General features: G+C 61.5%; 112 protein-coding genes, 7 tRNA genes and 1 other RNA gene (2 of these 120 cut by a window edge). 76 read left to right on the top strand and 44 right to left on the bottom strand.

What is annotated here, in order from left to right; translation table 11 throughout:
• Window positions 1-555 carry the 3' portion of a single-stranded DNA-binding protein gene (locus Q9290_RS12875; RefSeq protein ID WP_306080049.1) on the top strand. Its footprint begins 36 nt before the window's first position, so only the last 555 of its 591 coding nucleotides appear in the window; its start codon lies off the left edge, out of view; it ends in the stop codon at window positions 553-555.
• A gap of 174 nt (window positions 556-729) precedes the next feature.
• Window positions 730-2,643: an EAL domain-containing protein gene (locus Q9290_RS12870; protein WP_306080048.1), complete on the top strand. Its 1,914-nt coding sequence runs from the start codon at window positions 730-732 to the stop codon at window positions 2,641-2,643.
• Here Q9290_RS12870 and Q9290_RS12865 read toward each other — a convergent pair.
• Complete coding sequence (locus tag Q9290_RS12865) at window positions 2,640-3,545, bottom strand: 1-aminocyclopropane-1-carboxylate deaminase/D-cysteine desulfhydrase (protein ID WP_306080047.1); 906 nt, start codon at window positions 3,543-3,545, stop codon at window positions 2,640-2,642. The genes Q9290_RS12870 and Q9290_RS12865 overlap by 4 nt on opposite strands.
• Before the next feature lie 173 nt (window positions 3,546-3,718).
• On the opposite strand from Q9290_RS12865, the gene Q9290_RS12860 reads away from it, so the two are divergent.
• From Q9290_RS12860 to tldD, 8 genes are all read left to right on the top strand, one after another.
• Window positions 3,719-4,762: a rod shape-determining protein gene (locus Q9290_RS12860; RefSeq protein ID WP_014291309.1), complete on the top strand. Its 1,044-nt coding sequence runs from the start codon at window positions 3,719-3,721 to the stop codon at window positions 4,760-4,762.
• A gap of 35 nt (window positions 4,763-4,797) precedes the next feature.
• Window positions 4,798-5,667, top strand: a complete 870-nt coding sequence (gene mreC / locus Q9290_RS12855) for a rod shape-determining protein MreC (RefSeq protein ID WP_306080046.1) — start codon at window positions 4,798-4,800, stop codon at window positions 5,665-5,667.
• On the top strand, window positions 5,664-6,152 hold the full coding sequence (gene mreD / locus Q9290_RS12850) for a rod shape-determining protein MreD (protein WP_306080045.1): 489 nt from the start codon (window positions 5,664-5,666) through the stop codon (window positions 6,150-6,152). The genes mreC and mreD overlap by 4 nt, the downstream gene beginning before the upstream one ends.
• A 9-nt stretch (window positions 6,153-6,161) precedes the next feature.
• Window positions 6,162-6,737, top strand: a complete 576-nt coding sequence (locus Q9290_RS12845; protein ID WP_306080044.1) for a Maf family protein — start codon at window positions 6,162-6,164, stop codon at window positions 6,735-6,737.
• Between the two features lie 71 nt (window positions 6,738-6,808).
• Entirely contained in the window at window positions 6,809-8,278 is a 1,470-nt protein-coding gene (gene rng, locus Q9290_RS12840) for a ribonuclease G (RefSeq protein WP_306080043.1), read from the top strand.
• The gene (locus Q9290_RS12835; protein ID WP_306080042.1) at window positions 8,278-12,027 is read left to right on the top strand and encodes a YhdP family protein; all 3,750 of its coding nucleotides are present in this window, start codon (window positions 8,278-8,280) and stop codon (window positions 12,025-12,027) included. Before rng ends, Q9290_RS12835 begins: the two co-directional genes overlap by 1 nt.
• A 3-nt stretch (window positions 12,028-12,030) precedes the next feature.
• On the top strand, window positions 12,031-12,858 hold the full coding sequence (locus tag Q9290_RS12830) for a carbon-nitrogen hydrolase family protein (protein WP_306080041.1): 828 nt from the start codon (window positions 12,031-12,033) through the stop codon (window positions 12,856-12,858).
• Entirely contained in the window at window positions 12,855-14,300 is a 1,446-nt protein-coding gene (gene tldD / locus Q9290_RS12825; RefSeq protein ID WP_306080040.1) for a metalloprotease TldD, read from the top strand. Before Q9290_RS12830 ends, tldD begins: the two co-directional genes overlap by 4 nt.
• A gap of 61 nt (window positions 14,301-14,361) precedes the next feature.
• Here the strand turns inward: tldD and yjgA are convergent, their stop codons facing one another.
• Window positions 14,362-14,883, bottom strand: a complete 522-nt coding sequence (gene yjgA / locus Q9290_RS12820) for a ribosome biogenesis factor YjgA (RefSeq protein ID WP_306080039.1) — start codon at window positions 14,881-14,883, stop codon at window positions 14,362-14,364.
• A 103-nt stretch (window positions 14,884-14,986) separates the two neighbouring features.
• Between yjgA and pmbA the strand changes: the two genes are divergently transcribed.
• On the top strand, window positions 14,987-16,327 hold the full coding sequence (pmbA, locus tag Q9290_RS12815; RefSeq protein WP_306080038.1) for a metalloprotease PmbA: 1,341 nt from the start codon (window positions 14,987-14,989) through the stop codon (window positions 16,325-16,327).
• Window positions 16,328-16,422: 95 nt separating this feature from the next.
• Here pmbA and mgtE read toward each other — a convergent pair whose 3' ends face one another.
• The 11 genes from mgtE to Q9290_RS12760 are packed head-to-tail and all read right to left on the bottom strand — an operon-like array spanning window position 16,423 to window position 24,463.
• Complete coding sequence (gene mgtE / locus Q9290_RS12810; protein ID WP_306080037.1) at window positions 16,423-17,784, bottom strand: magnesium transporter; 1,362 nt, start codon at window positions 17,782-17,784, stop codon at window positions 16,423-16,425.
• 9 nt (window positions 17,785-17,793) lie between these two features.
• Window positions 17,794-18,069, bottom strand: a complete 276-nt coding sequence (locus Q9290_RS12805) for an HPr family phosphocarrier protein (protein ID WP_306080036.1) — start codon at window positions 18,067-18,069, stop codon at window positions 17,794-17,796.
• Window positions 18,056-18,922, bottom strand: coding sequence for an RNase adapter RapZ (gene rapZ / locus Q9290_RS12800; RefSeq protein WP_306080035.1), 867 nt, complete (start codon window positions 18,920-18,922; stop codon window positions 18,056-18,058). The genes Q9290_RS12805 and rapZ overlap by 14 nt, the downstream gene beginning before the upstream one ends.
• Window positions 18,923-18,932: 10 nt before the next feature.
• Window positions 18,933-19,379, bottom strand: coding sequence for a PTS IIA-like nitrogen regulatory protein PtsN (ptsN, locus tag Q9290_RS12795; RefSeq protein WP_306080034.1), 447 nt, complete (start codon window positions 19,377-19,379; stop codon window positions 18,933-18,935).
• 2 nt (window positions 19,380-19,381) lie between these two features.
• On the bottom strand, window positions 19,382-19,669 hold the full coding sequence (gene hpf / locus Q9290_RS12790) for a ribosome hibernation promoting factor (protein ID WP_014291323.1): 288 nt from the start codon (window positions 19,667-19,669) through the stop codon (window positions 19,382-19,384).
• Window positions 19,670-19,694: 25 nt separating this feature from the next.
• Window positions 19,695-21,131: an RNA polymerase factor sigma-54 gene (locus Q9290_RS12785; protein ID WP_306080033.1), complete on the bottom strand. Its 1,437-nt coding sequence runs from the start codon at window positions 21,129-21,131 to the stop codon at window positions 19,695-19,697.
• 43 nt (window positions 21,132-21,174) lie between these two features.
• Complete coding sequence (lptB, locus tag Q9290_RS12780; RefSeq protein WP_306080032.1) at window positions 21,175-21,900, bottom strand: LPS export ABC transporter ATP-binding protein; 726 nt, start codon at window positions 21,898-21,900, stop codon at window positions 21,175-21,177.
• Between the two features lie 2 nt (window positions 21,901-21,902).
• On the bottom strand, window positions 21,903-22,424 hold the full coding sequence (gene lptA / locus Q9290_RS12775; RefSeq protein ID WP_306080031.1) for a lipopolysaccharide transport periplasmic protein LptA: 522 nt from the start codon (window positions 22,422-22,424) through the stop codon (window positions 21,903-21,905).
• Window positions 22,393-22,941, bottom strand: a complete 549-nt coding sequence (lptC, locus tag Q9290_RS12770; protein ID WP_306080030.1) for an LPS export ABC transporter periplasmic protein LptC — start codon at window positions 22,939-22,941, stop codon at window positions 22,393-22,395. Before lptC ends, lptA begins: the two co-directional genes overlap by 32 nt.
• Window positions 22,938-23,492 (bottom strand): 3-deoxy-manno-octulosonate-8-phosphatase KdsC, encoded by a 555-nt coding sequence (gene kdsC, locus Q9290_RS12765; RefSeq protein WP_306080069.1) that lies wholly within the window; start codon window positions 23,490-23,492, stop codon window positions 22,938-22,940. Before kdsC ends, lptC begins: the two co-directional genes overlap by 4 nt.
• Window positions 23,489-24,463 (bottom strand): KpsF/GutQ family sugar-phosphate isomerase, encoded by a 975-nt coding sequence (locus Q9290_RS12760; RefSeq protein ID WP_306080029.1) that lies wholly within the window; start codon window positions 24,461-24,463, stop codon window positions 23,489-23,491. The genes kdsC and Q9290_RS12760 overlap by 4 nt, the downstream gene beginning before the upstream one ends.
• A gap of 175 nt (window positions 24,464-24,638) precedes the next feature.
• Here Q9290_RS12760 and mlaF point away from each other — a divergent pair, with 175 nt between their 5' ends.
• From mlaF to murA, 7 genes are read left to right on the top strand one after another with little or no spacing between them, the layout of a single operon-like run.
• The gene (gene mlaF, locus Q9290_RS12755; RefSeq protein ID WP_306080028.1) at window positions 24,639-25,439 is read left to right on the top strand and encodes a phospholipid ABC transporter ATP-binding protein MlaF; all 801 of its coding nucleotides are present in this window, start codon (window positions 24,639-24,641) and stop codon (window positions 25,437-25,439) included.
• Window positions 25,429-26,208, top strand: coding sequence for a lipid asymmetry maintenance ABC transporter permease subunit MlaE (gene mlaE / locus Q9290_RS12750; RefSeq protein WP_306080027.1), 780 nt, complete (start codon window positions 25,429-25,431; stop codon window positions 26,206-26,208). Before mlaF ends, mlaE begins: the two co-directional genes overlap by 11 nt.
• Before the next feature lie 6 nt (window positions 26,209-26,214).
• Entirely contained in the window at window positions 26,215-26,688 is a 474-nt protein-coding gene (mlaD, locus tag Q9290_RS12745) for an outer membrane lipid asymmetry maintenance protein MlaD (protein ID WP_306080026.1), read from the top strand.
• A gap of 25 nt (window positions 26,689-26,713) precedes the next feature.
• Complete coding sequence (locus tag Q9290_RS12740) at window positions 26,714-27,349, top strand: ABC transporter substrate-binding protein (RefSeq protein ID WP_371930927.1); 636 nt, start codon at window positions 26,714-26,716, stop codon at window positions 27,347-27,349.
• Entirely contained in the window at window positions 27,346-27,630 is a 285-nt protein-coding gene (locus Q9290_RS12735) for an STAS domain-containing protein (RefSeq protein WP_306080024.1), read from the top strand. Before Q9290_RS12740 ends, Q9290_RS12735 begins: the two co-directional genes overlap by 4 nt.
• Window positions 27,617-27,877 carry a BolA family protein gene (locus Q9290_RS12730; RefSeq protein ID WP_306080023.1) on the top strand — a complete coding sequence of 87 codons (261 nt, stop codon included), beginning with the start codon at window positions 27,617-27,619 and terminating at the stop codon, window positions 27,875-27,877. The genes Q9290_RS12735 and Q9290_RS12730 overlap by 14 nt, the downstream gene beginning before the upstream one ends.
• A gap of 11 nt (window positions 27,878-27,888) precedes the next feature.
• The gene (gene murA / locus Q9290_RS12725; protein WP_306080021.1) at window positions 27,889-29,148 is read left to right on the top strand and encodes a UDP-N-acetylglucosamine 1-carboxyvinyltransferase; all 1,260 of its coding nucleotides are present in this window, start codon (window positions 27,889-27,891) and stop codon (window positions 29,146-29,148) included.
• A 104-nt stretch (window positions 29,149-29,252) separates the two neighbouring features.
• On the opposite strand, the gene degS is transcribed toward murA, so the two are convergent.
• Together degS and Q9290_RS12715 are read right to left on the bottom strand one after the other, a co-directional pair.
• Entirely contained in the window at window positions 29,253-30,350 is a 1,098-nt protein-coding gene (degS, locus tag Q9290_RS12720; RefSeq protein ID WP_306080020.1) for an outer membrane-stress sensor serine endopeptidase DegS, read from the bottom strand.
• Between the two features lie 94 nt (window positions 30,351-30,444).
• Window positions 30,445-31,803 carry a Do family serine endopeptidase gene (locus Q9290_RS12715; RefSeq protein ID WP_306080019.1) on the bottom strand — a complete coding sequence of 453 codons (1,359 nt, stop codon included), beginning with the start codon at window positions 31,801-31,803 and terminating at the stop codon, window positions 30,445-30,447.
• Between the two features lie 212 nt (window positions 31,804-32,015).
• Here Q9290_RS12715 and zapE point away from each other — a divergent pair, with 212 nt between their 5' ends.
• From zapE to Q9290_RS12675, 8 genes are all read left to right on the top strand, one after another.
• On the top strand, window positions 32,016-33,116 hold the full coding sequence (gene zapE / locus Q9290_RS12710) for a cell division protein ZapE (protein ID WP_306080018.1): 1,101 nt from the start codon (window positions 32,016-32,018) through the stop codon (window positions 33,114-33,116).
• Between the two features lie 251 nt (window positions 33,117-33,367).
• Window positions 33,368-33,796 carry a 50S ribosomal protein L13 gene (rplM, locus tag Q9290_RS12705; RefSeq protein ID WP_306080017.1) on the top strand — a complete coding sequence of 143 codons (429 nt, stop codon included), beginning with the start codon at window positions 33,368-33,370 and terminating at the stop codon, window positions 33,794-33,796.
• 15 nt (window positions 33,797-33,811) lie between these two features.
• Window positions 33,812-34,204: a 30S ribosomal protein S9 gene (gene rpsI / locus Q9290_RS12700; RefSeq protein ID WP_306080016.1), complete on the top strand. Its 393-nt coding sequence runs from the start codon at window positions 33,812-33,814 to the stop codon at window positions 34,202-34,204.
• Window positions 34,205-34,501: 297 nt separating this feature from the next.
• Window positions 34,502-35,092 (top strand): ubiquinol-cytochrome c reductase iron-sulfur subunit, encoded by a 591-nt coding sequence (gene petA, locus Q9290_RS12695; protein ID WP_306080015.1) that lies wholly within the window; start codon window positions 34,502-34,504, stop codon window positions 35,090-35,092.
• A 4-nt stretch (window positions 35,093-35,096) separates the two neighbouring features.
• The gene (locus Q9290_RS12690) at window positions 35,097-36,314 is read left to right on the top strand and encodes a cytochrome b (protein ID WP_306080014.1); all 1,218 of its coding nucleotides are present in this window, start codon (window positions 35,097-35,099) and stop codon (window positions 36,312-36,314) included.
• Window positions 36,311-37,045, top strand: coding sequence for a cytochrome c1 (locus tag Q9290_RS12685; protein ID WP_306080013.1), 735 nt, complete (start codon window positions 36,311-36,313; stop codon window positions 37,043-37,045). Before Q9290_RS12690 ends, Q9290_RS12685 begins: the two co-directional genes overlap by 4 nt.
• 88 nt (window positions 37,046-37,133) lie before the next feature.
• Window positions 37,134-37,763, top strand: coding sequence for a stringent starvation protein SspA (gene sspA, locus Q9290_RS12680; RefSeq protein ID WP_306080012.1), 630 nt, complete (start codon window positions 37,134-37,136; stop codon window positions 37,761-37,763).
• A gap of 11 nt (window positions 37,764-37,774) precedes the next feature.
• Window positions 37,775-38,203, top strand: coding sequence for a ClpXP protease specificity-enhancing factor (locus Q9290_RS12675; RefSeq protein WP_371930926.1), 429 nt, complete (start codon window positions 37,775-37,777; stop codon window positions 38,201-38,203).
• 60 nt (window positions 38,204-38,263) lie between these two features.
• On the opposite strand, the gene dolP is transcribed toward Q9290_RS12675, so the two are convergent.
• From dolP to Q9290_RS12655, 4 genes are read right to left on the bottom strand one after another with little or no spacing between them, the layout of a single operon-like run.
• Window positions 38,264-38,842, bottom strand: a complete 579-nt coding sequence (dolP, locus tag Q9290_RS12670) for a division/outer membrane stress-associated lipid-binding lipoprotein (protein WP_306080010.1) — start codon at window positions 38,840-38,842, stop codon at window positions 38,264-38,266.
• 4 nt (window positions 38,843-38,846) lie between these two features.
• Complete coding sequence (locus Q9290_RS12665) at window positions 38,847-39,434, bottom strand: D-sedoheptulose-7-phosphate isomerase (protein ID WP_306080009.1); 588 nt, start codon at window positions 39,432-39,434, stop codon at window positions 38,847-38,849.
• 8 nt (window positions 39,435-39,442) lie between these two features.
• A complete protein-coding gene (locus tag Q9290_RS12660; protein ID WP_306080008.1) occupies window positions 39,443-39,823 on the bottom strand; it encodes a YraN family protein in 381 nt (126 codons plus the stop codon).
• Window positions 39,780-41,597, bottom strand: coding sequence for a penicillin-binding protein activator (locus tag Q9290_RS12655; RefSeq protein ID WP_306080007.1), 1,818 nt, complete (start codon window positions 41,595-41,597; stop codon window positions 39,780-39,782). Before Q9290_RS12655 ends, Q9290_RS12660 begins: the two co-directional genes overlap by 44 nt.
• 84 nt (window positions 41,598-41,681) lie before the next feature.
• On the opposite strand from Q9290_RS12655, the gene rsmI reads away from it, so the two are divergent.
• Window positions 41,682-42,521, top strand: a complete 840-nt coding sequence (rsmI, locus tag Q9290_RS12650; protein ID WP_306080006.1) for a 16S rRNA (cytidine(1402)-2'-O)-methyltransferase — start codon at window positions 41,682-41,684, stop codon at window positions 42,519-42,521.
• 149 nt (window positions 42,522-42,670) lie between these two features.
• Here the strand turns inward: rsmI and Q9290_RS12645 are convergent, their stop codons facing one another.
• Window positions 42,671-44,557 (bottom strand): methyl-accepting chemotaxis protein, encoded by a 1,887-nt coding sequence (locus Q9290_RS12645; RefSeq protein ID WP_306080005.1) that lies wholly within the window; start codon window positions 44,555-44,557, stop codon window positions 42,671-42,673.
• A gap of 186 nt (window positions 44,558-44,743) precedes the next feature.
• Between Q9290_RS12645 and rnpB the strand changes: the two genes are divergently transcribed.
• The 26 genes from rnpB (at window position 44,744) to Q9290_RS12515 (ending at window position 72,941) form a co-directional block, all read left to right on the top strand.
• An RNA gene (gene rnpB / locus Q9290_RS12640) (RNase P RNA component class A) lies at window positions 44,744-45,127 on the top strand.
• A gap of 244 nt (window positions 45,128-45,371) precedes the next feature.
• A complete protein-coding gene (gene mraZ, locus Q9290_RS12635; RefSeq protein WP_306080004.1) occupies window positions 45,372-45,830 on the top strand; it encodes a division/cell wall cluster transcriptional repressor MraZ in 459 nt (152 codons plus the stop codon).
• 2 nt (window positions 45,831-45,832) lie between these two features.
• A complete protein-coding gene (rsmH, locus tag Q9290_RS12630) occupies window positions 45,833-46,777 on the top strand; it encodes a 16S rRNA (cytosine(1402)-N(4))-methyltransferase RsmH (RefSeq protein ID WP_306080003.1) in 945 nt (314 codons plus the stop codon).
• Window positions 46,777-47,088 carry a cell division protein FtsL gene (ftsL, locus tag Q9290_RS12625; protein WP_306080002.1) on the top strand — a complete coding sequence of 104 codons (312 nt, stop codon included), beginning with the start codon at window positions 46,777-46,779 and terminating at the stop codon, window positions 47,086-47,088. Before rsmH ends, ftsL begins: the two co-directional genes overlap by 1 nt.
• Window positions 47,085-48,833: a penicillin-binding transpeptidase domain-containing protein gene (locus Q9290_RS12620; RefSeq protein WP_371930925.1), complete on the top strand. Its 1,749-nt coding sequence runs from the start codon at window positions 47,085-47,087 to the stop codon at window positions 48,831-48,833. The genes ftsL and Q9290_RS12620 overlap by 4 nt, the downstream gene beginning before the upstream one ends.
• On the top strand, window positions 48,817-50,289 hold the full coding sequence (gene murE, locus Q9290_RS12615) for a UDP-N-acetylmuramoyl-L-alanyl-D-glutamate--2,6-diaminopimelate ligase (protein WP_306080001.1): 1,473 nt from the start codon (window positions 48,817-48,819) through the stop codon (window positions 50,287-50,289). The genes Q9290_RS12620 and murE overlap by 17 nt, the downstream gene beginning before the upstream one ends.
• A complete protein-coding gene (locus Q9290_RS12610) occupies window positions 50,286-51,626 on the top strand; it encodes a UDP-N-acetylmuramoyl-tripeptide--D-alanyl-D-alanine ligase (RefSeq protein WP_306080000.1) in 1,341 nt (446 codons plus the stop codon). Before murE ends, Q9290_RS12610 begins: the two co-directional genes overlap by 4 nt.
• Window positions 51,620-52,702 carry a phospho-N-acetylmuramoyl-pentapeptide-transferase gene (mraY, locus tag Q9290_RS12605; protein ID WP_306079999.1) on the top strand — a complete coding sequence of 361 codons (1,083 nt, stop codon included), beginning with the start codon at window positions 51,620-51,622 and terminating at the stop codon, window positions 52,700-52,702. The genes Q9290_RS12610 and mraY overlap by 7 nt, the downstream gene beginning before the upstream one ends.
• Before the next feature lie 4 nt (window positions 52,703-52,706).
• A complete protein-coding gene (gene murD / locus Q9290_RS12600; RefSeq protein WP_306079998.1) occupies window positions 52,707-54,005 on the top strand; it encodes a UDP-N-acetylmuramoyl-L-alanine--D-glutamate ligase in 1,299 nt (432 codons plus the stop codon).
• Window positions 54,002-55,177, top strand: coding sequence for a cell division protein FtsW (gene ftsW / locus Q9290_RS12595; RefSeq protein WP_306079997.1), 1,176 nt, complete (start codon window positions 54,002-54,004; stop codon window positions 55,175-55,177). The genes murD and ftsW overlap by 4 nt, the downstream gene beginning before the upstream one ends.
• Window positions 55,174-56,241, top strand: a complete 1,068-nt coding sequence (gene murG, locus Q9290_RS12590) for an undecaprenyldiphospho-muramoylpentapeptide beta-N-acetylglucosaminyltransferase (RefSeq protein WP_306079996.1) — start codon at window positions 55,174-55,176, stop codon at window positions 56,239-56,241. Before ftsW ends, murG begins: the two co-directional genes overlap by 4 nt.
• Before the next feature lie 13 nt (window positions 56,242-56,254).
• On the top strand, window positions 56,255-57,712 hold the full coding sequence (gene murC, locus Q9290_RS12585) for a UDP-N-acetylmuramate--L-alanine ligase (RefSeq protein WP_306079995.1): 1,458 nt from the start codon (window positions 56,255-56,257) through the stop codon (window positions 57,710-57,712).
• Complete coding sequence (locus Q9290_RS12580; protein ID WP_306079994.1) at window positions 57,712-58,629, top strand: D-alanine--D-alanine ligase; 918 nt, start codon at window positions 57,712-57,714, stop codon at window positions 58,627-58,629. The genes murC and Q9290_RS12580 overlap by 1 nt, the downstream gene beginning before the upstream one ends.
• Before the next feature lies 1 nt (window position 58,630).
• Complete coding sequence (locus Q9290_RS12575) at window positions 58,631-59,401, top strand: cell division protein FtsQ/DivIB (RefSeq protein ID WP_306079993.1); 771 nt, start codon at window positions 58,631-58,633, stop codon at window positions 59,399-59,401.
• Complete coding sequence (ftsA, locus tag Q9290_RS12570; protein WP_306079992.1) at window positions 59,361-60,617, top strand: cell division protein FtsA; 1,257 nt, start codon at window positions 59,361-59,363, stop codon at window positions 60,615-60,617. The genes Q9290_RS12575 and ftsA overlap by 41 nt, the downstream gene beginning before the upstream one ends.
• A gap of 49 nt (window positions 60,618-60,666) precedes the next feature.
• Complete coding sequence (gene ftsZ / locus Q9290_RS12565) at window positions 60,667-61,803, top strand: cell division protein FtsZ (protein WP_306079991.1); 1,137 nt, start codon at window positions 60,667-60,669, stop codon at window positions 61,801-61,803.
• Between the two features lie 97 nt (window positions 61,804-61,900).
• Window positions 61,901-62,824, top strand: a complete 924-nt coding sequence (gene lpxC / locus Q9290_RS12560) for a UDP-3-O-acyl-N-acetylglucosamine deacetylase (RefSeq protein ID WP_306079990.1) — start codon at window positions 61,901-61,903, stop codon at window positions 62,822-62,824.
• 354 nt (window positions 62,825-63,178) lie between these two features.
• The gene (secA, locus tag Q9290_RS12555) at window positions 63,179-65,914 is read left to right on the top strand and encodes a preprotein translocase subunit SecA (protein ID WP_306079989.1); all 2,736 of its coding nucleotides are present in this window, start codon (window positions 63,179-63,181) and stop codon (window positions 65,912-65,914) included.
• Between the two features lie 231 nt (window positions 65,915-66,145).
• Window positions 66,146-66,844, top strand: coding sequence for a chemotaxis protein (locus Q9290_RS12550; RefSeq protein ID WP_306079988.1), 699 nt, complete (start codon window positions 66,146-66,148; stop codon window positions 66,842-66,844).
• Window positions 66,845-66,965: 121 nt separating this feature from the next.
• A complete protein-coding gene (locus Q9290_RS12545) occupies window positions 66,966-68,633 on the top strand; it encodes a methyl-accepting chemotaxis protein (RefSeq protein WP_306079987.1) in 1,668 nt (555 codons plus the stop codon).
• A 93-nt stretch (window positions 68,634-68,726) separates the two neighbouring features.
• The gene (locus tag Q9290_RS12540; RefSeq protein WP_306079986.1) at window positions 68,727-69,476 is read left to right on the top strand and encodes a 1-acylglycerol-3-phosphate O-acyltransferase; all 750 of its coding nucleotides are present in this window, start codon (window positions 68,727-68,729) and stop codon (window positions 69,474-69,476) included.
• The gene (gene rraB / locus Q9290_RS12535; RefSeq protein WP_306079985.1) at window positions 69,473-69,832 is read left to right on the top strand and encodes a ribonuclease E inhibitor RraB; all 360 of its coding nucleotides are present in this window, start codon (window positions 69,473-69,475) and stop codon (window positions 69,830-69,832) included. The genes Q9290_RS12540 and rraB overlap by 4 nt, the downstream gene beginning before the upstream one ends.
• Before the next feature lie 71 nt (window positions 69,833-69,903).
• Complete coding sequence (locus tag Q9290_RS12530; RefSeq protein WP_306079984.1) at window positions 69,904-72,171, top strand: DUF6351 family protein; 2,268 nt, start codon at window positions 69,904-69,906, stop codon at window positions 72,169-72,171.
• A gap of 11 nt (window positions 72,172-72,182) precedes the next feature.
• Window positions 72,183-72,359, top strand: a complete 177-nt coding sequence (locus Q9290_RS12525; protein ID WP_306079983.1) for a hypothetical protein — start codon at window positions 72,183-72,185, stop codon at window positions 72,357-72,359.
• Window positions 72,360-72,362: 3 nt separating this feature from the next.
• Window positions 72,363-72,602 carry a hypothetical protein gene (locus Q9290_RS12520; protein ID WP_306079982.1) on the top strand — a complete coding sequence of 80 codons (240 nt, stop codon included), beginning with the start codon at window positions 72,363-72,365 and terminating at the stop codon, window positions 72,600-72,602.
• 129 nt (window positions 72,603-72,731) lie between these two features.
• On the top strand, window positions 72,732-72,941 hold the full coding sequence (locus tag Q9290_RS12515; RefSeq protein WP_371930924.1) for a glycine zipper 2TM domain-containing protein: 210 nt from the start codon (window positions 72,732-72,734) through the stop codon (window positions 72,939-72,941).
• A 15-nt stretch (window positions 72,942-72,956) separates the two neighbouring features.
• Here the strand turns inward: Q9290_RS12515 and Q9290_RS12510 are convergent, their stop codons facing one another.
• The 4 genes from Q9290_RS12510 to pepA all read right to left on the bottom strand — a co-directional run bounded on the left by Q9290_RS12510 (window position 72,957) and on the right by pepA (window position 78,393).
• On the bottom strand, window positions 72,957-73,430 hold the full coding sequence (locus Q9290_RS12510) for a CAP domain-containing protein (RefSeq protein WP_306079980.1): 474 nt from the start codon (window positions 73,428-73,430) through the stop codon (window positions 72,957-72,959).
• A 149-nt stretch (window positions 73,431-73,579) separates the two neighbouring features.
• Window positions 73,580-76,432 (bottom strand): valine--tRNA ligase, encoded by a 2,853-nt coding sequence (locus Q9290_RS12505; protein WP_306079979.1) that lies wholly within the window; start codon window positions 76,430-76,432, stop codon window positions 73,580-73,582.
• Window positions 76,433-76,436: 4 nt separating this feature from the next.
• Window positions 76,437-76,880 carry a DNA polymerase III subunit chi gene (locus Q9290_RS12500; protein WP_306079978.1) on the bottom strand — a complete coding sequence of 148 codons (444 nt, stop codon included), beginning with the start codon at window positions 76,878-76,880 and terminating at the stop codon, window positions 76,437-76,439.
• A 1-nt stretch (window position 76,881) separates the two neighbouring features.
• Window positions 76,882-78,393, bottom strand: coding sequence for a leucyl aminopeptidase (gene pepA / locus Q9290_RS12495; protein WP_306079977.1), 1,512 nt, complete (start codon window positions 78,391-78,393; stop codon window positions 76,882-76,884).
• 159 nt (window positions 78,394-78,552) lie between these two features.
• On the opposite strand from pepA, the gene lptF reads away from it, so the two are divergent.
• Window positions 78,553-79,662 carry an LPS export ABC transporter permease LptF gene (gene lptF, locus Q9290_RS12490; RefSeq protein ID WP_306079976.1) on the top strand — a complete coding sequence of 370 codons (1,110 nt, stop codon included), beginning with the start codon at window positions 78,553-78,555 and terminating at the stop codon, window positions 79,660-79,662.
• A complete protein-coding gene (gene lptG, locus Q9290_RS12485; protein WP_306079975.1) occupies window positions 79,662-80,732 on the top strand; it encodes an LPS export ABC transporter permease LptG in 1,071 nt (356 codons plus the stop codon). Before lptF ends, lptG begins: the two co-directional genes overlap by 1 nt.
• A 63-nt stretch (window positions 80,733-80,795) precedes the next feature.
• On the opposite strand, the gene Q9290_RS12480 is transcribed toward lptG, so the two are convergent.
• Window positions 80,796-81,287 (bottom strand): RDD family protein, encoded by a 492-nt coding sequence (locus tag Q9290_RS12480; protein WP_306079974.1) that lies wholly within the window; start codon window positions 81,285-81,287, stop codon window positions 80,796-80,798.
• A 175-nt stretch (window positions 81,288-81,462) separates the two neighbouring features.
• Here Q9290_RS12480 and Q9290_RS12475 point away from each other — a divergent pair.
• The 4 genes from Q9290_RS12475 to Q9290_RS12460 all read left to right on the top strand — a co-directional run bounded on the left by Q9290_RS12475 (window position 81,463) and on the right by Q9290_RS12460 (window position 83,863).
• Window positions 81,463-81,547: transfer RNA gene (locus Q9290_RS12475), tRNA-Leu, on the top strand.
• Window positions 81,548-81,678: 131 nt separating this feature from the next.
• Window positions 81,679-82,158, top strand: a complete 480-nt coding sequence (locus Q9290_RS12470) for a pyrimidine dimer DNA glycosylase/endonuclease V (protein WP_306079973.1) — start codon at window positions 81,679-81,681, stop codon at window positions 82,156-82,158.
• Window positions 82,159-82,258: 100 nt separating this feature from the next.
• Window positions 82,259-83,596, top strand: a complete 1,338-nt coding sequence (rlmD, locus tag Q9290_RS12465; protein WP_306079972.1) for a 23S rRNA (uracil(1939)-C(5))-methyltransferase RlmD — start codon at window positions 82,259-82,261, stop codon at window positions 83,594-83,596.
• A gap of 60 nt (window positions 83,597-83,656) precedes the next feature.
• On the top strand, window positions 83,657-83,863 hold the full coding sequence (locus tag Q9290_RS12460) for a hypothetical protein (RefSeq protein ID WP_306079971.1): 207 nt from the start codon (window positions 83,657-83,659) through the stop codon (window positions 83,861-83,863).
• A 96-nt stretch (window positions 83,864-83,959) separates the two neighbouring features.
• On the opposite strand, the gene Q9290_RS12455 is transcribed toward Q9290_RS12460, so the two are convergent.
• From Q9290_RS12455 to rsmC, 4 genes are all read right to left on the bottom strand, one after another.
• Window positions 83,960-84,045, bottom strand: a tRNA-Leu gene (locus Q9290_RS12455).
• Between the two features lie 71 nt (window positions 84,046-84,116).
• Window positions 84,117-84,202 (bottom strand) — tRNA-Leu (locus Q9290_RS12450).
• Between the two features lie 51 nt (window positions 84,203-84,253).
• Window positions 84,254-84,339, bottom strand: a tRNA-Leu gene (locus tag Q9290_RS12445).
• A 122-nt stretch (window positions 84,340-84,461) separates the two neighbouring features.
• A complete protein-coding gene (rsmC, locus tag Q9290_RS12440) occupies window positions 84,462-85,481 on the bottom strand; it encodes a 16S rRNA (guanine(1207)-N(2))-methyltransferase RsmC (protein WP_306079970.1) in 1,020 nt (339 codons plus the stop codon).
• A 290-nt stretch (window positions 85,482-85,771) separates the two neighbouring features.
• Between rsmC and dapA the strand changes: the two genes are divergently transcribed.
• Window positions 85,772-86,644, top strand: coding sequence for a 4-hydroxy-tetrahydrodipicolinate synthase (gene dapA, locus Q9290_RS12435; protein ID WP_306079969.1), 873 nt, complete (start codon window positions 85,772-85,774; stop codon window positions 86,642-86,644).
• A 53-nt stretch (window positions 86,645-86,697) separates the two neighbouring features.
• On the opposite strand, the gene hfq is transcribed toward dapA, so the two are convergent.
• Complete coding sequence (gene hfq / locus Q9290_RS12430; protein ID WP_306079968.1) at window positions 86,698-87,069, bottom strand: RNA chaperone Hfq; 372 nt, start codon at window positions 87,067-87,069, stop codon at window positions 86,698-86,700.
• A gap of 174 nt (window positions 87,070-87,243) precedes the next feature.
• On the opposite strand from hfq, the gene Q9290_RS12425 reads away from it, so the two are divergent.
• Window positions 87,244-88,416 carry a multidrug effflux MFS transporter gene (locus Q9290_RS12425; protein ID WP_306079967.1) on the top strand — a complete coding sequence of 391 codons (1,173 nt, stop codon included), beginning with the start codon at window positions 87,244-87,246 and terminating at the stop codon, window positions 88,414-88,416.
• On the opposite strand, the gene Q9290_RS12420 is transcribed toward Q9290_RS12425, so the two are convergent.
• The 8 genes from Q9290_RS12420 to mutY all read right to left on the bottom strand — a co-directional run bounded on the left by Q9290_RS12420 (window position 88,413) and on the right by mutY (window position 93,025).
• Window positions 88,413-89,597 (bottom strand): Bcr/CflA family efflux MFS transporter, encoded by a 1,185-nt coding sequence (locus tag Q9290_RS12420; protein WP_306079966.1) that lies wholly within the window; start codon window positions 89,595-89,597, stop codon window positions 88,413-88,415. The two genes, Q9290_RS12425 and Q9290_RS12420, sit on opposite strands and share 4 nt — an antisense overlap.
• A gap of 119 nt (window positions 89,598-89,716) precedes the next feature.
• A complete protein-coding gene (locus tag Q9290_RS12415) occupies window positions 89,717-89,926 on the bottom strand; it encodes a cold-shock protein (RefSeq protein ID WP_014291396.1) in 210 nt (69 codons plus the stop codon).
• Window positions 89,927-90,181: 255 nt separating this feature from the next.
• Window positions 90,182-91,159, bottom strand: a complete 978-nt coding sequence (locus Q9290_RS12410; protein WP_306079965.1) for a hypothetical protein — start codon at window positions 91,157-91,159, stop codon at window positions 90,182-90,184.
• A gap of 132 nt (window positions 91,160-91,291) precedes the next feature.
• Window positions 91,292-91,367 (bottom strand) — tRNA-Phe (locus Q9290_RS12405).
• Window positions 91,368-91,396: 29 nt separating this feature from the next.
• Window positions 91,397-91,472, bottom strand: a tRNA-Phe gene (locus tag Q9290_RS12400).
• Between the two features lie 29 nt (window positions 91,473-91,501).
• A tRNA-Phe gene (locus tag Q9290_RS12395) sits at window positions 91,502-91,577 on the bottom strand.
• Window positions 91,578-91,670: 93 nt separating this feature from the next.
• Window positions 91,671-91,946, bottom strand: coding sequence for an oxidative damage protection protein (locus tag Q9290_RS12390; RefSeq protein ID WP_306079964.1), 276 nt, complete (start codon window positions 91,944-91,946; stop codon window positions 91,671-91,673).
• Window positions 91,946-93,025 (bottom strand): A/G-specific adenine glycosylase, encoded by a 1,080-nt coding sequence (gene mutY / locus Q9290_RS12385; RefSeq protein WP_306079963.1) that lies wholly within the window; start codon window positions 93,023-93,025, stop codon window positions 91,946-91,948. Before mutY ends, Q9290_RS12390 begins: the two co-directional genes overlap by 1 nt.
• Before the next feature lie 134 nt (window positions 93,026-93,159).
• Here mutY and Q9290_RS12380 point away from each other — a divergent pair, with 134 nt between their 5' ends.
• Complete coding sequence (locus Q9290_RS12380) at window positions 93,160-94,338, top strand: aminotransferase-like domain-containing protein (protein ID WP_306079962.1); 1,179 nt, start codon at window positions 93,160-93,162, stop codon at window positions 94,336-94,338.
• A gap of 27 nt (window positions 94,339-94,365) precedes the next feature.
• On the opposite strand, the gene Q9290_RS12375 is transcribed toward Q9290_RS12380, so the two are convergent.
• Complete coding sequence (locus Q9290_RS12375) at window positions 94,366-94,839, bottom strand: Lrp/AsnC family transcriptional regulator (protein ID WP_306079961.1); 474 nt, start codon at window positions 94,837-94,839, stop codon at window positions 94,366-94,368.
• 29 nt (window positions 94,840-94,868) lie between these two features.
• On the bottom strand, window positions 94,869-96,056 hold the full coding sequence (locus Q9290_RS12370; RefSeq protein WP_306079960.1) for a M24 family metallopeptidase: 1,188 nt from the start codon (window positions 96,054-96,056) through the stop codon (window positions 94,869-94,871).
• A 364-nt stretch (window positions 96,057-96,420) separates the two neighbouring features.
• Between Q9290_RS12370 and Q9290_RS12365 the strand changes: the two genes are divergently transcribed.
• Window positions 96,421-97,692 (top strand): dicarboxylate/amino acid:cation symporter, encoded by a 1,272-nt coding sequence (locus Q9290_RS12365; protein WP_306079959.1) that lies wholly within the window; start codon window positions 96,421-96,423, stop codon window positions 97,690-97,692.
• Between the two features lie 44 nt (window positions 97,693-97,736).
• Here Q9290_RS12365 and Q9290_RS12360 read toward each other — a convergent pair whose 3' ends face one another.
• Complete coding sequence (locus Q9290_RS12360) at window positions 97,737-98,168, bottom strand: PACE efflux transporter (protein ID WP_306079958.1); 432 nt, start codon at window positions 98,166-98,168, stop codon at window positions 97,737-97,739.
• A gap of 90 nt (window positions 98,169-98,258) precedes the next feature.
• Between Q9290_RS12360 and Q9290_RS12355 the strand changes: the two genes are divergently transcribed.
• Entirely contained in the window at window positions 98,259-99,146 is an 888-nt protein-coding gene (locus tag Q9290_RS12355) for a LysR family transcriptional regulator (protein WP_306079957.1), read from the top strand.
• Here the strand turns inward: Q9290_RS12355 and ygfZ are convergent.
• Window positions 99,131-100,033, bottom strand: coding sequence for a CAF17-like 4Fe-4S cluster assembly/insertion protein YgfZ (gene ygfZ / locus Q9290_RS12350; RefSeq protein WP_306079956.1), 903 nt, complete (start codon window positions 100,031-100,033; stop codon window positions 99,131-99,133). The two genes, Q9290_RS12355 and ygfZ, sit on opposite strands and share 16 nt — an antisense overlap.
• Before the next feature lie 118 nt (window positions 100,034-100,151).
• On the opposite strand from ygfZ, the gene Q9290_RS12345 reads away from it, so the two are divergent.
• Both Q9290_RS12345 and Q9290_RS12340 read left to right on the top strand, forming a co-directional pair.
• Complete coding sequence (locus Q9290_RS12345; RefSeq protein ID WP_306079955.1) at window positions 100,152-100,415, top strand: FAD assembly factor SdhE; 264 nt, start codon at window positions 100,152-100,154, stop codon at window positions 100,413-100,415.
• Window positions 100,384-100,767, top strand: coding sequence for a protein YgfX (locus Q9290_RS12340; RefSeq protein ID WP_306079954.1), 384 nt, complete (start codon window positions 100,384-100,386; stop codon window positions 100,765-100,767). Before Q9290_RS12345 ends, Q9290_RS12340 begins: the two co-directional genes overlap by 32 nt.
• On the opposite strand, the gene nadB is transcribed toward Q9290_RS12340, so the two are convergent.
• Window positions 100,755-102,380: an L-aspartate oxidase gene (nadB, locus tag Q9290_RS12335; protein WP_306079953.1), complete on the bottom strand. Its 1,626-nt coding sequence runs from the start codon at window positions 102,378-102,380 to the stop codon at window positions 100,755-100,757. The two genes, Q9290_RS12340 and nadB, sit on opposite strands and share 13 nt — an antisense overlap.
• 181 nt (window positions 102,381-102,561) lie before the next feature.
• Here nadB and rpoE point away from each other — a divergent pair, with 181 nt between their 5' ends.
• The 10 genes from rpoE to pdxJ all read left to right on the top strand — a co-directional run bounded on the left by rpoE (window position 102,562) and on the right by pdxJ (window position 110,954).
• On the top strand, window positions 102,562-103,140 hold the full coding sequence (gene rpoE, locus Q9290_RS12330; RefSeq protein WP_306079952.1) for an RNA polymerase sigma factor RpoE: 579 nt from the start codon (window positions 102,562-102,564) through the stop codon (window positions 103,138-103,140).
• Between the two features lie 13 nt (window positions 103,141-103,153).
• The gene (locus tag Q9290_RS12325) at window positions 103,154-103,711 is read left to right on the top strand and encodes a sigma-E factor negative regulatory protein (protein WP_306079951.1); all 558 of its coding nucleotides are present in this window, start codon (window positions 103,154-103,156) and stop codon (window positions 103,709-103,711) included.
• A gap of 12 nt (window positions 103,712-103,723) precedes the next feature.
• Window positions 103,724-104,710 (top strand): MucB/RseB C-terminal domain-containing protein, encoded by a 987-nt coding sequence (locus Q9290_RS12320; protein WP_306079950.1) that lies wholly within the window; start codon window positions 103,724-103,726, stop codon window positions 104,708-104,710.
• Window positions 104,703-105,143 carry a SoxR reducing system RseC family protein gene (locus Q9290_RS12315; protein WP_306079949.1) on the top strand — a complete coding sequence of 147 codons (441 nt, stop codon included), beginning with the start codon at window positions 104,703-104,705 and terminating at the stop codon, window positions 105,141-105,143. The genes Q9290_RS12320 and Q9290_RS12315 overlap by 8 nt, the downstream gene beginning before the upstream one ends.
• A gap of 87 nt (window positions 105,144-105,230) precedes the next feature.
• The gene (gene lepA / locus Q9290_RS12310; RefSeq protein ID WP_306079948.1) at window positions 105,231-107,027 is read left to right on the top strand and encodes a translation elongation factor 4; all 1,797 of its coding nucleotides are present in this window, start codon (window positions 105,231-105,233) and stop codon (window positions 107,025-107,027) included.
• Window positions 107,028-107,029: 2 nt separating this feature from the next.
• Window positions 107,030-107,944 carry a signal peptidase I gene (gene lepB, locus Q9290_RS12305; protein WP_306079947.1) on the top strand — a complete coding sequence of 305 codons (915 nt, stop codon included), beginning with the start codon at window positions 107,030-107,032 and terminating at the stop codon, window positions 107,942-107,944.
• The gene (gene rnc / locus Q9290_RS12300; RefSeq protein ID WP_306079946.1) at window positions 107,944-108,612 is read left to right on the top strand and encodes a ribonuclease III; all 669 of its coding nucleotides are present in this window, start codon (window positions 107,944-107,946) and stop codon (window positions 108,610-108,612) included. The genes lepB and rnc overlap by 1 nt, the downstream gene beginning before the upstream one ends.
• Window positions 108,609-109,514: a GTPase Era gene (gene era / locus Q9290_RS12295; RefSeq protein ID WP_306079945.1), complete on the top strand. Its 906-nt coding sequence runs from the start codon at window positions 108,609-108,611 to the stop codon at window positions 109,512-109,514. The genes rnc and era overlap by 4 nt, the downstream gene beginning before the upstream one ends.
• 2 nt (window positions 109,515-109,516) lie before the next feature.
• Window positions 109,517-110,224, top strand: coding sequence for a DNA repair protein RecO (gene recO, locus Q9290_RS12290; protein ID WP_306079944.1), 708 nt, complete (start codon window positions 109,517-109,519; stop codon window positions 110,222-110,224).
• Window positions 110,217-110,954, top strand: coding sequence for a pyridoxine 5'-phosphate synthase (pdxJ, locus tag Q9290_RS12285; RefSeq protein WP_306079943.1), 738 nt, complete (start codon window positions 110,217-110,219; stop codon window positions 110,952-110,954). Before recO ends, pdxJ begins: the two co-directional genes overlap by 8 nt.
• A gap of 75 nt (window positions 110,955-111,029) precedes the next feature.
• Here the strand turns inward: pdxJ and barA are convergent, their stop codons facing one another.
• A protein-coding gene (barA, locus tag Q9290_RS12280) for a two-component sensor histidine kinase BarA (protein WP_306079942.1) crosses the window boundary here: on the bottom strand, window positions 111,030-112,670 show its 3' portion. Its footprint extends 1,056 nt past the window's final position; 1,641 of the gene's 2,697 nt are visible here — the last part of the coding sequence; its start codon lies off the right edge, out of view — the gene reads right to left on this strand; its stop codon occupies window positions 111,030-111,032.

Here is a 112,670-nt window from a genome sequence, read left to right as displayed (position 1 = left end):
GGTCACCTGGGTCAGGATCCCGAAGTGCGCTATATGCCTAACGGCAACGCCGTCGCCAACATCACCCTGGCCACCAGCGAAACCTGGCGCGACAAGCAGAGCGGTGAGCAGCGTGAGCGCACCGAATGGCACCGGGTGGTGTTCTTCGGCAAGCTGGCCGAAATCGCCGGTGAATACCTGCGCAAGGGCTCGCAGGTGTACGTGGAAGGCCGTTTGCAGACCCGCAAGTGGCAGGATCAGGGCGGCCAGGATCGCTACACCACCGAGGTGGTGGTAGACATGGGCGGCACCATGCAGATGCTGGGCGGTCGTCCTCAGGGTGGCGGTCAGGGCCAGGGTGGCTGGAACCAGGGCCAGCAGGGTGGTGGTCAGCAGCAGGGCAACTGGGGCCAGCAACAGGGTGGCGGCCAGTACGGTCAGCAGGGCGGTCAGTCCCAGCAGTATGGCGGCAACAAGCCCCAGCAGCAGCCCCAGAGCCAGCCGCAGCAAAAGCCCCAGAGCCAGCCGGTATACAACGAGCCGCCCATGGACTTTGATGACGACATTCCGTTTTGATCGGCGCTTGATACGCGTTGTTTCTGCAAGGCCCCGCTCAGGCGGGGCCTTTTGCCGTTTGGGTGAGTGGCAAAAACTGAACGATACTGAACAAAGGCGGGTGAGGGTTTCGCCTGGCTCTGTTATAACGGAAGACAGGACGTGTCGGCACCGGGTCGGCGGCAAGGACAGCAAATGAAATTCACCAACCAGTTTATTACCACCATCACCCTGTGTGTGCTGGCGGCCGTGCTGATGGTGCTGGTGGGTGCCGGCATCAGTTTTTACCAGATGGGGGTGGCCTACCAGCAGCGCCAGGTGGACGCCGTGGTGCGCATGGTCGACGAGGCCTGGCAGAGCAGTGCCGAGCAGCAACCCGCGCTGGAACGCTGGCTGCCGGCCCTGCTCGACGTCAACGACATCATCGAGTTTACGGTGCAGGATGATGCAAGGGTGCATTACCGCTACAGTCTCGGCCAGCCGCTGACCGCCAGTGAGGTGTCCCGGGAATACCGGCGGCCGCTGCCGGGGGAAGAAGGGCTGTCGGTCAGGCTGGTGTTGCGGCCGCCTTTTTACGATATCGACAGCTCGCTGGCGGCGGTGTCGGGCCTGACCGGCGCCATCATGTTGGTGTTTGCCGGCCTGCTGCTCAGCCTGCGCTGGTTTCGCCGCCAGCTGCGCGGTGCCGAACTGCTCGATCAGCGTGGCCGGCTGATCCTGGCGGGCCGGCTCAGCATGTTGCAGCACAGCCCCAATGAGGAGTGGCCCCAGGCCGCCAGCCGGGCACTGGACAAGCTGATGGGCGAGCTGCGTGAAGCCCGCAAGGAGCGCAGCCGCTTTGATACCTTTATTCGCGCCAATGTGTTTGTGGATCGCAAAATCGGCATCGGCAACCGGGTGTTTTTCGACAACCGGCTGGAAGCGGCTCTTAATGACTCTGCCAGCCATTCCGGTGCCCTGCTGCTGGTGGAACTGCAGGATCTGGAGCACATCAACCACAAGCTGGGCCATGATCGGGGGGACGAGCTGCTGAGCTCGGCCTCGGTGTACCTGAGCCATCTGATCCGGCGCTACCCCGGCGCTCTGCAGGCCCGCTACACCGGCAATACCTTTGCCCTGCTGTTTCCCAACCTGGTGGAGAGCGAGGCACAGGATGCGGCCCGCCAGGTGATCAAGCTGCTGCGCCGGTTGCACTGGCCCGATGCGGTGCGGGATCCGGCGTTGTTTATCGGTGGGGTCTGTTTTCGTTTTGGCGAACAGTTGCATCAGGTGGAGGAAGAAGCCGAGCTGGCGCTGCGCAGCGCCGCCCTGCAGGGCGGCGACGGCTACTTCATGTATTACAAGGGGCTGACCGAGGAGAGCAGCGGCAAGGGCACGGTACGCTGGCGCACCCTGCTGGGGCGACTGCTGGAGCAGGATGGGGTACTACTCGACCATCAGGGGGTTTACCGGGTGCGGGGCGGTGAGCCCGAGAGCCAGGAACTGCTGGCGCGCATTCACGACGAGCAGGGCCGGGAGCTGGCGGCGGGGCATTTTCTTCCGATGGCGGAAAAGTGCGGCCTGCTGCAGGAGCTGGATCGCTGCATCATGCTGCGTTGCCTGACCCTGCTGCAGGAAAGTGATCGCCGGGCTACCCTGGCCATCAACCTGTCGGTGGACAGCCTGCTCAACCGGGGTTTTCACCGCTGGCTGGTGTTTGAGCTGATCCAGCTGCCGAAGTCCCTGCTGGGCGAACTGGTGATTGAGCTGTCGGAGGCCGGTGTCAGCCGTCACTTTCTGGATCTGGTCAAGCCGCTGCGGGCACTCAAGGCGCTGGGCTGCGGGCTGGCGGTGGATCACGCCGGCCAGGACGTGGTCAGTACCCAGTACATCAAGGATTACGAGCTCGATTACCTCAAGCTGCATCCCAGCCTGGTGCGGGACATTGAAAAAAAGCCCAATAACCAGATGGCGGTGCGCAGCCTGCTCGGCAACTGCATGGGCAATCGCACCGAGGTGATCGCCGTGGGGGTGGAAACCGAGGCGGAATGGGAGTGCCTGCAACAACTGGGGGTGCACGCCGGCCAGGGCTATTATTTTTCCTGCCCCGAGCGTTTTGCGCTGGTTTAGCTTCTGGCCCCCTGCAGACCACCGGTATGCAGAAAAATCAGCCGGCTGCCGGAAGGATAACGGCCGGCCTCGATGTCCCGGAACAACCCAAGCAGGGCCTTGCCGCTGTACACCGGTTCCAGCGGTACCGCCAGTGCCTCGCTTAATGCGGCGATGGCGCCTCGGTCTTCGGCTCTGCATTTGGCATAACCACCGCCGTGATGCTCCAGCCGCAACTGCCAGCCGCTATCGTCGGCTGCCGGTGAATACAACTCGTGTATGGTGTCGGCCAGCCAGTCCTTGCCCTTGAGCACGGCATAGCCTGTGACGTGAGTGCTGGCGGGGCGGGCCGACAGCAAGCCGGCGAGAGTACCGCCGCTGGCCACCGGCAGAATGAGCTGGTCGCAATCGGGCAGCTCTCGCCACAGCTCGGCCACCCCGGGCAGGGCCAGCGGGCAGCTGCCCCCTTCGGGAATGATATAAAAGCCGGGGTATTTCAATGCCAGCGCGGCCAGAAAGTCGGCGTCGTGGCGACGACGATAAGTTTGCCGGTCCACGAAGTCGAGTGTCATGCCCCAGGCCCGTGCATCGGTGAGGGTGGGGTTGGCGGCGTATTCGGGCTCGCCCCGTACAATTCCCACTGTGGGCACGCCAAGAGCGTGGCCGGCAGCAGCCAGGGCATGCAGGTGATTGGACCAGGCACCGCCAAAGCTGAGCAGACCGGCGGCCTCGTCCGACAGTGCCTGGCGCAACACATATTTAAGTTTTCGCCACTTGTTGCCGGAAATAGAAGCATGCAGCAAGTCATCCCGCTTGATGTGCAGGGTCAGGCGGTGGTGGTCGAGCGAGGTATGATGAACCGGTTGCAGCACGGACGCGCCGGCCCGGTCATACAGCTGTTGCCAGCGATGCAGTGAACGCACGTAAAAACAGTGAAAATGAAAGTTCTGGCGCAAGTGTAAGGAACTTATCGATTTATTGAAACTCGTATTCGTTTGTGACTGGCCCGCCCGGGGTTGCGCCTTGCGGGGGGCCGGTTGCGTTGGTAAAGTTAGCCGAATTTTCCGGTTTCTCAACCCAGGATCCCCTTCAGCATATGTTCAAGAAGCTCAGAGGCATGTTTTCCAACGATCTGTCGATCGATCTGGGAACGGCCAATACCCTTATCTACGTCAAGGATCAGGGCATAGTTCTGAACGAGCCCTCCGTCGTGGCCATTCGCCAGGAACGTGCCGGCTCGGCCCAGAGTGTTGCCGCCGTCGGCCATGCCGCCAAACAGATGCTGGGGCGTACGCCCGGCAATATCGCCGCCATTCGTCCGATGAAGGACGGCGTGATCGCCGATTTTTACGTCACCGAGAAAATGCTGCAGCATTTCATCAAGCAGGTGCACGACAACAACTTTTTCCGCCCCAGCCCCCGCGTGCTGGTGTGCGTGCCCTGCGGCTCCACCCAGGTGGAACGCCGGGCTATCAAGGAATCGGCCCTGGGCGCCGGCGCCCGCGAGGTGTACCTGATCGACGAACCCATGGCCGCCGCCATCGGTGCCGGCCTGCCGGTATCCGAAGCCACCGGCTCCATGGTGGTGGACATCGGTGGCGGTACCACCGAAGTGGCCATTATCTCGCTCAATGGCGTGGTCTATTCCCAGTCGGTACGGGTGGGTGGTGACCGCTTTGACGAGGCCATCATCAATTACGTGCGCCGCAACTACGGCTCGCTGATCGGCGAAGCCACCGCCGAGCGCATCAAGCACGAGGTGGGCTCTGCCTACCCGGGCGACGAGGTGCTGGAAATCGAGGTGCGGGGCCGCAATCTGGCCGAAGGGGTACCGCGCAGCTTTACCCTCAACTCCAACGAAATCCTGGAAGCCCTGCAGGAGCCGCTGTCGGGTATTGTCAGCGCCGTCATGGTGGCGCTGGAGCAGTCGCCCCCCGAGCTGGCGTCCGACATTTCCGAGCGGGGCATGGTGCTCACCGGTGGTGGCGCCCTGCTGCGTGATCTGGACCGTTTGCTGATGGAAGAAACCGGCATTCCCGTGGTGGTGGCCGATGATCCCATGACCTGTGTGGCCCGTGGTGGCGGCAAGGCTCTGGAGATGATCGACATGCACGGCGGCGACCTGTTCCACTACGACTGATGAACCGGGCCGGGTGACCGGCCCGCACTGCCCTGATGAAACCCATATTCGGTCGTGGACCTTCCCTGCCCATTCGCCTGACCCTGGCGGTGCTGGCCAGCCTTGCCCTGATGGTGGCGGACAGCCGCTATCAGTCCTTTACCGATATCAAGCTCTACCTCAACGCCCTGGTCAGCCCGCTGCAGTACATGGCCAACAGCCCTCGGTTGTTGCTCGACTCCGCCTCCACCCAGCTGATGTCGCGCCAGTCGCTGCTTAACCTGACCGAGCGCATGGAGCGGGAACTGTTTCTGCTGCGCGACGATCTGCTGCGATTGCGCCATCTGGAGCAGGAAAATCAGCGCCTGCGCGAGCTCCTGGGCTCGCCGGTGCAGCGGGATGCCCGGCGCATGGTGGCGGAGATCATGGCGGTAGATACCGACCCGTTTTCCCACCAGGTGGTGATCGACAAGGGCAGCCGGCAGGGGGTGTTTGAAGGTCAGCCGGTGCTCAACGAGCAGGGCGTGGTGGGGCAGGTGATCTCGGTGGGCCAGACTACCAGCCGGGTGCTGCTGATCACCGACATCAGCCACGGCATTCCGGTGCGGGTGGCGCGTAACGACATTCGCGCCATTGCCAGTGGCAGCGGCCGGCTGGACCGGCTGGTGCTCGACAACATCACCCGTAACACCGACATACAGCAAGGCGATGTGCTGCTCAGCTCCGGCCTGGCCGGGCGTTTTCCCGAGGGCTATCCGGTGGGCAGAGTCACTTATGTGGGGTATGAGGAAGGCCAGTCCTTTGCCGATATTCGTGTGACCCCCTTCGCGGCCCTCGATCGGGTGCGCTACCTGCTGTTGTTGTGGCCCGAGCCCAGGGTGAACGAACCCGAAACGGCGGCCGCTGAAGAGAAGGAGGGCTCATGAGCGCCTTTCCCCTGCGCAGTCGCCTCGGCATCATGCTCAGCCTGGCGCTGGCGCTGATGCTGTCGATTTTACCGCTGCCGGATCTGATCGCGCCGTTCCGGCCCGACTGGCTGCTGATCACCCTGATCTACTGGGCCATCGCTTTGCCGCACCGGGCCAACGTGGGCACCGCCTTTGTGGCCGGGCTGCTGCTGGATCTGCTGCTGGGCTCGGTGCTCGGCGTGCGCTCCCTGGCACTGGTGATCCCGGTATACCTGGCCGCCTCCCAGTTTCAGCGCATGCGCAACTACTCTGTGTGGCAGCAGGCCTTTGTGGTGGGTGGCCTGGTGATGCTCAACAAGCTGCTGATCTTCTGGACCGCCTACCTCAACCGCGATATTCAGGCGGACTATCACTATTTCTGGTCCATCGTCAGCAGCATGGTGTTCTGGCCCTGGATCTTTTTGCTGTTGCGCAAGTGCCGGCGCCAGTTTGCCCTGACCTGAGGACACACCATGGCCGTTTCCCTCTATCTCGCTTCCGCCTCGCCCCGCCGCCGTGAACTGCTGGCCCAGCTGGGGGTGAGCTTTGAACTGGTGCGCCCGGAGGTGGAGGAACGGCAACAGCCGAATGAAGCCGCCGCCGACTACGTAAAGCGGCTGGCTCAAGACAAGGCGCTGGCCGGGGCGGCACTGGCGCCGCAACCGCTGCCGGTGCTGGGCGGCGACACCATAGTGGTGGTGGACGGCGAGGTACTGGAAAAGCCTCGCGACGAAGCTCACGGCAAGGCCATGCTGCGCCGGCTGTCGGGACGCACCCATGAGGTGATGACCGCCATGGCGCTGGCCACCGGCAGCGGCTGTGAGGCGGTACTGGTGACCACGGAAGTGACCTTTCGGGCCTTGAGCGACGCCGATATCGAGCGTTACTGGCAAACTGGCGAGCCCGCCGACAAGGCCGGCGGCTACGGTATTCAGGGCCTGGGCGGACGCTTTGTGTCATGCATTCACGGCAGCTACAGCGCCGTGGTCGGCCTGCCGCTGGTGGAAACCGAGGCCCTGCTGCAGCGCGGTGGCGTGGTCACCGCCTGATTCCGGCACCGGAAAGCCTCCATTCTGTGTTAGCTTAGGGCTTTACCTACTTTCTCACTGGCGGAGCCATCATGTCTGCAGAGCTGATTATCAATATGACCCCGGCGGAGACCCGGGTCGCCCTGGTGGAAAACGGTATCCTGCAGGAAGTGCACATCGAGCGCCAGGCCCGGCGCGGCATTGTCGGTAATATCTACAAGGGCAAGGTCAGCCGGGTGCTGCCCGGCATGCAGGCCGCCTTTGTGGACATCGGCGGTGAACGGGCCGCCTTTCTTCATGCCTCCGATATCGTGCCCCATACCGAGTGCGTGGACACCCGCGAGCAGGCCCATTTTCAGGCCGGCAATATCGCCGAGCTGGTACGTCAGGGCCAGGACATCATGGTGCAGGTGGTCAAGGATCCGCTCGGCACCAAGGGCGCCCGCCTCACCACCGACATCACGCTGCCGTCCCGCTACCTGGTATTCATGCCCGGCAGCGCCTACGTGGGCGTGTCCCAGCGCATCGACTCCGAGCAGGAGCGGGAGCGGCTCAAGGCCCTGGCCGCCGAGCATGTGGACGAGCAGGGCGGCTTTATCATTCGCACCGCCGCCGAGGGCATCGGCGAGCAGGAGCTGGCCCAGGATGCGGCCTTTCTCAAGCGGCTGTGGCGCAAAATTCAGGAGCGCCGGGGCAAGTACCCGTCCTGCTCCATGCTGTATGAAGACCTGCGGCTGGCGTTTCGCATTGTGCGCGACTTCGTCGGCACCGAGCTGGATCGTATTCGGGTCGACTCCCGGGAAACCTGCGACAGCCTGCGCACCTTTGTGGACGAGTTCGTGCCCGAGCTCTCCGGGCGCATTGAGTACTACCAGGGCAATGCCCCCATCTTTGATCTCTATGATGTGGAAAATGAAATTCAGCGCGCTCTGGATCGCAAGGTCGAGCTCAAGTCCGGCGGTTATCTGATCATCGATCAGACCGAGGCCATGACCACCATCGACATCAACACCGGCGCCTTTGTGGGTCATCGCAACCTCGAAGAAACCATCTTCAACACTAATATCGAGGCCACCCAGGCCATTGCCCGTCAGCTGCGCCTGCGCAACCTGGGGGGGATCATCATCATCGACTTTATCGACATGTACGATGACGATCACAAGCGCCGGGTGCTGCACAGCCTGGAGCTGGCTCTGTCCAGAGACAGGGCCAAGACCAACGTCAACGGCTTTTCCCAGCTGGGACTGGTGGAAATGACCCGCAAGCGTACGCGGGAAAGCCTGGAGCACGTGCTCTGCGACGCCTGTCCCGAATGCAACGGCCGAGCCCGGGTGAAAACCGTGGAAACCGTCAGCTACGAAATTCTGCGGGAGATACTGAGGGTCAACAAGGCCTACGATGCCGACAAGTTCGTGGTCTATGCCTCCACCGCCGTGGCCGATGCCCTGCAGGAAGACGAAACCCATATGCTGGCCGAGCTGGAGGTCTTTATCGGCAAGCAGGTCAAGGTCAACAATGAGCCCCTGTACAACCAGGAGCAGTTTGACGTGGTAATGATGTAGTGTTGAGACGCAGCCTGAGCTGGGCCTGGTTCGGCCTGGCCGCAGGCGCAGTGGTGCTGGCCCTGCTGGTCACCCTGCTGCGCTTCGGCCCGCCCTGGCTGGCCACCCTGCAACAACAGTGGCTCGACCGGCTGCTGAGCGAGCACAGCCTGACCCTGAATATCGGCGGTCTGGGGCTGGACTGGCAGGACTACGGCCCGGTGCTGGTGCTGGAAAACGTACGCCTGCAGCGCCCGGCCCAGCCGGATCTGACCCTGCGCCGGGCGCTGATCGATGTGCAGCTGTGGCAAAGCCTGCGCCAGTGGCGGCCGGTACTCAACGAAGTCACCCTCGACGGCCTGCGCCTGCCGCTGGCGCTGGCGCCGTCGCAAGATTCCGGGAGCGGCGGAACCGATCTTCACGCCCTGCGCACCCTGGCGCTGCAGGGGGTGGGCCGGTTCACCCTGGTGGATGCACAGCTGGAGCTGGCCAGCCCCGGCCAGCCGCTGCTGGCGTTGCTCATTCCTTCCCTGAGCTGGCGCAACCAGCCCGGGCTGCATCAGGGCGAAGGCCGCCTTGGCTTTGGCACCGGTGCCGGCCAGCAATTTCAGTTTAAAGGCCGGCTGGAAGGCGAGCTCGATCACCTGACTGGCGGCATTTTCCTGCAGGCCGACGGCGTCGATGCCAGCCCGCTGCTGGCCCGGGGGCGGCCCGACGATGACCGGGTCTCGGCCGAGGTGTCTTTCGACGCCTGGCTGGAATGGCAGCAGGGCGAGCTGCAGGCGGCCCTGCTCACCCTGGGGCGCAACCGCGCCGGCTGGGGGGAACAGCATACCGTGGCGGTGAATGGCGGCCGCATTCAGTGGCAGCCCACCGCCGGCGGCTGGCAGCTGGCCAGCAGCGATATCGACATCAGCGTCGACGGCGAGGCCTGGCCCAGCTGGCGGGTACAGCTCGATCGCCAGAATGATCGCCTCGGCGGCTATCTGGACCGGCTCAGCTTTACCGATCTGGCGTTGCTGGCCCAGTGGGGTGAGCATTACTGGCCCGCGGCGGCCCGTCAGCTGACTGGTATCGCGCCCGAGGGGCAACTGGCGGGACTGCGCTTTGACGCTAATGCCGACGGCAGCGACTGGCGTCTGGAGGGCGAACTCCATGACGTCGGCACTCGGGCGTTTGGCTGGGCGCCACAAACTCAGGGCATTAACGGCCGCTTTGTGCTGGCCGCCGATCATGGCCGGCTGACCCTGCAGCAGGCGGCACCGGCCGACTGGCAATGGGACAAGGCCTTTCGCGGCACCTGGCCCATCAAGGCACTGAGCGCCGGGCTGCAGTGGCAAAAACGTGCCGATGGCTGGAGGCTGTGGAGCGACCGGCTGGCAGTGGACGGGGATGATCTCGATCTGAACGCCTGGTTCAGCCTGCAACTGCCTGCCGGAGAGTCGCCCCTGCTCAGCGCGTCGGCCCGGGTGGATCTGCACCGGGCCGGCAGCGCGGGTAATTACCTGCCCGAGCCGGTGATGGGCTCAAGGCTGGTGGATTACCTGCAGGGGGCCATTCGCGATGGCCAGGCCGAGCATGCCGAGGTGCTCTGGTATGGCCGGCTCAATCAGTTTCCCTACCATGACGGCTCGGGTATTTTTCGAGCTCGCGTGCCCCTGCGCGATGCCGAGTTTCGCTTTGATCCCCACTGGCAGGCGCTCACCGCCCTCGACCTGGATCTGTTGTTTGAAAACGACGGCCTGTACATGACGGGGCCTCGCGGGCGTCTGGGCCAGGCGCGGGCGGAAAATCTCGACGCCCGCATTGTGCCCCTTAACCGCAGCGCCCGGCTGACGCTTGAGGCCGGCGTTCGCGGAGAAGGCGAGGCGGTCACCGGCTATCTGCAGGCCTCGCCGCTGGCGGGCTCGGTGGGCACTACTCTTGAACAGTTGCAAGTGTCCGGCCCGCTGACCGGCAGGCTGGCCCTGGACATTCCCCTCACCGGCGGCCCCGTGGGTGTGGACGGCGAAGTGAACTTCGCCGGTAACGAGGTGCGGGTGGCGCCCCTGGCCATGCCCCTGAGCGGGGTGACCGGCACCCTTCACTTTGATGCACAGCACACGAGCCTGACGCAGCTTCAGGCCCGCTGGCTGGGCCAGCCACTGACGGTGGATTACTCGGGCAGCGTGACCGATGCCGGCTACCGGGCCGATATCGGCCTGGACGGCCGGCTGCAGGCGGCGGCATTGAACCGGGTGCAGCCCGGGCTCGCCGGCCTGAGTGGCGAGACCGGCTGGCAGGGGGAGGTACAACTGCGGCTGGAGCAGGGCAGGGTAGAGTACGAGGCCGAACTGGGCTCCAATCTGGCCGGGCTGGGCAGCCGGCTGCCCACACCTCTGGGCAAGGATGCACCACTTGAGCGACCTCTTCGCTTGAGCCTGTCCGGAGACGCCACCCAGGCTCAGGCGAGTGTGAATATGGCACCGGATCTCGATGCCGACGTCCGGCTGGCCTTTGCCGCCGACGGGGCTCATGTCAAGCGGCTGTGGCTGAACGCCGGCGGCGCCGTGGCCACACCACCCCGGGCGCCGCTGGATGTGTCGGCGCACCTGGCAGAGCTGACTCTGGACGACTGGCTGGCCCTGGCCGGTGGCGAGAATGGCAAGCAGACCGCCGGGCTGTCGTTGCACTGGCCCGAACGTTACCGGGCCGTGGTGCGGGCCGACCGTGGTGAGCTGTGGCGCCAGCCCCTCAGCGATCTGCGCCTGACCCTGAGTCCCGGCGAAGCGGGGCGCCAGCGGCTGGCGGTGAACGCCCAGCAGGCCAAAGGGGAAGTGGCCTGGGGCAACCATGAGCCGGTGACCGCCCGTTTTGAGCGGCTGTGGCTGAATCCCGAGCTTGGTGAGAGCGGACCTGCAGTGGGCCGGCTGGCGCCGGCACAAATACCGGCGCTGGTGTTCCGTTGCGACGACTGCCGCTGGCGCGACCTGGCGCTGGGCAAGGCCGGCTTTCAGCTGACCCCGCTCACGGCGGAGAACGGCGTGCAGCTCGATGACCTCTGGCTCGACGGACCCCAGTTGCAGGGCCGGGCCCAGGGACGCTGGCTGCAGCATGGGGGCGGCGACATCAGCCGGTTGCAGTGGCAGGGCGGCGCCCAATCCCTGCAGGCGCTGTGGCGAGCGCTTGGCCAGCCTTCGCCGTTCCGTGACACTCAGGCGCTGCTGGAAGGCGAGCTGAACTGGCCCGGGCTGCCCTGGCAACCAAAGCCGGGCTCCCTGAACGGCACCGTGAGTGTGGAAACCGGTGCCGGGGTACTCACCGGGGTCAGCGACAAGGGCGCGGGCCTGCTGTCGGTGCTGAGCATGGAGTCGGTGCTGCGCCGGCTCAGGCTGGACTTTCGCGATGTGTTTGAGGGCGGCTTTTACTTTGACAGCATTACCGCCACCGGCGAGTTTCGTCACGGCGTGCTGCACAACGATGATTTTTTGCTGAAAGGGGCCGCGGGGGATCTGGCCGGGCGCGGGCGGGTGGATCTGGCGGCGGAGCGACTGGACTACCGCTTTGATTTCACCCCCAACCTCACCGGCAACCTGCCGGTGCTGGCGGCCTTTGCGGTGACCCCGGTCACCGGCCTTTATGTGCTGGCCCTGTCCAAGGTGCTGGGCCCCGTGGTCGATGTCTTTACGCGCATTCGCTATGGCGTGAGCGGCCCGCTTGCCAACCCGAAAGTCAGCGAGCTGGGCCGGGAGCGAAACCGAATACGTCTGCCGCAAACCGACAAGGAGTAATACATGGAACTGGTAGCCTTGCAACTGAATGCCGGCGCCGACTGGCCGGCCAACCGCGAGCGCATTGAGGCCCTGCTGGAGCGCCTGCCTGCCACCCGGCCGCTGCTGGTGCAGTTGCCGGAAAACGCCGTGGTGTTCGGCAGCCGCGAGGCGGTGCAGCGAGTGGCGGAACCACTGGGCGAAGGCGCCATACAGGATTGCTTTGCTCAGTGGGCGCGGCGCCTTGGTATCTGGCTGGTCGTGGGCTCCATGCCCACCCGCATCGAGGGCAGTGACAAACTGCACACCAGTTGCCTGGTGTATGATGATCGGGGTAAGCGGGTGGCTTGCTACCACAAGCTGCACCTGTTTGATGTGGACGTGGCCGACGGCCATGGCCGCTACCGGGAGTCGGATACCTACAGCCCGGGCAATGACTTGTGTGTAGTGGACAGTCCCTTTGGTCGCCTGGGCCTGTCGATCTGTTATGATCTGCGCTTTCCCGAGCTGTATCGCGCGTTGCGCGAGCGGGGGGCTGACATTTTAATGGTGCCGGCAGCGTTTACCCGGGTGACCGGTCAGGCTCACTGGCTGCCGCTGTTGCAGGCCAGGGCCATTGAAAACCAGTGTTACGTGCTGGCCGCCGCCCAGTTTGGCGACCATGCCGGCGGGCGACAGACCTGGGGACACTCGGTGATCCTGGACCCTTGGGGCGAGATTTGCGCCTGCCTGCCCAAGGGCGAGGGCCTGATTGTGGCCCCCTTTGAACAACAGCGCCTCGACAGCGTACGCCGACAAATGCCAGTGGCCCAACATGCCCGCCTGCGAGCGGTGTGGAGAGACAACGAATGAGTATTGAACAGATCAATCAAAGCCTGCTGGTGCCCAACGAGCTGGACATGGCCCTGCTCGACGCCCAGCTGGCGCGGCTCAGCCGCCACCAGATCGATTTTGCCGATCTGTATTTTCAGAACAGTGTGCATGAGTCCTGGGTGCTGGAAGACGGCATCGTCAAGGACGGCAGCTACAACATCGAGCAGGGCGTGGGGGTGCGGGCGGTCAGCGGTGAGAAGACCGGTTTTGCCTATTCCGATGAACTCACCGCCGCTGCGCTGGATCAGGCGGTGAGCGCCGCCCGGGGCATTGCCGCTCACGGTGGCGATGGCCGCTTCAAGGTGGGCCGGCAGCAGCCGGTGACCGCCCGCTACTCGGGCGTAAACCCCCTCGACAGCCTGCCTCGGGAGCAAAAAATTGCCCTGTTGCAGCAGATGGACGCCTTTGCTCGCAGTCTGGATCCGTCCGTGACTCAGGTGATTGCCTCCATCTCCGGTGTCTATGAAGAAATACTGGTGCTGGCCACCGACGGCACCCTGGCCACGGATCTGCGCCCGCTGGTGCGGCTCAACTGCTCGGTACTGGCCGAGCGCAACGGCCGGCGCGAGCGCGGCAGTAGCGGCGGTGGCGGTCGCTTCGGTTACGACTATTTTCTGGAAGAGGTGGACGGTCACCCCAGGGCCATGGGCTATGCCAGAGAAGCCGTGCGTCAGGCCCTGGTGAACCTGGAAGCGGTGGATGCACCCGCCGGCACCATGCCGGTGGTGCTGGGCGCCGGCTGGCCCGGTGTGCTGCTGCACGAAGCCGTGGGCCATGGTCTGGAAGGGGACTTCAACCGCAAGGGCTCGTCCGCCTATGCCGGCCGCATCGGCGAAAAGGTGGCTTCCGAGCTGTGCACCATCGTCGACGACGGCACCCTGGCCGATCGCCGCGGCTCCCTGACCGTGGATGATGAAGGCACCGCCAGTGGCTATAACGTGCTGATCGAAAACGGCGTACTCAAGGGCTATATGCAGGACAAGCTCAATGCTCGCTTGATGGGCATGGCCCCCACCGGCAACGGCCGGCGCGAGTCTTACGCCCACCTGCCCATGCCGCGCATGACCAACACCTACATGCTGCCGGGGCAGACGCCACCGGAAGAGATCATTCGCAGTGTGAAAAAGGGCATTTACGCCCCCAACTTCGGCGGTGGCCAGGTAGACATTACCTCGGGCCGGTTTGTGTTCTCGGCGTCTGAAGCCTACCTCATCGAGGACGGCAAGCTGACCGCCCCGATCAAGGGCGCCACCCTGATCGGCAATGGCCCCGAGGCCATGAGCCAGGTGTCCATGGTGGGTAATGATCTGAGCCTGGACGCCGGCGTGGGTGTGTGCGGCAAGGACGGCCAGAGCGTGCCGGTGGGCGTGGGCCAGCCCACCCTCAAGCTGGACCGCATGACGGTCGGCGGCACCCAGTAAGTTGTTAGGCTATCAATAAAAAACGCCGGCATGCTGCCGGCGTTTTTTATGGGGAAAGAGGTTACTCTCCCAGGTTTTGCTTGAGGTACTGGAACAGTTCCCGGTAGGCCTTGGGAGGCAGGCCGGCGGCCAGCTCCTTGCGGCCGGTGCGGGCCAGCTGGCGCAGCTTCTGGCGGTCGAGCTGGCGGTGCTGGGCCACCAGATCGTTTACGGCCTTGTCGCCTTCCTTGATCAGGCGATCCCGCCATTGCTCCAGTTTGTGAAAATGGGCGTTGGCCACGGCGCTTTTCTGATCAAAGGCATTCAGCGCTTCGCGAATGGCGGTCACATCCCGGCTGCGCATCAGCTTGCCGATAAACTGCAGGTGGCGGCGCTGCGCCTCACGCTTGTTGGCCAGCTTGTGGGCCAGGGCGATGGCGTCTTTCAGCTCATCATCCAGCGGCACCTTGGCCAGATCGCTCGGATTGAGCCTGACCAGATCCATGCCCAGCTGTTGCAGGGCCTGGCTTTCCCGTTTCATTTCGCTTTTGCTGACCCACTCGATGTCGTCGTCGTGGGCGGGCTGATCGTCGTGATGGCGCATGGTATTTCTCTTGCAAATCGGTGATGGTGAATATATTACCAGCTTCTCCCAAGGGGCGCAGGGGTCTGTTATGCTAACGGCAAACGGAACCAGCGAATTCATTATGACTCCCGAAGAGATTCTAAACGAACAGCGCCAGCTTGAACTGGCGGTCGAGCAGGCGCTGGAAAGCGCGAAACGCCTCGGTGCCGAGGCGGCAGAGGTGTCCATCAGCAAGCAGACCGGATTGTCGGTCAACACCCGTAATGCCGAGCTGGAAAACATCGAGTTCAACAAGGATGGCGCTCTGGGCATTGCCGTCTACCGGGACGGCCGCAAGGGTTCGGCCTCCACCTCGGATTTGCGCCCCGATGCCATTGCCCGCACCGTGGCGGCGGCGCTGGACATCTCCCGTTACACCACCGCCGATCCTCATGCCGGCCTGGCCGATGCCGACCAGCTGGCCTGGGAGGCGCCCGAGCTCGAGCTGTGCTTTCCCCGGGCCATGGAGCCGAACGACTTTATCGAGCAGGCGCTGCGCTGCGAGCGTTCGGCGCTGGGACGCGACAAGCGCATCAAGCAGTCGGACGGGGCCAGCTTCTCTGCCAATGTGGGCATTCGGGTCTACGGCAACAGCCATGGTTTTATCAAGGGGTTTGCCGGCTCCCGTTACGGCATGAGCTGTGTGCTCATCGGCGAGCAGGACGGCGACATGCAGCGGGAATACGGCTTTACCTCGGCCCGCAGCTATGACGATCTGTGGGCGCCCGAGCGGGTGGCCGACGAGGCCGTCAGCCGTACCCTGGGGCGACTGGGCGGCCGCAAAATCGGCACCACCCAGGCGCCGGTGCTGTTTCACCCGGATGTGGCGGCGGGCCTGTTCGGTCACCTGGTCATGGGCATCAGCGGTGGCAACCTGTACCGCAAGTCGTCCTTTCTGCTTGACGCCTGTGGCGAGCAAATCTTTCCCGACTGGCTCTCCATTCACGAGCAACCCCACCTCAACAAGGGGCTGGCCAGCGCGCCCTTTGACAACGAAGGCGTTCGCACTCTTGAGCGCAATATCATCGAGAACGGCGTACTGCAGACCTACCTGCTGACCAGTTATTCGGCGCGCAAGCTGGGGCTGCCGGTCACCGGCCACGCCGGCGGCATTCACAACTGGACGGTATCCAGCAGTGGTCAGGATCACGCCCAGTTGCTGAAGCAGATGGGCACCGGCCTGCTGGTGACCGAGATGATGGGGCAGGGCGTGAACATCGTCACCGGCGACTATTCCCGCGGCGCCGCCGGCTTCTGGGTGGAGAACGGCGAGATTGCCTACCCGGTGGAGGAGATCACCATCGCCGGCAACCTGAAAACCATGTTCGCCGGCATTCAGGCCATCGGCACCGATGTGGAAACCCGCTCCAGCCTGCATACCGGCTCGGTACTGATCGACAATATGAAGATCGCCGGGCAATAACCCAGAGCTGAAAGCTTGAAGCTTGAAGAAGGGCCGCATATGCGGCCCTTTGTGTTTTTGGGTGCTTACCGCTTCTGGCTTTCGGCTTCCCGCTTTTAGTGCAGCAAGATCAGGGTGGCCAGGCCGAGGAAGGACAGCAGGCCTACTGTATCGGTGATGGTGGTTAATGCCATGGAGCCGGCCAGGGCCGGATCGATATTAAAGCGTTTCATGATCAGCGGTATGCTGGCGCCGGCCAGGCCGGCCACCGACAGGTTGATAAACATGGCGGCGGCGATGACCAGACCGATTTCCCAGCTGCCCTTCCACAACGCCACCACCACCGAAATGGCCAGGGCCCACAGCATGCCGTTAATGAGGCCCACCAGCGCTTCCTTGGTGAGCAGCCAGCGGGCGTTGCTGTCGCCGATATGGCCCACCGCCATGCCGCGGATCACCAGCGCCAGGGTCTGGTTGCCGGCAATGCCGCCCATGGATGGCACTATGGTCATCAGAATGGCCAGGGTGGCCAGCTGTGACAGGGTTTCCTCAAACATGTTGGACACGCTGGCGGCCACCAGTGCCGAGCCCAGGTTGATGGTCAGCCAGAAGGAGCGGCGGCGGGCACTGACGAGCACGGGGGCAAAGGTGTCCTCGTCGTCGTCCATTTTGGCCATGCCCATCATGGAGTGCTCGCCTTCCTCGCGAATAATGTCGACCACGTCATCGATGGTAATGCGCCCCAGCAGCTGGTTGTTGTCGTCCACCACCGGCGCCGAGAGCCAGTCGTGGCGCTCAAACAGGTTGGCGACATCGGTGTCGGCCATGGTCAGGGGAATGGCCTCCACCGTGGTGTCCATGGCTTCGGCCACCGTGGTGGTGGGGGACTGCACCACCAGGCTGGCGAGGGAAATATCCCCCAGCAGCCGGTTGTGCTGATCCACTACATAGAGGGTATCGGTGCCTTCCGGCAGCTCGGTGTGCAGCCGCAGGTAGCGCAGCACCACGTCGATGGTCACGTCCGGGCGCAGAGTAATAAACTCGGTGTTCATCAGTGAGCCGGCGGTGTCTTCCGGGTAGGACAGCGCCAGCTCGGCCCGGTGCCGGTCCTGCTCGTCCATCTCGGTGAGCACCTGGTTGAACAGCTGCTCGGGCAGATCCCGCAGCACATAGGCCAGATCGTCCGACTCCATGTCTTCCAGGGCGCTGGCCAGCTTTTCCGGCTCCATCAGCCGAATGATGCCGTCACGCACCTCTTCCGACAGCTCTTCCAGGATTTCGCCGTAATCGTCGGGATCGATCAGTTGCCACAGCACCTTGCGGCTGGGGGTGGGGGAGGACTCCAGCAGCCAGGCCACGTCCCCGGGGCGCATTTGCTGCAGCATGCGGCGTACGTGCACAAACATGCCGCTGTTCAGCGCCTGGGTGATGGTTTCCAGGTGATCGGGAGCGCCGGGCTGCTCTGCTGGCTCAGTCATGGGATCTGCTTATTCCGACTCGTTAAAGCGATCCGCCACCAGCCGGGCGACGGCGTCCATGGCCGCTTCCGCCTCCGGCCCCTCGGCCACCACCCGAATGGCGTGCCCCTGAGCGGTTTCCAGCATCAGCAGGCCCATCACGCTGTTGGCAGGGGCTTCTTTTTGCTGGTTGCAGACGGTCACTTCGGCATCGAACTGCTGGGTCAGCTGGACCAGCTGAATGGCGGCCCGGGCATGCAGCCCCAGTTTGTTGACGATCTGCAGGTTGCGTTCAATTTTCGGCATGGCGCTTTTCCAGGGTGCGATGGCGCAGCTGCACGCTCTTGCCCAGCTGGGTAAAGACCCGGGCCAGCTGTTCGGCGATAAATACCGAGCGGTGCTGTCCCCCGGTACAGCCGATGGCCACGGTGACATAGCTGCGGTTATTGCGTTCCAGATGGGGCATCCAGGTGATCAGCAGGTTTTCCAGCTGCCACAGGTATTTCATCACCTCGGGCTGGCTGCTCAGGTAGTCGGCCACCGGCTGATCCTGGCCGGTGTAGGGGCGCAGCTCGGCAATCCAGTGGGGATTGGGCAGAAAGCGGGCGTCAAACACGAAGTCGGCGTCCTTGGATACGCCGTACTTGTAGCCAAAGGATTCAAAGACCCAGTTCAGCTCCTTCTCCTTTTTGCCAAGAATGCGCTCGCGAATGATCTCGCTCAGATCGTGAATACTGAGGGTTGAGGTGTCGATACGCAGATCTGCATCCGATGACAGCGGCGCCAGCAGGTGGGTCTCTTCGCGAATGGCCTCGTCCAGGGTCAGGCTCTGGCGGGACAGGGGATGCAGCCGGCGGGTGTCGCCAAAACGGCGGATCAGTACCGAGTTGTCGGCATCGATAAAGAAGCTGGACAGCTGCACTTCATCCATGGCCCGCACTTCGGCCAGAAAGGCTTCCAGTTGATCGGGGCTGTCGGGCAGGTTGCGCACGTCTATGCTCACTGCCACGGCACCGGGCTTGTCCCGGCGCAGCCGCACCAGCTCCGGCAGCAGCGCCACCGGCAGGTTGTCGACGCAGTAGTGGCCGAGATCTTCAAGTACCCGCAACGCCACCGTTTTGCCCGATCCGGAACGACCACTGACGATCACCAGCTGCATGTGAATGTCCTCAGGCTGAAATCATGATTTGGTAAAGTTCTTCGTCGCTGCCGGCCTGGCGCAGTTGCCGGCAAACCTGTCTGTTGCTCAGCTTCTCGGCGATCAGCGACAGGGTTTTCAGATGCTGTTTGCATTCCTGCTCCGGTACCAGCAGGGCAAACACCAGGCCGACCGGCTGGTTGTCGATGGCATCGAATTCCACCGGCTCGGCAAAGGTAAGCAGTACGGCAGTCGCCTTGTTATCGTTGCTGATCCGGCCATGAGGAATGGCGATGCCATTGCCGATGCCGGTACTGCCCATTTTTTCCCGGGCCAGCAAGCAGTCAAAAAGCTGCTGGCTGCCGATGTGGAGATGTTCGGCAGCCAGCTCGCTGATGATTTCCAGAGCACGTTTCTTGCTCGTGCAGGGAACTGCACTGCGGGTGCAGTCCCTGCTTAGTATGTCGGCGACTTCCATGGTTACTTTTGCTTGAGCTTCTCTTTGTGTTTAATGATCTGACGATCCAGCTTGTCGATGAGGCCATCGATGGCTGCATACATGTTTTCGTGCTGGGCGTTGGCGAACAGCTCGCCGCCACTCACATGCAGCTTGGCCTCGGCGATTTGCTGCATTTTTTCCACATTGAGGATGACGTGCGCATTGGTGATGTGATCGAAATGGCGTTCCAGCCGGGAAAACTTGCTGTTTACATAATCACGCAGTGCATCGGTGATTTCGACATGGTGTCCGGTCAGGTTGATTTGCATAAACGTCTTCCTTCTGTTTTTGCCTTTAAACCAGGCGTTTGCGCTGATTGGAAGGGGGAATGGCCAGTGACTCCCTGTACTTGGCGATGGTCCGCCTGGCCACCTTAATCCCCTGGTCGGCCAGCAGCTGGGCAATTTTGCTGTCGCTCAGCGGCTTGGCCGGGTTTTCTGCCCCGACCAGTTTTTTGATCAGGGCGCGAATTGCCGTGGAAGAACACTCACCGCCATCGTCGGTGCCCACATGGCTGGAGAAGAAATACTTGAGTTCAAACACGCCTCTGGGAGTGTGCATGAACTTCTGGGTGGTGACCCGGGATATGGTGGACTCATGCATTTCCACCGCCTCCGCCACATGGTTCAGCACCATGGGCTTCATGGCCTCCTCTCCATACTCAAAGAATGCCTGTTGTTGTTCAACAATACAATTGGCAACCTTGAGCAGCGTCTCATTTCGGCTTTCAAGGCTTTTGAGAAACCACTTGGCGTCCTGCAAATGGTTACGAATAAACTGGCCGTCTTCGCTGTTGCGGGGCTTGCTGGCCAGGGCCGCGTAGGTCTGGTTGAGGCGTATTTTGGGCATGGCCTCGGGGTTGAGCTCCACCACCCAGACGCCACTGCGCTTGGTCACCACCACGTCGGGGATCACGTATTCGGAGTTGCCCTGAATGATGCTGCTGCCGGGGCGGGGCTCGAGCTGCTGAATAAGCGCCAGCACTTCCCGCAGCTCGTCTTCCTTGAGCTTGGTCTTGCGCTGCAGGCTGCGGTAGTCGCGGTTGCCGAGCAGGTCCATGTGCTGAGCCAGCAGGTTACGGGCTTCGGTCAGCCACGGAGTGTCGGGCGGGAATTGATCCAGCTGAATGCGCAGGCATTCCTGAACGCTGCGGGCGGCCACGCCGATGGGGTCGAAGTGCTGAACGCGCTTGAGCACGGCTTCCACCTCGTCGGCCTCAATGCCCAGCTCCTCGGCAGAGACGGCCGCCAGCAGGTCATCAATATCGGCGGTAAGGTAGCCGGCCTCGTCCACGGCATCGATAATGGCCAGGGCAATGGCCTGATCGGTGTCGCTGAAGGGAGTCAGGTGCATTTGCCAGAGCAGGTAATCCTGCAGGCTTTCGGTGGTTTCTCCCTGATAGACGCTGTCTTCCAGCCCTTCCGGCAGGCCGGCGCCGCCGCTGACGGGAGAGGCGGTGTAGACCTCTTCCCAGCTGGTGTCCATGGGCAGCTCTTCGGACAGCTGGTTGCGCTCCATGGCAGTGTCGGAGGCCATCTGCTCCTGGTTGCGGTTATCATCGACCTTGATGCTGTCCGGCTCTTCCTGTTCCAGCAGGGGGTTGCTGTCGAGCGCCTGCTGGATTTCCTGCTGCAGCTCCATGCTGGACAGTTGCAGCAGGCGAATGGCCTGCTGCAACTGAGGGGTCATGGTCAGCTGTTGGCCAAGGCGTAACTGAAGAGTTGGCTTCATTCGTTGCAACGTCCTTCCTGATAAACCGCGGGTGGCGGTGCCGTCAAAGGCTGAATTGTTCGCCGAGGTAGACCTTTTTGACCTGCTCGTTGGCCAGGATCTCCGCCGGCGTGCCGGCCGCGATGCGATGGCCATGACTGACAATATAGGCCTTTTCGCACACATCCAGGGTCTCGCGCACATTGTGATCGGTGATCAGTACGCCCAGGCCCCGTTCCTTCAGGTGCAGAATAATTTTCTTGATATCTATGACCGAGATGGGATCCACACCGGCAAAGGGCTCATCGAGCAGAATAAAACGCGGATCCGCCGCCAGCGCCCGGGCGATCTCTACCCGCCGGCGCTCGCCGCCGGACAGGCTCATTCCCAGGCTGTCACGAATATGGGTGATGTTGAACTCTTCCAGCAACTGCTCCATTTTCTCGGTACGGCCGTCGGCATTCAGATCCTTGCGGGTCTGCAATACCGCCATCAGGTTGTCGGCTACGCTCAGGCGGCGAAAAATGGAGGCCTCCTGAGGCAGATAGCCAATGCCGGCCCGGGCGCGCACGTGCATGGGCTCGTGGCTGATGTCCTTGTCGTCAATGGTGATGCTGCCCGCGTCCCGCTGCACCAGGCCCACTATCATGTAAAAGGAGGTGGTCTTGCCGGCGCCATTGGGGCCGAGCAGGCCCACGATCTGGCCGGTGTTGACGGTCAGGCTGACGTCAGCCACCACCTTGCGGCCCTTGTAGCTTTTCTGCAGGCCGCGCGCTTTCAGTATCGCCATGCTCAGTTGTTATCCTGGTTGTCGAGGTCCTGCACCTGTTCGGGCAGAAAGATGGTGGTCACGCGGTCCTTGCCACCCTGGCTTTCGGCTTCCATCTGTTCCTTGTCGATAAAGTAGCGGATACGGTAACCGGTGACGATGTTATCGTTCTGCTTGAGCTGGGCGTCCCGGATCAGGGTAATGGTGCGGGCGCGCATGTCGTAGTGAATCTCCCGGGCTTCGGCGTGTACCGGCTGACCGTCGTTGAGGGTCTGCTGGTAGGTGGCCGGGTTGCCCCTGGCGGTCATGGACTGCAGGCCCTGCTCGTTGCGGATCACCACCAGCTCGTCGGCGCGCACGTCAATGCTGCCCTGCTTGACCACCACCTTGTCGATAAAGGTGACCTTGTTGTCGGCCAGCTCCACCAGCTGGCGGCCCGAGTCAATGGTCACCGGCTGACGATAATCGCTGTCTTTGGCCTGTGCCTGACCCAGGCCCAGCAGGCCGCCAAGACTAAGGATTGAAATAAGTTGCCCGGGTTTCATTCAGTAATTCCACCGTTTGTTGATCCAGCCTGCCTCGCAGGCCCGTGCCTTCCGCCTGATATTGCGGGCTTTCCAGCCGCACTTTCTGGTTGGAGCGCAGCCGGTTGTTGATAAAGTCCATTTCCAGATATTCGGTGGTCAGGGTGTCCACCAGGGCATCCGGTTGCAGCCCCTTGCCCACCACATTGCCGGTGAGCACGGCGTTATCGCCGGTGTTGATGGTGCCGTCATTCCCGCTCAGTCGCCACTGGGGCTGGCCATCGGGAGAATAAAGCAAGATAACAGGTTTTTTCATCAGGGTCATGGACAGGGATTCGTAGTACTCCGCATGCTGCGCTTCCATGCCCCGGTAGGGTAATCCCTGCCGGTTGTACTGCACACTGGACAGATTGGTGGCCACAAAATCCGGCTGAAAATCCTGCTCGCTGGCCGGCGCGCTGCGGTCGCGGTCAAACCATTGCCAGGTGGCCAGGGCGGCCACAAACAGGCCGCCAAACAGCCAGGTCTGGCGGCTCATACGCTCATGCCCTCGGCCTGATCCAGCTGACCGCGGGCATCCAGCAGCAGATCGCACAGCTCGCGCACCGCCCCCCGGCCGCCTGCGGTGCGGGTGGTGTAGCAGGCCCGCTGCAGCACCAGCGGATGCGCATCGGCCACCGCCACGCCCAGGCCACAGTCCTGCATCACCGGCAGATCGACCACGTCGTCCCCGATATAAGCCACCTGCTGCGAAGTCAGCTGTAAACGGTCAAGCAGTTCGCCATAGCTTCGCTGCTTGTCGCTCTGGCCCTGGTAGATGTGGCGCACGCCCAGGGCGGTCATGCGGTCACTGACGATGCGCGAGCTGCGCCCGGTGATCACCGCCACCTCGATGCCCGCGTTAAGAATGGCCTTGATACCAAAGCCGTCCCGGGTGGAAAAGCTCTTGTATTCCTCGCCCTCGTTGCCGAGGTAGATCATGCCGTCGGACAGCACGCCGTCCACATCGCAGATCAGCAGCCGAACGTCTTTCAGCCGGTGCCATACCTCTTTGGTTACGGCGCCGTACAGGGTTTGTACCGTCATCAGATCACTCCCGCGCGTAGTAAGTCGTGCATGTTAAAGGCACCGATCGGACGCTGTTCGCCATTCAGTACCAGCAGACCGCTTATTTTTTTTTCTTCCATCAGTTTGACCGCTTCCGCCGCCAGCATGCCGGCGGGCACAGTGGTGCAGCCGCGGGTCATCACCTGGTCGATGCGGGTATTGTGCACATCTATCTTGTGGTCCAGGGTGCGGCGCAGGTCACCGTCAGTATAGATGCCGGCCAGGCGTCCTTCGGCGTCGACCACGGCGGTAAAGCCCATGCCACTGCGGCCGATTTCCAGCAGCGCGTCGATGATCAGGGTATCCAGGCTCACGCTGGGCACCCGCGCGTCCTTGTGCATCACGTCCGCCACCCGCAGTAACAGCCGCTTGCCCAGGGCGCCGCCCGGGTGGCTGAGGGCAAAGTCGTCGGCGGTAAAGCCACGGGCTTCCAGCAGCGCCACCGCCAGGGCGTCGCCCATGGCCAGGGTGGCGGTGGTACTGGCGGTAGGGGCCAGTCCCAGCGGGCAGGCTTCCTGCTCAACCCGGGTGCACAGGTGCACATCCGCTTCCCGGGCCATGGTGGACTCGGGTTTGCCGGTCATGCAAATCAGCCTGATGCCGCGGCGTTTGAGCACCGGCAGCAGGGAGATGATTTCCTCGCTTTCCCCCGAGTTCGACAGGGCCAGCACCACGTCCCGGCTGTCAATCATGCCCAGATCGCCGTGGCTGGCTTCGCCCGGATGCACGTAAAAGGCGGGGGTGCCGGTACTGGCCAGGGTAGCGGCAATCTTGTTGGCAATGTGGCCCGATTTGCCCATGCCGGTGACAATCACCTTGCCGGGGCATTCAAACATCAGCCGGCAGGCATGATTGAAGGACTCATCCAAATATTGATAAAGGCCGTCCAGGGCCGCCTTTTCAATATCGAGAACGCGCTGGGCGGTAGTACGGTAATCAAATTCTGCTGACATGGCTTTCTCCACACTTAGGCGGCGCCATTATAGAAAAGCCGGGCCCGAGAAGCGACCGGCTTGATACCTGAGACCGGGATCACCTCCGGTCAGGGGGTGGCGCAAATTCAATGCCATTCGGTTGCCGATATTCGACCGAACCCATACAATCCTTTCTTTTTTGCGGGGACACAGTGTGAGTCAAAGCCTTGTCGAAATAAGGGACCTTTGCTTCAGTCATGGTGATCGCACTCTTTACGAGGGCATCAGCATGCAAATTCCGCGCGGAAAGATCACCGCCATCATGGGCCCCAGCGGTATTGGCAAGACCACCCTGCTGCGTCTTATCGGCGGTCAGATCAAGCCAGACAGCGGCGAAGTGCTGTTCGACGGCGAGTCGATACCGTCCCTGGGCCGCAGCCGGCTTTATGAAGTGCGCCGGCGCATGGGCATGCTGTTTCAGAGCGGCGCCCTGTTTACCGGCCTGTCGGTGTTCGACAACGTCGCTTTTCCCCTGCGTGAGCACAGCGGCCTGCCGGAAGCCATTATTCACACCCTGGTGATGATGAAGCTGGAGGCGGTGGGCCTGCGCGGCGCGGCGCAACTGTTTCCATCGGAGCTGTCCGGCGGCATGGCCCGGCGGGCGGCCCTGGCCCGCAGCATCGCCCTGGATCCGGAGCTGATCATGTACGATGAGCCCTTTGCCGGCCAGGATCCCATCAGCATGGGGGTGCTGGTGCGGCTGATTGCCGAGCTCAACCGGGCCCAGCAGCTTACCTCCATCGTGGTCACCCACGACGTCGACGAGGTAATGACCATCGCCGATTACGCCTATATCATCGCCAATAAAAAGGTGATCGCCGCGGGTACCCCCGGGGAGCTGAAGGCCCATCAGGATCCCCAGGTGATTCAGTTTTTGCGGGGCGAGGCGGACGGCCCGGTGCCGTTCCATTACCCGGCACCGGACTACAGGGAGTCACTGGCCTATGTTGATTGACGTGATTGGCCGTCTCGGCCGCCAGGGCGTATCCGGTCTCACTGCCCTGGGCCGGGCCGGTTTTATGCTGGCCCACGCCCTGCTGGGGCGTCCGCAGCCCAAAAAGCACTTTCCGCTGCTGGTACAGCAATTGCATGTGGTGGGCGTTCAGTCGGTGCTGATTATTCTGGTCTCGGGCATGTTTATCGGCATGGTGCTGGCCCTGCAGGGCTATAACGTGCTGGTGGACTTTGGCGCCGAGGGCAGTTTGGGGCCGCTGGTGTCGCTGTCGCTGCTGCGGGAGCTGGGCCCGGTGGTCACCGCCCTGCTGTTTGCCGGCCGGGCCGGCTCGGCCCTGACCGCCGAGCTGGGCCTGATGAAGGCCACCGAGCAGCTGTCCAGCCTGGAAATGATGGGGGTGGATCCGCTGCGCCGGGTGGTGGCCCCCCGCTTCTGGGCCGGTTTTATCAGCATGCCGCTGCTGGCCTTTCTGTTTAACATGATCGGCATCTGGGGCGCCAAGCTGGTGGGAGTAGACTGGCTGGGAGTCGATGAAGGCGGCTTCTGGTCGGCCATGCAGGCGGCGGTGGATCTGCAGGAAGACATCATGCAGGGCTTTGTCAAAAGCCTGGTGTTCGCTCTGGTGGTGACCTGGATTGCCCTGTTCAACGGGTTTGATGCCAAACCCACGGCGGCGGGCATCAGTCAGGCGACCACCCGTACCGTGGTTCATTCTTCTCTGGCGGTACTGGGGCTCGACTTCGTGCTCACCGCCATCATGTTCGGGTAAGCGATAATGAAATACAGCAAACTGGAATTCAGCGTCGGCTGCTTTATGCTGGCCGGCATCGGCGCCTTGTTGCTGCTGGCGTTCAAGGTGGCCGGCGTGAGTGTGAACGGTCAGGGCGAAACCTATACCCTCTATGCCCGGTTCGACAATATCGGCGGCCTCAAGGTGCGTTCTCCCATCAAGGTGGGGGGCGTAGTGGTGGGCCGGGTGGCCAACATCACCCTGGACAGCGACACTCAGGTGCCGGTGGTCACTCTGGCGGTGAACAAGGACGCGGGTGAATTTGCCGAAAGCAGTACCGCCGCCATTTTGACGTCCGGCCTGCTGGGCGAGCAGTATCTGGGCATTACCCCGGGCTTTGCCGACGAAGACATGGGCATCGGCATGCTGGCCGACGGCGACACCATCGCCGACACTCAGTCCGCCCTGGTGCTGGAAGAGCTGATCGGCAAGTTTATTTATTCCATCGGTAAAGACTGAACCGGCCCATTTTCCCCGAGGAGGAATCATGAAAAAACAACTGATGTCCTGGCTGCTGGTACTGACCGGCCTGTTTTCACTGCCGGCCCTGGCCGGTACCGATCCCTATGTGCTGGTGGATCAGGTGGCCCAGCGCACCTTTGACCGGCTTGAGCAGGAGCAGGGCGAGATCTCGTCCAATCCCGCGCACCTGCGCACCATAGTGCGGGAAGAAATGCTGCCGGCGGTGGACGTGCGCTTTTCCGCCTTTCGCGTGATTGGCAGCCAGCTCAACAAGACCACCGCCGAGCAGCGCGAGCGCTTTGTGAGTGCCTTCAGTGACTACCTGGTGGTGACCTATGCCGATGCTCTGGCCGCCTACAAGCAGCAGACCGTGAACATCGGCAAGGGCACCGTGGGCCCGGACGACAAGCTGGCCACGGTGCCGGTGACGGTGCTGGAGCCGAACAAGCCTGAAATCAAGCTGGAATTCAAGCTGCGCAAGAACGGCCGCACCGGCGAATGGAAGGTGTTTGACATGATTGCCGAAGGCATCAGCCTGCTCTCCGCCAAGCAGTCGGAGCTGAGCGGCCTGATCCGCCAGAAGGGCATTGATGTGGTCAGCGGCCAGCTGCGCGAGCTGACCAGCAAGCCGGTGGCCCCGCTGGAAACCGCCCAATGAAACTGACCCGTCCGCTGACCCGGGAGCAATTGCCCGCCTGGTGGGCGGAGCGTGATACCCTGTTTGCCGAGACCCGTGCCGATCTGAGCGCGGTTGAGCGCATCGATTCGGTGGGTCTGGCGCTGCTGGTGCAGTGGAGCCAGGCCCTGGCGGCCCGTGACCAGCGCCTGGCGCTGTGTTCGCCCCCCGACAGTTTTTATCCTCTTGCCGATTTGTATGGAGTCAGCTCACTGTTTGAGCTGCCCGAAACCGATTCCCGGAGCCAACATGGATCTGAATAACGAAGTAGAGCGCCGACTGCGCGACGCCCTGGAGCTGGACGAGCTGTATGTGAAAAGCGAAGGTGATCACTTTCAGGTGATCGCCGTGTCCGAGATCTTCGCCGACATGAGCCGGGTCAAGCGTCAGCAGGCCATTAACGGCCCGCTGATGGATCTGATTGCCCAGAACGCCATTCACGCCCTGAGCGTCAAGACCTTTACTCCCGAGCAGTGGGCCCGGGAGCGCAAATTTATCATGCCGTCCTGACAGGAGCGCGAATGGACAAGTTCAGAATTCAGGGTCCCTGCCGGCTGGCCGGTGAGGTGACCATCTCCGGCGCTAAAAACGCCGCTCTGCCCATCCTGTTCGGCACCCTGTTGTGTGACGAGGCGGTGCATCTCTCCAACGTGCCCAAACTGAAGGACGTGGACACCACCCTCAAGCTGCTGGCCTCCATGGGCCTGGATGTAAAAGTGAATGGCGGTGTCACCGTGCTCGCCGGCGCCGTCAACAGCCATATCGCCCCCTACGATCTGGTGCGCACCATGCGTGCCTCCATTCTGGCGCTGGGGCCGCTGGTGGCCAAGTTTGGCAAGGCAGATGTGTCCCTGCCCGGCGGCTGCGCCATCGGTGCCCGCCCGGTCAACCTGCACATTCACGGCCTCGAGCAGATGGGCGCGAAAATAAAGGTGGAAGACGGCTATATCAAGGCCCGGGTCGACGGCCGCCTTCAGGGTGCCCATATTCTGATGGACATGGTCAGCGTCACCGGCACCGAAAACCTGATGATGGCGGCGGTGCTGGCGGAAGGCCGTACCATTATCGAAAACGCCGCCCGGGAGCCGGAAGTGGTGGATCTGGCCCATTTCCTTAATGCCCTGGGCGCCAACATTCAGGGCATTGGCCAGGACACCCTGATTATCGACGGCGTCGAGGCCCTGCACGGTGGTGATTACAGCGTGCAGCCGGATCGCATTGAAACCGGCACCTTTCTGGTGGGCGCGGCCGTTACCGGCGGTGATATCATCTGCCGCAACACGGATCCGCACCTGCTGGAAGCGGTACTGGTGAAATTGCGGGAAGCGGGGGCACTGGTGGAAACCGGTGAGGACTGGATTCGCCTGGACATGACCGGCCGCACCCTCAAGCCGGTGGACATCAAGACCGCGCCGTACCCGGCCTTTCCCACCGATATGCAGGCTCAGTTCACCGTGCTCAATGCGGTGGCCAAGGGCGTGGGTCAGGTGACCGAGACCATCTTTGAGAACCGCTTTATGCACGTGCCCGAGCTGAACCGCATGGGCGCTCATATCGAGCTTAACGGCAACATGGCCATCTGCGGCGACACCGAGCAACTGACCGGCGCCACCGTGATGGCGACCGATCTGCGTGCCTCTGCCAGTCTGGTGCTGGCCGGTTTTGTGGCCGAAGGCACCACTATTGTGGATCGCATCTACCACATTGACCGCGGCTACGAAGTGATTGAAGCCAAGCTCGAAGCCCTGGGTGGCCAGATTGAGCGTATCAAGGGCAACTAAGTTCTGAGCGAGTGTCGCCCGGGTGGGCTGCGTTAACAGTTAAACGGGAAGACATTGAATGTCTTCCCGTTTTTATTGGCAACGTTACATGCTTACGGCCTTATTTATCGAAGGCGCTGAAAGCGGCGGTCTTCCTCTATCTGTACCGGCAGGGTAAGAATTTTGCCCGCGCGCAGCAGGGTGACGCGAATTTCCGTGCCCGGCCGGGTTTCCGCCACCATGTCCATGGCCTGGCGGGTATTGATGATCTCCTCGCCATTGATGGCCAGCAGCACGTCGCCGCTGGTAATGCCGGCCTTGTCGGCGGGCGCGTCCGGGCTGACGTTGTCCACGTAAATACCGGCCCGCTCTTCCAGATTCAGCAGCCGGGCCATCACCGGTGGAATGTCGGCGCCGCCAATGCCCAGGTAGCCGCGAATGACCCGGCCGTTGGTGATCAGATCCTGCATGATGCGGGTGGCCAGGGCATAGGGAATGGCAAAGCTGATGCCGTAGCTTTCCTGATGGGCCACGCTCTGAAAGGAAGCGGTGTTGATGCCCACCAGCTCGCCATACACATTGACCAGGGCACCACCGGAGTTGCCGGCATTGATGGCGGCGTCGGTCTGCAGCAGATCCTGGCGGCCGTTGCTGTCCGGGCCCATGCTCGACAGGCCGCTGCGGCCGGTGGCGCTGATAATGCCCTGAGTGATGGTCTGGCCCACGTTGTAGGGGTTGCCGATGGCCAGCACGATATCCCCTACCTGAGGAGCGAGATCCTCGCTCTGGGGAATGGCGGGCAGCCGGTCGGCGTCGATCTTCAGCACCGCCAGATCCGTGGGGACATCAAAGCCGATGACCTTGCCGGCAATGATGCGGCCATCCTGCAGCGCGACTATCACCTGATCGGCCTCGGCAATCACATGGTAGTTGGTCAGCACATAGCCGCGGGATGACATGATCACCCCCGAGCCCAGACCGGTGGCACTCAGCTCCGGGCTGGTGCCGCCGTGCTGAAAGCTGCGGGTGTAGATATTGACCACGGCAGGACCGGCCCGGGCGGCGGCATAGGCAAAACTGGTGATGCCGGCCTGGGGGTTGCGCCACCAGTGCTCAATGGACTGGGTGCGCAACTGGGGAAACAGTAACAACAGCAGCACGGCCATCAGCACGCCGTAGAGCACGCCCTGAAGACTGTATTTGAAAAGGGAAGCTGGCCGCATGGCAAAGGGTGGTGGCTGTTGAATCCACCAAGCATAACATAAAGGCGTGGGTAAGGGAGTCCACCGGCGGCAGACTCCCTTTGGTGTCAGGGGGTTATCTCAGCACCAGATAAATGGAGGAATTGCCGCGCTGAATGTTCAGGGCCAGCACTTCCGGCTTGGCCTCGATGATTCTGCGCAATTCTCCCAGCTCCTTCACCCGCTGGCGGTTCACGCCGATGATCAGATCGCCTTCTTCCAGACCGGCCAGGGCGGCGGGAGAGCGGGGCGTCACCTCGGTGACCTTGACGCCGCGTACGCCGTCGCCGTGCTCGCTGTTGGTCAGGGACGCGCCTTCCAGCGCCTGATGCAGGGTGTTGGCAGCGACCTTTTGCTCACTGGCGTGATCCAGGGTCACCTCCAGGGTTTTTTCCTTGCCATCCCGGAACAGCCCCAGTTCCACGGTGCGATCGGCGCCCATGGTGGCTACCTTGGCGCGCAGCTCGCCAAAAGAGCGAATGGGTTTGCCGTCCAGGCTGATGATGATGTCCCCGGCCTTGAGCCCGGCTTCGGCGGCGGCGGAGTCTTCCAGTACCTGGCTGACAAAGGCGCCGTGCTGGCTGCGATAGCCAAAGGTGCGGGCCAGCTCGGAGGTGAGCTCGCCGCCCATCACACCCAGCACGCCCCGGCGCACTTCGCCGTATTCCAGGATCTGATCCGCCAGGTTTTTCACCATGTTGGCGGGAATAGCAAAGCCGATGCCGATGTTACCGCCGCCCGGGCCCAGAATGGCGGTATTGATGCCCACCAGGTTGCCCTCGAGATCGAGCAGGGCGCCGCCGGAGTTACCGGAGTTGATGGCGGCGTCGGTCTGAATAAAGTTTTCCAGGTTCTCCACGTTCAGGCCGGTGCGCCCCAGCGCGCTGATCACGCCGGTGGTCACGGTCTGGCCCAGGCCGAAGGGGTTGCCGATGGCAATGGCGAAATCGCCCACCCTGAGTTTGTCGGAGTCGGCAAAGCCGATCTCCACCAGGTTTTTGGCGTCCACCTTGAGCAGGGCAATGTCGGACTCCTTGTCGGACCCGATCAGCTCGGCTTCGTATTCCTGGCCATCGATCAGGGTGATCAAAATTTTATCGGCGTCTTCAATCACGTGATTGTTGGTGATCACATAGCCCTTGTCGGCATCGATGATCACCCCGGAGCCCAGGGCCTGAAAGGGACGCTCGCGCACCTGCTCGCCGGGCATGTTGGGGCCAAAGAAAAAGCGGAACGGCTCGGGCAGCACCTGGCGGCTGACCTTGCTGCCGGACACCGAAATATTGACCACGCCGGGGCTGACCTTTTCCACCACCGGCGCCAGGCTGTTGATCTCGGTACCGGCGCCAAAGGGCAGGGCGGCCTGGGCGGCGGGCAGAATGGCGAGGCCCATGCTCAGGGCCAGGGCGGACAACAGGGGAAGTCGAGCTTTCATGCATATGCTCCTAACGGTTCAAACGATAAATACCGGAAATTGTTTGTTCAGACTCGCCGTCGTGAGCGGAGTTCCATACCGGCGTGCCAAATGGTGCTGTTTTCATTAATTGTGGTTTTTGTGTGGAAGATCAAGCCTCTGCCCCCCATTGCTTGCCGATTTCCACAGCCCCTCGCTACACTGGCGCCCTTCGTGTTCATTCAGTGACAGCCATGACTCCCAGCAGTAAATACCAGGCGGATCTGACCCGTTCCGACTTTGTGCGCGACCCGGCCCAGGCCGAGGCGGTGGCCCATTTGCAGCGCCTGTTCGATGAGCTTACGGCTCGGCCCGCAGCAGTCCCCAAGCCCAGTCTGTGGCAGCGGCTGAGGGGGCGCCAGGAGACACAGTCACCTGCCATTCGCGGCCTCTATTTCTGGGGCGGTGTGGGCCGGGGCAAAACCTACCTGATGGATACCTTTTACGACTGTCTGCCCTTTGAGCGCAAGCTGCGGGTGCACTTTCACCGCTTTATGGTACGGGTGCACGACGAGCTGCAAAGCCTGAAAGGGCAGGCGGATCCGCTGAAAACCGTGGCCGAGCGGCTGGCCCGGGATGCCCGGGTGATCTGCTTTGACGAGTTTTTCGTCTCCGACATCACCGATGCCATGATCCTCGGCACCCTGTTTGAATACCTGTTCGGCCACGGCGTGATCCTGGTGGCCACCTCCAATATTCCCCCGGACGAACTCTACCGCAACGGCCTGCAGCGGGCCCGCTTTCTGCCGGCCATCGCGCTTATCAAGGCCAACTGCGAGGTGATCAACGTCGACTCGGGCACCGATTACCGGTTGCGCACCCTGCAGCAGGCGGAAATCTATCATTCCCCCCTCGACGCCAGTGCCAGCGCCAACCTGGAGCAGTATTTCGCCCGTCTGAGCAACGAGCCGGGACGCTGGGGCGCCGACATCGAGGTCAACCACCGCCGCCTGACCACCATCGCCGAGGGCGACGGCGTGCTCTACATCGGCTTTGAGGAACTGTGCTGCACCGCCCGCTCCCAGCTCGACTACATTGAGCTGGCCCGCTGCTACCACAGCGTGCTGCTGGCGGATGTGCAGCCCATGGGGCTCGACAGTGACGATGCCGCCCGGCGCTTTATCGCCATGGTGGACGAGTTCTACGAACGTCACGTCAAGCTCATTATCTCGGCGGCAGTGCCCATGGAGCAGTTATACGGAGAAGGACGGCTCGATTTCGAGTTTCGGCGCTGTTTATCGCGGCTGACCGAAATGCAATCCCATGAATATCTTGCCAGAGAGCACCTTCCTTAGTCACAATATGCGCCCCCGATCCGAGGCATGGTCGGGGGAAGGGCGGGCGAGCCGGCCGGTTTCAACGGGCATTGAAATTAGCAGGTGATTTTTAAGGCTACTTTACCTATAATCGCCCGGCCCACGTTACACAGCTGCCGATAAGGTGGCATCACAGTAAGCAGACAGCTACTCGAAGGGGTAGGGGGTCTGGTCGTGTTTTGCGCATTTGCGCAAGTGTAGGATTCATTTTCAGTAATTTGGGTTCATCCATGAAAACTTTTGTTGCTAAGCCAGAAACCGTCAAGCGTGACTGGTATGTTGTTGATGCAGAGGGCAAAACTCTGGGTCGTCTGGCCACCGAGATCGCCCGCCGCCTGCGCGGTAAGCACAAGCCGGAATTCACTCCTCACGTTGACTGCGGTGATTACATCATCGTGATCAATGCCGAGAAAGTAAAAGTTACCGGTAATAAAGCGTCTGACAAGATTTACTACTCTCACTCCGGCTTCCCGGGTGGCATCAAGTCCATCAGCTTCGAAAAGCTGATCGACCGTAAGCCCGAGATGGTAATCGAGTCTGCCGTACGCGGCATGCTGCCCCGCGGCCCCCTGGGTCGTGCCATGTACCGCAAGATGAAAGTCTATGCGGGCAGCCAGCACAACCATGCTGCGCAACAACCTCAAGTACTTGACATCTAAGGCGGGATTAGGCAAATGGCAGAAACTCAATACTACGGTACCGGCCGTCGCAAAAGCTCCACTGCGCGCGTATTCGTAAAGGCGGGCAGCGGTAACATCGTTATCAACCAGCGTTCACTGGATCAGTACTTCGGTCGTGAAACCGCCCGCATGGTGGTTCGTCAGCCGCTGGAACTGACTGAACTGAGCGAAAAGCTGGACCTGTTCATCACCGTTGCTGGTGGTGGTATCTCCGGTCAGGCTGGCGCCATCCGTCACGGCATTACCCGTGCCCTGATGCAGTATGACGAGACCCTGCGCGGTGCCCTGCGCAAGGCCGGCTTCGTGACCCGTGACGCCCGTCGCGTTGAGCGTAAGAAAGTTGGTCTGCACAAGGCGCGTAAGCGTCCCCAGTTCTCCAAGCGTTAATTGGGACAGCAGTCTTGTATATCAAAAAGCCCGGTTTACCCGGGCTTTTTTATTGTTGAAAGGCGGTTCTTTCGAATCAATGACTTGTTGCTTATATATTGATTTGAAACAAATTGTGGCGTCATATATGAGAGCTCCGGCACTCTGGCCGTCCTTGTAAAAGACCGCGCTTTTCATTAGAATTTCCGGGTTTTTTGTGGCAATTGAAACCATGATATCCGCCGCGGTTGCCACATCGCAGGTTCAATGCATGGAACGAAAAATAAATGCGCGGAGACCAAATGGGAGAGTTTTTGGATGAGCAATGCGCCAGTTGATACCGGTCGCCGCAGATTTCTGACCTGGTCAACCACAGTTGTGGGTGGGGTCGGAGCTGCGTTTGCCGCTGTGCCCTTCATAGCATCGTGGAACCCCAGTGCCAAGGCGAAAGCCGCCGGTGCGCCGGTAGAAGTCGACATCAGCAAAATGGAGCCCGGTCAGTTGATTCGGGTAGAGTGGCGTGGCAAGCCGGTATGGGTCGTGCGTCGCAGCCAGGACATCCTGGACGGGCTGCCCAAGCATGACAACCAGCTGCGGGATCCTGCCTCCGAGCAGCCGCAACAGCCGGGTTATGCCCAGAATGCTTACCGTTCCATCAAGCCCGAGGTATTCGTGGCCGTGGGTCTGTGTACTCACCTGGGCTGTTCGCCCACCTACCTGCCCGACAGCTTCGGTGAGCAGGTACAGGGTGTGAGCGCCGGCTTCTTCTGCCCCTGTCACGGTTCCAAGTTTGACATGGCCGGCCGCGTGTTCCAGGGGGTTCCGGCTCCGCTGAACCTGGTCATTCCCCCTTATTACTATGTCAACGACGCCACCATTCTGGTGGGCGAAGACAAGGAAGGAGCCTAACATCATGCTGGGTAAACTCGTAAGCTGGATCGACGAGCGCATTCCGATGACGGCGACCTACAACAAGCACGTAGGTCAGTATCCCGCGCCCAAAAACTTCAACTTCTGGTACTTCTTTGGCTCTCTGGCCATGCTGGTACTGGTAAACCAGATCCTCACCGGTATCTGGCTGACCATGAACTACAACCCGTCCGGTGAAGGCGCCTTTGCCTCCATCGAATACATCATGCGGGACGTGGAATACGGCTGGCTGCTGCGTTACATGCACAGTACCGGTGCGTCTGCCTTCTTTGTGGTGGTCTACCTGCACATGTTCCGGGGCCTGATCTACGGCTCTTACCAGAAGCCGCGTGAGCTGCTGTGGCTGTTTGGCATGCTGATCTTCCTGGTACTGATGGCAGAAGCTTTCATGGGTTACCTGCTGCCCTGGGGACAGATGTCCTACTGGGGTGCCCAGGTTATCATCTCGCTGTTCGGGGCCATTCCGGTCATCGGCGACGATTTGACCCTGTGGATTCGGGGTGATTATGTAATCTCCGGCGCCACCCTGAACCGCTTCTTTGCGCTGCACGTGATTGCCCTGCCGCTGGTGCTGGTGATCCTGGTGTTCCTGCACATCGTGGCCCTGCACGAAGTGGGTTCCAACAACCCCGACGGAATCGACATCAAGAAGAACAAGGACGAAAACGGCTGGCCGAAAGACGCCATTCCCTTCCACCCCTACTACACAGTGAAAGACATTGTTGGTGTGGCGGGCTTCCTGTTCTTCTTCAGCTTTGTGATCTTCTTTATGCCCGAAGGCGGCGGCTACTTCCTGGAAGCGCCGAACTTTGAAGCGGCCAACGGCCTGAAGACCCCCGAGCACATTGCCCCGGTATGGTACTTCACTCCCTTCTACGCCATTCTGCGGGCGGTACCCGACAAGCTGATGGGTGTTATCCTGATGGGCCTGTCCATTGCCGTGCTGTTTGTGCTGCCCTGGCTGGATCGCTGCAAGGTGCGCTCCTTCCGCTACCGCAGCAAGCTGCACCTGCTGAACATCGTTCAGTTCGTGATCTGCTTTATCATTCTGGGTATTCTGGGCGCGCTGCCGTCTACTCCGACCCTGACGCTGCTGGCTCAGGTATGTTCCTTCGGCTATTTTGCCTTCTTCGTGCTGTTGTTCTTCTACAGCAAAAACGAAAAAACCAAGCCGCTGCCAGAGAGGGTAACGTTCAAATGAAAAGGATAGTTGTTGCATTGTTTGCGCTGTTGCCGGCCCTGACCTTTGCCGCCGGCGGCAATGTTCACCTGGACGAGGCGGACTACGATCTGACCGACAAGGCGTCACTGCAAAACGGCGCCAAGTTGTTCATGAACTACTGTTCCGGCTGCCACAGCACCCAATATCAGCGTTATAACCGCGTTGCTCAGGATCTGGACATTCCGGAAGATGTGATGCAGGCCAACCTCAACTTCACCGGTGTGCCCATCGGTGAGCTGATGGAAAACGCCATTCCTGAAAGCGACGCCGCCAACTGGTTTGGCGCCGCGCCGCCGGATCTGACCCTGGTGGCCCGGGTACGTGGTGCCGACTGGCTGTACACTTACCTGCGTTCCTTCTACAAGGACGACAGCCGTCCGTTTGGCGTGAACAACCTGGTGTTCCCGTCCGTGGGCATGCCTCACGTGCTGGAGCCGCTGCAGGGCAGTGCGCGTCTGGAAACCGAAACCCATACCGTTGACGGTGTGGAAGTGGTGACGCCGGTGGGCATTAAGGCCGACGGCAACGGCGAGCTGACTACGGCCGAATACGACCAGGCGGTACTCGATATCGTCAACTTCCTGGTGTACTCCGGTGAGCCGGTCAAGCTGGAGCGCCAGCGTCTTGGCTACTGGGTACTGGGCTTCCTGGCGATTTTCTTCGTCATTGCCTACCTGCTGAAGAAAGAGTACTGGCGGGACGTACACTGAATCGACGTCGTCTAAGCTGAACAGGTGAACGGCAATGGGGGTATACTGCTTCCATTGCCGTTCCCATTTTTGATTTCTGGAGGATTCAATGGCAGTTGCGGCCAACAAACGTTCCATCATGACGCTGTTTTCGGGGGCTGATGACATCTACAGCCACCAGGTGCGCATTGTGCTGGCGGAAAAGGGTGTCAGTGTGGAGATCAGCCAGGTCGAGCCTGACAGCCTGCCCGAGGACATGCTGGAGCTGAACCCCTACGGTACCGTGCCCACCCTGGTCGACCGTGAGCTGGTGCTTTACGAGTCTCGCATCATCATGGAATACCTGGACGAGCGCTTTCCTCACCCGCCGCTGATGCCGGTCTATCCGGTGGCCCGGGGCAACAGCCGGCTGATGATGCACCGCATCGATCAGGACTGGTATTCACTGGTGGCGCGCATTCAGCGCGGTGACAAGGCCGATGAGGCCCGCAAGGAGCTGCGTGAGGCGCTGCTGGCCATTGCGCCTGTGTTTGTCGAGTACCCCTTCTTCATGAGCGAAGAGTTCAGTCTGGTCGACTGCTACATGGGCCCGCTGCTGTGGCGGCTGCCGTCTCTGGGCATCGAGCTGTCCGGTCGTGGCTCCAAGGAGCTCAAGGCCTATATGGTACGCCTGTTTGAGCGCGACTCCTTCCAGGCCTCGCTCACCGAAGTCGAGCGCGACATGGGTGGCAAGGTTTGACCATGGATGAGATGACCCCCAGTCGTCCCTATGTACTGCGGGCCTTTTATGACTGGCTGCTGGACAACGATCTGACTCCGCACCTGCTGGTGAACGCCGAAGTGCCTCACACCGAGGTGCCGCACCAGTACGTGAACGACGGCCAGATCGTGCTCAATATCTCGCCCGGCGCCGTGGTCGGCCTGCACATGGACAACGAGGCGGTCAGCTTTAATGCCCGCTTTGGTGGTCAGCCGCTGCAGGTGTACATTCCCATGGCGGCGGTGGTGGCCATTCAGGCCCGTGAAAACGGTGCCGGTACTTTCTTTCCGCCTGAGCCGGCCTATGAGCAATGGCTCGAAGCGGCCAGTGACGAAGACGAGCCGGCGGCGCCGCCCGAGATGGAGCCGGCCCGCCCCGAGCCCAAAAAGGGCAGGCCCAACCTCAAGGTCATCAAGTAACAAAAAACGCAGCCAGCCGGCTGCGTTTTTTTATGTCGTCTTACGTTTACGTCTTACCCTTCAGGGCGCATCCTGGACGAATTCAAAGGCGGTCACTACCCGGGTGACGCCGGCCACATTGCGGGTCAGTTGCACGGCAATGTCGGCTTCCTTGCGGGTCACCAGGCCAATCAGGAACACCTCGGTGTTTTCGGTCACCACCTTGAGCTTGGTGCCGTCCATGTTTTTTTCCGTCAGCAGGGTGCTCTTGACCTTGGAGGTCAGCCAGCTGTCCTTGCTTTGCTGAGCCAGGGTCAGGGGCTGGCCAACGCGGACTTCGTTGAACACCTCTTTCACGCCGGGCACCTCGCGCACGATGGCTTCGGCCCGGGTGCGGTAGTCCTCGCTGGGGGTCTGGCCGATCAGCAGCGCCTTGCCATTGGTGGTGATCACCGCAAAGCGGCTGTCATTCCACATCGGCTTTTCTTCGCCGAGGCGGTGCAGGGCACGCATTTCAATGGTCTGGTCGCTGATCTGGGTGCCGATGGTGCGTCTGTCGGTGATCATGTTGGCGCCGGTGGCGCCGCCGGCGGCGACCAGGCCGGCACAGCCCTGTAACAAGGCGAGAGAGGTCAGTATCACGACCAGTGGTTTGTTCATGTAATCAGTCCTCCTGGGGAAACAGGGTGCGGTCAATCAGATCGCACAGGCAATGCAGGGTGAGCAGGTTCACCTCGTGAATGCGCGGGGCGCGCAACGCCGGCACCCGGATTTCCACGTCGTTGGGGCCAAGCAGACCGGCCAGCTCGCCGCCATCGCCGCCACTCAGCGCCACTATGGTCATGTCCCGGCTCAGGGCCGCCTCGGCGGCCTTGATCAGGTTGCGGCTGTGACCGCTGGTGGAGATCACCACCAGCACGTCGCCGGCCTGGCCCAGAGCCCGGATCTGGCGGGCATAGGCGTCATCGAAGTGGTGATCCGCGGCAATGGCGCTGATGCTGCTGGTGTCCAGGGTCAGGCAGACCGCCGGCAGGGCCGGGCGCTCGGTTTCGTAGCGGTTGATCAGCTCACTCACAAACAGCTGGGCCAGGGCATTGGAGCCACCGTTGCCACACACCAGCAGCTTGTTGCCGTTCAGCAGGCACATCACCATCATCTGGGCCGCGGCCAGAATGTCGTCGGGCAGGGCCTCGGCGGCGGCGATTTTGGTCTGAATGCTCTCGGTAAAGCTGGCTTTGATTTCTTCCTGCATGGGGCTCCTTAAAAGGCGTTTTGTATCCAGTTGAGCTGGTCACCGTCGCAGGCGACCAGGTCGAAACGGCAGGGCTGGTGTGCTTCGTTCAGCCCCTTCATGTGCAGATAGCTGAGGGCGGTGCGGCGCAGACGCTGCTGTTTGGCGGCGGTCACCGACACCGCGGCGCCGCCAAAGCGCCGGCTGTGACGATAGCGTACCTCCACAAACACCAGGGTCTGGCCCTGGCGCATGATCAGATCGATTTCACCCAGTTTGCACTGGTAGTTGCGGGCCACCGGCTGCAACCCCCGCGAGCGCAGGTAGTCTTCGGCACGGCGTTCATAAACGGCGCCGTGGGCGCGCTTATTGTTGCCCGATTTGTTGTCCGATGGAAAGCCAGTCGCCATTTACGTACTCCCTCCATTGCAGGCGGCGCTGTACCACGCCTTCGGGCGTGACCGTCAGCTCGCCGGTCAGTCCCGGCACGGCAGGGGCCCCCTGACGCAGGGCCGGCAGCTGGCTGATCATGGCCCGGGCGTCGTAGCCCAGGGCAAACAGCCGCAGCCAGCCGGTATTGGCGTCGGGCCACAGGCTCAGTACTTCTTCCTTCAGCTGGGGGGAGCCCTCAAACATCCAGGGCATGTCGGCCAGCCGCAGTCCGGCCAGTTCGCCCATGGGGGCCTCGCCGGCGGGAATATAGCTGCGGGAGATCACGTAGGTGGGCAGGCGCTCGGCCCGGCTGTCCCGCACAAAGTCGAAGTAGGGCAGAATAAAGCGGGTTTCGGCGGCATTGGTGACCATGAATACCGCATCGGCCGGGCGGGCCTCGGGCACCAGGCCGGGCTCACCGTTCACCGGCAATACCTGGCCGGCGGCAGCGGGGCGGCTGTTCAAGGCGCGGCGCACGTCCTGCTCAATGCCGGCCTGATCGCTGAAATAGGCGAGAATGGCCGGGCGACCGCTATGGGCCTGCCACTGCCGGTCGAACTCGGCCGCTACCCGGCGGCCCAGCTCGTTGGCCGGGGCAAACACCAGTGGTTGCTGGTGGCCGTCGTCCCACATGCGGCGGGCGGCATCGGCGGCTTCCCCTTCGGGAGACAGAGAGAAATAATAAAAGGCGGCCAGCTCCGGCTGGTAGGCGGGCTGGTTCAGCGCCAGCACCGGCATGGCCGGATCCTGCTTGAGCAGGGCGTCGACCTTGTCCTTGAGCAGCGGGCCCAGAATAAAGTCGGCCCCGGACTGCACCGCTTGTTGATAGAGGCTGGCCATGTCGGCGCCCTGCGTATCAAAAAAGCTCACCCGGGCTGACTGGCCCTGACCGGCACCGAGAATGCCGTTGCGAATGGCGTCGCCCTGCTCGGCCAGACGGCCGGACAGGGGCAGCATCACGGCGATATGGGACGGGGCAAATGCCTGTTGTTGGGCCGTGGCCTGGGTATCGGGCAGGTAGGCCCGACCGGCATGATCCGGGTAGCTGCGGCTCCAGGACTGCAGTTGCCAGTTACGTTGAGCGGCGGGCTGCTCCGCGGTGTTGAGAATGGCCATCAGCCGGAACCAGCCATTGGCCTCGGGGCTGTTGTTCTCACTCTGGGCCCGGCGCAGCTCGGCGGCGGGCACCCGGGCCAACAGCCGGTAAATCCGTTCGCGGTTGTTGTTCTGCGCCGGGCCGGCCAGCAGGCCGTGGCGGGCAATCAAGGCCTGGGCTGCTTGCAAGGGTTGTTGCTGCTGCTCGTAAATGTTGGCTTCCAGCAACCACAGGTAGGCCCGGGCCGAGGGCGCCAGGCGTTGAGCATCAATGGCCCGCAGTCGTTGCAGGCTTGGCCCCGGTTGCAGCTCGGTCAACAGCACGGCGGCATCGAGCAGGACGAGCACCGGCTGTTGCGACAGGGAAGCACCGGGGCGCAGACTGTTGAGCCGGTCCCTGGCCTCGGCGACGTTGCCCTGTTGCAGCAGGGCGCGCACCGACAGCACCTGCCAGGCAAAGGCGTCGTTACCGCCGGCGACCCCGGCCTGGGCCGAGTACTGCTCGGCGGGCCGGTCGAGCGGGCTGAACATGTCCGGTGCCGGCTCGGGCACCACGGCGGGCTGCAGCAGGCCGCTGCCGCAGGCCATGAGTGCAGATGAAAGCACCAGGGTACACAGCAGTCGTGTTACACTGGTCCATTGAATTTGAGTTGCCAATCCCTTATTTCCCATGCTGAGTCATTCTGGTCCTAAGTGTAATCGGGCCGGGACGGTGAAACAATTGCTTGCACAGGAGTCATCATGAGCCAGGCTGCCGCCCTTTATATCGTGCCCACCCCCATCGGAAACCTGGGTGACATCAGCCAGCGCGCGCTGGACACCCTGAGCGAAGTGGATGTGATCGCCTGTGAGGACACCCGCCATACCGGCAAGCTGCTGTCTCATTACCAGATTGGCACGCCCACCTGGGCGCTGCACGACCATAACGAGCAGCACAAGGCCGAGCAACTGGTGAGCCGCCTGCTGGACGGCAAAAGCATCGCCCTGGTCTCGGATGCGGGCACGCCGCTGATCAGCGACCCCGGTTACCATCTGGTCAACCGCTGTCGTGAGGCCGGCGTGCAGGTGGTGGCGCTGCCGGGGCCCTGCGCCGCCGTCACCGCGTTGTCGGCAGCCGGCCTGCCCACGGATCGCTTTGTGTTCGAAGGCTTTCTGCCGGCCAAGGACAAGGCCCGCCACGACAAGCTGGAAAACCTGAAGGACGAGCCCAGAACCATGGTGTTTTACGAGTCACCCCGCCGTCTGCTCGACACGGTGGCGACACTGGTTGACGTGATGGGACCCAGCCGCCGGCTGGTGGTGGCCCGGGAGCTGACCAAGGCCTTTGAGACCATTCACGGCCTGCCGGCGGGGGAGATGCTCGCGTGGCTGAAAGAAGACGCCAACCGTTGCCGGGGCGAAATCGTGCTGATGGTGGCCGGGCACAAGGCGGACGCCGATGCCCTGCCGGTGCCGGCGCTGAAAACCCTGGCGTTGCTCAGCGCCGATCTGGGATTGAAAAAGGCCTCGGCCCTGACCGCGGAGATCCATGGCCTGAAAAAGAACGCCCTGTACAAATACGGGCTGGAAGCGGGTTTATAAGCTTTTAACGGCCAGGATGCTCAAGGAGGGCAAAGGGCACAACTCCAACGACCCTCTGCGCCATGGAGGGCGCAGCGGAGCCCCCATGGAGGGGTCTACGGCGTGTCGTGGGAGTTGGCCTTTTGTCCGACTGGAACCCGGGTCCTGCGTCAGACCCGGAATTGCCCCAGCCGCAGTTCCTGCTGTTCCACCTGTTGCTCCATGATGGCGCACTGCGCCACCTGATGGCGGGCGCCGTCGGCCACCGCCTGGCCGTGATCGCGAATGTTGGTGGTGTTGCGGTTGATCTCCTCGCTGGTGGCGCTTTGCTGCTCGGCGGCGGTCACGATCTGCAGGTTCATGTCGTCGATGCGCGTCATGGCCTCACGAATGCGGGTCAGCAGCGCGTTGGCGGCGCCGGCTTCCTCGGCGGTGCGGCTAGCGGCGTCACGGCTCTGGTGTATGCGCGCCTCGGCCAGGCTCACGCCCTGCTGCAACCGCTCGATCATCTGGCGAATTTCCTGAGTGGATGCCTGGGTGCGCGAGGCCAGGGAGCGCACTTCGTCGGCCACCACCGCAAAGCCCCGGCCCGACTCCCCGGCCCGGGCGGCTTCAATGGCGGCGTTCAGTGCCAGCAGGTTGGTCTGCTCGGCAATGCCGGTGATCACCGACAGAATGGATTCTATCTGGCCGCTGAGCTGGCTCAGCTCGTGAATGGCCAGGCTGGTTTCGTCCATGTCGTCGGCCAGCCGGCGAATGGCGCTGGTGGATGATGACACCACGGTCACGCCGTCTTCGGTTTCCCGGCTGGCGTCGGTGGCGGCCTGAGCCGCGTGCTGGGCGTGGCGGGCCACGTCTTCGGCGGTGACCGTCATTTCCTGCATGGCGGTGGCCAGCTGATCCAGCTCCTGCAACTGCTCCTGCAGCCGGCCGGCGGCCTGCTCGGCTTCCCGAGTGGTATGGCTGGCGCTGGCTTTTACCTGCTGCGAACTGCCCTTGACCTCGCCAATCAGGGTTTGCAGGTGTTGCAGCAGGCCGTTGAACTCCCGTTCCACCTGGGTGATCTCGTCATTGCCCCGGGCCGGCAGCCGCCGGGTCAGATCCCCTTCGCCCTGATTGATCTCCTTCAGCGACTGATGCAGCTGCACCAGCGGGCGCAGCAGCTGGCGTACCAGAAAACCCAGCAGCAGCAGGCTCAGGGCCACGCCCATAAGGGTGCCAATGGCCGCCCGGCGGTTGAGGCTGTCGACCTCGCTCATCACAGTGTTCCGATCCAGTACCACGCCGATATACCAGTCCATGCCGTTCAGTCCGTTAAGGGGAGTAAAGGACACCAGCAGGTCGGCTTCGTTACCGCTGATCTCGGTCAGGGTGGGCTCCAGCGCCGGGGTCTTGCCGTTAAACAGGGTGCTCAGCGGCTGGCCGTTAAGGGCGGCATCGGGATGGGAAATGATATTGCCTCGGCTGCTCAGCAGAAAGGCGTAGCCCGCCTGGTTGAAGTCGAGGGTATTGAGGGCGTCGGCAATCACGCCAAGGTGAATGTCGCCGCCAAAGGCACCGCGGAATTCCCCCTGCTGGGTGAATTTGGTGACGGCGGAGATCATCAGCTCGCCACTGCTGGCGATCACATAGGGTTCGGTCAGCACCGCCCGCGGGGCCTGCCGGGCCTGATCATACCAGGGGCGCTGGCGGGCATCCCAGTCGGCGGGAGGGTTCCAGCTGGCGTCGTTGGTAATGGCCCGTCCGCCGGTGCTCTCCAGTCCGCCGAACATGGAGTCGAACTGCTCCACCAAAACCGGATCGGCAAAGGCGGCATTGATCTCGCCGTTGTCAAACCGGCGATCCAGCTGCTGGGCGGTGAGATCGATCAGCTGCAGCTTGCCGTTGAGCCAGCCGGTGATCTGGCGGGCCAGGGTGTCGCTGGTTTCCATGATGCCGGCCCGGGTCTGATCCATCAGGGCGGCGCGCATCTGGGTGGCCTGCAGCACCGACAGTACCCCCGTGGTTAAAAACAGCACGCCGGCGGCGGCCCAGCCGACCTTGTGGGCAATTTTCATGGTCATCGTCCTTGATTGTTCAATTGGGTTTCAAAAGAGAATTACCAATAATAGAGCGCTCCGGCACGGCTCCCCAGCAGTTGTATCAGCAATTCGTCAAAATGAGATCCCGGGCACTTTTTGGCCATGAGCGCCGTTGAATGAATGGGACTGGCGCCGGGCGATGGCCTGGGTTACACTGCGCGCCGAGCTGGCCGGGCAATCGCTGCTTCGTCGTTGTGTCTTCGGGCAGACGGGCGAGGGGGAGGAAAGTCCGGGCTCCATAGGGCAGGGTGCCAGGTAACGCCTGGGGGGCGCGAGCCCACGACCAGTGCAGCAGAGAGCAGACCGCCGATGGCCTTCGGGCACAGGTAAGGGTGAAAGGGTGCGGTAAGAGCGCACCGCGCGGCTGGCAACAGTCCGTGGCACGGTAAACTCCACCCGGAGCAAGACCAAATAGGCCTCCTACAGGCGCGGCCCGCGCTGGAGGCGGGTAGGTTGCTGGAGCCGGCGAGCGATCGTCGGCCTAGAGGAATGGTTGCCAATCGAGCTTGCTCGATACAGAACCCGGCTTACAGGCCAGCTCAATTATTTACCCCACAGCGCAGCCTTATGGCTGCGCTGTTTCGTTATGTCGCCGGCATCCTCTTATTTTTCTTTTCGCTTATCTTTTTCCGCCAGACCGCCGTTGGTGTTTTTGAATATGCCGGTCAACAGCGTCCTTTGTCGTGAGCAACTATTTCCTTGCTTGAAATGCCGGTATTCGCTCCTTACACTTGGCGTCGTGGGAAAAAGTGGATCTTTGTGGAACAAAGTAGAATTTCAGGGACTCTGAATGTTGCGCGGTGCCCATGCCATCAGCCTGGACAGCAAGGGGCGGCTGGCCATACCAACCCGATATCGTGAGCCGTTGCGTGACGAATGCGACGGCTCGTTGGTATGTACCATCGACATCAGCCATCCCTGTCTGCTGCTTTACCCGCTGAACGAGTGGGAACTGGTAGAAAAAACGCTGCGCAGCCTGTCGAGCACCCACCCTCAGGAGCGGCGCCTGCAGCGGTTGCTGCTGGGGCATGCCGCCGAATGCGAACTGGATGGCAACGGACGCTTTCTGGTACCGGCGCCGCTGCGGCAACACGCCGGGCTGGATAAAAAAATCATGCTGGTAGGGCAGCTTAATCGCTTTGAAATCTGGAGCGAAGCCCGCTGGCAACAACAAATAAACGATGATTTGCAGGCCCTTCCCGACGAAGGCTGGGATTCATCGGAACGATTGCGGGACTTTTCGCTATAACAATGAGTGAACAACAGGCACACATTACCGTACTGCTGGAAGAAGCAGTGGCCGGTCTGAATATTCGCCCCGACGGCATTTATGTGGACGGCACCTTTGGCCGGGGCGGACACTCGCGCCATATTCTTTCCAAACTGGGCCCGAATGGCCGGCTGCTGGCCATTGACCGGGATCCGGCGGCCATTGCCGTGGCCGAACAAATCAATGACCCCCGCTTTCGAATTCTGCACGGCCCCTTTTCCGGTCTGGCCGACATGATGGCCGCCGAGGGCCTTACCGGCCGGGTCGATGGCGTCTTGCTCGACCTGGGCGTGTCGTCGCCCCAGCTGGACGAAGCCGAGCGTGGCTTCAGTTTTCAGAAGGACGGCCCCCTCGACATGCGCATGGATCCCACCAGCGGCCAGAGCGCCGCCGACTGGCTCAATCATGCCGACGTCGACGACATCGCCTGGGTATTGAAAACCTTTGGTGAAGAGCGACACGCCCGCAAGATTGCCCGGGCCATTGTGCATGATCGGCAGACCACGCCCTGGAGCCGAACCCGTCAGCTGGCGGAGATGATCGCCCGGGTTAACCCCAGCAAGGAAAAGAACAAGCACGCCGCCACCCGCAGCTTTCAGGCCATTCGCATCTACATCAACAGCGAGCTGGACGAGATCGAGCAGGCCCTGAATGGTGCCCTGACCGTGCTTACCACCGGCGGCCGGCTGTCGGTGATCAGTTTCCATTCCCTGGAAGACCGCCTGGTCAAACACTTTATCCGCAAGCACGAAAAAGGCCCCGAAGTGCCCCCCGGCCTGCCCCTGACCGAGGCCCAGCTGGCCGGCGGCCGCTCGCTGAAAAGCGTGGGCAAGGCACAGAAGCCGTCGGCCGAGGAAGTGGCCGCCAACCCCCGTGCACGCAGCTCGGTGCTGCGGGTGGCGGAGCGGCTGGAGCGCACCGAGTAATGGACAGCCGCATCAACCTGGCCCGGGAAATCGGGCGGGATCTGTGGCGATACAAATGGCTGCTGCTGCTGGCGGTGACCACGGTGGCGTCGGCCATGACGGTGATCGTGGTCACCCACGGTACCCGGCAGCTGACCAGTGAATACAACGAGCTGATGGCCGAACAGGACAAGCTCGACATCGAGTGGCGCAACCTGCTGCTTGAGCAAAATACCCTGATGGAGCACAGCCGAATCGAGGCCCTGGCCCGGGAAAAACTGGGCATGAAGCGGCCCGAGCCGGGCAAGGAAAAATTGGTGATGCAACCATGAGCTGGCGCAGACAAAGGAAAAAGGAGCCCATGCTGGCCCGCGGACGGTTTTATTTCACCTGCGGCGTGATCCTGCTGGCCTTTTTCGCCCTCTTTGCCCGGGCCGCCTGGATCCAGGTGATCTCGCCGGATCGGCTGCGGCTGGAAGGGGACATGCGCTCCCTGCGCTCCACCGCGGTCAGCAATACCTCCCGCGGCATGATCATGGATCGCAACGGCGAGGAGCTGGCGGTGTCGGTACCGGTGCAGGCGGTATGGGCGGATCCCAAGCAGATCCACGATGCCCACAGCCTCGACAAGGAACAGGCCTGGCTGGCCCTGGCCGAAGTGCTGGGCGTACCCCACGATACCCTGCTGGGACGCGTGCAGGATCCCAAACGTCGTTTTGTCTATCTGCAACGCCAGGTCACGCCGGCGGTGGCCGAGTACATTCGCAAGCTGCGCCTGCCCGGCGTGCACCTGCGTCCGGAAGAGCGGCGCTTTTATCCCACCGGCGAGATCAACGCCCACCTGGTGGGCATGACCAATATCGACGGCGCCGGCATCGAGGGCATAGAGCGGGCCTTTAACGACTGGCTCACCGCCCTGCCCGGTGAGCGCAAGGTGCGCAAGGACAGGCTTGGCCGGGTAATCGAGGATCTGGGGGTGGTGGCACAAGCCCGGGAAGCCAACCACATTGAGCTGACCATCGATCAGCGCATTCAGGCCCTGGCCTACCGCTCGCTCAAGCGCGCCTTTGAATATCACAGGGCCACCTCGGCCTCATTGGTGATGCTGGACGTCAAGAGCGGCGAAGTACTGGCCATGGTCAATGCGCCTTCGTTCAATCCCAACAACCGCAGCCAGTATCAGGGCTTTCGCGCCCGCAACCGGGCGGTGACCGACACTTATGAGCCCGGCTCCACCCTCAAGCCACTGATCGTGGTTAGCGCCCTGGAAAACGGCGTGGTCAAGGCCGACAGCATGATTGACACCAGTCCGGGCTGGATGCGCCTGGGGGGCAAGCGGGTGGCGGATCACCGTAACCTGGGCAACATCAGCGTGGAAACCGTGCTGCAGCGCTCCTCCAACATGGGCATGGTGCGCATGGCCATGGAGGAAACCCCGGCGCAGATGCTCGATACCCTTTATCGCTTTGGTCTGGGCATCGACTCGGGCATGGGGCTGGTGGGTGAAAGCACCGGCATGGTACCCCAGCGCCGGCGCTGGTCCGACATTGAGCAGGCCACGCTGTCGTTTGGCTACGGCGTGACGGTAACGCCGCTGCAGCTGGCGCAGGCCTACGCCATTCTGGCCAACGGTGGCGAGCGCCACCCGCTGAGCATTATCAAGCGCAGCCAGCCGCCCGCGGCTGAGCAGGTGATTCCCCGGCGTCATGCCGAGGCGGTGCTGCACATGCTGGAAAGCGTGGTAAAGCCGGGCGGTACCGCCACCAACGCCGCCATTGCCGGCTACCGGGTGGGCGGCAAGACCGGCACCTCGCGCAAGGCCATTGCCGGTGGTTACGGCAGCGATTATGTGGGGCTGTTTGCCGGCGTGGCGCCGCTCAGCGATCCGCGTCTGGCCATGGTGGTGGTGATCAACGAGCCCCAGGGCGATCAGTATTACGGCGGCCAGGTGGCGGCCCCGGTGTTTGCCGAGGTGATGAGCGGGGCCCTGCAACTGCTCAACATTCGCCCCGATGCGGCCACCGAAGAACAATTCCAGCTGGCAGGACAGGAGGCAGCCGTTGTCCCTCACACTTAGAGAGCTGGCGATTCCCCTGGGGCACGCGGCCCCGGCCATCGCCATTGACCGCATGACCCTCGACAGCCGGAACGTGACTCCCGGCTGCCTGTTTATTGCCGTTAAAGGTCATCAGGCCGACGGTCGTCAATACATTGACAGCGCGCTGGAGCGGGGCGCGGCCGCCATTATTCATCAGGTCGATACGGCCGAAGAAGCCGGCCTGAACAGCCAGGACCATCGGCTGCTGGGCGTCTACCGGCTGCCGGAGCAGCTGTCGCGGCTGGCCGGCGCCTTTTACGGCGACCCGTCCCGCCAGCTGCAGTTGGTGGGGGTGACCGGCACCAACGGCAAAAGTACCGTGTCTCAGCTCATCGCCCACTGGAGCCTGCTGCTGGATACCCGCAGCGGCGTGATGGGCACGCTTGGGAACGGCATGTGCGGTCAGCTCAAACCGGCGGTCAACACCACCGGCTCGGCGCTGGAAGTACAGGGTGAGCTGGCCAGCATGCTGAATGCCGGCGCCGAACGCGTAGCGATGGAAGTGTCTTCCCACGGCCTGCACCAGCACAGGGTGGCCGCGCTCGATTTTGACGTGGCGGTGTTTACCAACCTGAGCCGGGATCACCTGGATTATCACGGCTCCATGGCCGAATACGGTGAGGTCAAACGGAGCCTGTTTGAACTGTGCCGCCAGGGCAGAGTCATCAACGCCGATGACGTGCACGGCCGGCGCTGGCTGGCCCATTATCCCGATGCCGTGGCCTACAGCCTGCATGGCCGGGTGGCGGACTTTGCCGGGCGTCAGCTGGTGGCGGAAACGGTGCATTTTTACGGTGACGGAGTGAAAGTGACCATTAACTCCGACTGGGGGAATGGTGTATTATCCGCCCCCCTGATCGGCCGTTTCAACGTGGCCAACCTGCTGGCGGCCATGGGCACACTGTTGGTTTTGGGTGAGTCCTTCGAACGCTTGCTGGCCACCGCCCCCAAACTGGTGGGCGTGGCCGGGCGCATGGAGCCCTTTACCGCCCCCGGCAAACCCCTGGTGGTGGTGGACTATGCCCACACCCCGGATGCCCTGGAGCAGGTGCTGCAGGCGCTGCGTCAGCACTGCCGGGGCCGCCTCTGGTGTCTGGTGGGCTGCGGTGGCGACCGCGACAGGGGCAAGCGTCCGCTGATGGCGGCGGCGGCAGAAAACGGTGCCGACGAGGTGATCCTCACCGACGATAACCCGCGCACCGAGTCGCCCGCGGCCATTATTGCCGACATGCAGGCCGGGCTGAGCAGCCCCGGTGCAGCCCGGGTGATCCATGCCCGGGCCGAGGCCATTGACCATGCCGTAAGCGCGGCGGACGAGCGGGATATCATTTTGGTAGCAGGCAAGGGCCACGAGGATTATCAGATAGTGGGCACTGACATATTACATTACAGCGATCGGGAAACCGTGGCCGCAGTGCTGGGTGAAGGCCGGTGATCGCCGTTTCCCTGAGCCGGCTGGCCGAGGCCTCCGGTGGCGAGCTGCGCGGTACCGACCGCGATATTCTGGCGGTGTCCACCGACAGCCGTCAGCCCATGGCCGAGGGCTGCCTGTTTGTGGCCTTGTCCGGCGAACGCTTCGACGCGCACGATTTTGCCGAGCAGGCGGTGGCCCGGGGGGCATCGGCCCTGCTGGTGGAACGCTGGCTGGACCTCGAGCTTCCGCAGATTCGCGTGGCCGACAGCCGGCTGGCGCTGGGCGTGCTCGGCGGCCTGGTGCGCGACGCCAGCCAGGCCCAGGTGCTGGCCATCACCGGCAGCTGTGGCAAGACCACGGTGAAGGAAATGGCCGCCAGCATACTGTGCCAGAAGGGCAAGGTGCTGGCCACCAAAGGCAATCTCAACAACGAGATTGGCGTGCCCCTGACCCTGTGCGAGCTGACCAGCGATACCGACTATGCGGTGATTGAGCTCGGCGCCAACCATATTGGTGAAATCGCCTGGACCTGCTCCCTGACCCGGCCCCATGTTGCACTGATTAACAACGTGGAAGCCTCGCACCTGGAAGGCTTTGGCTCCCTGGAAGGCATTGCGCAGGCCAAGGGTGAAATTTACGGTGGCCTGGAGCCCGGCGGCGTGGCCATTGCCAATGGCGACAGCCCCTTTTGCAGCCTGTGGAAACAGCAGGTGGAGCTGACGTATTTCGGCGACCGGCGCGATTACCAGGCCCGTCAGGTAACCCTGGACGCCGCCGGTTGTGCTCGTTTTCGGCTGCTCACGCCGCAGGGTGAGGTGGACGTGCAGCTGCCGGTACCCGGTAAACACAATGTGGCCAATGCCCTGGCCGCCGCCGCCGGCACCGAGCAACTGGGCGCCACCCTGGAAGAGATTGCGACCGGTCTTGCCGCCTTCGGTCAGGCCAAGGGCCGGTTGCAGGTATGGACGCGACCCGGGCTGACGGTACTGGATGATACCTATAACGCCAGCGTCGCCTCCGTGCTGGCAGGACTCGACACCCTGGCCAGCCTGCCGGGGTATCGCATTTTCGTGTTTGGCGACATGGCCGAGCTCGGCGACTACAGCCGCGACATGCATGTGAAGGTGGGCGAGCATGCCCGTCGGCTCGGCATTGACGCCGTGCTGACCACGGGGCACGACAGCCGGCACACGGCCACGGCGGCCCACGGCCGTCATTTTGAGAACAAGCAACAATTGTGGCCGGCGCTGAAGCAAGCACTGGCCGCGCACAACAAGGTGGTAGTTTTGGTCAAGGGTGCACGCAGTGCCCGGATGGAACAACTGGTCCGGGCCATTCAGGAGGGAGAGCTATGCTAGTCTGGCTGGCGGAATGGCTGACTCCCCATTTCGGTTTTTTCAACGTTTTTTCCTACCTCACCTTCAGGGCCATCGTCTCCATTCTGACCGGCCTGCTGATCTCCCTGTGGATTGGCCCCCGGCTTATTCGCCGGTTGCAGCAACTGCAAATCGGCCAGGTGGTGCGCAACGACGGCCCCGAGTCCCACTTCAGCAAGGCCGGCACCCCCACCATGGGCGGCCTGATGATACTTATCGCCATTTTCGTGTCGGTGTTGCTGTGGGCCCGGCTGTCCAACCCCTATGTGTGGGTGGTGCTGTTTGTGCTGGGTGCCTTTGGCGCCATCGGGTTTGTGGATGACTACCGCAAGGTGGTGCGCAAGAACACAGACGGTTTGATCGCCCGCTGGAAGTATTTCTGGCAATCGGCGGCGGCGCTGGCGGCGGCGGGCTTTGTGTACTGGATTGCCAAGGATCCGGCCCAGACCCAGCTGGTGGTGCCCTTTTTCAAGGACGTCATGCCCCAGCTCGGACTGTTCTTTATCGTACTCAGCTACTTCGTGATCGTGGGCTCCAGCAACGCGGTTAACCTGACCGACGGCCTCGACGGCCTGGCGATCATGCCTACCGTCATGGTGGCGGCGGGCTTTGCGCTGGTGGCCTGGGCCACCGGTAACGTCAACTTTGCCGAGTATCTGCATATTCCCTACGTGGCTCACGCCGGCGAGCTGACCGTGGTCTGTACCGCCATCGTCGGCGCCGGCCTCGGCTTTCTGTGGTTCAACACCTTTCCCGCCCAGGTGTTTATGGGCGATGTGGGCTCATTGGCCCTGGGCGCGACCCTGGGGGTGATTGCCGTGCTGGTGCGTCAGGAATTCCTGCTGGTGATCATGGGCGGCATTTTCGTGATCGAGACCCTGTCGGTGATCCTGCAGGTGGGCTCCTACAAGCTGCGCGGTCAGCGGATCTTCCGCATGGCGCCCATTCACCATCATTACGAACTGAAAGGCTGGCCCGAGCCGCGGGTGATTGTCCGTTTCTGGATTATCACCCTGATGCTGGTGCTCACCGGCCTGGCCACCCTGAAGCTGAGATAACGCCATGATCCCTGCGCGCACTGTGATTATCGGACTGGGGCAGACGGGACTTTCCTGTGTACACCATTGCCTGAGCCGGGGCGTGCGCCCCCTGGTGATGGACACCCGGGCTCAGCCGCCGGGTGCCGAACAGCTGCCCGAGGGGCTGGAATGTTATTTTGGCGGCCTGAACGCCGAGGTGCTGTGTGCCGCCGAGCTGATCATCGCCAGCCCCGGCGTGGCCCTGGCCACGCCCGAGCTGCAGCAGGCGGCCGCCGCCGGGGTGGAGATCATCGGTGACGTCGAGCTGTTTGTGCGCGAATGCACCGCGCCGGTCATTGCCATTACCGGTTCCAACGGCAAAAGCACCGTCACCACCCTGGTGGGCGAGATGGTCGCCGAGGCCGGTCTGGCGGTCGGCGTGGGCGGCAATATCGGCACGCCGGCGCTGGAACTGCTGAACGCGCCACTGGATCTGGCGGTGCTGGAGCTGTCCAGCTTTCAGCTGGAAACCACCCCGGGACTCAGGGCGCTGGCCGCCACCGTGCTCAATATCAGTGAAGATCATCTGGACCGCTACGACTCCCTGTCTCACTACCGGGACACCAAGCTCGGCATCTACGAGAATGCCGGTCTGTGCGTCTACAACCGGGAAGACGATGAGACATTGCCGCCGGCGGGCAGCCGGGCGGTGAGTTTTGGCCTGAACACACAGGACTATAGCCGCGTCGAGCGTGACGGCGAGTGCTGGCTGAGCGTGCACGGCGAGCCGGTGTTGGCGGCGCGCGAACTGCGCATTGTCGGTGCCCACAACCAGCTCAATGCCCTGGCCGCCATGGCGCTGGCCGACGAAGCCGGCATTCCCCGTGCAGCCCAGTTGGCGGTACTGCGCCGTTTTGCCGGTCTGGCGCACCGCTGCCAGTTTGTGGCCGACAAACATGGGGTGCGCTGGATTAATGACTCCAAGGCCACCAATGTGGGCGCCACCCTGGCGGCCATCGACGGCGTGGCCGATGCGGTGTCCGGCCGGCTCTGGCTGATCGCCGGCGGCCAGGGCAAGGGCCAGGACTTCGCTCCGCTGGTGCCGCTGCTGCACACATCCATTGCCGGCATGGCCTGCCTGGGGCAGGACAAGGAACAGCTGCTTCGACTTTCCGACAATACCCATGCCGTGGCCGACATGGCCGAGGCGGTGGCCTGGTGCGCCGGCCAGGCCGAGCCCGGAGACTGGGTGCTGCTGGCCCCGGCCTGCGCCAGCCTCGACATGTACCCCAATTACCCGGCCCGGGGCGACCACTTTGCCGCCCTGGTGGAGGCGCTATGAAGCTGCTGTCAGCATTCAGTGCCGACTGGCTGCTGCGCCCGTCCCAGGGCCACATCTATGACCGTCAGCTGGTAATTTTATCGCTGGCGCTGATGGTGATCGGTCTGGTGATGGTGTCGTCCGCCTCTATTGCCGAAGGTATTGCGGTGGGCGATGACCCCTTTTATTTCGTCAAGCGCCACGGCAGTTTTTTGCTGATCTGCCTGTTCCTCAGTGCCCTGGTGCTGCAGGTGCCCATGGCGCGCTGGCAGCAGTACAACGCCGGCTTTCTGATCCTGGCGCTGATCATGCTGGTGCTGGTGCTGGTGGCCGGCCGCGAGATCAACGGCAGCAAGCGCTGGCTGGCGCTGGGGCTGTTCAACGTGCAGCCGGCAGAAGTCGCCAAGCTGGCGCTGTTTACCTTTCTTGCCGGGTTTCTGGTGCGCAAGCAGGATGAAGTGCGTGGCCACTGGAAGGGCTTTCTCAAGCCATTGGCGGTGATGGGCATGCTGTCGGTGCTGCTGTTGCTGCAGCCGGATCTGGGGTCCGTGGTGGTGCTGTTTGTCACTACCCTAGGCATGCTGTTTATCGCCGGTGCCCGCATGGGCCAGTTTATCAGCCTGGTGACCCTGGGCATGGCGCTGGTGGCGGGCCTCATCGCCATGGCGCCCTACCGGGTGAAGCGGGTGACCTCGTTTCTGAATCCCTGGGATGACCCCTTTGGCAGCGGCTACCAGCTGACCCAGTCGCTGATGGCCTTTGGCCGGGGCGGCTGGTTCGGCGAAGGGCTGGGCAACTCCATTCAGAAGCTGGAATACCTGCCCGAGGCCCACACCGACTTTGTATTCGCCATTCTCGGCGAGGAGCTGGGCTTTTCCGGCGTCATGCTGGTGCTGCTGCTGCAGTGCTGGCTGGCCTTCAAGGCGTTGCGCATTGGCCAGAAGGTGCTCAACGGCGGTCGCCAGTACGAAGGTTACCTGGCCGTGGGCATTGGCATCTGGTTCAGTTTTCAGACCGTGGTCAACGTGGGGGCGGCCTCGGGCATGCTGCCCACCAAGGGCCTGACCCTGCCATTGGTTAGTTACGGCGGCTCCAGCCTGCTGGTGATGAGCGCCGCCGTGGCCATTCTGGTACGTATCGACTTTGAATGGCGCCGCGACCATATGCAGGCCAGACAGCGGGAGGCGCTATGAGCAACAACAAGACCCTGCTGGTGATGGCCGGCGGCACCGGCGGCCACGTGTTCCCCGGATTGGCGGTGGCCGATCTGCTGCGGGAGGAAGGCTGGACCATTCACTGGCTGGGTACCGCCGAGCGCATGGAAGCCCAGTTGGTCCCGAAACACGGCTACCCGCTGCACACCATCAGCATTGCCGGTGTACGCGGTAATGGCCTCAAGCGGCTGCTGGCGGCCCCGTTCAAAATTGCCAACGCCGTGCGCCAGGCCCGCCGGGTGCTGAAAGAAACCAAACCCGACGTGGTGCTGGGCATGGGCGGCTTTGCTGCCGGCCCGGGCGGCGTGGCGGCAAAACTGGCGGGCATTCCGCTGGTGCTGCACGAGCAGAACGCCGCCGCCGGCATGACCAACCGGTTGCTGGCGCGCATTGCCAGCCGCGTGCTGATGGCCTTTCCCGGCGCCTTTGAGCAGGGCGAAGTGGTGGGCAACCCGGTGCGCCCGGACGTGGTGGCACTGCCGGCCCCGGCCGAACGCATCGGTCTTGAGCCACAGCCGCTGCGTCTGCTGGTGGTGGGGGGCAGCCTGGGCGCGAAAATTCTTAACGACACCCTGCCCGAGGCACTGGCGCAGGTGAAGGCGCCGGTGGTGGTTCGCCATCAGTGCGGCAGGAACAACAGCGAGGCGGTGCGCGCCGCCTACGGGGGTCAGGGTGTTGACGCCGAAGTGAGTGACTTTATTACCGACATGGCCGCCGCCTATGGCGAGGCCGACCTGGTGGTGTGCCGGGCCGGGGCCCTGACGGTGTCGGAAGTGGCGGCGGCGGGCGTGGGGGCCATTTTTGTGCCGCTGCCTCACGCCGTGGACGATCACCAGACCAAAAATGCCCAGGCCCTGGTGGATCAGGGCGCGGCCCTGCTGATGCCTCAGGCCACCCTGACCCCGGCGGCGCTGGCCGAACAACTGGAACAACTGGCCGGCAGCCGTGAGCGGCTGCGGGACATGGCCGGCAAAGCCCGGCAACAGGCGATTACCGATGCGGCGGCGCAGGTGGCGAACTGCCTGCGCACCCTGGCGAAATAAACGAGAGACTGGCATGACCAAGGTTGAACTGGCAAAACTGAGAAGCATGATCCCGGAGATGAGACGGGTCAGACGCATTCACTTTATCGGCATCGGCGGTGCCGGTATGGGCGGTATTGCCGAAGTGCTGGCCAACGAGGGCTATGCCATTACCGGCTCCGACATCGCCTACAACCCGGTCACCGACCGGCTGCAGGCCATGGGCGCCACCATCTTCCTGGGTCACGATGCCCAGCAGGTGGCCGGGGCCAGCGTGGTGGTGGTGTCCACCGCCATTAACGCCGACAATCCCGAGCTGCTGGCGGCGCGGGATCTGCGCATTCCGGTGGTGCGCCGGGCCGAAATGCTGGCGGAGCTGATGCGTTTTCGCCACGGCGTGGCGGTGGCCGGTACTCACGGCAAGACCACCACCACCAGTCTGGTGGCCAGCATCTACGGCGAGGCCGAGCTGGATCCCACCTTTGTGATCGGTGGCCTGCTCAATAGCGCCGGCTGCAACGCCCGGCTGGGCTCCAGCCGTTACCTGATCGCCGAGGCCGACGAAAGCGATGCCTCTTTCCTGCATTTGCAGCCCATGGTGTCCATCGTCACCAATATCGAAGCGGATCACATGGACACCTATGGTGGCGACTTCAGCAAGCTGGAAGGCACCTTTATCGAGTTTCTGCACAACCTGCCCTTCTATGGCCTGGCGGTGCTGTGCATCGACGACGAGGTGGTGCGCAGTCTGTTGCCGCGCATCGGTCGCCAGTTCGTGACCTACGGCTTTAACCCCGAGGCCGACTACCGTGTGGAAGACTTTCAGCAGAGTGCGGATCACAGCACCTTTCGTGTGTGCCGCCCCGACGGCACCTGCCTGGACGTGCAGCTCAACCTGCCGGGCCGGCACAATGCCCAGAACGCGGCGGCAGCCATCGCCGTGGCATGTGAAGACGGCATCGAAGACGCGGCCATTCTGGCGGCGCTGAAAAAATTCGAGGGTGTGGGCCGGCGCTTTCAGCAATACGGCGAGTTCGATACCGGCCGCGGCCGGGTCAAGCTGGTGGACGATTACGGCCACCATCCGAGCGAGGTGCGCGCCACCCAGAACGCAGTACGCGCCGGCTGGCCCGAGCGCCGGCTGGTGACCATTTACCAGCCCCACCGTTTCACCCGCACCCGGGACCTGTACGAAGACTTTGTCGACGTGCTGTCGAAAAGCGATGTGCTGATCCTGCTGGAAGTGTACAGTGCAGGCGAGTCGCCTATTCCCGGCGCCGACAGCCGGGCGCTGTGCCGTACCATTCGCAGCCGCGGTCAGGAGCCCATTTACGTGGCCAGCCCCGATGAGGTGCCCATGGTGCTGGCGGAGCTAATGCAGGACGGCGACATAGTGCTGACCCAGGGAGCCGGTAATGTGGGTGCCCTGGCGCGCAAGCTGGGTGGGTTTAAACTCTCGGTCGAGGCGATGAAGCAGCAAGGAGGCCAGTAATGGAACAATTCGGCAAGGTTGCAGTGCTGTTTGGCGGATGCTCCGCCGAGCGGGAAGTGTCATTGCGCTCCGGCGCCGCCGTGCTGGCGGGGCTGCAGCGGGCCGGCGTGGATGCCCACGGTATCGACACCAAAGACTATCCGCTGGCGCAGCTGAAGGAAGACGGCTTTGACCGCGCCTTTATCGTGGTGCATGGCCGCGGCGGCGAAGACGGCACCCTGCAGGGGGCACTGGAGCATCTGGGCATTCCTTATACCGGCTCCCGCGTGCTGGGGGCGGCGCTGGCCATGGACAAGATCCGCACCAAACAGGTGTGGCGGGCCATGGATCTTCCCACCGCCGATTTTGAAATTGTGCGCCGCAAGGACTACCAGCCGATCCTGGCCACTGAACTGATGGCCCGCTTTGGCGGTCCTGTGTTCGTCAAGCCGTCCCACGAGGGCTCCAGCATCGGCATGGCCCGGGCGGAGAATGAGTCCGAGTTGGCTGCCGCCATCGAAGCCGCCTTTGAATTCGACGACGAGGTGCTGCTGGAGCGCTTTATCGACGGTGACGAGTACACCGTCAGCATTCTCGGCGAGCAAGCGCTGCCGGCCATTCGCCTGCGCACCCCCCATGCCTTTTACGACTACTCGGCCAAGTACCAGTCGGGCGATACCGAGTACCTGTGTCCCTGCGGCCTGGACGAGCAGGAAGAACGCGAACTGGGCGAACTGTGCCTGCGCGCCTTTGACGGAGTGGCCGCCACGGGCTGGGGCAGAGTGGATCTGATGCGCGACCGGGACGGTCAGTGGTGGCTGCTGGAAGTGAATACGGTGCCGGGCATGACCGAAACCAGCCTGGTGCCCAAGGCGGCGCGGGTGGCCGGCCTCGATTTCGACCAGCTGGTGGTGCGCGTGCTGGAAATGGCGGACTGACATGAGCGAGGCCGCGGTCACCCGTACCCGGCTGGGCTTTTTGTCCGGCCTGGTGTTTTTCCTGCTGGTGCTGGGTGCCCTGCTGTGGGGGCTGTGGCAGGCAGTGATGTGGGCCACGGCGTCCAATCAGGTGCCGGTGAACAGCCTGATCATTCAGGGGGAACACCGCTTTGTGGGCCGGGACGACATTCGCCAGTCGGTGCTGTCACTGCCCGAGGTGGGTAACTTTTTCACCCTGGAGGTGGACAGAGTTCAGCAGCAGCTGCAGCAACTGCCCTGGGTATACCAGGCCTCGGTGCGCAAACAGTGGCCCGATAGCCTGCGGGTGTACATTGTCGAGCAGCCGGTGGCGGCGTTCTGGAATGAAAAGGATCTGGTCAACACTCATGGTGAGGTGTTTGAGGCCGACAGAGAAAGCCTTGAGCTGATTGCACTGTCGGGGCCCGACGAAGAAGCGCCCCGCGTGCTGGAAGAATACCGGCGGCTGCAGCCGCTGCTGGCGGGCAAGGGGTACGACATTCGCCGGCTGCACCTGACGCCGCGATTTTCCTGGGAACTGACCCTGAACGACGGGGTCACGCTGATACTGGGGCGGGACGACATTGAAGCCCGTCTGAAACGATTTGTGAATGTCTATCCGGGCATTGTGGGGCGCGAGCGAGTGGCTTACCTCGACCTGCGTTACGATACCGGACTGGCAGTGGGATGGAAGCAGGACGAAGAGACAGATAATGACCAAGAGCGCGGAACGAAATCTGATCGTCGGGCTTGATATCGGCACGGCCAAGGTCACGGCCCTGGTGGGCGAAGTGCTGCCGGACGGTGATCTCAACATCATCGGCCTCGGCAGCCACGCTGCCAAGGGCATGGACAAAGGCGGTGTAAACGATCTTGAGTCGGTGGTCAAATCCCTCAAGCGGGCGGTGGACGAGGCCGAAATGATGGCCGATTGCCAGATCACCTCCGTCTATCTGGGGCTGTCGGGCAAGCACATCGAGTGCCGCAACGAAACCGGCATGGTGCCGGTGTCGGACGAGGAAGTGACCCAGGAAGACATGGACAACGTGATCCACACCGCCAAGTCGGTGCGCCTGTCTGACGAGCACAGGGTGCTGCACGTGATCCCTCAGGAGTACTCCATCGACTTTCAGGAGGGGATCAAGAATCCCATCGGCCTGTCGGGTGTGCGCATGCATGCCAAGGTGCACCTGATCACCTGTCACAACGACATGGCGCGCAACATCGAGAAATGCGTGGAGCGCCTGGGACTGCGGGTAGACCAGCTTATTTTCAGTGCCCTGGCGTCCAGCTATGCGGTGCTGACCGAAGACGAAAAGGAGCTGGGTGTATGCGTAGTGGACATCGGCGGCGGCACCATGGATATGGCGGTGTTCACCGGCGGCGCCCTGCGCCACACCAAGGTGATTCCCTATGCCGGTAGCACCGTCACCAGTGACATCGCCTATGCCTTTGGCACGCCGCCGCTGGATGCGGAAGCCATCAAGGTACGCCACGGCTGTGCCTTCAGCCGGCTGGTGAGCAAGGAAGACAGCATCGAAGTGCCCAGCGTGGGCGGACGCCCGGCGCGCAGTCTGCAGCGCCAGACCCTGGCGGAAGTGATCGAGCCCCGTTACAGCGAGCTGCTCGGCATGATCAACCAGGAGCTGGCCAAGGTACAGGGCGAGCTGAAAAAGTCCGGGGTCAAGCATCAGCTGGCGGCCGGTCTGGTGCTCACCGGAGGCGCCGCCCAGATCGAAGGGTTGGTGGAATGTGCCGAGCAGATCTTTCAGTGCCAGGTACGTATCGGCCAGCCCGACGGCATCAAGGGATTATCGGATTATGTTGAGACGCCGGTGTATTCCACCGCCGTGGGGCTGTTGCAATACGGCAAGGAGCACCAGTCCATGCCTCAACAGGAATACAGCAGCAAGTCCAGTGTGACCGGCCTGTTCAAGCGAGTCGGCAACTGGCTGCGTGGTGAATTTTAATCCCGGCGGGAGCTAGCCGGGACCAAAGCGGAGAGAGAGGGTTAATCCTATGTTTGAACTGATGAATGATCACGAGCAGGAAGCCGTCATTAAAGTGGTCGGTGTGGGCGGCGGCGGCGGTAACGCCGTTGAGCACATGGTACGGGAAAACCTCGAAGGGGTTGAATTCCTGGCCATCAACACCGATGCCCAGGCGCTGCGCAACGCCAGTGCCCATCACACCCTGCAGGTCGGCAGCGCCATTACGAAAGGCCTGGGCGCGGGAGCCAATCCGGAAGTGGGGCGTGATGCCGCCCTGGAAGACAAGGACGCCATTCGCGATCTGCTCGACGGCGCCGACATGGTGTTTATCGCCGCCGGCATGGGTGGTGGTACCGGTACCGGTGCTGCTCCGGTAGTAGCCGAAGTGGCCAAGGAGCTGGGTATTCTGACCGTGGCCGTGGTGACCAAGCCCTTCGCCTTTGAAGGCAAGAAGCGCATGAACTATGCCCAGCAGGGCATCAACGAGCTGGCCAAGCACGTCGACTCGCTGATCACCATTCCCAACGACAAGCTGCTGAAGGTGCTGGGTCGCGGCATCTCCCTGCTGGACGCCTTCAAGGCCGCCAACAACGTGCTGCTGGGGGCGGTGCAGGGCATTGCCGAGCTGATCACCCGTCCGGGTCTGATCAACGTTGACTTCGCCGACGTACGCACCGTGATGCGGGAAATGGGTACCGCCATGATGGGTACCGGCCATGCCACCGGTGAAGACAGAGCCGAGGAAGCCGCCGAGAAGGCGATCTCCAGCCCGCTGCTGGAAGACGTGGATCTGGCCGGTGCCCGGGGCATTCTGGTGAACATCACCGCCGGCCTCGACATGAGCATTGAAGAGTTCGAAACCGTGGGCAACGCGGTCAAGGCCTTTGCCTCCGAGAACGCCACCGTGGTGGTGGGTACCGTACTGGATCCGGAAATCACCGACGAGCTGCGGGTCACCGTGGTGGCCACCGGTATCGGTGCCGAGCGCAAGCCCGACATCACCCTGGTGAAGTCCGGCAACAGCCGCGACGACAACGGCATGCGCCGCGCCGAAACCCCGGAAGAGCAGGGTGGCAAGGTGGCCGTGGGTGGCGATACCGCCCAGGCGAAAACCGATCTGGATTACCTGGACATTCCGGCCTTCCTGCGCAAGCAGGCCGACTGAAAAATGCGCCGGATTGGCGCGGGTGGGTAAAAACGTGTTAGCATACGTGGCCATTTTATATGGTTCGAATCGGGCTATCTGACTGACGGACAATCCTATGATTAGACAACGAACTCTGAAAAATACCGTGCAGGCCACCGGAATCGGCCTGCATTCCGGCCACAAGGTGCAGATGCGCTTTGTTCCTGCGCCGGCCAACACAGGTATCGTGTTTCGTCGTACCGATCTGGAGCCGCAGGTCGAGATTCGGGCCGACGCCGACCTGGTGAAGGACACCATGCTGTGTACCGCCCTGGTCAATGATGAAGGCGTGCGGGTATCCACCATCGAGCACCTGTCCGCCGCACTGGCGGGGCTGGGTATCGACAACCTCTATATTGAGGTGGATGCCCCCGAGGTGCCGGTGATGGACGGCAGTTCCCATCCCTTTATCTACCTGCTACAGTCCGGCGGCATTCGCGAGCTGAACGCGCTCAAGCGCTTCATTCGCATCAAAAAGCCGATCCGGGTGGAAGACGGCGACAAGTGGGCCGAACTGCGTCCCTTTAACAAGGGCTTTCGCATGGATCTGACCATCGACTTCAAGCATCCTGTGTTTGAAGGCCGCAGTCAGCATCTGGTACTGGATTTTTCCGGCGCCGCCTTTGTGAAGGAACTGAGCCGGGCCAGAACCTTCGGCTTTATGCGCGACATCGAATACCTGCACTCCCAGAATCTGGCACTGGGCGGCAGCCTGGAAAACGCCGTGGTGCTGGACGAGTACAAGGTGCTCAACGAAGACGGTCTGCGCTACCCCAACGAGTTTGTGAAGCACAAGATGCTGGACGCCATCGGCGATCTGTATATGTGCAACCACAGCATTCTGGGCGAGTTTTGTGCCTACAAGACCGGCCATGCCCTCAACAACAACCTGTTGCGGGCGCTGCTGGCACAAGCCGACGCCTGGGAAATGGTCACCTTTGGTGACGAGGGCGCCGAGTCGCCGATCCGTTACTACGACACCGCCTTCCAGCCCGCCTGATCCCGTATACACACGCCGGCATCTCTCCGCGCCGGCGTGTTTTTTGTTTTGTTCTGAATACTCATTGCGCTGTTTTTGCGCGAATGGCGTCAGTTTTTACCACGCATTCCGGCGCTGCGGGCCCTTTTGCCGGCCATTGCCCTTGATTATTGCCCGCATCATCACCATATAATTCCCGATTCGCGCATTTACCAGACCCTTTTTCTTGCTGCCCCAACGGGTTACATTTGCATAAATGAAATGCCGAAAGCGCAGGGCCGGCCGCATGGGGCGCACCGTCTTTTCCGGCAAAATGTATCGTTATGGCTCCGCGGCGCGCGGGGTGACCTTTTTCAACATCACAATTGGCCAAGCATGATCACCAAACTCTTCACTCGAATCATTGGCAGTCGCAACGACCGAACCCTGAAGCGACTGCGCAAGGTAGTAAACGAAATCAATGCCATGGAGCCGAAGTTCGAGGCCCTGTCCGATGCCGAGCTGCAGGGCAAGACGGTGGAATTCCGTACCCGCCTGGAGCAGGGCGAAACCCTGGAGCAGATTTTGCCCGAAGCCTTTGCGGTGGTGCGTGAGGCGTCCAAGCGGGTGTTTGCCATGCGTCACTTCGACGTGCAGATGATCGGCGGCATGGTGCTCAACAACAACCAGATCGCCGAAATGAAAACCGGTGAAGGTAAAACCCTGACCGGTACCCTGCCGGTGTACCTGAACGCCCTCAGCGGCCGGGGCGTGCACGTGGTCACGGTGAACGACTACCTGGCCCGCCGGGATGCCGAAGGCAACCGGCCGCTGTTCGAATTCCTGGGCCTGACCGTGGGCTGCAACCTGCCGGGCATGAGTCATCAGGAAAAGCAGGCCGCCTATGCCTGTGACATCACCTACGGCACCAACAACGAATTCGGCTTTGACTACCTGCGCGACAACATGGCGTTTTCGCCCGAGCAGCGGGTGCAGCGTCCGCTGAACTACGCCCTGGTGGATGAAGTGGACTCGGTACTGATCGACGAGGCCCGTACCCCGCTGATCATCTCCGGCCCGGCGGAAGACAGCTCCGAGCTGTACAAGCGCATCGATACCCTGATCCCCAAACTGGTGAAGCAGGATCAGGAAGACACCGAGGAATACACGGGTGACGGCCACTACACGGTGGACGAGAAAAACAAGCAGGCGCTGCTTACCGAAAACGGCCAGATCTTCGTGGAAGAAGAGCTCAAGCGCATGGGCCTGCTGCAGGAAGACGACTCCCTGTTTTCCGCCGGCAACATTACCCTGCTGTCTCACGTCAACGCCGGCCTGCGCGCTCACACCCTGTTTGAGCGCAACGTCGACTACATAGTACAGAACGACGAAGTGGTGATCGTCGACGAGCACACCGGCCGCACCATGCCGGGTCGGCGCTGGTCCGAGGGCCTGCACCAGGCGGTGGAAGCCAAGGAAGGGGTGAAAATCCAGAATGAGAACCAGACCCTGGCCTCGATCACCTTTCAGAACTACTTCCGTCTGTATGACAAGCTGGCGGGCATGACCGGCACCGCCGACACCGAAGCCTTTGAATTCCAGCATATCTACGGCCTCGACACCGTGGTGATCCCCACCAACAAGCCGATGATCCGCAAGGACATGGGCGACCTGGTGTACCTGACCGCGCCGGAGAAATACCAGGCCATCGTTGCCGACATCAAGGACTGCGTCGAGCGGGGCCAGCCGGTGCTGGTAGGTACCGTGTCCATCGAGAACTCCGAGCTGCTCTCCAGCATTCTCGACAAGGAAGGCATCAGGCATCAGGTGCTCAACGCCAAGTTCCACCAGAAGGAAGCGGAGATCATCGCCCAGGCCGGCCGAGCCGGCACCGTGACCATTGCCACCAACATGGCCGGCCGGGGTACCGATATCGTGCTGGGCGGCAGCTGGCAGTCGGAAATCGAGGCCCTGGGTGAGGGCGCGACGCCGGAGCAGATTGCCGCCATCAAGGCCGACTGGCAGCCACGCCACGATGCCGTGCTGGCCGCCGGCGGCCTGCATATTATCGGCACCGAGCGTCACGAATCCCGCCGTATCGATAACCAGCTGCGTGGCCGGGCCGGCCGTCAGGGCGACCCGGGCTCCAGCCGTTTCTACCTGTCCATGGAAGACGCCCTGATGCGCATCTTTGCGTCAGACCGGGTCACCGGCATGATGAAAAAACTGGGCATGGAAGAAGGCGAGGCCATCGAACATCCCTGGGTGACCCGGGCCATTGAAAACGCCCAGCGCAAGGTGGAAACCCGTAACTTCGACATTCGTAAAAACCTGCTCGAATTCGACGACGTGGCCAATGATCAGCGCAAGGTAGTGTACGAGCAGCGCAACGAGCTGCTCGACTCCGGCGATATTCACGACACCATCTCGGTGATCCGCGAAGACGTGCTCACCGATGTGGTTAACGAATACATTCCGCCCCAGTCGCTGGAAGAAATGTGGGACGTGCCCGGCCTGGAGCAGCGTCTGCAGAGTGATTTCGCCCTGGAGCTGCCCATCGGTGACTGGCTCAAGCAGGATGACAAGCTGCACGATGAGCAGATCCTGGAGCGGGTACTGGCCGAAGCCGCCAGCACCTATGAGGAGAAGGAAGCCGTGGTGGGCGCCGAGGTACTGCGCCAGTTTGAAACCTCGGTGATGCTGCAAACCCTGGACAACCTGTGGAAGGAGCACTTGGCGGCCATGGATCACCTGCGTCAGGGCATTCACCTGCGCGGTTATGCCCAGAAGAACCCCAAGCAGGAATACAAGCGCGAGTCCTACGAGCTGTTTACCCAGATGCTGGACAACCTCAAGCGCGAGGTGGTGAGCATTCTCAGCCGGGTGCGGGTGCAGACCCAGGAAGAAGTGGATGCGGCCGAAGCCAAACGTCGTGAAGCCGCCGAGCGCCTGCCTCAGAGCTACAGCCATGCCGAGGCCGACAGCCCGCTGACCGATGGTCAGCCTGCCACTGCTGCAGCAGAAGCCGAAAGTGCACCCTTTGTGCGGGAAGGCCAGAAAGTGGGCCGCAACGACCCTTGCCCCTGCGGCTCGGGCAAAAAGTACAAGCAATGCCACGGCAAGCTGAGCTGAGCCGGCATCGTATTTCTGCAAAAGCCGCCTTCGGGCGGCTTTTTAATTATATAAATGGCAAAAAGGGAAAATACTGAAATATTGTCCCGACCCGGGCCGTACAGGAGTGAGATTATTTTTATTATGGATTCTGCGTCCGGCCAGGTTTCACTTTGGGCCGGATTGACCCATAATTTTCGCCCCCACAAAGGGGAAATAAAAATAATTACGGGATAAAAACAAGAGGCATTCATGCATCACAGAGTGTTTTTGCGGCTGGCATTTACCCTGGCACCGGTGCTGCTGCTGGCGGGTGCGATAGCGCTGGTCATGCTGCTGCAATCGCAACGGGCGCTGACACTGGCCCAGCAGACGCGGTTTGAGTATTTCGAAGCCGCTAACCAGATCCGGCAGTTGTCGGGCCAGCTCAGTGCCGGTATTCGCAACTATGCCTATACCGGCTCGGAGCGCAGCCTGTCGCTGTATCGCCATGTGCTGGCCATGACCGAAGGGCGCCATCCCAGGGACAATGGCAGGGTCATCTCCAACGAGCAACTGCTGCGGTCAATGACGCTGACCCGGGAAGAGCTCAACCTGCTGGAACGGGCGCGCCAGGCGACTCTGACTCTGGCCAGGCTGGAAGACGAGGCACTTCGGCTGATGGAGGCGGGGCATTATGCTCAGGCCCGGCAAAAGGTGTTCAACCCGGACTACGACAGCTACAGAGAAGTAGTGACCGGATCGGTCAACCAGTTTGTAAACCTGCTGGTGGCACGGCTGGAGCGGAACATTGAGCAGGCACGCCAGCAAAACCGGTATACCATGATTGCCATGCTCATTACGTTCTTGCTGTTGGTGTTATGCAGTCTCGTGCTGGGCTGGCAGTTACGCCAGGGCCAGCGCCATCAGGGCCGCGTCGTGCTGGCTGCGCGCCATGGTACTCCCGGCTGAGTTTCCCCTGATTCCCTTATAAAGCCTCGAATGGATCTTTTGTGTTTTAATTTTAGTTAAATAAGAACATAATCCGCGCCGTTTGAATTAAACGTTGTATACAGTTTGCGGGGAGGAGTGTATGGGAAGTGGTATGACCCTGAAGGCCATTATCCGGTTGATTATCCTGGTGGCACTGGGTTTTGCCCTGATATTGGGCGGCACCCTGTTTCTTTTATTACAGGCGCAGAGTGATCTTGAAGCGGCCCAGAACAAGCGGCATGAAGACTTTAACTCCGTCAACCTGATGCGCATCATGTCCGGGGAGCTGACAGCCAGTATCCGTAATTATGTCTCCACCTCTGCCCAGAAAGATCTGGACAACTACCGCAGCGTACTGGCGATGACTGAAGGCCGCAAGCCGCGGATCAACGGTTTTACCGAGTCAAACGAACAGATGCTGCAGGCCATGACGCTGACTCCTCAGGAATTGGCGTTGCTGGAAAAGGGCCGGCAGGCGACCGTGAACATGGCGAAACTGGAAAGCGAGGCGTTGCAGCTGATGCAGGTCGGCCAGAGTCGTGAAGCCTGGGGCAAGGTATTTAACAAGGAATATGACGACAACAGGGCCGTACTTCAGGCGTCGGTTAACCGCTTTATCTCGATGCTGCTGACCCGCCTTGATCAGGATATCGAGATCGCCCGGGCCAAGAAGCATAACATGGTGATCGTCATGGTGGTGATGGCGGCCCTGCTAGTGACGCTCAGCCTGTTGCTGGGATGGGTGCTCAGACGGGCGGTGCTGCAGCCTCTGGGGGCGGAGCCGGCCGAGATGGCACGAATTGCCAGTTCTATTGCCGACGGCCAGCTTGGCCTGCAATTTTTACCGGATGCACAGGGCGTCTATGGCCGCATGCAGCACATGACCAGTAAATTGCGTGACCTGGTCGGCCAGATTAACAGTTCAAGTTCAGGTCTGGCTTCGGCGGCAGAAGAAACCTCGGCCGTGTCGCTGCAGACCAGCACCAACCTTGAGCGTCAGCAGCAGGACACCGAGCAGGTTGCTACCGCCATTAACCAGATGTCGGCCACGGTGCAGGAAGTTTCGCACAATACCGGGCAAGCGGCGGAATCGGCTCGCTCTGCGTCAGAAGCGGCCGAGCAGGGCCGCCAGATCGTCCTGCAGACTGTCGAGCAGATCAGCTGTCTGGCTGAGGAAGTGGGCACCACCAGCGAAGTGGTGCAATCACTGGCCGACAGCAGCACCCAGATCAGCTCCGTGGTTGAGGTGATTCAGGAAATTGCCGATCGCACCAACCTGCTGGCGCTGAATGCCGCCATCGAGGCTGCACGGGCCGGTGAGCAGGGGCGTGGCTTTGCGGTGGTGGCGGCTGAGGTTCGCAACCTCGCCGAGCAGACCCAGCATTCTTCTCAGGAAATCGTGAACACCATCGCCCGGCTACAGGCCGATGCCGCAAAAGCCAAGTCCGCCATGGACAGTGGCCGTCAGCGGGCGGAAGTGACGGTAGAGCGGGCGCGGGATGCCGAGCAGGCGCTGGAAATGATCAGTTCGGCGGTGCAGTTGATCCGCGACATGAACACCCAGATCGCCAGTGCGGTGGAAGAGCAGGCCTCGGTGACCGAGAACATCAGCCGTAATATCACCAGCATTCACGGTATGGGTGAGGAGAATGCCGCGGGTGCCGATCAGACTGCCAGTGCCAGCCGTGAGCTGGCCAGTCTTGCCGAGCAATTACAGACGGCGGTTCAGGGCTTCAGGCTCGAGAACACGCACGCCCAGCTCCGCTGAGCCGGGCTGTGGCAGTTCGGTAGCTGGCTGCCGGCCTTGTTCCCTTGGAAGGCGGTCAGTATACTGCCGTGTCTCAAATTGCGAGGATTGTTCATGTTAAAGCTGTTGCGGATACTGTTGCTGGGCCTGGCCATGGTCGTCGTTTTCGTACTGGGTACCCTGTTGTGCCTGGTACGCCCCCGCCACCCGAACAACGTTTATCTGCTTGGCCGCCTGTTTCACCTGGCCTGTCCGTTGATCGGGCTCAAGGTCAGAATTCGCGGGCGTGACAACGTGAAGGATCTGGAGTCGGCCATTTACATTGCCAACCACCAGACCAACTGGGACATCATCACTCACCCGGGCGTGCTGTCGCCGCGCACCGTGGCCATTGGCAAAAACAGCCTGTTCTGGATTCCGTTGTTTGGCCCCCTGTTCTGGCTCAGTGGCAACCTGCTGATCAACCGGGAAAACAAGGCCAAGGCCGCCAGCACCATCGGCAAGGTGGTGGAAAAAATACGCAGCCGCAAGCTGTCCATCTGGATGTTTCCCGAAGGCACCCGCAGCAAGGGCAAGGGGCTGCTGCCGTTCAAGACCGGCGCCTTTCATATTGCCCTGCAGGCGGGAGTGCCCATAGTGCCCGTCGCCTGCTCCAGCTATTTTGGTCAGGTGGATCTGAACCGCTGGGACAACGGCGAAGTGCTGATCGACATCATGCCACCCATCGACGTAAGCGAGTGCCAGCCGGCGCAACTGCGCGACCTGCTGAAACAGAGTCGCAAGCAGATTGCCGACGGCATTACCCGCCTCGACGGGGAAGTCCGCCGTCCCGATTCCCTTACTCAATCCGGAGCCGAATCATGAGCCAGAGCACCGACTGGCGGGCCGAAACCCGTGACATCATTGAATCCCTGCTGAACGACGGCAGCCATCCCGATGCCGAATACACCATAGAACACCACTTTTCCGGGCAGAACTTCGCCCGCCTGGAAAAGGCCGCGGTCGACTGCTTCAAGGCCGGCTACGAGGTTACCGATGCCGAGGAGCTGACCCTGGAGCGGGGGCAGACCCTGCTGTGCTTTGACGCCGTGGCCGACAGCGCCCTCAACGAAGAGCAAATCATGCAACAAATCGCAGAGCTGCTGCCCATCGCCGAGAAATACGGTATCGACTACGATGGCTGGGGCACCTACTTCGAGGGAGACGACGAAGAGGAATAAGTGCAAGGGCGGCATGGCGGGAGCGGCTCGGCTAAGCTTGATCCATATATGCATGGATCAAGGAGAGTACCATGTGCCGTCACCGCGTCGCTTGCTTGTGGTTATTGCTGCCATTCCTGGTTGTTCTGTCCGGTTGCAGTGAAATTCAGGCCCGCCTGGGCCGGCACTTGCTGCCGGATGCTCCCGAGGTGGTGGTGGAGACCCTGCCGCCGGGCTATGACCCGGCCCGCCCGCGCCCGCCTTATACCGGCCCTCATGCTTCCCTGGTAAAGCTGGATCTCGGCGCCTTTGACTTTCCGGTGCAGCCCGGCGAAACCGGCCCCATCGACACCTCCCTTGGGCCGCTGCAATACCCGTTTTCCTGCAATACCGAAGAATCCGGACTGGGTCAGCCGCTGGTGGATAACCAGGACGGCATCGGCACACCTGTGTATGCCGAGGAAAACGGCATAAAAAACAAGCAGCGCCTGTTGGGTCACAGCAAGGACTGCCTGCTCAACACCCGCCTCGATTACTACTACCGGGTGAAGGGCAAGAACGACTTTCGGCGGCTGCCCGAAGGCGACTACCCCGAGGACATGGACTGGATCGAGCGGGATGGCGAGCGCATTCCCTTTGTGCTCAGGGTAGAGCAGGGCACCATCAACCGCTTTGTGTACATGCTTGCCATGCTGGCCGATCCGACGACACCGGTCACCGACACCCACAGCCGCTACTGGAACCGCAAGCTGATTTTCCACTTCAAGGGCGGGGTCGGCATCGGCAAGCGCCAGGGCAAGATGAGCCTGGGGCGGGTGGGCAGCCGGCTGGTGGCCCAGCTGGCTCAGGGCTATGCGCTGGCGGGCTCCAGCGGCAATGTCACCAGCAACCACTACAACATGTGGCTGGCGGCCAATACCGCCGAAATGGTCAAGGCTCAGTTTGAAGCCCGCTACGGTCGGCCCGACTACACGGTGGGCATTGGCGGCTCCGGTGGCGCCGTGCAGCAGTATCTGTTCGCCCAGAACAAGCCAGGCCTGCTTGACGCCCTAATCCCCCAGTACAGTTATCCGGACATGATCACCCAGAGTATCTGGGCACTGGACTGCGAGTTGTTCGAATATTACTTCGATGTAACTGCCCGGGAGAACAAGCGCTGGCGCGTGCAGGAAAACCGTGGCCTGGTGATGGGGGTGGCGGCCAGCAGCGAGGTGGAGCACGAGTTCAAAAAGTATTACCGCTGGGCACGCATGGCCGGACTGGGGTTGCGCCTGCCCGGGCTGCCCCCGGGGGCCACCGAGTGCTCCAAGAGCTGGCGCGGTCTGGCCCCGCTGACCAACAACCCCCATTACTCCCACCGGGCCCGTTATTACTCGCCGGCGGTGGTGGCAAAAGCACGCTTCAGCCACTGGCACGATCTGGGGTATGTGTATGGCGTGGATGACAACGGCTATGCCAACCGCACTCACGATAATACCGGCGTGCAATACGGGCTGGGGGCCCTTATCGAGCGGGAGATCACCCCCGCCGAGTTCTTCCATCTCAACGCCAATATCGGCAGCTGGAAGCCGCCGGCCGACATGGTACAGGAAAAGCTCTGGGTGCTGACCGGCGACGACAGCCTGGCCGGCGTATCCATCTGGAGCGATCACAACATGCGCAAGACCCCGGGCAGTCCGGTACCGCTGTGGGTGTTTGAGCGCAACCGGGCCGACATGGTTAAAACCGCCCCCCGCAGTCGGGGGAACCACGACGCCATTGCCGCCGCCTACCGCTCCGGCCACGTCTTCCTGGGCGATATCGATATTCCGGTTATCGATGTGCGGCACTACCTCGACCCCGAGCTCGACATGCACCACTCCTATGCTACCCAGTCGGTGTGGCTGCGCATGCAGGCCGCCCGCGGCAACACCGACAATCTGGTGATCTGGCAAAGCGGAAAGCCCTTTAATCCCAGCGACCGGGCCTTTGAGGTGCTTGACGAGTGGCTCACCACGGGGCAGCGGCCCGCCACGGCCGTGGACGCCTGCTGGACCGACACCGGTGAGCTGATTGCCGAAGGAAACAGCGTATGGAACGGCCCCTGGCGGGGCAATGCCGAGACCGGTGCCTGCCTGCAGCGTTACCCGGCGTTTCGCTCGCCCCGTAACGTGGCCGGCGCCCCGCTGACCGGAGAGCTGTTCCAGTGTGCCCTGATCCCGGTTGAACAGGCCGTGGCTCAAGGCGTTTACGGTGAGCTCGACATGCGCTCGCACCTGGCCATGCTGCGCGTGGTCTTTCCCGATGGTGTCTGCGATTTCAGCCGGGGAGATATGGGACGTCCCAGCAATGCAGAGATGGGACTCACTGGCGTGTTATAGTGGCGCAAAACATGTTTAGGGAAGGCCTGATGTATCCGCCACCGGATCCCCACATGCAATTGTGGGACGAGTACAAATACCGCCACGACCACATCTGGCAAAAGCTGTTTCAGATCACCATTGCTGTGGTGCTGCTGGGCTCGGTGCCTTACCTCAAGCCCGAGATCGCTCAGGTGCTGCGGGGCTAGATTTTGATAGCGCCGCTGCTGGGCACGGTACTGAGCCTGATCAGCCGGGTGCTGATGCATTTTGAGCTGACCCTGTTTGGCAAAATTGCACGGGCGCACCGGGCTCATCAGGAGGAGCTGGGGTTGATACGGCACAGCCGGCACAATTATTTTCGTTACCTGGTGATGATTTACGTCGATTTTCTGCTGCTGGTCAGCATCGCCAATGTGGCGGTGGTGCGGTTGTTGTGGCTGGCGGCCTGAATCACTGCGTCAGCGCTCTGCACAGGGCGTTCGCTTGCCTCTGTCGGGCTGGTCTGACCCGGCATACACTTAATGCTGAGGCCGGGCGTTGTGTGCCCGGAGAGTGAACAGAGGTAATGAAAGATGGTTATGCATGGCAACGTGAAGGCGAGCGCAGTGGCGGTGGTATTGCTACTTGGGCTGTCGGCCTGTGCCAACATGTCTGATCGGGACCGCAATACCGCCATTGGCGCTGGTGTGGGCGGTGTGGCCAGCTCGGTGCTGACCCATGGCAGCGCTGTGGGCACCATAGGTGGCGCCGTGGTCGGTGGTGTGATCGGTAATCAGACCGGCAAATGATACTCCCGCCGGGCATTACCAGGCGGCTTCGCCCAGGTAGTTGCCCGGCGGATGGTAATTGCACACCAGTATCATGATGTCGTTGCAGGTGCTGGTGGCGCAGCCCAGCTCTTGAGTGTCGGACCACACCATCTGGGTGTAGTGGCCCACTTTGAGAACCAGCGCCCGGGTGAGGGGCTGGCCCGAATAATACCGCTTTTCCTCTTCCCAGCTTTTTACCCCGTCCAGCTCGTCGTAATAGCCGAGGGTTCCCATAAACAGATTCTCGCCAAAGCCCGAGCCCCGGCTGTGCTCAATATCGCAGCGCTTGCTCAGCTCGTGTGCCCAGCCAGCGGCCTGCGTTTCGGCCCGGGCCGACCAGACCAGCGGGACGGCGCCCACCTCGGCACGAACCTCATTGTGGGCCTCCAGCAATGCCTGTTTTATATCGGTGGCAGAGACGAAGCTGGCCAGCAGCCCTGTCAGCCAGAGCAAATGATGCCGTTTCATGGGGCACCTCCTTGATGGACATAGTGTTTTCAGATTAAGGGCGCGGGCCTGAAAACGCCATGTTTCCCTTTTTCCCCCTCACCAGCAAGCGGCCATAAAAAAGCCCCGGCGGTTGCCGGGGCTGTTGCGTAACGGGTTAACTGTCGGGGTTACAGGCTGGCGATCTGGTCGCGCTGCTGCTCCAGCTTGGCCAGGGTGGCCTGGTAATCGGCCAGTTTTTCCTGCTCCTTGGCCACCACCTCGGCGGGGGCCTTGGCCACAAAGCCCTGGTTGTTGAGCTTGCCTTCGAGACGCTTGATCTCGCCCTGAATCTTGCCCAGCTCCTTGTCAAGGCGGGCCAGTTCGGCGTCCTTGTCAATCAGGCCGGCCATGGGCAGCAGCAGCTCGGTGTCGCCGATCAGCTGCTTGGTAGACACCGGCGCTTCGTCGCCGGCGGCCAGCAGGGTGATGCTGTCGAGCTTGGCCATGGCCTTGAGGAAGGCGTCGTTGTCGGTGGCGCGGCGGGCGTCTTCACCGGCCGGGCGCAGCAGCACGCTCAGGGCCTGGCCCGGGGGAATGTTCATCTCGGCGCGCAGGTTGCGGATGGACACGATAAAGCGCTTCACCCACTCCAGATCGGCCATGGCCTGCTCGTCCTGCTCGGCGGCATTCACCTCGGGGTAGGCGGCCAGCATGATGCTGTCGCCACCGCGTCCGGCCAACGGGGCGACCCGTTGCCAGATTTCCTCGGTGATGTAGGGCATGATGGGGTGCGCCAGACGCAGCAGGGTTTCCAGCACCTCGATCAGGGTCTTGCGGGTGGCGCGCTGCTCGGCCTCGGAGCCATGCCACAGCACCGGCTTGGTGAGCTCCAGATACCAGTCGCAGAACTGGTTCCAGATAAACTCGTACAGGGCACTGGCGGCGCGGTCAAAGCGGTAGCCGTCCAGGGCGCTGCGTACATCGGCGATGGTGGCCTGCAGCTGGGCGCGGATCCAGCGGTCCGCCAGCGAGTATTGCAGCTCGCCGCCGTTCTGGCCGCAGTCCTGCTCTTCGGTGTTCATCAGCACGTAGCGAGAGGCGTTCCACAGCTTGTTGCAGAAGTTGCGGTAGCCGTCCAGGCGCTTCATGTCCCAGTTGATGTCACGGCCGGTGGAAGCCATGGCGCACAGGGTAAAGCGCAGGGCGTCGGTGCCGTGGGCCTCGATGCCGTCGGCAAATTCCTTGCGGGTGCGCTTTTCAATCTTGGCGGCCAGCTGGGGCTGCATCATGTTGCCGGTGCGCTTGGTGACCAGGGATTCCAGATCGATGCCGTCGATCATGTCGAGGGGGTCGAGCACGTTGCCCTTGGACTTGGACATCTTGTCGCCGTTCTCGTCACGGATCAGACCGGTGACGTAAACGGTTTTGAACGGCACCTGGGGCTTGCCGTTTTCGTCCTTGATGAAGTGCATGGTCATCATGATCATGCGCGCCACCCAGAAGAAGATGATGTCAAAGCCGGTGACCAGCACGCTGGACGGATGGAAGGTGGCCAGCTCCGGAGTTTTTTCCGGCCAGCCCAGGGTGGAGAAGGTCCACAGCGCCGAGCTGAACCAGGTGTCGAGCACGTCGTCGTCCTGGCTCAGCACCACGTCATCGCCCAGGTTATGGGCGGCGCGCACTTCGGCTTCATCTCTACCCACGTAGACCTTGCCGGACTCGTCGTACCAGGCGGGAATACGGTGGCCCCACCACAGCTGACGGGAGATACACCAGTCCTGAATGTCGCGCATCCAGGAGAAGTACATGTTTTCGTACTGCTTGGGCACGAACTGAATGTCGCCGTCTTCTACCGCCTGGGTGGCCACCTTGGCCAGAGGGGCGGCACGTACGTACCACTGGTCGGTGAGCATGGGCTCGATCACCACGCCGCCACGGTCGCCGTAGGGCACGGTCAGGTCGTGATCCTTGATGCTGTCGAGCAGACCCAGAGTTTCCAGCTCGGCCACCACGGCGCTGCGCGCTTCAAAGCGGTCCAGACCGTGATAGGCCACGGGCAGCTCGGGGCTGTACACGTCGCTCGGCTCGCCGGTGCTGGTGAACACCTCGGCTTCGTTACGAATGGCGGCGTCAAAGGTCAGCACGTTGATCATCGGCAACTGATGACGCTTGCCCACTTCGTAGTCGTTGAAGTCGTGGGCCGGGGTGATCTTCACGCAACCGGTGCCCTTTTCCATGTCGGCATGGTCGTCGCCCACGATGGGAATTCGGCGGTTGACGATGGGCAGGATAATGGCCTTGCCTATCAAGTCTTTATAACGCGGATCTTCCGGGTTCACCGCCACGGCGGTGTCACCCAGCATGGTTTCCGGACGGGTGGTGGCCACCACCAGGTAGTCCTTGCCATCGGCGGTCTTGACACCGTCGGCCAGCGGATAGCGGAAGTGCCACATGTGGCCCTTCTTGTCCTTGTTTTCCACTTCCAGATCGGAAATGGCGGTGTGCAGCTTGGGGTCCCAGTTCACCAGGCGCTTGCCGCGGTAAATGAGATCGTCTTCATACAGGCGCACAAACACTTCCTTCACCGCGTTGGACAGGCCCTCATCCATGGTGAAGCGTTCACGCTCCCAGTCCACCGAGGCGCCCAGCCGGCGCAGCTGCTGAGTGATGGTGCCGCCGGATTCCTTTTTCCAGTCCCAGATCTTGTCGATAAAGGCGTCGCGGCCGTAGTCGTGACGGGTCTTGCCTTCCTCGGCGGCGATCTTGCGCTCCACCACCATCTGGGTGGCGATACCGGCGTGGTCGGTGCCCACCTGCCACAGGGTGTTTTTGCCCTGCATGCGCTGGTAGCGGATCAGGGTATCCATGATGGAGTCCTGAAAGGCGTGGCCCATGTGCAGGCTGCCGGTCACGTTGGGCGGCGGAATCATGATGCTGTAGGCATCTTTGCTGGTGTCGCCGTGGGGCTTGAAGTAGCCCTTGCTTTCCCATTGCTGGTACAGGGCCTGCTCGATGGCGTTGGGGTTAAAGGTTTTTTCCATGGTGTTATACATCTTGAGTTTGGAGTGGTACCGGCTCTGTGGTCAGCTCGAAGCCGGCCTGGCGGTAGGCCTTGAAGCGCTCCCGGGCCTGCTGTTTGCCCGGGTCTGAGGCCGGCACGAAGTCGTGCAGCTGACCAAAACGGCGGGCAAAGGCAGGGGCCTCGGGGGCCAGGTTGATCAGCACGGCGCGGCCGCCCTGGGGCGGCTGCCAGCCGATGACCACGGGCGCGCCCTGACGCGGGCCTTCGCCCTGCAGGTTGTGCGCCACGAAGCTGTCGGCCTCCTGCTGCCATAACCGCTCATCAATGGCCTCGGCCCGGGCCTGGTCGGTGGTGTAAATAAACACACCCAGGCCCTGGCGGTAGCAGTCGGTGGCGAGGCGACACACCTGCTGTTCCAGCAGGATGTCGTCGTCGTTGGGCAACAGGTGAAAACAGCCGGTGCTCATTTTATTCTTCGACGTTCAGGGCGCCGGCGCGGTTCAGCAGGAACTGGGTCAGCAGCGGTACCGGACGGCCGGTGGCCCCCTTGTTCTTGCCGCTTAGCCAGGCGGTGCCGGCCACGTCCAGGTGGGCCCAGTTGTACTTCTTGGTGAACCGGCTCAGGAAGCAGGCGGCGGTAATGGTGCCCGCCGGCCGGCCGCCGATGTTGGCCATGTCGGCAAAGGGGCTTTCCAGCTGCTCGTTGTATTCGTCGCTCATGGGCAGGCGCCAGGCCTTGTCGCCGGCCTGGTCCGAGGCGTTAAGCAACTCGTGAGCCAGCGGGTTGTGGTTGGCCAGCAGTCCCGAGGTGTGGTGCCCCAGGGCGATGATGCAGGCCCCGGTGAGGGTGGCCACGTCGATCACCGCTTCCGGCTCATAGCGCTCCACAAAAGTCAGCGCATCGCACAGCACCAGCCGGCCTTCGGCGTCGGTGTTGAGCACTTCCACGGTCTGACCGGACATGGTGGTGAGAATGTCGCCGGGGCGGTAGGCATTGCCGTCGGGCATGTTCTCGCAACCGGCCAGAATGGCCACTACGTTCACCGGCAGCTGCAGTTCGGCCAGGGCGTTCATGGTGCCCAGCACGGAAGCGGCGCCGCCCATGTCGTATTTCATCTCGTCCATGGCCTCGGCGGGCTTGAGCGAGATGCCGCCAGCATCAAAGGTAAGCCCTTTACCCACCAGGGCAATGGGGCGGGCATCGGGATCCGGGTGACCCTTGTATTCAATCACCGACATCATGGCTTCGTTGTGAGAGCCACGGGCCACCGCCAGATAGGCGTTCATGCCCAGCTCGGCCATTTCTTCCTCGCCGATGACCCGAGTGCTGATGTTGTCCCAGGCGTCGGCCAGCTGGCGCGCCTGAGAGGCCAGGTAGGCCGGGTTGCACACGTTGGGCGGCATGTTGGCCACGTCGCGACAGACGCGCACGCCCCGGGCCACGGCCTGGCCGTGGGCGATGGCACGCTCGCCAATGGTCAGCTCGCGGCGGGTGGGCACATTGAATACCAGTTTGCGCAACGGGCGGCGTGGTTCGGCCTTGTTGGTCTTGAACTGGTCAAAACTGTACAGACTGGCGAGGGTGGTTTCCACCGCCTGGCGTACCTTCCAGTAGGTGTCGCGGCCCTTGACGTGCAGCTCGGTGAGGAAGCAGACCGCTTCCATGGAGCCGGTTTCGTTCAGGGTGCTGATGGTGTTGCGAATGATCTGCTTGTATTGCCGTTCATCCAGCTCGCGTTCCTTGCCGCAGCCGACCAGCAGTACCCGCTCGCCCAGTACGCCGGGTACCTGATGCAGCAGCAGGGTCTGGCCGGGTTTGCCTTCCAGATCGCCGCGGCGGAGCAGCGAGCTGAGGTAGCCGTCGCTGACCTTGTCGAGCTGCTCGGCTACCGGTGACAGCCGGCGCGGTTCGTACACGCCGACCACGATGCAGGCGCTGCGCTGTTTCTCGGGACTACCGCTTTTTACACTGAACTCCATGGATTCTCCTGAGCCTGAAGACAATGGGCGCCGAATGAACGATAATGACGGGCATCGCCAAGGCGCCGGATTTCGCAGAGTTAATATGCGAAAATCGTGATTTTACGCTTATTGTTAAGCGTTTCCATTAAAAAAGACAAGTTTACACTGGGATTAACGGTGATTGCATTCCGCTATTTGTTTCGGGAAACCCTGAAGACTCAGCTGGCCGTGCTGTTTGTGCTTTTGCTCATATTTATCAGCCAGAATTTTATCGACGTGCTGGGCAAGGCCGCCAGCGGGGAGATCCCCGGTACCCTGGTGGGCAAGCTGCTGCTGCTCAACCTGCCGGAGATGGCCACCCTGATGCTGCCGGTCAGTTTGTTTATCGGCATTCTGTTTGCCCATGGCCGGCTTTATGCCGAGAGCGAGATGACGGTGATGAAGGCGGTGGGCATGGGCCCGGGGCGTATTATGCGCACCACCCTGGTGCTGGCGCTGGGGTGGACCGCACTGGCGCTGTTCAACTCCCTGTGGCTCAACCCCTGGGCCAAGGAGCAAGTGTATCAGCTGCGGGAAGAGGTCAAGGCTGACCCCGGTTTTGCGGTGCTGCGCGAGGCCCGCTTCATGAGCCTGGATGGGGGGCGCATCGTGGGCTATGTGGAAGAGCTGGAAGAAGACGATGACGGCAACCGGCTCAACCGGCTGTTTGTGGTGCAGCAGGGCCGGGCTCAGCGTGAGCCCGCCATAGCGGTAGCCGATGGCGGCCGGCTGCACGAGCAGGACGACGGTCAGTGGCTGACCCTGGAGCACGGCCGCCGCTACAGTGGTACCCCCGGCAACCGGGAGTTCGACGTGGCCGAGTTCGATGAATACAGCGCCTATATTCGCCCGTCGGAAATCGAGACAGTGCAGCGTCGCATCGAGGCCATGCCCAGCCGGGAGCTGCTGAACGCTGAGGATCTGCAACAGCGTACCGAGCTGCAATGGCGGCTGGCGCTGCCGCTGTCGATGCTGGTGCTCACCCTGGTAGTGGTGCCGCTGTCGGTGGTTAACCCGCGTCAGGGCCGCTACGCCAAGCTGTTGCCGGCCATCATGCTGTATCTGGCGTATTTTCTGCTGCAGACCGCGTCCCGCTCGGCGGTGGAAGGGGGCAGCCTGCCGCCGGTCCCCGGCCTTTATGCGGTGCCGCTGGCCTTTTTGCTGCTGGTGGCGCTGCCCCTTAACCTGGCGGAAACCGCCTGGTGGAACCGTACCCGGGAAAAATTCACACGGAGCAAGGCTGCCTGATGTTCAATATTCTCGATCGTTACATTGGCCGTACCGTGCTGATGGCCATGTTGTTGTGTGAATTTGTACTGGTGGGACTGTCGGCCATCATTCGCTATGTAGAGCAGCTGCGCAGTGTGGGTGAGGGCAGCTATACCCTGCTGTCGGCCTTTTATTACGTGCTGCTGTCGATGCCCAAGGAAATCGTGCTGTTCTTTCCCATCGCGGCGTTGCTGGGGGGGCTGATTGGCCTGGGTCAGCTGGCCAGCTCCAGCGAGCTGGTGGTGATGCAGGCGGCGGGCAACTCCCGCTTCAACATTGTGACCAGCGCCCTCAAAACCGCGGTGCCGCTGATGCTGGTGATCATGCTGATCGGTGAATATGTGGCCCCGGCCACCAAGCTGGCGGCGGACGATCTGCGCACCCAAGCCCGTTCCGGCGGCCAGGTGGTGCTGTCGGTGAACGGCGTCTGGGCCAGGGACAGTGAGGCCTATATCAACATCGGCCAGGCCCGGCGCGACGGTACCCTGAGCAATATCACCCTGTATTATTTCGATGACGAGCTGCGCCTTGAGCGTATTACTCAGGCGGCCACCGCCGACTATCGCAACGGTGAGTGGATTTTATTGAATCTTACCGACACCAATTTCAACCACGGCGAGTCTATTGTGACCGAGCAGCAGGCCAGCCGCCGCTGGCAAACCAGCCTGACCCCCGACAAGCTGGGGGTGGTGGCCATTGAGCCGGCGGAGCTGTCGATGCGGGGACTGTGGGAATACCAGGGTTATTTGCGAGACAACGGTCAGGACGGCAGCCTCTATGCCCTGGAATTCTGGCGCAAGGCGCTGCAGCCGGTGATGGTGATTGCCATGATGCTGCTGGCCTCGTCCTTTGTCTTTGGCGCCCTGCGCAGTGTGACCATGGGCGCCCGGTTGCTGATGGGCATTTTGTTCGGTTTTGGCTTTTACGTGGCCAACGAGGTATTCGGCCCCATCAGTCTGGTGTATCAGGTGCCGCCCATCCTCGGTGCTCTGGGGCCCAGCCTGCTGTTTATTGGCGTGGCGCTGTTCCTGCTTAACCGCCGGGCTTAACAGTGAGGGGGAGAAGGCTGGGGAGAGGTGTGTTTTTCTCCTCACTCTTCACCCCTCACAACATCACCGGCTCAGCAGTTCCTTGTTCTGCTCCTTGGTGAGTACCACCATTTCGCAATGGGCCAGCTTGTCCTGCAAGGCCAGCTTGCTGCGCGGGTTGAGCCAAATCCAGAAATTGCCCAGCCCCAGCAGTGCCGCCACGGCGCGCACCAGGCACTGGCCCAGGCGTAGCCGGGAGCCATCGGTATTCTGTACTCTGAGCCGCCAGGCGCGCATCCCCAGGGTCTGGCCGCTGGTGCGCCAGAACCAGCAATAAAAGCCCAGTACCACCCCCAGCAAAATCAGCTGATACCCGCGGCTGGCACTGAGCAGAGCGGCGGTGTCTTCGTGCTCGCCCAGGCCAATCCAGCCCAGGTGCAGCGCCAGGGCGGTGAGCCCGAAGCACACAAAACCCGCCACCATCAGCAGCGCCACCACCACCAGAAAATCATACAGCCAGGCGCCGAGGCGACGCAGCACCCCGGCCCGGGGCAAACCCGCATAAGAAGAAGCCACCAGTCATGTTCCTTTGGTTAATTTAGGAGGGCATTCTAGCAAAAGCGGCGGCGCGAAAAAGCCAAAGCTGGCCGTGCAAATAATGCTCACTCGGCACCGCCTTGGTGATAATCCGGTTGCGGGGTCGAGGGGGTCGGGTATAATGCAAATCCTCACTCATGGTGAGTCTACCGGTGGCAGTGTGATGGAATTGGTAGACATGAGTGATTCAAAATCACTTGCCTTCGGGCGTGCCGGTTCGAGTCCGGCCACTGCTACCAACAAAAACCCGATATTATCGGGTTTTTTTGTGCCCGTTTTTCGGCTTTTGCTGACCACCTCGCGCTTTGACGCCTTGCACCGTACTGTATTCGCTTTCACAATCACTTCGTGTTTAAACGGGACGATATTCGTGAATATTTTCATTCTGGACAAGGACATAGAACGTTGCGCTCAGTATCACTGCGACCAGCACGTGGTCAAGATGATACTGGAAAGCGTGCAGATACTGTGCACCGCCCTTAACAAGAAAGGCTTTGAAACGCCCTACAAGTCGACTCATATCAAGCACCCCAGCGTGCTCTGGGTAGAAGAGTCGTACGACAACTTTCAGTGGCTGACGCAACTCACTCAGGCGCTGAACGCCGAATATCGCTATCGCTACCGCAAGGATGCCGATCACAAGTCGATGCCGGTGCTGGCGCAGATACAGCAATTCAAATATTCATCCATTGGTCTCACCGAATTTGCCCAGGCCATGCCCGATCAGTACAAGGTGCCCAATGATGCGGTACAGGCCTACCGCAACTTCTACCTGGGGGACAAAATGAAATTTGCCCGCTGGACCCGCCGGGAAATTCCGCACTGGGTGCAGGAGTCCGGGTCACTTTAACATCGAGCACAGTGCCGGCAGACTGTTGCGAAGGGGCCGGCTCGGGTAAACTTCGCGCTTTGCCGGCTCGGCCGGTGTTTTGCGATTCAGAGTGCACATCATGTTCAAGACCGGCCAGTTGCTTACCCTTTCCGTTCACAGCCTTACCGACAAGGGCGATGGCATCGCCAGCCATGACGGCAAGCCCGTTTACGTGGCCGGGGCCCTGCCCGGCGACGAGGTGGAGGCGAGGGTAACCCTGGCCAAACCCCGCTATGCCCAGGCCGAGCTTCGGCGAGTGCTGACGCCGGCGCCGGGCCGCTGTGCCGATTTCTGCCCCCACACCGCCTGTGGCGGCTGCCAGCTCAGGGTGATGGACTATGCCACCCAGTTGGAGCTGAAGCGCGGCCTGCTGCTGAGCGCACTGGAAGAGCGCGGCCTCGATTGTCCGGTGGGCGATATCCTGGGCATGAGCGAGCCCTTTCATTACCGCAACAAGACCCAGTTCGCGGTGCAGCCGGGCCCCACCATCGGCTTTTATGCCAAACACAGCCACCAGCTGGTGGAAATTGAGCTGTGCCGGGTGCAGGCCCCGGTAACCGCCGAGATCACCGCGCTGGTGCGCCAGTGGATGCGTGAGTGGGCGGTACCGGCCTTTAACGAAGCGCACCATAGTGGCTGTGTGCGTTACCTGATGGTGCGCGATGGTGTGCACAGCGGTGAACTCATGGTGGTGCTGGTGGTGGCCGAAGAGCCGGCAGCTCCGGCCCTTGCCGCTCTGGTTGAGCTGCTTGCGCAAGTGCCCAACATGGCCAGCGTGCAGCTTTGTCTTAACGAGGCCAGCGGCAACCGGGTGCTGGGCCAGCAGGTACGCACCCTGTGGGGGGAAAGCACCATTTCCGACACCCTCGGCGAGCTGCAGTTCGATATCTCGGCGCTGTCGTTTTACCAGATCAATCCGCGCCAGACCGAAGTGCTGTATCGGGAAGCGGTGCGTCTGGCGTCGCTGACCGGCAATGAGACCGTGTTTGATCTTTACAGCGGCATCGGCACCATCAGCCTGTTTCTGGCGCCTCATGCCGCCCATGTGCACGGCATTGAACTGGTGCCCGAGGCGGTGGCCGATGCCGAACGTAACGCCGGGCGCAATGGCACGGATAACGTTACCTTTCATACTGGTGCCGCCGAGCAGGTAGTGCCGGCGCTGTATGAGCAGGGGCTGGCTGCCGATGTGGTGGTGGTGGATCCGCCGCGCAAGGGCTGCGATGAACAACTGCTCAACACCCTGGCACACATGCGCCCGGCGCGGCTGGTATATGTGTCGTGCAATCCCAAAAGCCTGGCCCGGGATGCAGCCTGGCTGAATGAGCACGGTTTTGAACTGGTGCAGGCCACGCCGGTGGACATGTTCCCGCATACCATGCACGTGGAAACCGTGGCGCTGTTTGTCCTGAAATAATAAACGCTTGCCATTAATGCAATTGATAACTATTATCACCCTCTGTGTGAGGAGGTGATAATGGTCGTATTACTGGTATTGGGATGGTTGACCCTGGCGTGGTGGGTGCCGGCATCGTCGCTCACCCTGTGGCTGAGTGCGGGCTTTGCGTTGTTTGCCCTGGCGCTGATCACGCCCTCGCTGAGCCGGCACTGGTACTGGTTGCCGGTGGGCGGTCTGGCCGGACTGGGCATGGCATTGGGAATCATGCTGAGCGATTATGCCTGAACGACAAACAGCAGAAATTTGAGAAACAGAAGGTGTTTCAGCAGATAAGCAAGATCAAGGGAAGTACAAAAGAAGAGAGTCTTGAATCAACAATCGTGGTGCGAAGGGGGGGACTTGAACCCCCACGTCCATAGGACACTAACACCTGAAGCTAGCGCGTCTACCAATTCCGCCACCCTCGCATACCTGATTGTTCGGCTGTTTTACATGGGCCACCATGTTGATATTTGAGCCGTTCGCAAGCCGTCAAGCTTGGTGCGAAGGGGGGGACTTGAACCCCCACGTCCATAGGACACTAACACCTGAAGCTAGCGCGTCTACCAATTCCGCCACCCTCGCATGCTCAAATTGTTCGGCTGTTTTAAATGAGGCCGTCATTGTTTCTCAGTGTGGTGCGAAGGGGGGGACTTGAACCCCCACGTCCATAGGACACTAACACCTGAAGCTAGCGCGTCTACCAATTCCGCCACCCTCGCCCGTGCTGAGGACTGCGAATTCTATAGATTTTTTACCGGCCGTCAATACGCTTTTTTTAGAAAAAACATAAAAAAACGGCCTTTACGGCCGTTTGTTCAAAAATGGCTCAGTTTTGTCCTGTTCAGGCCTGGGCCCGGTAGATTTTGAACCTGCCGTTGGCGGCCAGGGTGTCGCAATGGCCAAAGCTTTGCTCAATCAGCTCCGGATAGGGCAAAAAGGCGTTGGCCACCAGCAACAGGCTGCCACCCGGCTTGAGATAGCCTTTGGCCTCGCTGAGCAGGGTTTCGGTGGTGCTGTAAAAGGTCTTGAGGCCCGCATGAAAGGGCGGATTGCTGATGATGCAGTCAAAGCGGCCCTGTACCTCGTTCAGGCCGTCGGACGCATATACACTGGCCTGCAGGCCATTTTCGGCCAGGGTTATACGGCTGGCTTCCAGTGCCAGGGCGTTGATGTCGATCTGTTCCAGTTCGATGCCGGGGTGCCGCTTCAGCAGGCTGGCACCAATGACCCCGGCGCCGCAGCCAAAATCCAGCACCCGGCCATGCAGCTTGTCCGTGTTGTTCAGCAACAGCCGAGTGCCTGCATCCAGGTGATCGGCACTGAACACGCCGGGCAGGGTGCAGATGGTGAGTTGCTCTTCTGCCAGCGGGTAGCGGATCACCCAGTCGCTGCTTTTCAGGGGGGAGGCGGGGCGGCTCAGCTCGGCCTGGTAGAGGCTGGCGCGACGGGCGCTGTCGAGTTTGTTGACATGGCCACAGTAAGGCGCCAGCAATTTGGGCGCGGCCTTGACGCCGCCCTTGTTGTCACCGGCGATGAACACGGGGGCGCCAGGGGCCAGTAATGGCAGGCAGGCGGTCAGAAGGTATTCGGCTTCGGCCTTGGCCTTGGGCATCAGCAGCAGCAGGCCGGTGGCGGGCTCAGTGGCGGGCACGGCACCAAACTCGGGTTTAACGTTGCTTCTCGTGTTCAGCCACTGAAAGTAGCGAAAGTCGGTGGTAAACACCCGCGGTGCCGGGCCGTGCCCCGCCAGCAGCCCGGGCAGATCGTCTTCCAGCAGGCCGCACACCAGCAGTGGCTGATGGCACAGGGTGTCCAGGTTACGGCTCAGCATCTCGCTGACCGGGGTCAGGGCCTCATACATGTAGTGTTCCTGCTTTATTTGGCAAAATCCGCATTATACATGGCGTGGCCCCCCTTGACATTTGCCGGTGGTTGGCAAAAGATGCTCTTCAAGGTTTTTTCAGGTGTTATCCATGCAAGTTTCAGTCAAACGCAAATCGACCAAACCGCTTAAACGTAAAGCGGCCTGTTTTTTTGCGTGACCGACGCCTGATTCGTTCAGACCAGCCCTTGTCAAAACCCCGGTTACGCTTTCGCGCCCGGGGTTTTTTAATTCAAAATTCAATCCTCTGATCAGGAGAAGGAGTTTCCATGTTTCGCGGTTCTTTAGTTGCCCTGCTTACCCCCTTTGACGGTGACCGGCTCGACGAGGCGTCCCTGCGCCGCCTGGTTGACTGGCACATCGATGAAGGGACGCACGGCCTTGTGCCGGTGGGCACCACCGGGGAAAGTCCGACCCTGACTCACGACGAACACTGCCGGGTGATCGAAATCGTGGCCGAGCAGGCCGCCGGCCGGGTGCCGGTGATTGCCGGTGCCGGCTCCAATAATCCGGTTGAAGCCATTGAATACAGCGTGTGCGCTCAGGAAGCCGGAGCCAATGCCACGCTGCACGTGGCCGGCTATTACAACCGCCCGAACCAGGACGGTCTGTACGCTCACTTTAAAATGCTGCACGACGCCACCGAGCTGCCGATCATCGTATACAACATTCCACCCCGTGCCGTGGTCGACATCAAACCCGAGACCCTGGCGCGCATGGCCGAGTTGCCGCGCATTGTGGGCGTGAAGGATGCCACCGGCGATCTGAATCGTCCCTGGGCCGAGCGTCAGCTGATTAAAAAGCCTTTTGCCTGGCTGTCGGGTGAAGACGGCACTGCCGTGTCCTATAACGTGGGCGGCGGTCAGGGCTGTATTTCCGTGACCGCCAACGTGGCGCCGCGGCTGTGTGCCCAGCTGCAGGATCTGACCCTGGCCGGCAAGTGGGAAGAAGCCCGTGCCCTGCAGGACAAGCTGATGCCCCTGCACCAGGTACTGTTTGCCGAGCCCAACCCGGCCTGCCCCAAGTACGCCCTGTCGTTGCTGGGCATGGCCAGCGAACACTGCCGCATTCCGGTGGTGCCGCTGCAGCAGGACACCAAGGCGCGCATTCGCCGGGTAATGGAAGAGCTGGAACTGATATAAAAAATGGCCGCGCAAGCGGCCATTTTTTTGGCTTGAACAACCGGGACGACGGGTTACTGATCGTCGTTGCCGGTGTCGTTACCGTGATGGTGATCTTCCCGATGACCGTGGTGATCATGATGATTGTCGTAGCGCGGACGACGGGGCTTGTTGATGATCACACCGGTGCGCGGCGGACGACGGCTGGCCGGAGAAATGGTGGAAATCTTGGCCTTGTAGATCAGCTGCTGCTGGCCACGAGGATCGGACAGCAGAATGCTGTACTGGTCAAAGGCACTGATCATCCCTTCAAGTTTGATACCATTGGTCAGGAAAATGGCGCAGTGGGTCTGGTTCTTGCGCAACCAGTTCAGTGCCGCATCCTGCCCGTTACCCAATGAGAAGGCTTGCTGCAGCGATTGGGGGTTCGATGATGGGGCGGTCATGTCGGTCAGTCCTTTTTGTTATTTTTCAATCTTGATTGTGCTTAATGAACGGCCGGCTTGTCAAAGCAAAGCGTAAATAAATGCTTCATTTCAGGGAGCGGGCCGCCAAAGGGTGAGCCCGATCCTGTCGCGGTTTCTCGCACCTGTTTTCTTATCTCGCAAAAAGGAGCCGAAGTGACCTCTTCCGTTTCCGGCACCACCATCATGGTGCTGGCCTGTCTTATCGTCAGTATTGGCCAGTTCAGTCTGGGACTGGTGTTTCCCGTGTTACCTGCTGTCAGTGAAGCCCTGGCTGAAGATCCGGAACGGGTACAGTGGCTGATCTCCGCCTACCTGCTGGCCTTTGGCCCGGTGCAGTTGCTGTACGGGCCGCTGTGCGATGCTCATGGCCGGCGCCCGGTACTGCTGGGTGGGCTGGCGCTGGCCGTGGCGGGAGTGGGCCTGTGCCTGCTGCCCAATGTGACCTTTGAATGGCTGCTGGCCGGCCGGCTGCTGCAGGGGCTGGGGGCGGGCTGTGGTGCCGTGGTGTCCCGGGCCATGCTGCGGGACAGCTTTGAGGGTCCGGCGCTGCGCAATGCGCTGTCGTACATGGCCATGGCGGCGGCGATCACGCCGGTGCTGGCGCCGGCGCTGGGTGGCATGCTGGGTGACTATGCCGGCTGGCAAAGTGTGTTCGCCGCCATGCTGCTGTATCTGGCCCTGTTGTGGCTGGTGTTGCTGGCGCGTTTCAAAGAGACTCACCGTGGGCCGCGCCTCAGCCTGCACCCGGTACGCATTCTCAGCAGTTACCGGGCTTTGCTGGGGCAGCGCCATTTTCTCGGCCATGGCGGCATGCTCTGGGGCCAGTTTGCCTTGATGATGACCTCGGTATCGGTGCTGCCTTACGTAATGCAGCATCAGATCGGCATGAGTGCGGCGGAATATGGGCGCTGGGCCCTGCTGCCGGCGCTGGGGCTGCTGCTGGGTGGCATTATCAACAATCGCATTCAGTTCTGGGTACGGGCCGAGCAGGTGTTGCGCATCAGTCCCTTTATTCAGCTGGTGGCGGGGCTGTGGATCATGCTGATGCCCCTTGAGCCCTGGCTGATGGTGGCGGGTGTATTTATTCAGGCGCTGGGCAACGGCATGGCCTTTCCCAATGCCATGAGCCGGCTGCTGGAGCCCTACCGGGATTCTGCCGGCTCGGCGGCGGCGCTGTCGGGAGCCATGCAGATGCTCAGTGCCAGCCTGCTGACGGCGGTACTGGCCCAGGCTGGTGTGGATACCGCCTTTACTCTTGGACTGTGCGTCATGCTGGGAGCCCTGGTGCTGAAGGGACTGTCGGTGTTTGCCACCGGCCGGTTTTAGACCGGGCATTGCTGCCGGTGGGGCAGGCGCTGCAATACCAGCAGGGCGCAGCCCGACAGCAATACAATCGCCAGGGCGCAGGATTCGCCCGCCGGCAGGGGCAGCCGTGAAGCGGCAAAAGACACGCCGGCGGCGCCCGCCATTTGCAGGCAACCGAGCAGGGCCGCGGCGCGCCCGGCCCGGTCGGCAAAAGGCGCCATGGCGGAGGCCGAAGCGGCCCCCAGCGTCAGGGAGAAACCCACCGAGCACAGCGCCATGGGCAGCATAAAGCCGGCCACGCCAAGGCCGGCCTGTACGCCAAACAGCATGGCGGCGCCCCCTGCCAGCAGTAACCCTGTACCCAGTTCCGCCACTCGGTGGCGTTCCAGTTGCCGGCTCAGGCGAGGCACGGTAAAGCTGGTGGCCATAATCAGGCCGGCATTGCCGGCAAACACCAGGGCGAACTCCGTTTCGTTCAGCCCCATTTGCTCCATCAGTACCATGGGCGCCAGGGTGACATAGGTGAGCATGGTGCCCATGGCCGCCAGGCAGGCAATGCCATAGGCACGAAAGGCGCCATATCGCCACAGCTCGCAATAGGGCCGGGTACACAGCAGAGGCTGACGCAGGGTGTGTGCGGGGCGGCTTTCGTGCAATTGTCGCAGGCACAGCAACAGGGTAAGCAGGGCGAACAGGGCCAGAAACAGGAAATTGGCCTGCCAGCCCAGGCTCAGGGTGAGGCCGGCACCCAGCAAGGGAGCCAGGGCAGGAGCCAGGCAGAGGGTGCCGTTGAGGTAGCAATAAGCCCGAACACAGTCATTGCCGCTTAGCCGGTCGCGAACCACCGCAAATACCACCACAGAGGCGGCACAGGCTCCCAGCCCCTGGATTAACCGGCCCAGCAGCAGGGCCGAAACACTCTGGGCCTGCACTGCCAGCAGAGCGCCGAGCAAAAACAACAGGGTGGCGGTCAGCGCCACCGGGCGGCGGCCGTAGTTATCGGCCAGGGGGCCAAAGAAAGGCTGTCCCAGCCCCAGCGCCAGAATAAACACCGACAGGCTCACCTGAATATCTTTGGTGCTGGCCGCAAACTGGCTGGCCATGGATGGAATGGCCGGCAGGTAGATATCGATGCCCAGAGGGCCAAACAGGATCAGGGGCAGTAGCAACAAAACCAGCCTGATAACGGAGTCTCTTTCCATGAAATCCGCCTTGTCGGGTGATTCGCTTACAGTATAACGGTACGGGCGCGGGGTTTATGCAGACACAAAAAAGCCGCGCTCGAAAGCGCGGCTTTGAAATGCTTTTTTAACGCAGTCTCTTACAGAGGTACTACGTTTTCAGCCTGAGGACCTTTCTGGCCTTGGGCTACAGTGAACTCAACGGACTGACCTTCAGCCAGGGTCTTGAAGCCCGGAGTCTGGATGGCGCTGAAGTGTACGAATACGTCAGGGCCTTGCTCTTGCTCGATGAAACCGAAACCTTTGGCTTCATTGAAGAACTTTACTTTACCTTTAACAGTGTTAGACATACCTAAATCCTGTAAACAAACTTGCTTGAGAAATCGACTTGAAAACACGGCCTTGACTTATGAAATACAGGACGAGGTACTACTAGGAACTTCGTAATGAACATAAATTCAGCGGTATTCTCAGAGCCGGATTCACTCTAACCGGTTACCTGATGGGGGTCAACAGGTATTTTTGTGACCGGTGGCGGGTTCACAAAACTTTCATCAGCCCTTGCGAGTCGGGAATTTTGGACTACGGCGGAGCTGTCTGACACTTTATCTTCCCCAGGACAGATCTGCCCGGAACAAGAGTTCAAAACGCAGGGTGACACCGAACTCGGCATCGTAATTCTGCTCTCTGGGAAAATGAACCTCGGGAATGAAATCCACGAATAATATCTCCCGGTGCAGGTTGCGCCGGTACTGGCTGAGCAGGTAGTAGTCATACAGCCGCGGGTCGGAAGCACTGCGGCCCACGGCCACGGCGGCATAGCGAATGGCGCTGCGGGTGCCGAGCAACTGGTTTAGCTCGATGCCTTCGGAATACTCCAGGGTGTCGACTTCTTCCTGCCACTGCACATTGGTAATAAAGCGCAGGTGATAAATGTCACTGAGGGGCCGGCCCAGATCCCAGCGGCTGCGTACCGAGTAGCCTTCTTCATTAAACCATGAGGCCCGGCTCCAGGAGTCGAGCACCCAGGGGCCGTCGTTCAGCTGCCACTGGCGCTCGCCGGTGAAACGCACGTAAGGATCCAGCGGCAGCTTTACCTTGATACCGGCGCCGGCATCGAAGCGCCAGTGTTCGCGCTTGTCCCGATCACTGAGGCGGCGCAGACCGAGCAGAAAGTCTTCGGTTCTGAAGTTGTTATTGCTGCGGGCGGTGTTGGCGCCCTGCTCGGCCAGGGTGCCTTGTGTTTCTTCCGGATCACTTTCAATCAGTATGCGCAGCCGCTCCTTGGTGGTGGGCAGGTCCAGCTTAACCCGCAGCGCGGTATCCCAGTCATAACGATCACGCTCATGCCATGAAAACTCCTGGCTGAAACGCATATAGGAGCCATTTTCCATGGTCAGGCTGTCGTCTGTTCCAAAGAAATTGTCGATGTTGCGGGCATTGTTGTCGAGCCAGTTGGTGACTCTGTCGTGCATGGGGGTGATTTTGTCCACCGCCCAGTGGGGCAGGTCGGTGTCGTCTTCATGACTTGCGTGGCTGATACCCAATGGCAGCAACAACAGGGGCAGTAGCATGAGTCTCATGGCAGTATCCTTTGCCTGGGCTTTTTCTAAGATTAGAAAACAGTGGACGGGAATACCATGAAAGCGGGCTGCCGTCAGCCGGGTTGCAGATCGCGGATACAAAAAAGCCCCGCTTTCGCGAGGCTTTAAAGATGGTGCCCAGAGGCGGAATCGAACCACCGACACGGGGATTTTCAATCCCCTGCTCTACCGACTGAGCTATCTGGGCGTTGGTGTTTTTGAAAAAGCACCGAAAAGTGGTGCCCAGAGGCGGAATCGAACCACCGACACGGGGATTTTCAATCCCCTGCTCTACCGACTGAGCTATCTGGGCGTTGGTGTTTTTGAGAAAGCACCGAAAAATGGTGCCCAGAGGCGGAATCGAACCACCGACACGGGGATTTTCAATCCCCTGCTCTACCGACTGAGCTATCTGGGCAACGGGGCGTCATTTAAATCGATCGCCCCTGGCAAGTCAACCGCTTTTTCCGGCCTTGAGTGCGTTCGCTCAAGGCTTGAGCAAAGCGGTGATTTAGTTGCCGGAAGGGGGAGTATAGCCCTCAATATCGACGTCGGCGCCTTCAAACAGATAGGCGACCATTTCCTGCTCGAGCAGCTGGCGATGCTCGGCATTCATCATGTTCAGTTTTTTCTCATTGATCAGCATGGTCTGCTTCTTCTGCCACTCGGACCAGGCTTCCTTGGAAATATTGTCGTAAATGCGCTTGCCGAGCTCTCCCGGGTACATCTGAAAGTCCAGACCTTCGGCTTCCTTCTTCAAACGCTGGCAAAAAATGGTTCGGCTCATCATGTCCTCTTGTGCAGTTGCGGGTAGGCGAGCAGCTTTTTGGTGGCGGCTGCCAGACCTACCGGTGCCGGTTGACGCAAGTTATACCAAAGACGCTCGTCACTCGCCATGACCTCGGCGGGAATGTGGGGCAATGGCACGCGCCAGGGGCTGATATCCAGGTGAAAGTGACTGAAGGTGTGGCGAAAGCCGGGCAGGGGCTCGGGCTTGCCGGCATCGGGAAAGCGCCTGAGCCATTGCTGCATTTCAGCCTCGTCGGCAAACTCGGGAAAACAGTAAAGTCCGCCCCACAGCCCCTGCGGCGGGCGTTGTACCAGCAGCAGCTGGTCGCCGCTTTGCAGCAGCACAAAGCAGGCCTTTTTTTCCGGCTGCACGGTTTTTTTGGGTTTGGACTCGGGAAAGGCGGTGGGGGTGCCCAGCAACCGGGCCTGGCAGTCTTCACTGACCGGGCAACGCTCGCAGGCGGGCTTGCTGCGGGTGCAGATGGTGGCACCCATGTCCATCATGGCCTGATTGTACTGACTGACGCCCTCATCGGGAGTGAGCTCGGCGACCTTGTCCCAGAGCGCGTTTTCCACTTCCTTTTTGCCCGGCCAGCCCGGCTGCCCCAGCCAGCGGGTAAGCACCCGTTTAACATTGCCGTCGAGAATGCCGTGGTGCTGGCCAAGAGACAGCGACAGTACGGCGCCGGCGGTGGAGCGGCCGATACCGGGCAGGCCCAGTACTTCCTCAAAGCGTTCGGGAAAGTGCCCGTCATAGTGATCGCGAATGACCTGGGCGGCCTTGTGCAGGTTGCGGGCACGGGCGTAGTAACCCAGGCCGGTCCAGAGGTGCAGCACCTCATCCTGAGCGGCGTCGGCCAGGCTGACCACGTCGGGAAAGCGCTCCATAAAACGCTGGTAATAGGGAATAACCGTGCTGACCTGGGTTTGCTGCAGCATGATTTCTGATACCCACACCCGGTAGGGACTTTTATTTTGCTGCCAGGGCAGGGTTTTGCGGCCGTGCAGATCGTGCCAGGCCAGAATGCGGCTTGAAAAGGAAAGGCGTTTCACTGAAGTGGTTGTGTGGTTTGGCATGGGCGAATTCGACCACAAGCCGGGCCGGGGTGCAAACCCGGGATGTTGTTTATGGTTTGTTATTGCGATGTTTTCTGATACAAAAGAAAGGTTTTGTTGGCGCCCGCCACGCGTAGTAATTCAGAGAGACCCCTATGCAGCCGTTTTTTGCCCAGCGCTTTGCCAAGGTAGAGCCTTCCTTTATTCGAGAAATACTGAAAGTCGCCGTCAACCCGGAAGTGATCTCCTTTGCCGGCGGCCTGCCCAACCCGGAGTTCTTTCCGAACGAAGAGCTGGAAGTGGCCACCGCCAAGGTGCTGCAGAACAAGGGCAACGGCGCGCTGCAATATGCCGCCACCGAGGGCTTTGGCCCACTGCGCGACTACATTGCCGCCCGCTACCGCACCCAGCACGGCATGGACGTGAACCCGGACAATATTCTGATCACCAACGGCTCCCAGCAGGCGCTGGATCTGATTGGCAAGGTGCTGGTGGATGAAGGCTCCAAGCTGATTATCGAGGAGCCGGGCTACCTGGGGGCCATTCAGGCGCTGTCGGTTTACCAGCCCCAGTTTCAGGGGGTGGCTCTGAACGACGATGGCCCCGATCTGAACGCGCTCGACGCCCTGCTGGGCGAGGCCAATCATGCCCGGCTGATGTACGGGGTGACCAACTTTCAGAATCCGTCAGGTCTGAGCTATAGCCTGGAAAAACGCAAGGCGGTGGCCGAGCGACTGGTTAAGCACAATGTGCTGATGGTGGAAGACAACCCCTATGGCGAGCTGCGCTTTGAAGGCGAGCACCTGCCGCCCATCGCCAAGCTGGCGCCGGAAAACGTGGTGCTGCTGGGCTCTTTCTCCAAGGTGGTGGTGCCGTCTTTCCGTCTGGGCTGGATGGTGGTCCCTGACTGGTTGCGCCAGAAGATCACCATTGCCAAGCAGGCCTCCGATCTGCACACCAACGGCTTTGTGCAGCAGGTGCTGTACAGTTACCTGCAGGACAACAGTCTGGATGCCCATATCGATCGCATTCGCACCGTGTATGGCGAACAGAAAAAGGTGATGGAGCAGGCGCTGCTGCGTCATTGTCCGGGGCTGGACTTCACCCGTCCGGAAGGCGGCATGTTCCTGTGGCTGCGGTTGCCCGAGCACATCAGAGCCATGGAGCTGTTCAACCTCTCCATCAAGGAAAACGTGGCTTTTGTGCCGGGCCAGCCCTTCTACGTGCGCCCGGACATTCTCAACACCGCCCGTTTCAGTTATTCCGGCTCCGACGCCGCCACCATTGAAGAGGGCATCGGCCGCTTTGGTCGGGTGATCCGCCAGGTACTGTAAAAGTAAAGGGGCCAGCCGGCCCCTTTATTATTCCTGCTCGCTGATCGATAACCCTGGCGGCTGATGCTTGATGGTCTTGGTGACTATGTAGGTGTAGTAGCGCTCTATACCGAGATTGGCGGCCAGCCAGCGGTCAATCTGACGCTGATATTGATCAATGTCGTCACACATCACCTTCAGCACATAGTCCACACCGCCGCCGGTGGCGTAGCAGTCGGTCACCTTGTCACACTCCTGCATGGCCCGTTCAAACCGGCGCATGGCTTCTGCGCTGTGCCGGCCCAGACTGATCTCCACCAACACCGAGGTTCGCCCCTGCAGCAGTTCGGTGTTGATGTGTGCGCCATAGCCTTCAATGATGCCGGCCTGCTCCAGCCGCTTTACCCGCTCCCAGCAGGGGCTGACCGACAGGTTGATGGCCTCGGCCAGGGCCGACTTGGTAATGCGGCCCCGGCGCTGCAGTATTTGCAGAATTTGAATGTCGTAGCGATCCAGCCGCATGATTTCGCCTTTTTAAGTCAGAAACATCGTCATTTTTTCACAAACAGCTGGCGCGGATAGTTGCACAGGGGCTCGCCGCCGTTTTTGGTGATCACTATGCTTTCGGTGGTTTCCATGCCCCAGTCATCCAGCCATAACCCGGGCATAAAGTGAAAGGTCATGCCTGGCTCCAGTATGGTGTTATCGGTGTTGCGCAGGCTCATGCTGCGTTCGCCCCAGTCCGGCGGATAGCTCATGCCAATGGGATAGCCACAGCGGGCACCTTCCCGGTCAAAGCCGTATTCTGCCAGGGCGGCGTTAAGGGCGTTGGCAATGTCGGCACAGCGGTTACCGGGCTGGGCTGCTGCCAGCCCGGCTTCCAGCCCGGCGTTGAGGGCCTCTTCGGCACGCAGAAAATTGTCGGTGGGCCGGCCCAGATAAATGGTGCGCGACAGCACGCAATGGTAGCGGCGGTGGCAGCCGGCCAGCTCGAAAAAGGTGCCCTGATCCCGGCAAAAGGGTCTGTCATCCCAGGTCAGGTGCGGTGCCGAGGCGTCCATACCCGAAGGCAGCATGGGCACCATGGATGGGTAATCACCAAAATGGCCGTCATGCCCCTCCATGGCCACCCGGTAGATCTCCGCCACCAGCAGATGCTTGGGCAGGCCCGGCTCGATCATTTCCAGTGCGGCGGCATGCATGCGTTCCACGATACGGGCGGCAATACGCATATAACGTAGCTCGGTGTCCGACTTGATGGCCCGGCACCAGTTCACCAGGGCGGTGGCATCCACCAGCTCGGCGTCGGGCAGGTTCTCGTGCAGGGCCTGCCAGGCCGCCGGCGTGAAATAGTAGCTGTCCATTTCTACCCCGATGCGGCCATAGGCCCGCTCATGAGGCTTTAGGTACTGGTTGGCCAGGTACTCCATGGCGTTCATGGGCGGGTTCATCACGTAATAGTCGGGATACCAGAGAATATTGTCTTCCTCTATCCAGACGGTGCGACGGGCGCCGTTGGCATCCATGTGGCGGCCAAACCACCAGGGCTCGCCGGTCATGCTGACTACTGCCGCCTGAGGTGTGTAGAAGGACCAGCCGTCATAGCCGGTGAGCCAGGCGATATTGGCCGGGTCGTGCACGATCAGGGTCTGAATATCCTGTTTCAGCATATCGGCCCTGACTCTGGCCAGGCGTTGGTGATATTCCTCCCGTGAAAAACCGGGGATCTGTGTGTGCATGCCTGCCCCCTTGTATGAAGCATGAAAACCATAAGCCCGGTAGCGGGACTCACTCCAGTACAGTTCAGCCGCGCCGATGGTGTCAACTCGCCGGCAGCAAAGCGTTCTTAATCCTTTTCGGCGACTTCATCTTCGCGCCTCGATTTCGCTGGGACTCATGTGTTTCTGGGTGAAACTTTAAAAGTTTTTTAACTTTTGCAGGTTTTGTGAGGTTGATCACGCGAAATTGCCTTCAGTGGATCATTGTGGTTGCTGTGCTGTTTTTTGAATGTAAAATCCGTGCGCTTAGCAAGTGATTGGTTAAGTTATCTACAAAAATTACAAACAGCAGATAAATAGTTTGGCTTTTTCTGAGGACGTAGTAATGAAAGGCTCTCTTTCCACCCGGATTTTTACCGGGCTTTTTGTCGGTCTGCTGATCGGCAGCGCAATCCAGTACCTGTTCAAGGATGTATCCCTGCTTAACGACGGCCTGGTCGGCCTGGCCGAAGGCCTGGGCGGCATGTTCGTGTCACTGATTAAGCTGATGGTGGTCCCCCTGGTGTACATCTCCATCGTGACCGGCATCTGTGAGCTGCGCGATATCGCCAGCTTCGGGCGCCTAGGCAGCAAAACCTTTGGCCTGTATATCGTCAATACCATGCTGTCGATCGCCGCCGCCATTCTGGTGGGCGTGATCTTCCAGCCCGGCCTGGGCGCCACCCTGCCGCACGGCGCATCCGGTGCGGTGGAGCTGACCACCACCGAAACCCCGGATCTGGGCGCCATGCTGGTGAATATTGTGCCCAGCAACCCGGTACAGGCCTTTGCCTCCGGCGATATGCTGCAGATCATCTTTATGGCCATTCTCACCGGCCTGGCCATTCAGGGCCTGGGTGCCACTGCAGCGCCGGCGGCCCGTGCCTTCCGCATGGCCAACGAGGTAATGATGAAGCTGGTGGGCCTGGTGATGACCCTGGCCCCTTACGGTGTGTTTGCGCTGATGATAAGCCTGGGCGCCACCCTGGAAGCCGATACCCTGATGTCGGTCGCCGGTTACGTGGCCATGGTAGTGATGGTGCTGGCGTTCTGGATTCTGGTGGTTTATCCCCTGGCGGTGTGGCTGATCACCGGTATCAAGCCGGGTGTGTTCCGCAAGGCCACGCGTGAGCAGCTGTTGTTTTCTCTGTCTACTGCCAGCTCCAATGCCACCATTCCGGTGACCATGCGCACCCTGACCGAGAAACTGGGTGTGTCCCGCGCCATTGCCGGTTTTGGCGTGCCCCTGGGCGCCACCATCAACATGTCCGGCTCTGCCATTTACATTACCCTGGCCGCCATTTTTGCCGCCAATATCTCCGGTACCCCTATTCCTGCCGGTGATCTGCTGACCGTTGGCATTACCGTGCTGCTGATGTCGGTGGGCGTGGGTGGTGTGCCCGGTGGCGCCGTGGTCATGGCCGGCGTGCTGTTGCACCAGATGGGTCTGCCGGTAGAAGCCATGGCCATCATCATGGCGGTGGATCGCATCAATGACATGTTCTGCACCTCTTCCAACGTGGTGGGCGATACCGCCGTCAACACCATAGTGGCGAAGATGGAAGGCAACCCCGATACCATCGACGACGCCGAGCCGGAGCCGGTTCGCAGCAAGTAATATTCAAGTCAGGTAATAAAAAACCGCCTTCGGGCGGTTTTTTATTATTCGGGCTGAGCGGTCGGGTTGGGGATGGGAAAAATGCGGTCGTAGGCCAGGTTGTAGAGAAACGCATAGCACAGGTAAAAGGCCGACATGGCAATGTCCATGACAAAGGCGTCCCACAGGCTGATGCCCAGGTGCCAGGCGATCATCGGCAAAAACAGCAGCAGCAGGCCGCCTTCAAACAGCAGGGCATGAAACACCCGGATCACTGTGGTTTTGCGAACATCGCCGCGCAGTCTCAGCATGGCGTGATCGAACAGCAGGTTGTACGCATAGTTCCAGAGGGTGGCGATGATCGATCCCACCAGTGCCATCAGGCCCATTTCAAACAGATCATGGCCAAATGCCAGGCTGGCCAGCGGCGCGAACATAACCAGACCAATGATCTCGAATCCCAGCGTATGACGAATACGATCCCTGGTGGTACGCATAAAAACTCCTTCAACAAATGCATATTCAGCATGTCATTCTATCTGCTATTGTTTGTCGATAAAGTTGGTAAGTATCGGTTTGCTGGATAGATGAGCTTTTCTCTGGAACAGTTACAGGCCTTTGTGGCGACCGTCGATACCGGCTCCTTTTCGGCGGCGGCCCGTCGTCTGGGCAAGGCTCAATCGGTGATCAGCACTGCCGTTGCCAACCTGGAAATCGATCTCGACAACCCCCTGTTTGTGCGCAGCGGCCGCTACCCCCGGCTGACCCCGGAAGGAGAGCGTTTGCTGGCGGAAGCCCGGGTGATACTGGAGCGGTGCGAGCACTTTCGCGGCGTGGCCAAAAGCCTGGGTGAAGGGGTGGAAAGCCGGCTGGTGCTGGCGGTGGATGAGCTGTATCCGTCCGAACAGCTGGGGGCCCTGATGGACGAGTTCGCCCGCCGCTTTCCATCCGTTGAGCTGGAGCTGCTGTTTCCGCTGATGGAAGATGTCAGTCGCATGGTACTGGAGGAGCGTGTGGATCTGGGCATCATGTGGCGGCAGGAGATTCTGCCTTCGGCGCTGAACTTTCATGCTTTGGGCAGGGTACCGTTAAAGCTGGTGTGCGCCCCCGAGCATGCTCTGGCCGGCCAGCGGGTGGGCTGGGAAGAGCTCAAGCGTTATCGTCAGCTGATGGTGGCGACCCGTAACGACAGCGAAGAAAAGGTCCGCTTGCGGGTGGCGGCGGATGTCTGGTGGGTAGAGAGCCAGTGGGTGATTGTCGAGCTGGTGCAGCGCAACCTGGGCTGGGCCTTTGTGCCCGGGCATGTGGTGGCCGAGGCCCTGGCCAGTGGCGGCCTGGTGACGCCGGCGCTGGAGTTTGACGATCAGGACTGGCCGGTGGCACTGGAGTTGGTGTGGCACAAGCAGCGGCCCCTGGGCAAGGCCGCCGCCTGGTTGAAGGCGGCGGCGATCGGAGCTGCTCAGTCGGCCAGCTGATAGGGCAGAGGCCGCAGCCGCAGCCGGCTGTCGGGTTGATCCTTGATGCGCAGCACGGTGTCGGCGTCCAGATCCTTGTTGAGCACCGACGTCAGCAGGCAGCGGTTGCCATCCTGGCATACGCTCAGCACGGTGCCGGCCCGGCGCCAGTTGTCGCCCAGCTGCAGCTCCAGATCCTGATTGACGGTCACCTCACTCTCAACCTTGCCTTCGAGAATAAACATGGCCTTTTTGTTGGCGCCGCGATACTTGGCCCGGGCCACGGTTTCCTGACCCATGTAGCAGCCCTTGTTAAAGCTGATGCCGCCAATGGCCTGCAGGTTAAGCATTTGCGGAATGTACTCGCCCTGGTGTTCGGCGCTCATGTCCGGCAGGCCGGCCTGGATCATCAGCCCCTGCCATTCCTGCTCGTCACCACGAGGCAGATCGGGCAGGGTCGCGTCTTTGGGCAATACCAGCAGGGCATGCTCGGCGGCCACCGGAATAACCACGCCACCCTGCCACAGATTGCCGTCGCCCACCTCATGGCTGAGCCAGTGGGACAGGCCTTCACCGGCCAGGCCATATACCTGCCACTGTCCGGTCACCTCTTCAATATCGGTTTTGGAGAACACGGCAAACTTTTTCAGCTCCGGCAGCTGGCGCGCTATCAGCGACTGATTCAGTACCAGCAGCAGCTGTTCGCCCTGATTGGCCAGCCAGAAACTGGCCCACAGCTTGCCCTTGCTGTCGCAATGGCCGCCGGGGCTGGCATCGCCGGGGCTGAGGGCGGCCACGTCACAGGTGACCTGGCCCTGCAGATATTTGACCCGTTCGTCACCCGTAAGGCTGAGAACGGCCCGGTCGGTGAGCGGGTAGAGTTTTGGAGAAGAGGCGATGGTAAACACGGGAACACCCTCTGTTTCATTCTTAAAGTGTGACCCTCATGGTAAAGACGGCCAAGTTATTTGTCAGTACTCATTCGACCTTATACCATGAGCTTTGTTTTGTTACATGGAAGCCGACATGCTCACTAGCACTGACAAACCCCGCCTGATCTGGGCATGCCGCCGGGGCATGCTGGAGCTGGATGTCATTCTCGCGCCCTTTGTGGAGCACGAATACGACGCCCTTGATGAGTCACAACAGGCCACCTTCCGCCGCCTGCTGGAGTGTGACGATCCGGATTTGTTTGCCTGGTTCATGGGCCACGACAGCTCCAAGGATGCCGCTCTGCAGGCCATGGTGAACTACATTCTTGAGCGCAACCAGATTCGCAATCAACGCTGATCCCTCACGGCTGCACCGGTTGTATGCACTGGGGCTGGCGCTTGGCCTGTGGCTGCCGGCCTCGCTGTTGCTGAGTGTTGACCGTCTGCCCTGGTTTGCGCTGGGCTGGTTGCCGGCGGTGATGCTGATGTGGCGACGCTGCCGGTATTACCGGCCTCGCGGCGAATTCAATGCCGGTGTGCTTACCCTCAACGGCCGCAGCGGCGAGCTTTCCCATCACAGCCGGGCCGGGCCCGGCTTTTTGCTGCTGGTACTGAAGGGTGACCCCTGGCCGCCGCTGTGGCTGTTTCAGGATGCGGTGCCCGACGCCGTGTACCGGCGCCTGACACGGCAACTGCTTTACGCCGGCTGACGACGACGGTAGTTGGCGGGGGTGAGCACGGTAGGCTGGGGCTGGTCCTGCTGCTCCGGGTAGTCCAGGGTGTAATGCAGTCCGCGGGACTCCTTGCGCTCCATGGCCGACATCACGATCAGCTCGGCCACCTGCACCAGGTTACGCAATTCCAGCAGGTTGTTGCTGACGCGGAAGTTGGCGTAATACTCCTGAATTTCCTGCTGCAACAGCTCGATGCGGCGCTTGGCCCGCTCCAGCCGCTTGTTGGAGCGCACTATGCCCACATAGTCCCACATAAACAGCCGCAACTCATGCCAGTTGTGGTGGATCACCACTTCCTCGTCCGAGTTGGTCACCTTGCTTTCATCCCACAGCGGCAGCATGGGCGGCTCCGGGGTGGTGGCGAGGTTGGCCAGCATGTGCTCGCCGGCGGCGCGGGCAAACACGATGCATTCCAGCAACGAGTTGGACGCCATGCGGTTGGCGCCGTGCAGGCCGGTGTAGGACACCTCGCCAATGGCATAGAGGCCGTCGATGTCGGTGCGGCCCTGGCGGTCGACCATGACACCGCCGCAGGTATAGTGGGCGGCGGGCACCACCGGCATGGCCTGTTTGGTGATATCGATGCCCACCTTGAGGCAACGCTCGTAAATGGTGGGAAAGTGCTTGATGATGAAATCGGCGGGCTGGTGGCTGATATCGAGGTACATGCAGTCGGCGCCCAGGCGCTTCATTTCATGGTCGATGGCCCGGGCTACTATGTCCCGGGGCGCCAGCTCGCCGCGCTCGTCGAAGTCGGGCATAAAGCGGCTGCCGTCCGGGCGCAGCAGGCGGGCGCCTTCGCCGCGCAGGGCTTCGGTGAGCAGAAAGTTGTTATCGTCCGGGTGATACAGGCTGGTGGGATGAAACTGGTTGAATTCCATGTTGGCCACCCGGCAGCCGGCCCGCCAGGCCATGGCTATGCCGTCGCCGGAGCTGACATCCGGGTTGGAAGTGTACTGGTAGACCTTGGAGGCGCCGCCGGTGGCCATGGCCACGAAGCGGGCGCGCACGGTTTCCACCCGCTCCTTGTTGCGGTTCCACACATAGGCACCCAGTATTCGGTTGCCGGGCAGGCCGAGCTTGGCGCTGGTGATCAAATCCAGGGCGTTGACCCGCTCCAGCACGTGAATGTTGGGGTGGCGTTTGACTTGGTCGATCAGTGTGGTCTGCACCGCCTTTCCGGTGGCGTCGGCGGCGTGAAAAATACGCCGGTGGCTGTGGCCGCCTTCCCGGGTCAGGTGGTAACTGGGCTCACCCTGTGCCGATTCTTCGGTATCAAAGGGCACGCCCTGGCCGATTAACCACTGAATGGCATCGGGGGCGTTGCGGGCGGTAAATTCCACCACGTCTTCATCGCACAGGCCGGCGCCGGCGATCAGGGTATCGGCCACGTGGGACTCGATGCTGTCGGTTTCATCAAAGACGGCGGCAATGCCGCCCTGAGCATAGAGGGTGGCTCCTTCGGCGAGCGGTCCTTTGCACAGCACGTGCACGCGCGCGTGACTGGCCAGTTTCAACGCCAGAGACAGGCCGGCGGCACCGCTGCCAATGATGAGCACGTCGCAGAGGTATTCAACGGGATCCTTCATAAAGTATCATTGGCTCGAAATGGAGAGTCTTTGCATGTTATCCCATGCGCCCCGTTCGCGCAGCCGTAATTGGCTTTTCCAAATGAGTTCAGAACTTTTTCCCGCCTTTGAAGTCCATTAAGGTACGCTTGTGACGGGCTGGTGGTCAGACACCGGAAGAATCGGAGGGTACGCGGCTCGTATGAGCGAAAATTTGACGGATCAGCAATTGATCGAGCGGGTTCAGCGGGGCGACAAGAATGCGTACAACCTGCTGGTGAAAAAATATCAGTATAAAGTGGCGAACCTGGTGTCCCGTTACGTGTCCAACCCAGGAGACGTACCCGATGTAACCCAGGAGGCCTTTATCAAGGCCTATCGGGCATTGCCCGGTTTTCGTGGTGACAGTGCCTTTTTCACCTGGCTGTATCGCATCGCGGTCAATACCGCCAAGAACCACCTGGTGTCGCAGCGGCGGCGCCCGCCGGGTTCGGATGTGGAAGTGGATGACGCCGAATATTACGGTGGCGGCGATGCCCTCAAGGAGCTGGCCTCGCCGGAAAGCCTGATGCTGACCGAGGAAATCCGTCGGGCCGTGTATGACACCATAGACAGCCTGCCGGACGATCTGAAAACGGCAATCACACTGCGGGAACTGGAAGGGATGAGCTACGAAGACATTGCGAGTGTCATGGAGTGCCCGGTGGGAACCGTACGCTCACGCATTTTTCGGGCTCGGGAAGCGATTGACAAGCGGGTGACCCCCTTGCTTCGGAGTTGAACGGGGAAGTGTTATGGCTAACAAAGAACAAATATCGGCACTGGTAGACGGAGAAATTCAGGACAGGGTGTTGCTGGAGGACGTTGCCAACAACAAGGAGCTGGCCGATACGTTTGGCCGCTATCACCTTTACGGCGACGCCCTACGCAACGAACTGCCCGAACGCTTGCCGTTCGATCTGAGCGACGGCGTCATGGCCGCGCTGGAGCAGGAAGCGCCGCTGACGGCCGCCAACGACAACGCCGCCGAGCCGGCGTCGTCCAGAGTGGTGCGGCCGCTGTTCGGGCGAGTCGGGCCGGCCCTGCGCCATGCGGGACAGTTCGCCATTGCCGCTTCGGTGTCGGCGGCCGTGATCTTTGGCGTGCAGCACTACAGTCAGCCTTCGGCCATGCAGTCGCCGGTGCTGAATACCGTGCCCCTGAGCGGCGGGGCTGCCCCGGTGAGCCTGAACTACCAGAATGACGCTCAGCAGCGGGCCACTGAACAGAAATTGTTGGAACAGGAGCGGCGCATCAACGCCCTGCTGATGGACCATGAACTGCAGCAACGGCTGCGTCAGAACCAGAACTGAGGTAGCGGCTTCTTGATCTATCACGGACTGCGAGCGGCACTGCTTGTGCTGCTGGTGATGGCATGGCCCGCCAGGGCCACTATGGAAGGCGACCCGGTGCAACTGTTGCAACGTATGCAGCAGGCCTACGGGGAGATGAATTTTGAGCTGACCCTGGTGGAGTCGGGCATCGGCGAGCCCGAGCCCAAGCGCCTGACCCGGGGCCACCTCGATGGCCAGGCCCTGACCCACCTGCTGCACCTGAACGGTCGCCCCCGGGAATTTGTGCAGCGTGACGACGAAACCAGCTTCTTTGACTATGGCCCCGAAGGTTACACCCTGCGGGACTCCCGCCTGCCGGGACTGTTTACCCGCGTGCAGCTGCTGCCCCTTGAGCATGTGCTTGAACATTATGAAGCGGTGATCGCCGGGCGCAGCCGGGTGCTGGGTCGTGCCGCCAACCTGGTGCGGCTGTTGCCAAAAGCCGAGCACTGTTATGGCTATGTGCTCTGGCTGGATCAGCAGACCGGTCTGTTGCTGCGTCTCGATACCCTGGATCATGAAGCTACCCTGGTGGCTCAGAGCATGGGGGTGGCGCTGACCATCAGCGAAGCCCCGGCGCCGTTGCTGCAGGAATTGCAGGAGATTCGTCTGCCCCCCGCCATGCCCCTGGCCGAGGTACAGTCGGCTCCCGAGCCACAGGCGTCCTGGCGGGCGGACTGGCTGCCGGCCGGCTTTGAGGTGCGTGCCCAGAACCGCCACCGGCTGCCGCTCACCGAGCAGCCGGTAGACTACCTGATGGCGTCCAACGGTATGGTGGATGTCTCCGTCTATGTGGCCGAGACCCAAATCAGCGAGCCTCGTCAGCAGCTGGTGCGCCAGGGCGCCACTCACTTGGTCAGTCTGGTCAGCCCGGGGCGGGTGGAAGTCACCGTGGTGGGCGACGTGCCTGCCGACATCGCCCGGCGCATTGCCGAATCGGTCATTCCCAGCGAGGCAGACGGAGCCAATAATGATTGAGGAGATCGCCACCGTCACCGCCGTGCATGACGGCCGGGTGGAAGTCAGTTGCTTCAGCAAGTCGGCCTGCGGTCAGTGCCGGCAAAGCAGCACCTGCGGTACCGGCCTGGTGTCAAAGGCCCTGCCGGGGCGGGATCACCGCTTTGTGATTGCCACCGAGCTGACACTCCAGCCCGGGCAGCAAGTGCGCATCGGCATTCCCGAACAGAGTCTGATCACCGGTGCCCTGCTGGTTTATCTGCTGCCGTTGTTGTGCCTGCTGACGGGCGGCCTGGTGGCCGGCTGGGCCGGGCTGGGTGAGGGGGCCAGCATAGTCGGAGCATTGGCCGGTGGTGGGCTGGGCTTTGCCTTGGCATCCCGGCTGTCCCGCCGTCGTGGCCATGATCAGCCGGTGATCCTCGGATCGCTGCTCCCGGTGGCCCGTGCCGATTAGTCCCGACTAAGGATTGGTCACTGTGCCGCGAATCCGGTAGAATCTCGCCTTTATTGTCGCCATTGACTACGGACGCCTTATCGCATCATGAAGCATATTCGTAATTTCTCCGTCATCGCTCACATCGACCACGGCAAATCGACCCTGTCCGATCGCCTGATCCAGGTATGTGGCGGCCTCACCGATAGGGAAATGCAGCAGCAGGTACTCGACTCCATGGATCTGGAGCGCGAGCGCGGCATTACCATCAAGGCCCAGAGTGTGACCCTGAACTACCAGGCGCAGGACGGCAATCAGTACCAGCTCAACTTCATCGATACGCCCGGGCACGTGGACTTCTCCTACGAGGTATCCCGCTCGCTGGCCGCCTGTGAAGGGGCGCTGCTGGTGGTGGACGCCGGTCAGGGGGTTGAGGCACAGACTCTGGCCAACTGTTACACCGCCCTGGACATGAACCTGGAAGTGGTGCCGGTACTGAACAAGATCGACCTGCCCCAGGCCGAGCCGGAGCGGGTGGCCGAAGAGATTGAAGACATCGTCGGCATCGACGCTATCGACGCGGTGCGCTGCTCCGCCAAGACCGGCCTGGGTGTGGATCAGGTGCTGGAAACCATCGTCCAGAAGATTCCGTCGCCGGAAGGGGACCCCGAAGCCCCGCTGCAGGCGCTGATCATCGACTCCTGGTTCGACCCCTATCTGGGGGTGGTGTCACTGGTGCGCATCAAGCACGGCAGCCTGAAGAAGAACGACAAGATCAAGGTGATGAGCACCGGCCAGGTCTGGGGCGTGGATCGCATCGGCATCTTTACCCCCAAGCAAAAGGACACCGACGGTCTCAACTGCGGCGAAGTGGGCTGGGTGGTGTGCGGCATCAAGGACATTCACGGTGCGCCCGTGGGTGATACCCTGACCCATGCCAAGCACGGTGCGGAAAAGGCCCTGCCCGGCTTCCAGAAGGTCAAGCCCCAGGTGTACGCGGGCCTGTTCCCCATCTCCAGCGACGACTACGAGGCGTTTCGTGACGCCCTCGACAAGCTGGCACTGAACGATGCGTCCCTGTTCTACGAGCCGGAAACCTCCAACGCCCTGGGCTTTGGCTTCCGCTGTGGTTTCCTCGGCATGCTGCACATGGAGATCATTCAGGAACGCCTGGAGCGAGAATACGATCTGGATCTGATCACCACGGCGCCCACGGTAGTGTACGAAGTGGTCAAGACCGACGGCGAGGTGATCTACATCGACAGTCCGTCCCAGCTGCCGGCGGTGAACAACATCGAGGAAATTCACGAGCCCATCGCCGAGTGCCATATTCTGGTACCTCAGGAATACCTGGGCAACGTCATCACCCTGTGCATCGAAAAGCGGGGCGTGCAGACCAACATGGTTTATCACGGCAATCAGGTGGCGCTGACCTACGACATTCCCATGGCGGAAGTGGTGCTCGACTTCTTTGACCGCCTGAAGTCCACCAGCCGGGGCTATGCCTCGCTGGATTACGGTTTCAAGCGCTTTGAAGCGGCCGACATGGTGCGCCTCGATATCATGATCAACGGCGATCGGGTGGATGCCCTAGCCATTATTACCCACAAGGACAACGCCCAGTTCCGCGGCCGCCAGCTGGTGGAGAAGATGCGTGAGCTGATCCCGCGGCAGATGTTCGATATCGCCATTCAGGCGGCCATCGGCAACCAGATCATCGCCCGCAGCACCGTCAAGGCCCTGCGCAAGGACGTGACCGCCAAGTGTTATGGCGGTGACGTCAGCCGTAAGAAAAAGCTGCTGGCCAAGCAGAAGGAAGGCAAGAAGCGCATGAAGTCCCTGGGCCGGGTGGATATTCCGCAGGATGCCTTCCTCGCCATTCTGCACGTCGGTAAGGACAAGTAACCATGGCAAGTACCTTTGCCCTGATCCTGGTGCTGGTGACCCTGGTCACCGGTATCATCTGGGCCTGTGACAAGTGGATCTGGGCGCCCCAGCGCGGGCGCCGGCTGGCCGAGGCGCAAGCCAACCACGGCAACAAGGTGGATGCGGCGGCACTGGCGAAAGCCGCGGCCACCCCCGGCTGGATCGAGCAGGCCAGGTCCATTTTTCCGGTGATCGCGGCGGTGCTGGTACTGCGTTCCTTTATCTATGAGCCGTTTCAGATCCCGTCCGGCTCCATGATGCCCACCCTGCTGGTAGGCGACTTCATTCTGGTGGAGAAATTCTCCTACGGGCTGAAGGAGCCGGTGACCAACACCACGCTCATTCCCACCGGCAAGCCGGAGCGGGGCGACATCGCGGTGTTCAAGTACCCGGAAAATCCCCGTATCGATTACATCAAGCGGGTGATCGGTCTGCCCGGGGATCACATCGTGTACCGGGACAAGCAGCTGTTTATCAAGCCGGCCTGCGACGGCGACGACTGCCCCGGTTATGCGCCGGTGGCACTGAAGTTCGAGCAAAGCGGCGAGTTTACCCAGATGGGCATTCCGCTGGCCCGCTATCAGGAAAGCCTGACCGAGCGCCCCCATGATATTCTGCAAAATCCGCTGCTGCCGGACCGGGTCTCCATGTATCACCGTCAGCCGGGCACCGCCCTGAACGAATGGGTGGTACCGGAAGGCCACTACTTCGCCATGGGTGACAACCGCGACAACAGCACCGACAGCCGCTTCTGGGGCTTTGTGCCTGAGGGCAATCTGGTGGGCAAGGCGGTCGCCATCTGGATAAGCTTTGAGTTTGATCGCAACGCCGACAGCTGGCTGCCCGAGTGGGTGCCGAGCGATGTGCGTTTCAGCCGAATAGGCGCAATTCATTAATGAAAAAACCGAATACTCTGCAAAAAAAACTGGGTCATACCTTTAACGATGAGGCCCTGCTGGTGCGGGCGCTGACTCACCGCAGTGCCGGCTCCCGCCACAATGAGCGGCTGGAGTTTCTCGGCGACTCCATTCTCAGCATGGTGATCGCCGACGCCCTGTTTCACCGTTTTCCCAAGGTCAACGAAGGCGACATGTCACGCATGCGCGCGACCCTGGTGCGGGAAAAGACCCTGGCCGAGCTGGCCCGGGCCTTTGAGCTGGGTGAGTACCTGATCCTGGGGCCCGGCGAGCTGAAAAGCGGCGGCTACCGCCGGGAGTCGATTCTGGCCGATGCGGTAGAGGCGCTGATCGGCGCCATTTACCTCGACAGCGGCATCGAACGCATTACCGAACTGCTGCTGAGCTGGTACGACAGCCGGCTTAACGACATTCAGCCCGGGGTGGAGCAGAAAGATCCCAAGACCCGGCTGCAGGAGCTGCTGCAGGGCAAACGCAAACCACTGCCCACCTATGAGGTGGTCGACGTGATTGGTGAAGCCCATAATCAGAAATTTACCGTGCACTGCACCGTGGACGGCCTGGCCGACCCCGTGGTGGGGGTGGGCACCAGCCGCCGAAAGGCGGAGCAGGCGGCGGCCGAGCAGGCCCTGGAAACTTTGTTATGACAGAACAACAGCAAACTTATTGCGGCTTTGTGGCCATCGTCGGTCGTCCCAACGTGGGCAAGTCGACCCTGCTGAACCGGCTGCTGGGGCAGAAGGTCAGCATTACCTCGAAAAAGCCGCAGACCACCCGGCACCGCATCATGGGCATCGATACTGACGGCGACTATCAGGTCGTTTACGTCGATACCCCCGGGCTGCATATCGAGGAAAAGCGTGCCATCAACCGGCTGATGAACCGGGCGGCGTCCAGCTCTCTGGGTGACGTGGAAATGGTGGTGTTCGTGGTCGACGGCACTCAGTGGACCAAGGACGACGACATGGTGCTGAACAAGCTCAAGCGCATGAACTGTCCCGTGGTGCTGGCCATCAACAAGATCGACAACGTCGAGAGCAAGGAAGCCCTGCTGCCCCACATGCAGTGGCTGGCCCAGCAAATGGACTTTGCCGACATAGTGCCTATCTCGGCGGAGAAGGGCACCAATGTGGATACCATCGCCAAACTGGCCCGGTCCCGGCTCAAGCCTTCGCTGCACTATTTTCCGGAAGACTACATCACCGACCGCTCTTCCCGCTTTATGGCGGCGGAGATCATTCGCGAAAAGCTGATGCGCTTTACCGGTGACGAGCTGCCTTACTCGATTACCGTGGAGATCGAACGCTATCAGGTGGACGAAAAGGGCGTGGTACACATCAACGGCCTGATACTGGTGGAGCGCAGCGGCCAGAAGCGCATGGTGATCGGCAACAAGGGCGAGAAGCTGCGTACCATAGGTACCGAAGCTCGGCTGGATCTCGAGCGGCTGCTGGAGCAAAAGGTCTATCTGGAGCTCTGGGTCAAGGTCAAGTCCGGCTGGGCCGATGACGAACGCGCCCTGCGCAGCCTGGGTTACGGCGACGACTGAGTATGGCGCACGCCGCCTTTGTCATTCACAGCCGCCCCTACCGGGAAACCAGCCAGCTGGTGGACGTCTTCACTCAAGAGCAGGGGCGGCAGAGCCTGGTGGCACGGGGCAGTCGCCAGCCCCGTTCGCCCCTCAAGGGGCTGCTGCAACCTTTTGTGCCCCTGCGGCTGACCTTTGCCGGCAAGGGCGAGCTGAAAACCCTGCACAGCGCCGAGGCCACCGGCCCGGCCATTCGGCTGACCGGCACCGCCCTCTACAGCGGTCTCTATCTCAACGAGCTCATTCATTATCTGCTGGAAGTGCAGACCCCCTTTGAGGAAGTGTTTGACGTCTACCTCGATACCCTGCAAAAACTGGCGAATGGCAGTGCCCTTGAACCCTGTTTGCGTCATTTCGAGTTTTACATGCTGAATGTGCTCGGTTATGGCGTGGATTTTACTCAGGATGCCGAGACCGGGGCAGCCGTTTGTCCGCGAGGCTGGTATGCTTACCGGCCCGAGGCCGGCTTTGTGGCCCTCGAGGGCCGGCAGCCCGGCGCCTTTCGCGGCGACTGGCTCCATGCCCTGGCCGAGCTCGAGCTGGATACGCCCGAGGTGCTGGCGGCGGCCAAGCGGTTCAGCCGCATTGCGCTGGCACCCTATCTGGAGGGGCGGGTACTGAAAAGCCGGGCCCTGTTTATCAAAGGAAAGAGAGGAAGTCCCAGTGAGTGAACTGTATTTGGGTGTGAACATCGATCATATCGCTACCTTGCGCAATGCCCGGGGCACCAGCTACCCGGATCCGGTATACGCCGCGACGGTGGCCGAGCTGGCCGGGGCTGACGGCATTACCGTGCACCTGCGTGAGGATCGCCGGCATATCATCGATCGGGATGTGGAGATCCTGAGCCAGACCATTCAAACCCGCATGAACCTGGAAATGGCAGTCACCGAGGAGATGATCGACATCGCCTGTCGCATCAAGCCGGCCTTTGTCTGCCTGGTGCCGGAAAAGCGCGAAGAAGTGACCACCGAAGGCGGCCTGGATGTGGCCGGTCAGCTCGACAAAGTAACCGCGGCGGTGACCCGGTTGCGCGAGGCGGGCATCAAGGTGTCGTTGTTTATCGATGCGGATCGGGCCCAGATCGACGCGGCCGTGGCCACCGGTGCCCCCTACATTGAAATTCACACCGGCCATTACGCCGATGCCACCAGCGAGGCCGAACAGCTGGCCGAGCTCAAGCGCATTGCGGCCTCTGCCTCTCATGCTCACGATGCCGGCCTCAAGGTGAACGGCGGCCACGGCCTGCACTACCACAACGTCAAGCCCATCGCCGCCATTCCGGAGATGCTTGAGCTGAACATCGGCCACGCCATCATTGCCCGGGCCGCTTTTGACGGCCTGGAAAAAGCGGTGCGCGACATGAAGCGGCTGCTGCGCGAGGCCCGCCAGGGCGTGTGACCGCGAGGTGTGAGGGGGGTGGAGTGAGGCGTATTGGCGCCGTCTCCATGCCCCTCACGTTTTACCCCTCACCCTTCACAAAAAAGCTTTCGCTTCTTCCCGCACCTGCTCAATCCGCTCTTCCAGCTCCAGCAATTCCGGCTCCAGGTTTTCCAGCGGCTGTTTGTCGAGCAGCGCCTGCTCCAGCCCGGCCAGCAGCGACTGCAACTGAGGCACGCCGCAATACACGGCACCACCGTGCAGCTTGTGCAGGGGAGCGTACAGATCCTCGTCCCTCAGCTCGCCGGCCAGGGCGGCGCCCAGCCGGGGAGTGAATTCGTCAAAGCTTTGCAGCAACAGGCTCAGCATTTCCCTGGCAAGCCCTTTTTTGCCGCCGGCCCGTTGCAGCGCCAGTGCCCAGTCGATCTGGCCCCGAGCCGCGGTTTTTTGCGCAAACTGGCCGATAATGCGTGCCAGTATGGTTTCGTCGATGGGCTTGGCCAGGTAGTCGTCCATGCCCTGGCCCAGCAGCCGGTCGCGTTCGCCGGCAATGGCATGGGCGGTAACCGCCACTATGGGGGTGCGGGCATTGGGGCCGCCCTGGCTGCGAATTTCCTGGGTGGCCTGAATCCCGTCCAGCACCGGCATCTGAATATCCATAAAGATGATGTCGTAACGGTTAACGGTGGCCAGGTTAAGTGCCTCCCGACCGTTGCGGCCGGTGTCCACCTGGCTGACCTGCTCGGCGAGCATGGCGCTGATAAGCTTCAGGTTGGCCGGATTGTCGTCCACCGCCAGCACCCGCATCGGCTGGCGGCTGGCGGGCGGTGGCAGGGCGATGGGCGCCACCGGCTCGTCGGCGGGCCGGCGTTGTTCGGTCAGGGCCTGGGCCAGCTTCTGGTAGTGAGCCGGCTTGCTCAGGCAGTGGGCGGCGCCGGCCGTCAGCAGGGAGTCACTCAGGGTGGGATCGGTGGAACTCAGCAGGATCACCGTCTTGTTGCTGAAGGCGAGCTGACGTCTGAGCTCCTGCTCCACCTGGCTGGGCAGGGCATGAGGACCAAAGCCGAGCAGGGCCACATCGATGGGCTGCTCGGCAGAAGGCTCGTACAGCACCTGCATGCCCCATTCCCGCAGCAGGGCGCTGGTGGCACGCCGGCTGAAGCTGTCTTCTTCCTGGTAGAGCACAGTTTTGCCGGTGAGCTCCGCCAGGGGCAGCGGCTCGGCCAGGGGCAGGGCAGCCTTGTCCAGCTCCAGAGTAAAACTGAACACCGAGCCCGAGCCCGGCTCGGAATAGAGCTCGATGTCGCCGGCCATCTGGTGCACCAGCTTCTGGGTGATCACCAGCCCCAGGCCGGTGCCGCCATAGCGGCGGGAAATGCTGGAGTCGGCTTGGTTAAAGGCTTGAAACAGCTGGCGGCGCTGGCTGTCGGAAATGCCGATACCGGTATCCTGCACGTGAATGCACAGGCCGGTGCGTTCCGGCTGGCCGGCGGGGCGGGCATCCACCCGCACGTCCACGTTGCCCTGCTCGGTAAACTTGATGGCGTTGCCCACCAGGTTGTTGAGCACCTGCTGCAGCCTGAGCGGATCCCCCACCAGGCTGTCGTGTACCGCGGCATCCACCCTGAGCGACAGCTCCAGGCCCTTGTCGTGGGCGCTGGGGGCCAGCAGGGTCATCACCTCCTGCAGGGTGTCGCGCAGGGAGAAGGGGATCTGCTCCATCTTCAGCTTGCCCGC

The sequence above is a fragment of the Oceanimonas aquatica genome, from assembly GCF_030732065.1.
Taxonomy (GTDB): domain Bacteria; phylum Pseudomonadota; class Gammaproteobacteria; order Enterobacterales; family Aeromonadaceae; genus Oceanimonas.
This window is presented reverse-complemented; position numbering and strand designations above follow the sequence as displayed.

Coding starts and splice junctions, on each gene's coding strand:
- Q9290_RS12325 (WP_306079951.1), top strand. CDS start 103,154: ATGGCTAACAAAGAACAAATATCGGCACTGGTAGACGGAGAAATTCAG.
- murC (WP_306079995.1), top strand. CDS start 56,255: ATGACCAAGGTTGAACTGGCAAAACTGAGAAGCATGATCCCGGAGATG.
- lpxC (WP_306079990.1), top strand. CDS start 61,901: ATGATTAGACAACGAACTCTGAAAAATACCGTGCAGGCCACCGGAATC.
- rnc (WP_306079946.1), top strand. CDS start 107,944: ATGAAAAAACCGAATACTCTGCAAAAAAAACTGGGTCATACCTTTAAC.
- rsmC (WP_306079970.1), bottom strand. CDS start 85,481: ATGTATGAGGCCCTGACCCCGGTCAGCGAGATGCTGAGCCGTAACCTG.
- Q9290_RS12715 (WP_306080019.1), bottom strand. CDS start 31,803: ATGAAAGCTCGACTTCCCCTGTTGTCCGCCCTGGCCCTGAGCATGGGC.
- Q9290_RS12690 (WP_306080014.1), top strand. CDS start 35,097: ATGCTGGGTAAACTCGTAAGCTGGATCGACGAGCGCATTCCGATGACG.
- rpsI (WP_306080016.1), top strand. CDS start 33,812: ATGGCAGAAACTCAATACTACGGTACCGGCCGTCGCAAAAGCTCCACT.
- mlaD (WP_306080026.1), top strand. CDS start 26,215: ATGAAATACAGCAAACTGGAATTCAGCGTCGGCTGCTTTATGCTGGCC.
- Q9290_RS12515 (WP_371930924.1), top strand. CDS start 72,732: ATGCATGGCAACGTGAAGGCGAGCGCAGTGGCGGTGGTATTGCTACTT.
- ftsW (WP_306079997.1), top strand. CDS start 54,002: ATGAAGCTGCTGTCAGCATTCAGTGCCGACTGGCTGCTGCGCCCGTCC.
- nadB (WP_306079953.1), bottom strand. CDS start 102,380: ATGAAGGATCCCGTTGAATACCTCTGCGACGTGCTCATCATTGGCAGC.
- rraB (WP_306079985.1), top strand. CDS start 69,473: ATGAGCCAGAGCACCGACTGGCGGGCCGAAACCCGTGACATCATTGAA.
- Q9290_RS12665 (WP_306080009.1), bottom strand. CDS start 39,434: ATGCAGGAAGAAATCAAAGCCAGCTTTACCGAGAGCATTCAGACCAAA.
- tldD (WP_306080040.1), top strand. CDS start 12,855: ATGAGTATTGAACAGATCAATCAAAGCCTGCTGGTGCCCAACGAGCTG.
- hfq (WP_306079968.1), bottom strand. CDS start 87,069: ATGACCGCCCCATCATCGAACCCCCAATCGCTGCAGCAAGCCTTCTCA.
- degS (WP_306080020.1), bottom strand. CDS start 30,350: ATGCGGCCAGCTTCCCTTTTCAAATACAGTCTTCAGGGCGTGCTCTAC.
- Q9290_RS12575 (WP_306079993.1), top strand. CDS start 58,631: ATGAGCGAGGCCGCGGTCACCCGTACCCGGCTGGGCTTTTTGTCCGGC.
- rplM (WP_306080017.1), top strand. CDS start 33,368: ATGAAAACTTTTGTTGCTAAGCCAGAAACCGTCAAGCGTGACTGGTAT.
- Q9290_RS12830 (WP_306080041.1), top strand. CDS start 12,031: ATGGAACTGGTAGCCTTGCAACTGAATGCCGGCGCCGACTGGCCGGCC.
- rsmI (WP_306080006.1), top strand. CDS start 41,682: ATGAGCCAGGCTGCCGCCCTTTATATCGTGCCCACCCCCATCGGAAAC.
- Q9290_RS12545 (WP_306079987.1), top strand. CDS start 66,966: ATGGGAAGTGGTATGACCCTGAAGGCCATTATCCGGTTGATTATCCTG.
- Q9290_RS12785 (WP_306080033.1), bottom strand. CDS start 21,131: ATGAAGCCAACTCTTCAGTTACGCCTTGGCCAACAGCTGACCATGACC.
- Q9290_RS12315 (WP_306079949.1), top strand. CDS start 104,703: ATGATTGAGGAGATCGCCACCGTCACCGCCGTGCATGACGGCCGGGTG.
- Q9290_RS12660 (WP_306080008.1), bottom strand. CDS start 39,823: ATGGCGACTGGCTTTCCATCGGACAACAAATCGGGCAACAATAAGCGC.
- Q9290_RS12525 (WP_306079983.1), top strand. CDS start 72,183: ATGTTTAGGGAAGGCCTGATGTATCCGCCACCGGATCCCCACATGCAA.
- Q9290_RS12685 (WP_306080013.1), top strand. CDS start 36,311: ATGAAAAGGATAGTTGTTGCATTGTTTGCGCTGTTGCCGGCCCTGACC.
- ptsN (WP_306080034.1), bottom strand. CDS start 19,379: ATGGAAGTCGCCGACATACTAAGCAGGGACTGCACCCGCAGTGCAGTT.
- lptA (WP_306080031.1), bottom strand. CDS start 22,424: ATGAAACCCGGGCAACTTATTTCAATCCTTAGTCTTGGCGGCCTGCTG.
- Q9290_RS12365 (WP_306079959.1), top strand. CDS start 96,421: ATGAAAGGCTCTCTTTCCACCCGGATTTTTACCGGGCTTTTTGTCGGT.
- pmbA (WP_306080038.1), top strand. CDS start 14,987: ATGACTCCCGAAGAGATTCTAAACGAACAGCGCCAGCTTGAACTGGCG.
- Q9290_RS12580 (WP_306079994.1), top strand. CDS start 57,712: ATGGAACAATTCGGCAAGGTTGCAGTGCTGTTTGGCGGATGCTCCGCC.
- Q9290_RS12505 (WP_306079979.1), bottom strand. CDS start 76,432: ATGGAAAAAACCTTTAACCCCAACGCCATCGAGCAGGCCCTGTACCAG.
- secA (WP_306079989.1), top strand. CDS start 63,179: ATGATCACCAAACTCTTCACTCGAATCATTGGCAGTCGCAACGACCGA.
- mutY (WP_306079963.1), bottom strand. CDS start 93,025: ATGCCAAACCACACAACCACTTCAGTGAAACGCCTTTCCTTTTCAAGC.
- mgtE (WP_306080037.1), bottom strand. CDS start 17,784: ATGACTGAGCCAGCAGAGCAGCCCGGCGCTCCCGATCACCTGGAAACC.
- Q9290_RS12870 (WP_306080048.1), top strand. CDS start 730: ATGAAATTCACCAACCAGTTTATTACCACCATCACCCTGTGTGTGCTG.
- dapA (WP_306079969.1), top strand. CDS start 85,772: ATGTTTCGCGGTTCTTTAGTTGCCCTGCTTACCCCCTTTGACGGTGAC.
- Q9290_RS12345 (WP_306079955.1), top strand. CDS start 100,152: ATGCTCACTAGCACTGACAAACCCCGCCTGATCTGGGCATGCCGCCGG.
- Q9290_RS12540 (WP_306079986.1), top strand. CDS start 68,727: ATGTTAAAGCTGTTGCGGATACTGTTGCTGGGCCTGGCCATGGTCGTC.
- Q9290_RS12355 (WP_306079957.1), top strand. CDS start 98,259: ATGAGCTTTTCTCTGGAACAGTTACAGGCCTTTGTGGCGACCGTCGAT.
- era (WP_306079945.1), top strand. CDS start 108,609: ATGACAGAACAACAGCAAACTTATTGCGGCTTTGTGGCCATCGTCGGT.
- Q9290_RS12360 (WP_306079958.1), bottom strand. CDS start 98,168: ATGCGTACCACCAGGGATCGTATTCGTCATACGCTGGGATTCGAGATC.
- mlaE (WP_306080027.1), top strand. CDS start 25,429: ATGTTGATTGACGTGATTGGCCGTCTCGGCCGCCAGGGCGTATCCGGT.
- lptC (WP_306080030.1), bottom strand. CDS start 22,941: ATGAGCCGCCAGACCTGGCTGTTTGGCGGCCTGTTTGTGGCCGCCCTG.
- ftsA (WP_306079992.1), top strand. CDS start 59,361: ATGACCAAGAGCGCGGAACGAAATCTGATCGTCGGGCTTGATATCGGC.
- Q9290_RS12510 (WP_306079980.1), bottom strand. CDS start 73,430: ATGAAACGGCATCATTTGCTCTGGCTGACAGGGCTGCTGGCCAGCTTC.
- Q9290_RS12500 (WP_306079978.1), bottom strand. CDS start 76,880: ATGAGCACCGGCTGTTTTCACCTGTTGCCCAACGACGACGACATCCTG.
- mreC (WP_306080046.1), top strand. CDS start 4,798: ATGAAACCCATATTCGGTCGTGGACCTTCCCTGCCCATTCGCCTGACC.
- mraY (WP_306079999.1), top strand. CDS start 51,620: ATGCTAGTCTGGCTGGCGGAATGGCTGACTCCCCATTTCGGTTTTTTC.
- lptG (WP_306079975.1), top strand. CDS start 79,662: ATGTTCAATATTCTCGATCGTTACATTGGCCGTACCGTGCTGATGGCC.
- Q9290_RS12735 (WP_306080024.1), top strand. CDS start 27,346: ATGAAACTGACCCGTCCGCTGACCCGGGAGCAATTGCCCGCCTGGTGG.
- recO (WP_306079944.1), top strand. CDS start 109,517: ATGGCGCACGCCGCCTTTGTCATTCACAGCCGCCCCTACCGGGAAACC.
- mreD (WP_306080045.1), top strand. CDS start 5,664: ATGAGCGCCTTTCCCCTGCGCAGTCGCCTCGGCATCATGCTCAGCCTG.
- Q9290_RS12760 (WP_306080029.1), bottom strand. CDS start 24,463: ATGTCAGCAGAATTTGATTACCGTACTACCGCCCAGCGCGTTCTCGAT.
- Q9290_RS12380 (WP_306079962.1), top strand. CDS start 93,160: ATGCAGCCGTTTTTTGCCCAGCGCTTTGCCAAGGTAGAGCCTTCCTTT.
- yjgA (WP_306080039.1), bottom strand. CDS start 14,883: ATGCGCCATCACGACGATCAGCCCGCCCACGACGACGACATCGAGTGG.
- Q9290_RS12730 (WP_306080023.1), top strand. CDS start 27,617: ATGGATCTGAATAACGAAGTAGAGCGCCGACTGCGCGACGCCCTGGAG.
- Q9290_RS12415 (WP_014291396.1), bottom strand. CDS start 89,926: ATGTCTAACACTGTTAAAGGTAAAGTAAAGTTCTTCAATGAAGCCAAA.
- pepA (WP_306079977.1), bottom strand. CDS start 78,393: ATGGAGTTCAGTGTAAAAAGCGGTAGTCCCGAGAAACAGCGCAGCGCC.
- dolP (WP_306080010.1), bottom strand. CDS start 38,842: ATGAACAAACCACTGGTCGTGATACTGACCTCTCTCGCCTTGTTACAG.
- Q9290_RS12805 (WP_306080036.1), bottom strand. CDS start 18,069: ATGCCGAAAATTGAACGCAACCTGCAGATCGTCAACAAACTGGGGCTG.
- Q9290_RS12645 (WP_306080005.1), bottom strand. CDS start 44,557: ATGAAAATTGCCCACAAGGTCGGCTGGGCCGCCGCCGGCGTGCTGTTT.
- murD (WP_306079998.1), top strand. CDS start 52,707: ATGATCCCTGCGCGCACTGTGATTATCGGACTGGGGCAGACGGGACTT.
- murA (WP_306080021.1), top strand. CDS start 27,889: ATGGACAAGTTCAGAATTCAGGGTCCCTGCCGGCTGGCCGGTGAGGTG.
- petA (WP_306080015.1), top strand. CDS start 34,502: ATGAGCAATGCGCCAGTTGATACCGGTCGCCGCAGATTTCTGACCTGG.
- rpoE (WP_306079952.1), top strand. CDS start 102,562: ATGAGCGAAAATTTGACGGATCAGCAATTGATCGAGCGGGTTCAGCGG.
- Q9290_RS12620 (WP_371930925.1), top strand. CDS start 47,085: ATGAGCTGGCGCAGACAAAGGAAAAAGGAGCCCATGCTGGCCCGCGGA.
- Q9290_RS12675 (WP_371930926.1), top strand. CDS start 37,775: ATGACCCCCAGTCGTCCCTATGTACTGCGGGCCTTTTATGACTGGCTG.
- mraZ (WP_306080004.1), top strand. CDS start 45,372: ATGTTGCGCGGTGCCCATGCCATCAGCCTGGACAGCAAGGGGCGGCTG.
- Q9290_RS12420 (WP_306079966.1), bottom strand. CDS start 89,597: ATGGAAAGAGACTCCGTTATCAGGCTGGTTTTGTTGCTACTGCCCCTG.
- Q9290_RS12845 (WP_306080044.1), top strand. CDS start 6,162: ATGGCCGTTTCCCTCTATCTCGCTTCCGCCTCGCCCCGCCGCCGTGAA.
- hpf (WP_014291323.1), bottom strand. CDS start 19,669: ATGCAAATCAACCTGACCGGACACCATGTCGAAATCACCGATGCACTG.
- Q9290_RS12390 (WP_306079964.1), bottom strand. CDS start 91,946: ATGAGCCGAACCATTTTTTGCCAGCGTTTGAAGAAGGAAGCCGAAGGT.
- ftsZ (WP_306079991.1), top strand. CDS start 60,667: ATGTTTGAACTGATGAATGATCACGAGCAGGAAGCCGTCATTAAAGTG.
- Q9290_RS12460 (WP_306079971.1), top strand. CDS start 83,657: ATGGTCGTATTACTGGTATTGGGATGGTTGACCCTGGCGTGGTGGGTG.
- Q9290_RS12860 (WP_014291309.1), top strand. CDS start 3,719: ATGTTCAAGAAGCTCAGAGGCATGTTTTCCAACGATCTGTCGATCGAT.
- rlmD (WP_306079972.1), top strand. CDS start 82,259: ATGTTCAAGACCGGCCAGTTGCTTACCCTTTCCGTTCACAGCCTTACC.
- lepB (WP_306079947.1), top strand. CDS start 107,030: ATGGCAAGTACCTTTGCCCTGATCCTGGTGCTGGTGACCCTGGTCACC.
- rapZ (WP_306080035.1), bottom strand. CDS start 18,922: ATGCAGCTGGTGATCGTCAGTGGTCGTTCCGGATCGGGCAAAACGGTG.
- Q9290_RS12370 (WP_306079960.1), bottom strand. CDS start 96,056: ATGCACACACAGATCCCCGGTTTTTCACGGGAGGAATATCACCAACGC.
- rng (WP_306080043.1), top strand. CDS start 6,809: ATGTCTGCAGAGCTGATTATCAATATGACCCCGGCGGAGACCCGGGTC.
- rsmH (WP_306080003.1), top strand. CDS start 45,833: ATGAGTGAACAACAGGCACACATTACCGTACTGCTGGAAGAAGCAGTG.
- ftsL (WP_306080002.1), top strand. CDS start 46,777: ATGGACAGCCGCATCAACCTGGCCCGGGAAATCGGGCGGGATCTGTGG.
- lepA (WP_306079948.1), top strand. CDS start 105,231: ATGAAGCATATTCGTAATTTCTCCGTCATCGCTCACATCGACCACGGC.
- sspA (WP_306080012.1), top strand. CDS start 37,134: ATGGCAGTTGCGGCCAACAAACGTTCCATCATGACGCTGTTTTCGGGG.
- Q9290_RS12530 (WP_306079984.1), top strand. CDS start 69,904: ATGTGCCGTCACCGCGTCGCTTGCTTGTGGTTATTGCTGCCATTCCTG.
- Q9290_RS12550 (WP_306079988.1), top strand. CDS start 66,146: ATGCATCACAGAGTGTTTTTGCGGCTGGCATTTACCCTGGCACCGGTG.
- zapE (WP_306080018.1), top strand. CDS start 32,016: ATGACTCCCAGCAGTAAATACCAGGCGGATCTGACCCGTTCCGACTTT.
- lptB (WP_306080032.1), bottom strand. CDS start 21,900: ATGGCGATACTGAAAGCGCGCGGCCTGCAGAAAAGCTACAAGGGCCGC.
- murG (WP_306079996.1), top strand. CDS start 55,174: ATGAGCAACAACAAGACCCTGCTGGTGATGGCCGGCGGCACCGGCGGC.
- Q9290_RS12410 (WP_306079965.1), bottom strand. CDS start 91,159: ATGAGACTCATGCTACTGCCCCTGTTGTTGCTGCCATTGGGTATCAGC.
- Q9290_RS12375 (WP_306079961.1), bottom strand. CDS start 94,839: ATGCGGCTGGATCGCTACGACATTCAAATTCTGCAAATACTGCAGCGC.